Here is a 115,343-nt window from a genome sequence, read left to right as displayed (position 1 = left end):
ATCAGTGGTACCTGAAATGGTAGGTGTGGTGTCGTTATCAGTCGCTATGGAGTCGATAGTGATCGACGGTGCAGTGGTATCAATTACGCCCGTAGTGTCTGTGGTTGCTGTATTGCCCGCTTCGTCGGTCACGCTGGCGTTAACGGTAAATTCACCTTCCGCTAATTCTGCAGGTACATCAACGCTATAGGTGCCGTCCGCTTGCACAATAGTGGTCACGGTTTGCGTGTTGCCCGCGCTATCGGTGATAATTAATGTAACTGTGCTACCCGGTGTAGCATCAGTGGTACCTGACAGGGTAGGTGTGGTGTCGTTATCAGTCGCTATGGAGTCGATAGTGATTGACGGTGCAGTGGTATCAATTAAGCCCGTGGTGTCTGTGGTTGCTGTATTGCCAGCCTCATCCGTCACGCTGGCGTTAACCGTAAATTCACCCTCGGCCAATTCAGCAGGTACAGCAACGCTATACGTGCCGTCTGCTTGCACAGTGGCAGTTACAGTTTGCGTGTTGCCCGCGCTATCGGTGATAGTTAATGTAACTGTGCTACCCGGTATAGCATCAGTGGTACCTGACAAGGTTGGCGTAGTGTCGCTACCTGTCGCTATGGTGTCGATAGTGATCGACGGTGCCGTAGTATCAATCACGCCCGTGGTGTCAGCGGTTGCTGTATTGCCTGCTTCGTCGGTAACGCTGGCGTTAACGGTAAATTCGCCTTCGGCTAATTCAGCAGGTACGTCAACGCTATAGGTGCCGTCTGCTTGCACAGTAGCCGTCACGGTTTGCGTATTGCCCGCGCTATCCGTAATGGTTAGCGTAACTGTGCTACCCGGTGTGGCATCAGTAGTACCTGACAGGGTAGGTGTGGTGTCGTTATCAGAACCTGGCGCATTAATAGTAATGGTTGGAGCGGAAGCGTCAATTTCACCGGTAGTAGAACCATCTGCAGTGTTACCAGTAGGTTCTAACACGCTAGCATCTACCGTGAACTCACCGTCAGCCAGTGCATTTGGTACGTCTACACTGAACGTACCGTCGTCTTGTACTATGACGGTTAGAACTTGAGTGTTTCCAGCGCTGTCGGTAACGGTTAGTGTGACTGTACTGCCTGGAATTGCTGAAGTAATCCCTGAAAGTGTTGGTGTAGTGTCACTCGTTAAGCCTATCGCATCTAGGGTAAGTGAAATGTCTTGTGCTTGCTCGCCTGTTCCAGAAAACTCAATTGGCGTAACATCGTCGTTGCTATTAGCATTTTGATCAAACTGAAACCCCACTGGGTCGACTTCTTCATTTATGCGATCAATGCGAACAAAGTTACTACCGCCATCGGAACCTGCGCCTCCGTCAAGACCTGCGGCCGTCGCTTCCAACGATTCTAAAATATCGCCTTCACCAGCAAGCACATCAAGGAAATCGGCATCTCCCTCTTGAGCGTTTCCTTCAATATTTTCTACGCCATCAAGTAATGCTGCAAGTTCATCAACACTTTCGTCAAACACAGCGAATTCGTCATCAGAACTACTGTCAGTAAAATCTAGCTGAAGTGGAAAAGTAACGCTTTGTCCAGCAGGTAGCGTGCGAAGTTCTCCGTCCACGCTAACGGTAACCACACCGTTGGGTGAAATAGTTAACACATCACCTTCAGCGACAGTCATTCCAACTGTTACATTGACTTGTTCACCTGTGTCACCACGAGCCAAGGAAGCCTCACCGTTTACTTCTGCAATGATTACTTCAGCCATCATTCCCTCTCAATCGATAAATATTCACGCTATACAAAAAGCGTAGCAGGGCTTTTTTATCTGGTTACCGGACCGTGGTACGGGGGACACATATCCTTTGGTATAGGTTGTAGGGAGTTACCCCTAATTAATTAATTTTTAGTCTAATATTTGGCTGTGAGGTTTGCAGAAATACACACAGCGTCTACTTTAAAAAAGTAAGAAACGACACAAATGTCGCCTAGGGTTTACATAGTGAGATGCATATATGAAGTTGATGAATTCAGTGCTTTCCAAAGTTGTTATTGGAGCAACTGGCGCTGTGCTTGCTCATGCAGCTATTGCTCAAAGTAATGGTGTTAGTGGTTCGTCAGTCAGATTGGAAGACTATGTTCGCAAGGTAGTGAACGAAAACCCAGAAGTGCAAGCCAGCTGGCGTCAACTTCAGGTTGCAATGTCAGACGTAGACATTGCGCGTGGCGGCTTTCGTCCGCAAGTCGATGTATTGGCATCGAGTGCTTATACTGATAGAAACTATGGGCTAGATCGTGAGTATATGGGTCATACCGCGCAAATCGCTTTAACTCAGATGCTCTACGATGGTTTCTTAACAAGCAGTGAAGTTAAACGATTTAAGCAAGCACAGGTTGTACGCTTTTTTGAGCTAATGGGAGAAATAGAGCAGAAGTCACTTGATACAGCCCTTGCCTACATGGATGTAAAAATGTTTCGCGAGCTGTTGAAGCTTGCTGAAGAGAACCTGATTACACATGTAGATGTGTTTAAGCAAATTGAAGAAAGCGTAGAAGCGGGTGTAGGTCGACGTGCCGATTTGGAGCAAATTAGCGGCCGTTTGTCTCTGGCTGAGTCTAATGTACTTACTGAGCTGTCTAACCTGCACGATGTTACAGCGCGCTTCTTGCGTTTAGTAGGCGAGAAACCTGCGAACAATTTGCAACCGGTCACCTTAAATTCCGCCTATGTTGATGCCAGTGTTACAGACATTCAAACCTTACTCACTAGCGCCTATGGCACTAATCCACAATTCAATGCCGCCATTTACAACATTGATGCCCAGCGCTACGCCGTGGACAGTGCGAAAAGTCTCTATCATCCACAAGTCAATTTAACCGCAAGCTATGGCGCGCAAACGCGAGACCAGGCAGCCCTAAATAACACCATTACCGAGGCTAGCGTTGGCGTTAACTTTTCTTACAACTTATATAATGGTGGTTCGGACCGCGCAGCGATTCGACAAGCTTTATCGCAGGTAGACCTAGCAAAAGATCTGCGAGACAAAGCCTGTATAGACATGAGACAAACGGTACAGATAGCTTATAACGACATTATCAATATTACTGAGCAGCTGCCTTCACTGAATGCCCATCGCCTGTCTTCTGACAGAGTGAAGTCTGCATACATGGATCAGTTTACCATTGGCGAACGTTCTCTATTGGATTTACTCGACTCCGAAAACGAGTATTACGAGTCTAGTCGCGCGTATTTGGAAGCGCAATATACATTAGAAAAAGCGCGCGTAAGACTACTTGCAGCCTCGGGTAGCTTGGCACAAACATTAGGCATTACGAAAGATGGTGTTCCTGATGTACTAGACAAAGCTGAAGAGAGAATCAGCTACGACCCTAACTACGTTTGCCCAGCCGTTCGCACGAACTTTGTAGATGAACTTAATATCCTCAAGCGAGACAGTGATGGCGACGGCATTGTGGATTTATGGGACGATTGCGTCGATTCTACGCCTGGGTCTATGGTAGATGACTTTGGTTGTGAAGCCAAAGAGCCCGAGATGGTGCCAGAACCAAGTGCCGCAGATTTTACGTTAGATAATGCAAAGATAATTAATTCATTTAACGTCAATATCGAATTTGCGTCCAACTCTACCGAGGTGTTGCCTGAATATGAGAATTCACTTCAAGACGTTATCGACGCGTTAAACAACGACCCAAATTCAGGCGTGATTATCCATGGTCATGCTTCTTTAGATGGCGATGCAGCTTACAACCAGCGCTTGTCTGAACGAAGAGCAAAGGCCGTAGCGTCACTGCTAATGACGAAGGCAGACATTGAAGCTAGAAGAATTACTGCGGTTGGATACGGAGAAAGTCGTCCGCTTGTTGATGAGGAGTCAGAAGCAGCTAATGCCCGTAACCGCAGGATTGAGGCTGCTATCATTCAGCTTCCTTCAAACGAATAGCGATGTGGTAGGCCTATATGAAGGAAAAAAAGGTCGTAGACGACATATCTTATTTGGAGAGACAAGGGGGAGTGTTGATGGATTGTTTAATAACAATCTGTCACGCCCACCATTTAGATGTATCTCGAGTTAGCTTGCTTAGCGGGCTGCCTTTAGATCACGGTGAACTATCACCTACTGGATTTGAGCGCGCAGCAAAACGCGCGGGACTCGCCAGCAGAACGGTAAAGCGCGAACTAGACCATATCAACACTGCAATTTTACCCGCTGTTTTAGTGCTTAATGAGAAGCAGGCCTGTGTACTGCATGGGCTCGATAAAACACATGCCAGAGTTTCTTATCCAGAACTCGACGATGCTGTGGTGGAAGTACCTAGAGATGAACTAAGCGCCTGCTATACGGGGTACGTCATTTTTGCTCGGCCTGAAATGAACGCGCAAGATACCAATGCTCAAATTGATAAGTCATCAGTGGGGCACTGGTTGTGGTCATCTATAAGAACGGCAAAAGGCTTATATCGTGACGTACTCTTAGCATCTGTATTTATCAGTTTGCTCTCTATCGCATTACCCCTATTTGTGATGAATGTTTACGACAGGGTAGTTCCAAACGCAGCGTTGGAGACATTGTGGGCGCTAGCTGTTGGCGTTTTACTTGTGCTAGCGGCAGATTTTTTACTACGCATGCTTCGGCAGTACTTCGTTGAACTGGCGGCGAGCCGGTTGGATGTCACGCTGTCGGCAAAAATAATGGAAAAAGTGCTGTCTATAAATTTGGCAAGCAAACCTGCTAAAAGCGGTTCATTTATAAACAGTCTACAGTCTTTTGAGAGTATCCGTCAGTTCTTTGGTTCTGTCACTTTAGTGGCTCTAGTAGATTTACCTTTTGGGCTACTGTTTGTGGTTATTATCGCTATGATCGATTTTTATCTGATCATTCCAATCCTTATTGGCGCCACTGCGCTTTTTCTTTATGCCCTGAAAGCGCAGCGGGTAATGCGCTCTTTGTCAGAAGAATCGATGGAAATCAGTTCTCGTAAAAGTTCGCTTGTGACTGAAAGCGTAACGTCTTTAGAGGACGTTAAAGCCTTCGGTTACCAAAGTAGAAACCAAAGTGCGTGGGAAAAGCAGACGATATTTCTAGCTAAAGTGAACGCTAAACTCCGTTTAGTATCAATGTCGGTAAATAACGCAGCGCTTTGGATCCAGCAATCGGTGGGTGTGGTTATCATCCTCACTGGCGTTTACCTCATTATTGAGGGGGTAATTACCCAAGGTGGGTTGATTGCTGCTTATTTACTATCAAGCCGAGCTATGGGACCGGTTTCTCAGGCTGCTGCTTTGCTTGCACAATTTCATCACGCTGAAACCGCAAAGAATGCCCTTGATGACATTATGTCGCTGCCAAGTGAAACAGGCAGGAATAAACAAATAAAAAACAACGTTGTGCTTAAAGGAAATATTGACGCTAGCCAGCTCTGCTTTAAGTATCCCGACGAAACCGTTCTTGCGCTAAAAGACATGAGCTTCTCTATCAAGCAAGGAGAGCACGTTGCCATCTTGGGTAAAAACGGATGTGGAAAATCAACCTTAAATAAGCTCCTCATGGCTTTTTACCGTCCTGAATCCGGGCAACTTTTGTTGGACGGAATAGACCTACAGCAATATGACCCTACGCTACTACGTAAACAAATAGGCTATGTACCGCAAGACGTGAGCCTTTTTCATGGCTCACTAAAAGACAATATCTTGCCAGATGACACGCATATCGACGACGCTGAGTTTTGGGAGGTCATAACTCAATGTGGTTTGGCAAAGCTTGTTAATGGAAGCGCGAGTGGCATAGAGCAGAATGTAGGAGAGCGCGGCTGCTTGTTATCTGGCGGGCAACGTCAAGCTGTGGCTATGGCAAGAGCCATAGTGCGAGACCCTGCCATCTACATTATGGATGAACCTACTTCAGCCATGGACTCGACCAATGAAGCGCAAATGAAGGAAACGATCAAGGCGGCGACAGCGGGTAAGACTCTTATTATTAATACGCACAGAACCACACTGCTTGATTTGGTAGAGCGGGTAATTGTAGTAGAAAACGGAAAAGTGATTGCCGACGGTAAGAAGGAAGAAGTGCTAGTGCAGTTTAAGCAGCCCAGTCAAGTATTGAAGAGGGCACCATGATTTTGAAAAGTGATGGTGAGAAAAAAGACTGGTTACAGCGGCTTATGCGAGGCTGGCTTGCGCCGCCCCCAGGTCAAGATTGGGTGTTAGAAGCTGAATGGTCACGCATTATGCAAACGCCAGTGAAAGCCCGTGGTTTACTCTATGCAGTAGTTATAGCGCTGTTTCTGTTGGTGGTGTGGTCTTACTTCGCAGAAATTGACGAAGTTGCCAAAGGTGATGGCAAAGTTATTCCATCTCAACAGCTTCAAGTGCTGCAGTCTTACGATGGCGGGATAGTACAGGAGATTTTAGTACGCGAAGGACAAACGGTTAAAGCAGGGCAGGTGTTGTTGAAAGTAGACCCGACACGTTTTTTGTCCAGTTTGGAAGAGAATACCACGCAATTTGCAGCACTTGCTGCGAAGGTTCAGCGCTTGTCAGCACTGACTCAGGGAGAAGTGTTGCGTTTTAATCGAAATCTTCGCGAACAGGCACCTACCATTGTTGATAACGAACGAAAACTCTACAACTCAAATTTAGCTGAACTTGATGAAGTGGCTGCGGGGTCAGATTCTCGAATTATGCAGCGTCGACAGGATGTAGAAGAAGAACGGGCAAACCTTTCTCAATATCAGAATGTGCTTTCTCTTTCTCAAAAAGAGCTTGCGGTAACCAAACCATTGTTAGCATCAGGTGCGGTTTCAGAAATAGAAATCCTTCGTTTAGAGCGTCAAATAGTAGAGCTAGAAGGAAATATTACTAAATCTAAAGTTGCGATTGAGCGTGGTTTAAACGCCATTGAAGAAGAAATAATTAAGAAGGAAGAAGCACGTCTTAAACTCGTTAATCGATGGAATCAAGAATTGACCGAAGCCACCGCTGAAATGGCGACGCTTCAGCAATCTCAAACCAGTTTGGAAGATGTGGTATCGCAAGCGGATTTACGTTCGCCGATTAATGGAACGGTTCAACGGCTACTTATTAATACGGTTGGCGGCGTTATTACGCCTGGTAGTGCCGTTGTTGAGCTTGTTCCTCAAGATGATCAACTCATTGTCGAAGCAAAAGTTTCACCAAAGGATATCGCATTTATAAGAGAGGGGCAGCCTGCCATTCTTAAGTTTAGTGCTTACGACTTTACCATTTATGGCGGAATGTCGGCCGAAGTTCAGCATATTAGTGCCGACGCTATCACCAATGACAAAGATGAAACTTATTACCTTGTAAGACTTGAAACAAAGCGCAGTATCGCCGATGAGTCTCTTGATATTCTGCCAGGTATGATTGTGCAAGTAGACATTTTGACGGGAAAGAAAACGGTACTTAACTATATTTTGTCGCCTTTGTTTAATGTGACAGCCTCTGCGCTGCGGGAGCGTTAATGAGACATTTCATTGCTGAAAAAGACTTGCAAGGTGCACCCACCCAATACTCATGGTCTAGTTACAGTAGTATCACTGAATTAAAGTGTGATAATAGCGATTGCGTTTGGGTTTTGACAGCCGGTGATAGCTGGCGCCAACAGCTGATAGAAGCCAAACAAAAAGTAAATAACCTTGTACTGCTAACTTACAAATATGACCGGACAGAGATGCAAACGGCGTTAATGTTAGGCGCTAGAGCGTACTGCCATGCATTGGGTACACAATCTCTACTCTCTTCGGTAGCACGTGTTATTGAGGCGGGAGGCATGTGGTTGCCCAATGAATTATTAACACAGACCACATCAAATATAGCCGCTAATATGCAAACGAAGCGGGTTCTACCCTCATTGCAAGAACTTACAAACCGAGAAAAAGATGTATTGAATGGTATCTTGGAAGGGTTAAGTAACAAAGAGATAGCAAGAGAGCATGGTATTACTGAGCGTACCGTTAAAGAATATGTTGGTACGCTCCTTCACAAGTTTGAAGCGAAAGACCGGATAAGCTTATTGCTTCGTATAGGTGAGTTTAGTCATCTAAAAGATGCTCTATAACTTCAATATGCGAGACCACACCGTCTATCCCTAATTCAATGAATAGTTCTTGGTAATCTGAACGCTTTACGCCGTCTGCATAGACCTTTATGCCAAAAGTATGTGCAAGAGAGCAGAAGCCACGTATAAAGGCGTGGTTAGCTGGGTTGTAGTCGATGTCTGACATGAACGCTGAATCGATTTTCACATAATCCAACCCCATCTCTTGAACGTTCAACAATTGAGAGAAGGATTCTCCAACTCGCTTTAAACCCACTTCGCATTCTTTGGCTTTGAGCGTTGTACAAAAATCTCTAAACTCATCAGGGAAGCGCGTAGCGGTAGATTCGCGTACCTCGAAACATAATTGTTTTGCAGCTTTTTCGTTGCTACCAATCTGATAATAAAGTTGAGCAAGAACTTCAGGATTAAGCATTAATTGCTCAGAGCACAAAAAGGCAAACTTCGAATCTGTATTGGTGCGGTTTATGTAGTTAATTAGGCTAGTAATCGTAGTTAGCTCGAGCTGAGGTAAAAGCCCCAAATAGCGAGCCCAGTGGGTATAATAACCACTTTTTCTTAGTTCGCCATCTATAGTTACTCCCGCCCAACTTTGGTAGTGAACCAAATTGCGATCAATATCCAAAACGGGGAAGTTAAAGGTTTCTACGCCACACTCTTCAATAGTATTTTGAAGTTCTTTTTCCCAGCGTTTTTGCTCTACTAAGCTAATAAATTCTTTGAGTGTTGACTCTATGAAGGGTTCGTCCATATCCAATAATTCTGCTTCGTCAATCATCGCATCTGCCCGCATTAACAAGGCAGAAAAACTGTCGTCAGGACGAAGTTTAACAACAGATTGGAATACCTTCGGATCGCCTGCTTCACTGAATGCACTCAAGCAAGCGCCGTGGACCGCTTCTGAAATACCCATAGCGTCATGGGTTTCTGTAAGCAGAATAGCAAACTCGTTTTTCTGCATTCTTGCAATCCGGCTGTCGGTAAACTGATGATGATGTAGTGATAAGCAGTCGTTAATTTCCCCAACGAAATCACGAATACGCTTTTTTCTGGTTGCTGCAGGTGTGCGTAAAAAGCCTTCGCCTTCGGTGAATCTAACAAAGAAAAGGCAGTTCACACCTTCCGTGTCTCTAAAAGCCAGCTGTCCTTTTAGAATTGAAATGAAATAATCCCTATTTGCTACACCAGACTCGTCATCGAATTGCGTTTTGTAGCGCATAATATCAAGACGCGTGTTCTCTTCCTCCATGATCTTTCTAGAATTAGTGGCGAGAAAGTTCATCGCGCGTACAACACGCTTGAGCTCTAATGTGCGAGGCTCTTTGAGCTGGATAAATTGCATTTTCTGGAATGATTCAGCCTGGCGCACAACACCATCTAGAGGGCGAATAATGAAGCGTAATGCCCAGCCTCCCAATAGGCCCGCACATATACCTACAAGTGATAAACCGAAAATAAGTCGCTGTGTAGCTCGCCACATAGATGCAACCGCAAAGCTAGTGTCGGTCTCTACATAAACCGTGCCGTACTGACCCCATCCTTCGCTTACTTGAGCAACGCCTGGTTTAACGATGGGGGAAAAGTTATCTGAGAACCACTGCGGTGTATCCTTATCTAATTGCACTTCATGTGTATGCGCAGTAACAATTTCGCCATCAGATTTTTGAAGTACGATAGAGGCATAATGACCAATATCAAATTGTGACATGATAAAGAGGTCTAAAGAAACAGGGTCTTTTTCAAGGCCACTTAACGTTAGAGCAAGCATACTCGCATTGTCTAAGTTTTTTGAATAAAGTTGTTCTTCTACGTATTGTTTCGTAGTAAACCCATGAATTGTGACACTACCCGCAATTGCAACAAGGACGACAGCTGCTATGGCAAGCCATAATTCTCTTGTTATTGACATAAACTCCTAAGACCTTCTGCTAATCCCCTCTTGCTTCATGCGTTCAATAACGTCACGCCACCTTGATAGTCTGCTTGTAGAAGTCGAGACTTGCGCCGTTTTCCCAGGCTGCCAAATTCCTGAATCATTAAAACTGAAAACAGGAATTAAGTCTGTCCGTTGAGAGCCTGGCAACACATTAGACACTAAGCTGTCGAGCACTAGAGGATCCGATGAAGGGGTGTCATAGTATCCTAAAACCATGTGTGCTTGGGTTACCCGGCTTCTACCAATCTTTGCTTTAACATAAATTAAGCGAAGTTTAGAGCTATCGATACCTAAGTGTAGCAGAGCTACGTATTTTGCAATGGCATAATCCTCACAATCTCCGCGAGAATGGCCAAAAAGTTCAGAAGGTGTTGCCCAATAGTCCTTTTCTTTAAAAACGACATCGTCAGTGGCGTATTGGATATGCTCGTCAAAGAAAGCGTTTACACCGATAAGCTGCTCTTTAACGGCCTTATTTTCAAGGTCGTGAAGTCTTATTTCTAGCGCGCTGACATGTAATACTTTGTCAGCTCCAAAATTATTTTTAACTTCCTGTTCGAGTTTTGGGAACTCGATTACGTAGTGATCCCTCAGTTGTTGTCCAGCCAGTAACAAGCCTACTAATGCTAAGCAATGCGACGCAAACAGAGAAAGGGTCATATTTGATTTGTATAGGTCATACTAAAGTATAAGGTAGAGTACTTGCCTCTACCTAAATTTTAAGTATCGAATATGATACGTTGTTATAGATATAACACGACCTTGTTGATATTCCAACCATAGCGATAAGTAATTGATAAAGAGAAAGCTGAGTTATTTCTTAACTACAAAATCGTTTTCCTGAATATTCGCCGTAATGCCCGTCGTAGCGTTGACCACCACAGACGAATTGCCAAATGCACTATCAACAATAAATGTACCAGGGTAGAGCGTATATTGAAGATATTTTCTACCGCGATTGTCGACCACTTCTTTGGCTTGATAAAGGTATAGTTCATCTTTTTCAGAAATGCCATTATCTCGTCCGAGAGATATCGAAATTTTATTGTTCGCAATACTGATGACTCGCCCAGTAACTGGTTGGCAGGCTGTCGCTTCTTTAATATCTTCTATTAATTGATTGATCGCCCCGTCTATTGCTTGGCCGTAGCGCGACTGCCAAAAGGTTGACGAAAATTCATCGACGTCTTCAAACCTATCAAATGCCCACTCTTCGTTAGTATCGTAAGAGGAACTGAACAACAGACCGCCGTTTATTCCGTCATAAACTTGTACAGACATCGCAAACGCACGATGTGAAGTGTTGCTTCGCCACGGTGTAAATACGGATGCCTCTTTTTGCGTAACGCTTAAATCATCAATAACCCCGATAATAACGAATTGCGTGTTACTTTGATCTGACAGCGTACGAACGTTTTGGTCGGTATAGCGGCTATCAAACTTTGCAGTATGGGGCGCAACGTAAGTAAGGCTCAGATTATCTGTCTGTTCTTGCAAGGCCTTTGCTAAACGTTGTGTAAACGCTTTATCAAAGTTCGGAATATTTCCTAGGGTTAATTGCGCTCTGTTTCTTATCCTAAAATGTGTTGTCGCAAAGTGCTTTTCGTCCTGCTGCGCTGAGCATATTTTTCCTCTGGGAAATATGTCTGCACGCACACTAACCGTGACTACATCACCGTTATAAATTTCGCTCACAAGTTCTAATTGTTCGACTTCGCCCGTTGAGCGAATAGTCATCTCTTCGTTTTTCAGAAGTCCGTTGGCTAAATTGGCTACGCTTTGCACGGATGCCCCAGCAAACAACATAGCTTGTTTAAGCGCATCTTGTGTTGCAGCGCGTTTTGCTGCTTCTTTATTACCATTCACTACCACGGCTTGCCCGGTAGCTTCATACCAAACGGCATGGACTTGCCCCGCCACAAGGCCTAGTAGGCAAACTGCCGCCATGATTCTACTTAAACATGCCATAAGCGCTGTTCTGCTCGGTTTTCGCACGTTGCACCTCTGTGGTTGCTTAGTTATTGCGCTGAAATAATGTCGTAACCTTGGTGGGAACTATGCGAAAAAAGTGCCAATTAAAGAGAGAAGTTGTCTTTGAAAAAAACGGGCGCATTTATTGCTTATTTCCCTATTACTAAGGTATGTGACTGCAAAGCGACTTTATGGAGTTTGACGTTATTCATTACGCTTTGATGAAATGCTATTAGCTTATAAAGATTAATAAGATCAACATTTACATGTCACTAACTCGTTACTGATGCATACAGAGGTTTTACGTTATGTGGTTGAACAGACTAAAGCATTCAAGGTTACTTTTGCGGTCTTCCATATTTGGCCTAGCAATCTCATTGAGCGGTTGCGGCGTTATCGATAAACACGTTGAATGGGAAACTGTTGAGCCTGAAACTTATCCTGTTTTAAAGGCTGTGGGCTATGCGCCTATTTCATCGCAAAATGGCGAGTCCGACAGTATGAAATTGATCATGGCAATGAAAGCGTCAAAATTAGATGCATACCGTGAGTTAACCGAGCAGGTATATGGTCAAAAAATTGAAGGTAGTCAGTCTGTATCTGGTCTTGTTGTTGACAGCGAAACATTACGCGCGTCGGTCGAAGGAGTGATAAGAGGTGCCGAGGTGATAAAGACTTATCCTGTGGGAGATGATACCTACGTTACCGAGCTTTCTCTAGACATGCAGCAGGTATACGATATTTACTTGTCAACTGCAAAGCCACGTCGAGTGAAGGATGTAAAGTATTACTAGAGGTAATCCAAAGGAGAATTGCACCAGCAACCTCGTCATTCAGCACATAAAGGTGCGTAATAAGGGCGTGAAATTACCTGCTGGTGCGGCATAGACACCGCGGCGTAAACGCCTAAGCACTCACTCCGGAGCCCAAAGTTCCGCCTTTCGGTTTCCCTTTTTTGTCATAAGTAAGCGACTCTTTTGCTCGAACTTCCATCATCAAATTTCGCAAATGTGTGAGGCGTAGCTGTCCTTGCTCTACGGCTTTTTGATTGACCTGTGTTCGATACTTACAATCTTCGAGAAGCTTCTTAGCGTCAGCCATTAACGCTTCATCTTCTTCCGACATTGTAACTTCGCTGCCGATAGCACTTTCAATACTGGCATCCAGCGCTTGGATAGACGTCAGAAGGGTTGTTTTTTCATCCAATAAATTCATTAAAGATTCAGCATCACGTGAGCTAATAAGCTGCAATTCTTTCTCAAGCAAAGCGGCAAGTGAAGACATCTGCTCTACTTGACGTGATAATGCTTGTTTTAGTTCGCTTGCTTGTTCTGTCACTGTACTTATCTCATGATACGGATATTAATTGCTGCGATCGATTACGTAACACCGATTAAATTAACGAAGAATTATTTAGCGCCAAAAATCTCGGATTCAAGTTTCGCTATTTTATTCGCCAACGCCTCTGGATTTACTTTGTAATCACCGCTTTGGATCGCTTTCTTAAGGCGGTCCACTTTCTCTTGGTTCACAGGTGCTTCAGACCCTTTCTTTTGCACTTGATTCAACTGCTGAGCAGATTGCGTCAATGAAACCGAGTCTTGTCTTGGCGCTGGAGCTGTTTGTGCCGACTGCGCTGAAGCTTGTTGTTGAGATTGTTGCGTCTGATTTTGCTGCGCAACTTTCCCGTTATCAACGGGTGTTTTAGGTAACCCATTGTTTATATTGTTAATTGCCATATCTGGTCCTCACTACTCTTTTGCCTCTGTGATATATATCGGCCTTTAGGCTAATATCTTTAGCTAAATTGGAAACAAATTAGTAGATATTTCACGCTCACTTTTACAAGTGTATCACGACTTCTTCAGGGCTTGCGACTCTGGCAATTACGGCCTTCTGGCTACTGGCATTAATCACCTTTATGTTATCGCCAACTACGCCATCTTGCTGCGCTATTCCTGCCGTCTTAACTTCCATTCCCGCAACCTCTGCGGTAATTGTAATTCTGTCGCCTTTACATACAAAGCATAGCATATTTGACTGTATAGCTTGACCATCGGTGATACGACGCTTCATTCTGGCGCCAATCAACGAATCTAAATCGGTAAATGCGGTATAACGTAACCGTCGTACGTCAACTTTTGCCAGGGCTAAATTAGATGACGTTAAAACAGTTCCCGGGCTTATTGCTCCTTGAGTGACTACAATTTCCTTGGTGCGCGTTACCTGTCCGCTAGTAAACAAATACCATTCATTGTTCTTACAGCTTACTCTCACTGATATGTAAGATTGGCTAAGTGCTTCCTGCGATGCATTGTATTGAAAGCCCGTTGGGCAGTCAGGAATATTTATCCTATCGTCTATCTTCACAATGTCGACATCAATGTTAGTATCCTGCGTAGTATCAATGAGTTGATTTATCAAATACTGCTTAGCACCTTCTTCAACTCGCTCATGGTTAGTCGTTGCCCCATAGCATTGTGCGCTAAGTAAACCGAGCACTAAGCTGGTGAACGAGCGATAAAATGTAATCCGCATTTTGTTGTTTATATTTTTCATCATGACTTTTCGTGTTCAGTTTGCGAGTTATTGACTATGCTTAATAAAATATATGTTTGTGAATATCAGGTTTGGCGACAAAATAAACTTCAAAGGTTTGCTTAGAATGCTTCGACAACGACTCATCTAGCGGGTAACGTTGAAATTCATGTGAAGCTTAAATTAACCATAGGCGTCATTTTTCTGTCGTTTGACCTGCAAAAATTTAGTGATATTGTCTATCTTTATCATAAGAGGCAATGATCATGCCCAGTATTACTTAGAGGTGACCTATGTCGGGGATTTTAGATTCGGTAAACCAGCGAACACAGCTTGTTGGGCAGAATCGCTTAGAGTTGTTGCTGTTTAGACTGAACGGTCGTCAACGGTTTGGTATTAACGTGTTTAAAGTGCGCGAGGTACTTCAGTGTCCGCCGCTTACTGCAATGCCGAAATTAAACCCATTGGTTCGAGGTGTAGCGCATATTCGCGGCCAAACTATTTCGGTCATCGATTTAAGTATGGCAACGCGCGGTCGAAAGATTGAAGACCTTTCCAATGCCTTTATTGTAATTGCCGAGTACAACCGTTCTGTTCAAGGTTTTTTGGTGGGCGCTGTTGAACGTATTATTAATACCAACTGGGATGCCATTATGCCACCGCCACAAGGGACAGGGCGAGCAAGCTATTTGACGGCAGTGACCGAAGTTGAAAACGAACTCATTGAAATTCTAGACGTGGAAAAAATTCTAAACGAGATTTCTCCTCTAAATGCTGAAGTGAGTGCGGACGTTGCTGAAGGACTGACTACCGAAGGGCAAGAGAATAAAATTATCTTCATCGCAGATGACTCGGCGGTAGCGAGAAATCAGGTGAAAAAGGCACTTTCATCGCTAGGGCTTGAAATTGAACTCGCGAAAAATGGTCTTGAGGCACTCAATCGACTTAAAGAAATTGCCGAAGAGTACGGCGATGTGACAAATCGTGTAGGTGTATTAGTCTCAGATATTGAAATGCCGGAAATGGATGGCTATACCCTTACTGCAGAAATTAAAAATATACCCGAACTTCAGAAACTTCATGTGGTACTGCACACGTCGTTAAGCGGTGTTTTCAACCAAGCTATGGTACAGAAAGTCGGTGCGGATGACTTTATCGCGAAATTCCATCCAGACGAATTAGCGACAGCAGTTCAGAAATGGCTAATGACTGAGTGCGAGTAACGGAGCAAAAACGGATTGGCTAATAAAGACGTTTCGCCTGCAAGTTATCTAAAGTTTAGAGAGTTTCTTGAAAAGCAATGCGGCATAGTGTTGGGGGAGAATAAACAATATCTCGTTCGGAGTCGTTTGGCTTCGTTGCTTTTTAAGCATAAATATGAGTCAGCAGACGAACTTATTGATGTTGTTGTACGTGGTTTTGACAGGACCTTGTTGCAAAGCGTTATCGACGCGATGACTACTAACGAAACATTATGGTTTCGCGATAATTATCCGTTTGACCTTCTTATAAAGGAGCTGCTGCCGACCTTATCTGCAAAGAACCAAAAACTCCGTATTTGGAGTGCTGCTTGTTCATCTGGTCAGGAACCTTATTCCATTGCTATGTCGGTGCTTGAATTTCAACGTCAACGCCCAGGAGCCTTGAGAGCTGGTGTCGAAATAGTGGCGACTGATTTATCATCTGAAATGTTGCAGAAGTGCGAATCTGGTATTTATGATGAATTGTCGTTGGCGAGAGGTTTATCTCCCCAACGAAGACAAGCATTTTTTCAACAAAATGAAGAAGGCCTAATGCAGGTAAAACCTGAAGTTCGCCGTATGGTGAGCTTTAGAAGTTTAAACCTGCTCACGAGTTATGCAGCACTTGGCCGTTTTGATATTGTATTTTGCCGCAACGTGTTGATTTATTTCTCTGCAGAAGTAAAACAGCGGATCCTGCAACAAATTGCCGGACAATTGCAGCCTAAGGGCGTGTTATTCCTTGGCGCATCTGAATCTATCAGTGCCGCAAGCGATATATACAGCATGGTAAAGTGCCACCCAGGCCTTTACTACCAAAAAAAATAACTTAATTTACGGACCTGATTAATAAAGGCTTTTATAGATCAGGTCAGAATTATAACGACTCTATTTCCCTTCTAAATCTCATTCTGGCATCTGCCTTGCTAACTATTTCTTCAAACGACAATAAAACGGCAAAAGTCTGACTTTAAATACGCGCGTTTAATCTGTCATCAGGAAATATTCTTAAGTTTGTCAGAGGTCATGTTATGGCTATAAACCTAGATAAGTTGGTGGGTTTTCACGAATCAGCGCTCACTATACGTACCGAGCGTATGGAAGTGATCGCCGGTAATTTGGCCAACGCTAATACGCCTGGTTATAAAGCACGAGACATCGATTTCAATAAAGCCATGCAGTCTGCTATGCAAGAGGCATCAGGCAGTTCAACAGGGCACTCTTCGAAAATGGTGCGGACTAATGAGCGCCACCTAAGCGGCAATTCCACGTCAGTGGCGGCAAATTTTGACATGCAGTACCGCATTCCGACTCAGCCAGACACTGGTGACGGGAATACGGTTGAAGTTCAAGCGGAAAGAAACCGATTTTTAGATAATGGTTTGCGTTACCAAGCTAGCCTCGAATTTTTAAACGGAAAAATTAAAGGCATGAAAAAAGCGCTTAGCTCAGGAGGTCAATAGTCATGAGTTTATTTAATGTTATGCAAATCTCGAGCACGGGTATGGAGGCGGAAAATGTTCGCCTTAACACCACGGCCAGTAATATCGCCAACGCAAACTCGGTAAGCAGCAGCTATGACGAAACCTACCGAGCTCGCCATCCAGTTTTCGCAACAGCATTACAAGATGCCATGCGTGATCAGTCTAAGGGGGCAGGTGTTCAGGTTAAAGGCATTGTAGAAAGTGACGCACCGCTTAATGTGGAGTATTCGCCTAATAATCCAATGGCCGATGAAAACGGATATATCTATAAGCCTAACGTCAACATTGTGGAAGAGATGGCGAATATGATGTCGGCGTCTAAGGCGTATGAAACGAATGTACAGGTAGCGGATACCACTAAGCGAATCTTCCGCCGTGTATTGCAATTAGGTCAAGGGCAGTAGTTTGCCGCTTGAATAATGTGAGGATTTATCAGTGAACACCATAAATAACACCGGCTTAAATACTGATCTGTATTGGCAGGAAGAAACCGTCAAAATTGCTGATGGTACAGAGCAGCAGTTAACCCAGGAAGATTTCTTTTCGATGTTAACTGAACAGCTAGCTAATCAGGATCCCACTGCACCGGTTGATAATGATCAGATGGTGGCGCAGATGACATCATTTACGATGGCGGACGGCATTTCTCAGCTTAACGAGAAGTTCGAATCTTTTGCCGCTTCAATGACATCAAATCAGGCACTGCAGGCGTCGAGTCTCATAGGGCAAAACGTGCTAGTTCAAGGCAACGTTGGTTACATGGCAAACGAAGGTGATGGAATCTCAGGCGTCATCGTAAATGAGAAAACGGTTCAAAACATGACAATTAGCATTGAGAACCAGTTTGGTGAAGTGATTAAAACCATTGATGCAGGTACACAGAGTGCAGGCAACATAGAGTTTGAATGGGACGGCAAAGATAAACATGGCAACCAGATGGCGCCGGGTGAATATGTTATCAGTGCCACTGGCGAACTAAACGGTGAAGGTGTGCAGCTTAATACTGCCGTTAATCGTCATGTTGGAAGTGTAAGCTTGGCCGGCAGCGGTCAGGGCGTAATTTTGAATTTGGATGGTGATGTCAGTATCAATCTTGATGACGTCATTCAAATCGGCAGTTAGTAGGAGAATCAATAATGTCTTTTAATATTGCACTGAGTGGCGTATCGGCCGCACAAAAAGATTTGGATGTAACCGCCAACAACATCGCAAACGTAAATACAGTTGGCTTTAAAGAATCCCGTGCTGAATTTGGTGATGTTTATGCGGCATCATTGTTAGCTGGTGGTAAAACGAAAGTGGGTGACGGTGTACTCACCCAAGAAGTCGCACAGCAATTTTCTCAAGGTAGCCTTCAGTTTACCAATACCTCGTTAGACCTCGCGATTACGGGTAACGGTTTCTTTGCGACAGTACCTGAAATTACTTCACGTGACTTCTCGTTTACTCGTGCAGGTCAATTCAAGCTCGATAGTGACAACTTCGTGGTAAACAGTAATGGTGACAACCTTCTAGGCTTCCCGGTAAATGCTGATGGAACCAGTGCTTCTGTTGCGCTAAGTACTACTGAGCCTGTTCGTATTCCTGACTCTTCGGGTTCACCGCAACAAACCTCAGAGGTTGATATTCGTATGAACCTTCCTGCTGGCGACGTTGGTTTAGATCCGCAAGACTTCAACCCTGAAGATCCGTTGACTTATAACGCGGCCACGTCAGTTACTGTGTATGATTCACTGGGTGATAGCCACGTTATGACCTATTACTTCATAAAAGACGGTTCACCTGGTGTTGATAACGAATGGTACGTGGCTACAGCAGTTGACGATACCCTCGTTGATATGACAGATTCAACGGGTGCTGACACTGACCCAGCTACAGCGGTTAACTCAGTTGGCGGAAATACAGGTAATGCCGTAACCGCGTCTAAGCTTATTTTCTCTCAAGGTGGTGATTTCTCGGCTATGGAAACACCCGATGGCTTACCTACGCTAGATTTTAAAATGCAAACTGAAGCACTAGGCGCAGGCATTCTTGCAAATGGTTCAGATCCGACGCAACAGATAAGTATAGATTTTAACCTTGATGTGAATAACGCTACGCCTAATGAGCCGACTCAGTTCGCTTCAGCGTTTGAAGTCACGTCATTAGAGCAAGATGGTCTGCCAGTAGGCCGATTAACAGGTATCGATATCGGCCCTGATGGCCTAGTTCGCGCTACTTTCTCCAACGGAACCTCTGAGCCTATTGTTCGTGTTGCACTGGTGCGTTTTTCTAACGAACAAGGCCTAACACAAGAGAGCAGCACACAGTGGAAAGAAAGTATTCTTTCAGGTGAGGCTCTAGCGGGTGAAGCAACAACCGGTACCTTCGGTGAGATTAATTCATCAGCCCTTGAACAAGCCAACGTTAACCTGACCACCGAGCTAATCGACATGATCATTGCTCAGCGTAACTTCCAGGCTAACTCGCGAGCGCTTGAAGTAAATAATTCACTGAACCAGACTATTCTGAACATTCGATAGTTAGCGTTTAGACTTGTTAAATAACACAAAAAAGCGGCAATACCTTGACGTCCAAGCCCTCCATTATTGCCTATATTTACATGAGCCGCAGAATAGCGGCTCTGTTATTTTCCTCTAAATATCAACTTAATACGCTTTATATTTTCTACCTGAGTTAAAAAGTCACAGATTGGCATTGCCTTTGCAAAATCTTGTTTAAGGTTTAATCAGAGTCAAAAGTCAGTCATGGACAAACTTCTCTATATTTCAGCGAGTGGCGCCTCCCAAGACCTATTAGGAACGGGAATTAGAGCCAATAATTTAGCTAACGCACAAACGACGGGTTTTAGAGCTCAGCTAGAGCAAGCTAGATCAATGCCGGCCTACGGCGAAGGCTTGCCAACCCGCGTGTTTTCTATGACTGAAAGCCCGTCTAACAATTATGAGTCGGGGCCTATGATAAAAACGGACCGCGATTTAGATGTGGCCATTCAAGGGGATGGTTGGTTCGCAGTACAAGACCAAAATGGTCAAGAAGCTTATTCCCGTGATGGTAACTTCAAATTAGGCGACGACGGAATTTTGACAGACATTCACGACCGTGTCGTGCTAGGGGACAACGGGCCGATTTTTTTACCTGTGCCTCTTGATAACCTAAATATTGCCTCTGATGGCACCTTGTCAATGAGGCAGTTAGGCGCCCCGGCCAATGTGATCGAAGAAGTGGGTCGCCTTAAGTTAGTTTCGCCAAATTACGCCGACATGGAAAGAGGCACTGATGGCTTGTTTAGAATGGAAGATGGCTCAATTGCGCCAGCCAATGCCAACGTCAAAGTAATGTCTGGCATGCTTGAAGGCTCAAACGTTAATGCCGTTGAAGAGATGGTGGACATGATAAGCCTTCAACGTCATTACGAGTTACAAGTCAAAATGATGAAGCAAGCAGAAGAGCTTGATACTCGCGGTAACCAGCTACTGCGCATCCTGTAAAAGAATTTTTATCACCGTTGCCCTATGAGCAACGTCGGAGGTTAACATGCATCCAGCATTGTGGATTAGTAAAACCGGACTAGACGCCGCACAGACTGATGTGGCAGTTGTGTCTAACAACCTTGCGAACGCTTCAACAGTGGGCTTTAAAAAAGACCGCGCGGTGTTTGAAGATTTGCTATATCAGAATATCAATCAGCCAGGTGGGCGTTCCTCTGCTGATACAGAGTTGCCTTCTGGACTAATGCTTGGTTCAGGTTCAAAAGTGGTCGCTACGCAAAAAGCACATACGCAAGGCAACTTGCTCACCACTGAAAACGCGTTGGATATGTCAATTCAAGGCCGAGGCTACTTTGAAATTTTGCAGCCTGACGGCACTATCGCCTATTCACGAAATGGTCAATTTTCATTAAATGACCAAGGGCAAATCGTTACCTCTGGTGCTGGTTTCTTGCTTCAGCCTGAAATTGCAGTTCCTGAAGATGCACAGCAGATTACTATTTCTCAAGATGGTGAAATCAGCGTGAGCATACGGGGCCAAGCTGAACCACAGGTGCTCGGTCAGCTTAATATATCCGACTTTGTTAACCCAACCGGCTTACAACCAACTGGGCAGAACCTTTATGTCGAGACGGCGTCAAGCGGTGCACCTATTCAGGGGATCCCTGGCTTACAAGGTTTGGGTTATATCTCTCAAGGCACGCTAGAGACATCTAACGTGAACGTGACCGAAGAACTAGTAAACCTTATCGAAAGCCAGCGTTTGTATGAAATGAACTCAAAAGTCATCTCGTCGGTCGACCAAATGCTTGGTCAGGTTATTCAGCAACTATAATGGGTAGCATCATGCGTATTTTAGGTTTATCTGTTGCACTGCTTTTACTTGGCGGTTGCGCCAGTACAAATGAGCCTCCCGTTCAGGCAAACGACCCCTCGTTTGCGCCGGTAGTGCCAGATTACCCGCGTGAGACGGTGGTCGAAGACGGTTCGTTATTCCGATCGCACATGGCTAACAGTTTGTATTCAGATGTTACCGCGAGAAGAGTAGGCGACATTATTACTGTGACGCTCAGTGAAAATACGCAAGCGAGTAAATCAGCAGATACAAGCACTGCTAAAGATACGAATGTAAACCTCAATCCCATAACTGGATTAGCTGGCCAAGCGATCAATATTGGCGGTCAATCAGTGCAGCTTGGCATAAGCTCTTCGCGAGACTTCACGGGCGATGCTGCTGCTAATCAGAGTAATAGTTTGATTGGTGCTATTTCAGTTACGGTAGTGGATGTGCTGCCAAACAGTAACTTAGTTATTCGTGGCGAGAAGTGGTTAACCCTCAATCAGGGGGACGAATATATCCGCTTAACAGGCATAATTCGCCCTGCCGACATCAGCCCCGAGAATGAGATAGTCTCTACGAAAGTGGCTAATGCTCGCATTCAGTATTCAGGCACGGGGACATTTGCCCGAGCGCAGGAAAAAGGCTGGTTGACCAAATTCTTTGATTCAACTTGGTGGCCTCTTTAGGGTAGGAGAGTGAACATGCGTTTATTTTCAGTTGTATTAGCCGTATTAACGCTGCTTTTATCTTCACAAGCAGTAGCGCAGCGCATCAAAGATTTAGCAAGTATACAGGGCGTGCGAAGTAACCAATTGGTTGGTTATGGATTAGTAGTCGGCTTACCTGGAACCGGTGAGCAGAGTCCTTTTACTGAACAAAGCTTTAGGACCATGCTAAGCAATTTTGGTATCAGCCTTGATGCTAATACCAAACCAAAAATCAAAAATGTGGCGGCGGTTGCTGTTCACGCAGAGCTTCCCGCTTTTGCCAAGCCGGGTCAAACGATTGACATCACAGTATCGTCGGTTGGCGAGGCGTCGAGTCTTCAAGGTGGAACCTTGCTTCAAACGTTTCTTCGCGGTGTTGACGGTAAGGTCTACGCGGTAGCGCAAGGCAGCTTGGTTGTTAGTGGTTTTGGTGCACAGGGCGGCGATGGGTCGCGTATTGTTGTTAATACGCCTACCGTAGGCAGGATTCCAAATGGCGCAATGGTAGAGCAGTCTGTACCAAGTGGCTTCGCTAATGGCGACACGCTAACACTTAACCTGCATTATCCAGACTTTTCAACAGCTAAAGCACTAGCAGATACCATCAACGAGCGTTTAGGCGCACAACCTGAAAACGGTTACGTCATTGCTAAACCTATTGATGCTGCCTCTGTACGTGTGACTGCTCCTCGCGATGTGGGTCAGCGTGTGGGCTTTTTAGCTACGCTTGAAAACTTTGAATTCACGCCTGCTGATGCGCCGGCGCGGGTAGTCATTAACAGCCGAACGGGCACCATTGTTATTGGCAGCGACGTACGTTTACTTCCTGCGGCAATTACTCACGGTGGCTTAACCGTGACTATTTCTGAAAACCAGCAGGTTTCTCAACCTAATGCATTTGGCGAGGGTGAAACCGTAGTCACCACACAATCAATAGTTGATGTGGACTTGGCTGATAGCAGAATGTTCAAGTTCGAGCCAGGCGTCACTCTTGACCAGCTAGTACGTGCCGTTAATGAAGTGGGCGCGGCACCGGGCGACTTAATGGCAATATTAGAGGCACTTCGTCAGGCAGGCGCGTTACGCGGTGAACTCGTGATTATCTAAACGAACTAATCACACCAATAATAGCTCGCGAGAAAAATAGGTATCAGCGGAACAAATACGATGGAAGCATTAAGCACAAAAAATCAGCTTGATATGGCGCGCAACGTCCATGATCTGGGCAGCATCAACAAAATGCGTGAAGCCATTGCGTCAGGCGATGAAACGGTATTGCAAGAAGCTGCCCAGCAGTTCGAGGCAATATTTGTGCAAATGATGTTGAAATCAATGCGTAAAGCGCAAGACGCCCTTGCTGATGAAAACAGCCCATTTAATTCACAACAAGTGAAGTTTTATCGTGACATGCACGACCAGCAGCTTGCTACAGATTTAACATCAGGCGGTGGCTTGGGGTTGGCTGATGTGATTGTGAAGCAGCTGGGCCAAACCGAAAACAGTTATACGCCGGCAAGCGTCATTAGAAGTGACGGTGATATTTCATCATTAAATAGAAACCGTGAATACAAGGTCGCTCAAGCACAAGACATGGCGCTTTCTTCAAACTCAATCAAAACGCAGTCGGCACAAAAAGACGCCATGTTCGAAAGTCCAGAACAGTTTGTTGAGAGCCTTATGCCTATTGCCGAAAAAATAGCGGCAAAGTATGGCATGGATCCCAAAGCGATAATTTCCCAAGCAGCCGTGGAGACGGGGTGGGGAAAATTTGTCATTCACAAATCCGACGGCACTAGTTCTCACAATCTATTTGGCATAAAGGCTAATAAAGGCTGGCAAGGAGAACAGGCGGTGGTGGATACATTGGAATTCAATAATGGACTGCCTCAGAAACAAAAAGCTGCCTTTAGGTCTTACGGATCGGTTGAAGAAGCAATGGATGACTATGGCCGTTTTATCACTTCACAGCAGCGATACAGTCATGCTGTGGAAAATGCTTCAGATGCTGCGCGTTATACAAGTGCGCTCCAAGAGGCGGGCTACGCTACTGACCCTGAATACGCGAGCAAGATAATGGCTGTGTATAACAGCGAACGTCTTAGCGCGTTAATGCCGTAGTCGAGGGGCCATAGGTGAGGAGAATACAGTGAGTTCTGTTGATTTATATTCATTAGCCACAAGCGGCGTAAACGCTAGCAGCAAGTTACTTCAAACAACGAGTAACAATATCGCCAACGTCAACACGCCAGGCTATGTTCGCGAGCGCACTGAGCTTCAAAACAGCCAAGTTTTTGGTGTGGAGATCGGCAATACTGAGCGTATTATCAACGTTTTTGCACAAAATCAGCTGCGTCGCGACATAACAGCGGTAGGAGAACTGGAAGCCTTTTCTAGCAAAACAACGGCTATTGATAACCTGTTGGCAAGTGAAGCGAACTCAATTTCAAAAGGACTAAGTGAGTATTTCTCTGCTTTACAAACGGCAGCAGATGACCCAACCAATTTGGCGTCACGTGAACAAGTATTGAGTAAATCCGAGTCTTTGTATAACCGAATGAGAACGTTATCTGACTATATGCTAGAAAAAGAGGAAGAGCTCAACCTAGAGTTCACGTCGATGGTGAACCGAGCAAACACCTTGATTGGCAATATTGGCGACTTGAACCGCAATATTGTTATTGCCAATGGTAACAATACGAGCGATCAACCAAGCGCTCTGCTCAACGAAAGAGACCAGGCTATCGACGAGCTTGCTTCTATCATGGGTATTACGGTTAAAGAGAGCACTACACAAAATGGTGCTGTGACCATTAATCTTACGTCAGGTGAGTCACTCGTTCTTGAAAACGGTGCATTCAACCTTTTTGAGTTAAGCTCTAGTGCGGATTTAACGACGAAAGAAATTAAGTTAGAAACTGACTTTGGCTCACAAACCAAAAACAACGCATCATTACGAATTTTGGAAAGTGATCTTGGCGGCGCATTGGGTGGGTTGTTTGAGTATCGCAATGAAGTGTTAGGGCCAACAATGCGTGATGTAGGTCAGCTCTCCGTCGCTTTCGCCGATGCGATGAATACTCAAAATAAATTGGGTATGGATTTAGACGGTCAAATCGGCACTAACATTTTCGATATTCCTTCGTTCAGAGGCTTAGCCTACGAAGATACCAATGGCGACTATGTTGTTAATGCGCAGATTACCGAGGGTAAAGGCGCTGAATTAACTGACGCCGATTATAAAATTGAAGTGACGGCAGTTTCTGCAGGTGTGCCCAGCGAAATAGAAATTACGTTTTTGAATCCAGATGGCACACCGAAAAAAGATGGTTCAGGTAATGACATTATTTTTTCAAACTTTGCTATATCGCCTGGTTTTAATGAATTGCCTGGTGGTATTGAAATAGACTTTGCGGGGAGCGACCCCTATACCATTGGCAACGAGTTTCTGATTCAGCCAACCAAAGACGTGGCTTCAAAGATAAGTTTAGCCTCCGACCGCCCCGAAGATTTGGCTTTTGCAAACCCAGTAAGAGCCGGGGCCGATAGCACAAATTTAGGCAGTGCCAATATTGTAGATGTAACAGTGTCAAATACGGAAGTGGGCACTTCTGCTTTTGACGGAGCGGGTGGCCTTTTAAATACAGCGCCAGCTCAAATTAGCTTTACCGCTGCAGATACCTACGAGGTATTAGATGGAAGCGGTACAGTGTTAGCAACTGTCACAGGAACAACAAATTTAAATAATCTTATTACTCAGGCAGGAATAAGCCCAGACCCTGGTTTTGATCTCAGTTTAGACGGTGTACCAAAAGCAGGGGATAGCTTTTCAATTAGCTATAATACAGATGGCTTTAACGACAACAGCAATGCGCTTAATTTAGCTGCTCTTCAAAATGAAAACAAAGTACAGGTGAGTAGCGAAGCGACGAATAGGCCTAGAACCTTTCAAGATGCCTATGCGTCTATGGTAGGACGCATTGGTGAAGATGCATCAATGGCCAGTGTCTCATTGGCTTCCGCTGAAGCGATGAAAGTACAGTCGCAAAACTGGTTTGAGTCTGTTTCAGGCGTAAGCTTAGACGAAGAAGCGGCAAACTTGATTAAGTACCAACAAAGCTATGCTGCCGCAGCACGAATTTTGTCTACGGCTCAAGAATTATTTAATACCATTTTGCAGTCAGCAAGGTAGGTGAGTTATGCGTATATCAACGAATCAAATTTATGATCAAAACATGCGCTCGATTATGCAAAATCAGGGCGACTTGGCGAAAACCCAAGAACAGCTAGCTTCCGGTAAACGCATTATTACGCCCAGTGACGACCCTGTTGGCGCAGCGAAGGTACTTCGTTTAACCGAAGAAATTGATGAGCTTAATCAGTTCCAGCGGAATAACGATTTGGTAACAGGCTCACTTGAGCAGCAAGAGGCTGTGCTAACGAACATTACCGACTCTATTAACCGTGCCCGCACTCTTATCGTTCAATCTGGCAATGGCATATTGTCTGACCCAGATAAGCGCGCAATTGGCGCTGAATTAGAGCAAATCAAACTCGAAGTGTTTGATCTGATGAACACCCAAGATGCAGACGGCAATTATTTATATGCAGGTTTTCAATCTGGCAATCAGGCATTTGAATATAATCCCGCAGCGAGTGGGAATGCCATTACCTTTGCAGGCGACCCCGGTGTGAGCTTTGTTCAGCTATCTAATAGCTCGAAGATTCAATCAACCAGTAACGGATATGAAGTTTTCGAAAACGTGCTATCGCGATTTAAATTTTCAGTTGATGGCACTACTGGCGCTACGATAAATACAGCCGCGGTTAAGCAGCAGGGCACATTTGATACCTTTTTTGACAAAAGTTATGACCCGGTCAATGCGGCGAATAACGATTATCGAATAAACTTTCTTGCTACCGGTCAAGCGGAGCTTGTCAATCAAGGGACTGGCGCAGTTGTCGATTCTGTTTCTTATACTTCAGGGCAGCCTTTTACTATTAAGGGTATGGAGTTCGATGCTACAGCAGCGCCTGGTGATAGCATCGATTTATCATTTGATGCCCCTGAGAAAAAAAGCATGGCTCAGTCAATCCACGAAATCCAAACTATTTTAATGGATTCCACTATTGATAATTCAGCGCTTCAGGAATCGATAGCCGATGCATTAGTGGGTTTAGATAACGGGCTTGAAAAGCTTTCTCTAGAGCGTGCGTCTATAGGTAGTCGGTTGAACATCGCGGAGAGTACTTATGAAAGTAACCTTGATATGGAAATTGCGGCAAAGGCACAGCGCTCATCAATTCAGGATGTGGATTATGCAGAAGCATCTACTGAATTTGCGAAGCAGGAGACTGCATTGAGTGCAGCGTTAGCAACGTTTCCTAAAGTCGCTAACTTGTCGCTATTTGATTTTGTTTAGCGGTCTTAATTTATCAAGTCATTAATGCCGCTCAAGTGCGCTATGTAAACTCTGGCTTGATTGTCGACATGGCAAGAGTAGTAAGAGATATAAAGGTTGTCGTCTTCAATCACCAGGCCAGGATAACTTGTATCTCCTCCGCTTGGCAGCGTTTTTAGTTCAGTTAATATTTTAGTTACGCTATCAAATAGCCATACCCTGGTTGTAAATTGATGTGACCCCCAATCTATATGTCGTCCTGCAACGATATATAGGTTTTCACTTAACGCCACGGCTGCGGGACCACCAATGTAGATACCCAAATCATGCCAGTTCCATTTGGTATAAGGCGGTTTTGACGTACCAAATTGCGCACTGAAAGTATCGGCATCTCGTCTTAAAAATACCGAGGCATTTCCGTCATCATCAAACAAGATTGTGCTTTCATTGGGGTAACCTTTACCTTGTTTGTCCAAACAAAAAGCCTCCTCCTTGTGAACGTGCATTGAACGTGTTGGGTCACCCTTATAGAGCGAAACTGAGTTCGCTCGTCGATTGTACGCAAAGCCATAAGCTTCTGAGTTATAAAAAGTATTGTTCCACAACCACCAACCGCTTCTACCGTGACTATTCCCTGTAGACCATGAATAGCCGGTGGTTGAGAAATAAGTCACCATTTTTGTGACCACTTTTCTTTTATCAAGAAAGGATTTTGCATAGGTAGTAAGCATGAGACGAGAGCCATCGTATGAGAACTTCGGATCTCGTAGGTCTGCATTATTCTCTCTAATAACTACTCTGTTGCGAACTTGAAACGAAGTTTTATCAAGAGTTAATACAATAACCACTCCGTCAGTACTGACATGGTCACTAGCTTGTCGGTAACAGCACATCAAGGTTTTACGACTTATGTCGAACGGATTTTCTATTAAATCAGTGAAAGCGCAATGGGTTGCAGGCTTGGATATGCGCTTTATGTTGAACAGCATCAAACTATTTTTCACGCCAAATCTCCCTTTAAAATCCACCAGTTATGTCGTGTCTTACCGTCAATCTACGGCAATATCTTACCGCCTATCGGCAAAAATCGTAATTTTTTCTAAAGGGATTCTAAATGATGTCGATACAGTTTCTGAGAGAGCCAGTTCATCAATTACCCCTCAGGTCTTGATGACTACTAAAACAAAACGTCGGTAATGCCGACAGCCAGCGCACGCTGGACTGAGAGTGTAGGAGAGACTTTATGTCTATGTTCGTTAATACCAATGTATCCTCATTGAATGCCCAGCGTCAGCTTTTTGATGTTAGTAATTCTTTGAGTACGTCTTTTGAGCGCCTTTCTTCAGGCTTCCGTATCAACAGCGCTGCTGATGATGCTGCAGGTCTGCAGATTACCGATCGAATGACATCACAAATTCAAGGCCTTAACCAAGCTGTACGTAATGCAAACGATGCGATTTCACTGTCGCAAACTGCAGAAGGTGCGCTTTCTGAAACCACGACGGCACTACAGCGTATTCGTACGCTAGCCATTCAGTCGCAAAATGGTATCAACAGCTCTGCTGACCGTGTAGCACTTCAAAAAGAAGTATCTGCTTTGCGTACTGAGATTTCGCGTATCTCGACGACCACTCAGTTCGCGGGCGTAAATATTCTATCAGGTGATTTCTCTGCGAAATTCCTTGTAGGTGCAAACGCAGGTCAGACAATTTCTGTAAACCTTTCAAGTCCAACATTGACTCGTGCAGGTGTTAGTGGATTTAGCGCAACTGGATTGAATATTACAGGTACTGATGTTGATGTGCTTACGAGCGAAAACGCTTCTGGCCTGCTTAGTAAAGTAGACAGCGCGATTTCTGCAATCGGTGGCCTACGTGCTGACTTGGGTGCGCTTCAAAACCGTTTCCAGTCTACAATTCGTAACCTAAGCAATATTTCAGAAAACGTATCAGCTGCACGTTCTCAGATCAAAGATACTGACTTTGCCACTGAGACAGCTAATCTAACACGTAACCAGATTATCCAGCAGGCAAGCACCACGGTATTGTCTCAGGCAAATCAGCGCCCTCAGGCAGCGTTGTCGCTACTGGGTTAATTACTCAGCGTGAGTGGAGTCAGGAGGTAGTGCTCTAGTCCACGAGTGAATGATGAAAGCCGATACTCTTTGTGGAGTATCGGTTTTTTTTATTTCTCTGTCGTGTAAAACCATCGCTCACGCTAATCATGGTACAGCGCCTTCTGAGTGAGCAATTAACTATACAGATTGGTATTAATCACTTTATTTTCCCCCAACCTAATTTACTGCTCCATCGCTTACTTAAGTTCACGAGAGTGCCAAAGCCTGGATTTATAATTACTTTTCATTTACCGCTAAAAAAATTGTAAAAAAGATTAAAGTAATTTTTCCAATGTGACGATAACTATTACAAAGGGAGGTAAAACTTGTTTTATTTCTCCTAAGTTAAGAAAAGGATGGTTTATATCAAGGTTTGTTTAATCCTGATATGTAGTTTGTTTTATTTTCTTTTTCTTAAAGTTCAGCTAAATCATTGCTTTATGTAGTCCGAAATAAATTTTTAAAAAGTTCTAAAGGAAATTTGTTTGAGTGACGATAAATAGGAAGGTTTGCTAAGAGTGGAGCTGCTGACTGGCAAGAATGAAGCCAGGAGGTAGTGAGAGGTTTGAGGTCTGGAGCATCAAACCCACCAGTCAGCAAAGAGAAGTAACTTCTCTATGTAGCAATTTTACCGGTTAGTGTGCCGATAAAATGTCAGATTAAACTGACACCTTAATGAAGCACAGGCTATGCCAAAATTTTTAAACTACTGCGCACATAATAAAACCAATAGCGCAACACTCGAAACTGTTAGGAGAGACCCATGAGTCTATTTGTAAATACCAATGTGTCATCGCTAAATGCACAACGCCAACTATTCACAACAGGCAATAACTTAAGCACTGCTTTTGAACGTCTATCATCTGGTTTTCGAATCAATAGCGCTGCCGACGACGCTGCTGGCCTTCAAATTACCGACCGTATGACGTCTCAGATTCAAGGTCTGAACCAAGCGGTACGAAACGCAAACGATGGTATATCGCTTGCACAAACCGCAGAAGGCGCAATGGCTGAAACGACAACCGCTCTCCAGCGTATTCGTACACTAGCCATTCAGTCGCAAAATGGCATTAACAGCTCAGCTGACCGTGTTGCACTACAAAAAGAAGTGTCTGCGCTTCGTACGGAAATATCACGTATTTCGACGACCACGCAATTCGCAGGTGTAGACATTTTAACGGGTGACTTTTCTGCTAAGTTCCTTGTTGGTGCAAACGCAGGTCAGACAATCTCTGTAAACTTATCATCTCAAGCACTAAACCGCGCTGGAGTTAATGGCTTTAGTGCAACGGGTCTTGGAATTATTTCTGATAATGTTCTAACTGAAGCGGGCGCATCGCGTTTGTTAACCGCGGTAGACAAAGCAGTATCGGCAATTGGTGGTCTACGTGCTGATTTGGGTGCACTACAAAATCGATTCCAGTCGACTATCCGTAACTTGAGTAACATTTCTGAAAACGTGTCTGCGGCAAGATCGCGTATCAAAGATGCTGACTTTGCCACCGAAACGGCAGAATTAAGCCGTAACCAGATATTACAGCAGGCAAGTACCACTATTTTAGCACAGGCAAATCAGCGCCCTCAGGCTGCATTGTCACTGCTAGGCTAATAGTCCTAGTTAGATATTAAGCGCTATTTGGGAAGGAGTTGAGAGGCCATCCCCTGAAGAAAGGAATGCGGCCATTAAGGCCGCCCCTTTGAGAAAGCGCCGACTAACAGGACTGAGAGTGTAGAAGTGTTGGTTGAGAGGCCAGTTTATCCTACTAAACCCTGCCAGCCGACAGAAACTGAATTTGCTCTATCTCCTAACGTGAGCAAATTGGCCGAGATATCGTTGTCTCGGCCTTTTTTTATTTTTACCGAAACATCTCACCAATTTCAAACTACGGTAGAGCAACGCCGTAGCCTACGTATTATAATGCATATTAAGTGCCAACTTCTGTAACTCTATCACCTGAATATACCTCAAAAGTACTGTTTTCCGATAAGGCTGGGTTATTGTATGCAGTCGATAGAGCACCAAGGCAACGATTATTTCTAGAATAAGTGTGTCTTGTACCAATCCGCATAGCCCATTATCCACTTAGTTTCCGAAAAATTACTGTAAATATTGAAAAAATAAACTGGTTAATATTCTTAATAATCAATTATTTACTTATCTTTTGGTAAATTTTTTAAGAAAAATACCAAAAAAAGCTAAAGAACCTAAAGCATTGGCCGATACCTATTGTTGAGGGGTAATTTAATTTACTTTTATATTGAGGTGTTGGCGGGAGTAGTGACCCAGCCAATATGAACTGGAAGGATTTGATGATAGCAGGTTTGCCGTCGAATCCCTAGGAGGTAATCTAATGTCTTTATTTGTAAATACCAATGTTTCATCGATCAATGCTCAACGTCAGCTTTTTGACGTAAATGATCGCTTGAATACGTCGTTTGAAAGACTTTCATCGGGATTCCGCATTAATAGTGCATCGGATGACGCTGCAGGTCTTCAAATTTCTGACCGTCTTACTTCACAAGTACAAGGCCTTAACCAAGCAGTGCGAAATGCTAACGACGCTATCTCTCTGTCGCAAACAGCAGAAGGCGCGCTTAGCGAAGTTACTACAAGCTTGCAGCGTATCCGTACTCTTGCTGTACAGTCACAAAACGGTATTAACAGCTCTGCTGACCGTCTAGCACTGCAAAAAGAAGTGTCTGCCTTGCGCACTGAAATTTCGCGTATAGCTACCGACACTCAGTTTGGTAATGTTAATATTTTGGACGGGAATTTTTCTGCAAAATTTCTTGTAGGTGCTAATGCTGGCCAAACAATTTCAGTAAATCTGTCGTCTACAAACCTTGGCTCAATTAGTGGATTCAGTGCAACTGGTCTTGGTATTACTACTAACAGTGTATCTACTGCATCAGGCGCTTCTGCACTTTTAAGTGATGTTGATGCTGCTATCTCTGGTATTGGGGCGGTTCGTGCAGACTTAGGTGCGCTTCAAAACCGTTTTCAGTCAACTATTCGTAATCTAAGTAACATCAGCGAAAACTTATCATCGGCGCGTTCTCAGATTCGTGACACTGATTTTGCGGCTGAAACTGCTGAGCTAACGAGAAACCAGATTATCCAGCAGGCATCTGTTTCTGTACTAAGTCAGGCAAATCAGCGTCCTCAAACAGCGCTGTCATTGCTTGGATAAGCTATACTTAAAATAGTTACCTTAGTTGAGATGTAACGGGTGCTTGCTTTTTAAGCAAGGGCCCGTTTTGTGGTTTCAGTAGGGAGGTATTAGGTGGAAATTCAAAATACCCAAATTGGCCAGTCGTTTGCATCACCAGGGCCTAAGAATGCTGGTGTAATTGAAAGTGACGTTAATCGTGGAATAGAGGGCTCTGAGACTAAAGAGCGATCTTCTCTTAATAACGGGCGAAATGCCAACGTCAATGCAGCGCAGGATGTGTCAGACAAAACAGGAAGTCAGCAAATTCTTTCTCAAGCTTCTCCGTCGCAGGCCGATATAAAGGAAGCAAAGAGTAACGGTGTTGAGTTAGACGACGCTATTGCCAAAGTTGAGTCATTTTTAAAGGTTCAGAATCGAGACTTAGCTTTCACTATCGATGAAAATACGAATCGCTCGGTAGTGACGGTTAAAGATTCAACGTCTGGTGATGTGATAAGGCAAATACCTTCAGAAGAAGTTTTGAAGCTTGCTGATCGTATCCAAGAGTTACAGCAAGATGTTGGTGACAGCGTAGGAGTGTTTATCAACAACCAAGTTTAGCATGAGGTAAATTATGACAATTCAGTCTCTAGGTGTGGGATCGGGCTTAGCCCTAGATGATCTTGTACAACAACTTCTGACCGCAGAGCGCCAACCTAAAGAAGAGCGTTTGAATGCGAAAGAAGAGCGTATTGAGGCTGAAATTTCTGGCCTTGGTCAAATAAAGTCAAAGCTCTCTGACTTCAAGGATGCTGTTGACGAGTTGCGAAGCGACAATGGTATCAATGGTCGAGAGCCTACCATCACAAACCCTTCAGAAGACAATGATGTACTGTCTGCAGAGGCATCAAATTCAGCATTGCGAGGCAGTTACGAAGTTATTGTCGAACAGCTTGCTGCTGGAAGCCGTATAACTACAGACGCCGGCGCTTTTACATCAAGCAGCGACCCTGTGCTTTCAACAGGTACAGGTTCATTAACATTTGACGTGGGCGGAAGCGAGAGCTTTACCGTAGATGTTACTGCTGGCATGTCACTAACCGCATTACGCGAAAAGATTAACAGCGCTGATGATAACTTCGGCGTAACCGCAAATATAATTGATACGGGAACCGGTGCAGGACCTCGTTTAGTTTTCTCGTCCAGTGAAACAGGCGATGGCAACGATTTGGTAATCACTAATGACACAGGGGTTGCCGAGTTAGATCGTTTATCGACAACTGGCGGTACCAACAACATTAGTGCCGCGAACATAGAAAGTGCGCGCAACGCAATCGCCTACATTGATGGTATCGAAGTTCGAAGTAGTTCAAATGAGTTTGAAAATACTATTCAAAACGTATCGTTTGAAGTAAACGAAGTTTCTCCCAAAGATGCTGCAGGTGACTTTTTAGCAACCAAACTAAGTATCGGTTATGACAAAGAAGGTTTAGATAAAAAAATCAGAGACTTTGTCGATAACTACAATGCACTGGTTGATGAAATCAAAACGCTCACTCGCTATGGAGAGTCTGAGCTAGAAGAAGACGGCGCATTAGCAGGTGACTCTTTGTTGCGCGGTATCCAAAGTGGGTTAGCGTCTATTGTTGGCGATAGTGTAAGCTCCTCTGCTTTAGGTGGGTTGTTTCAGATTGGTATTGAGTTTGATGACGACGGTAAGCTGGAAATTGGCACGACAGATTTTGGACTTGGTTCTGGTGAAGATAGATTAGAAGATGCACTGGAAGATAGCTTCGATGAAATCGCTAAGTTGTTCACTGATCCAGACGAGGGGATTGCTACACGGCTCTATGAATTTTCAAAAGAATACACTTCTTTCAGTGGATTAATTAGCTTAAGAGAGCGTGCAGCGAAAGATGACCGAGAAGATTTGTTTGACGAGCGGGAGACCTTAGAGCTACGAATGCTTAATTACGAAGAGATTCTTCGAGACAAATATTTGAACCTCGACCAAACCGTTGCACAGTTGAACCAGACTGGATCAGCGCTGCTAGCGTCGTTGTAATTAATTTAGAGTTGGAGTTTTTATGTCACTCAAAGGTATAAATGCCTACCGTAAAGGTAATCTGAAACAAGATGTGGCAAATGCAGATCCACATAAGCTTACGCTGATGCTGTTGCAAGGGGCACTTGATCGGATCGCATACGCAAAAGGCGCGATGGAGCGTAAAGAATTGGTAATCAAAGCTGATTATATCTCAAAGGCGAATGCGATAATCATGCATCTACGGGACACCCTTGACCTAGAGGTGGGTGGTGAAGTCGCCGAAAATATGTTTGCGCTGTATAATTACATGATTGAACGCTTAAATGAGGCACATTTTAACAACGACTTGAATATGTTAGATGAAGTGTCTAGCCTATTAACACCAATTCGAGATGCATGGGTGCAGATTCCTGAAGAGGCTAAACAGGAAGCCTATGAAGCCCAGCGTCAGAACCGACAAGCTATTTGAAAAACTCGATATTAAATCACAGCGATACTCCATTATTTCTTCAAGCAGTTAACGCAGAGTTAGCTGCTTGCTTATCATTGTCCAGTGACACGTTTTCTACCGAACGATTTCGGTACCTCTCCCAAATACGCCATAAAGTTGTTGTTCGAGCGTTATCACGTCTTGAACATGATGAAAAAAGGTCGTTTGCACAAAAAGAAATTGAAATAAATCAGAGGCTTGAAGAGCTGGCGCAAGGTTTGCTTGATAACGCAAAAAAGGAAGCGGTTAAATTTTCTAGAGGCCGCGCAGCTGTTAAGAAATATAAATAATTATGCTAAATCAAATTCAGCTACATCTTTATGAAGATGAAGAAAAGCAACTTGAGGTAGAGGAAAAGTTTTCTAAAGGTATACACACAAGGCAAAGAAATGCTATCGAAGCTTTTAGGCGTTATATTCCTAGCCTGTTATCGACGCTGACATCACATAACGGAAAAACTTCGACGGTATTTTGTAATAAACACGGTGACGTTAATATTATTGATTACCTTTCAGGTCAGGTTGTTTATGGAGAATTCCCATCCTTAGAAGTAGCGGAACATTTACAGCGAAGCGCACCCGATAAAAGCGTTATATCTTTTTCAGAAGACCATCTTCACAATGCCATCATTGTTCTAGGGCTGGGTCTAGGTCATCATATTGAATCATTAGTTTATTCAAAAAAATATAAATATATTGTTGTATATGAGCCTTCTTCCGACCACCTTGCATGTTCAGCCTCTGCTATTGACTGGCGGGGCGTCCTAAATTTTGCTCAGCAAAATGGTATCAGTCTGTTTCTACAAATTGGTCAAACCGGAAGAACGCTTTATAGAGATATTCAAGAGTTAAGAGAAAACCTGCCTTTAGACAGTATTTGCCTTTATAAGCATTTTAATTCTCCTGTGTTCGATCATATTGAGGAAATTTGGCGAGTAGGAGATTGGCAACAGTTTGCGAAGCAAAACATAGCTAATAGCTTGACGTACGACGTTGTAAACTACGTTCCTCCTTGGACGCTGCTGAATAGCGAAAGTGAATGGCTTTTTTCTCAGCTGTGCATTGAAACCAAAGAGCGAAATTTAGAGGCGTTAGAAAAATTTTTCCCATCGCTTTTTAAAGAGTATAAAGATTATGTGCCGCTAGGTTGGTCGCCTGTTGCGAATTCAGACGGCCAGGTAAATATTTGTAAAATGGTCACAGACGCGCTGTTTTATAGTCAAAACCCAAAAGAGGAGTGTGAAAAGAGTTTTGAGCTATTTCGACATCATCCTCACAAGGATGGGTTACTCCTTGGATATAAAGGGACAAAGTTACGTAATTATTTGCACTACAGAATGGTTGCAGATTGCCAATCAATCCTAGAAAGTGTTGAGGATGTAAAGGGGGAGCTCCCTGAACAACTCCGTGCACTAATTGTTATGGGACTGGGTAATGGATATGCGCTTAATAGCCTAACTGAGCGTCATAAGGTAGATAAGCTTTTTATTTGCGAACCAAACCGCGATTTTTTCTATGCTTCTTTATTTTGCGTAAATTGGGCGGCGATTTTTGAAGAGTTTGATAAAAGCGAACGTCGAATCTATCTCAACATTGGCGATGATGGTTCTAATTTAACCGACGATCTCCTTGTACAGTTTCAGTCCATAGGCCCTTATGTACTAGCCAATACCTATTTTTATCAAGGCTATTATAATGAAGGTCTAGTAAAAGCAATATCTCAGCTTAGAGAGCAGCTTCAAGTTATTATCGCAATGGGAGACTATTTTGATAACGCCAAGTATGGTCTGTCTCACACTGTTGATAGCATCACATCAGGTGTTTCATTTTTACGAAAATCTTTCCCCTCTTTGGTAACCGATAAAACCCGCGATGTTCCGGTATTTGTTGTAGGTAACGGGCCTTCTCTTGATAGTCTACTTCCTTACCTAAAAGAGGAAAAAGAAAAGGCTATCATCATTTCTTGCGGCACTGCCTTACAGTCTCTATATAAAAATAATATAGTCCCTGATTTTCACGCTGAAATCGAAATGAACAGGGCGACCCATGATTGGGCTGTGAGGATAGGGGATGAAGCGTATTTAAAAGAAATTATTTTACTAAGTTGTAATGGTATCCACCCAGACACAAGAAACCTTTACAAAAGCACGTTGTTAGCATTTAAACAAGGTGAAGCGTCGACTGTTGCCTTGATGGAGGCCTATGGAAAGCATGATTTTAAGTTGCTGGAACATGCTTACCCAACGGTTTCTAACTTTGTGATTGATCTGGTCGCTTCGCTAGGCTTGCATCAGGTGTACCTGCTTGGAATAGACCTCGGGTTTATCAGCGACAAATATCATCACTCGAAAAGCTCAGGATACTACTTAGATAATGGTCAAGAGCTATACGATTATAGTGACACAAACAACACATCGGTAGTTGTTCCAGGAAATTTGAGGCCTTGGGTAAGTACTAAATTTGAATTTAAGGTTTCAAAGTCCGTTATTGAGCAAAGGATCGCAAAATCAAAAGCGGACTTTTACAATTTAAACGATGGCGCTCGAATACAAGGCGCTTCGCCACTTAAACCAGAGGATCTTCTTGTATTGTCCACGCCATCACAAAAGGATGCCCTTGTCGCGAAAGTGTGTGAGCAAGCGTTTGAACCACTAGACAAAGCAAGGCTAACGGACGGGTTATCACAACGATTTAGTAAACCTGCATTGCTTGAGGAATTCGATTCCCTCGTTGCACTTTGCGATGAAAACGAGGTAGATAGCCACTCATCTTTAGCAGCTTTCGTTGAATTACAAAGAGAGTTTATTGTTTCGTCCTTATTCAGGAAGAAGTCTCAACTATTTTTCTTGCTCAATGGTACGCTTAACTACATCAACAGTGTTATGAGCAAGTTGCTCGATATTCAAGACGAAACTTTACTACGTGATACAGCGAACCAGCTAAAATTGCTCTGGAAGGGCTATGTTCAAGACATGCAGCGAATTATGGACTTAGATGATTTAGGTTCGGATGGCTCAGGCAGCTTCTATGCGCTGAGGCGGAAGGTTTATATTCAAAAATATGCAGAGAAGCCAGGCTTTAACATTCACGTAGTACCAAAAACGAATGAGTCTTGGCTTAAAGAGTGGCAAGCGCTGACCAACGTAAGTGACGTCAACAGGCAACAAAGTGCTCCAATTGTTGTCAATTTTGATGATGAAGAGCAAGTGCTTGACCACACAAAATGCAAGGTTTCATCAAATATCGAAAGAGTTTTTGAGTTAGAAAAACATAGTGATACGGTAGTGTTCTCACTCGATACTTTTTGCGTGGATACGGACGTATGTCTGCTACCACCTAAGTTTGATCAAATAAACCACGCACTTAACGTTGCGCTATCTTCTGTTGGTAGAGCAGTAATCATTCCTAAGCTACTTGTCTTGAAAGGGTATGCTTTAGAAGGGCTTGAAGCGGTAGTCGATGCTTTTCAGGGGCGCTTTGTTTATGAAACTCAGGACTTTATCGTTCTTACAGAAACCTTGCTGGAAAGTGATCAGCGAGTATTAACGTTTGGCGACCGACTTAGCTTCCGCCCAAGATTAATGACATCGTTACTTACCGTTTTAATTAAAACCGAAAAGGCATTTAAAGACGTTGTCGCGTTGAAAAAGAGATAGAAATGAAAGCGAAAAAAATGAACGTTTTGATCACGGGAGCCGATGGTTTCATTGGGTCGCACCTTACTGAGCACCTGCTAAAGAAAGGCTGTTCCGTGAGAGCGTTGTGCCAATACAATTCATTCGGTTCACAAGGTTGGCTTGAAGAGTTCTCGCACCCTGAAACCCTAGAGGTAGTGTATGGCGATGTGCGAGACCCGCAATTTTGCGACACATTGTGTGAAGGTATCGATATTGTTTTCCATTTAGCTGCGCTAATCGCTATACCTTATTCCTACGTAGCACCAAGTAGCTATGTCGACACCAATATTACAGGTACATTGAATATGTGCCAGGCAGCGTTGAAACACAAAGTAAGCCGTTTTGTTCAAACATCTACCAGTGAAGTGTACGGAACCGCGCAATATGTACCAATTGATGAAGCACACCCTTTGCAAGCACAGTCTCCCTACAGTGCATCAAAAATTGGTGCTGATGCAATAGCCATGAGTTTTTATAACTCATTCTCGCTTCCCGTTGTTATTGCTCGTCCGTTTAATACCTATGGGCCGAGACAGTCCGCCCGCGCGGTCATACCCACCATTATTAGTCAAATTGCCACAGGTGCAGATAAAATCAAATTAGGTGATGTTTCGCCTACCAGAGATTTTAACTATGTGCTAGACACGTGCGAGGGTTTTTGGCAATTAAGCCAAGCGCAATGCGCTGTAGGTGAAACCGTTAACATAGCGTCTAATTATGAAATTTCGGTTGGCGATACGTTGAACCTTATACGCTCATTAATGCAAAGCGACGTGGTTTTTGAAGTAGATGAAGAAAGGCTTCGCCCACAAAGTTCTGAAGTATTTCGCCTTTGGGGAGATAACAAGAAGCTTAAAACATTAACAGAATATACGCCGAGTACTAGTCTAGAAAAAGGGCTTCAAGAGACAATTAACTGGTTTACCAGGCCTGAAAACTTGTCGCGCTACAAGGCTGGAATTTACAACAAATAGTGAATACTCATGCATAATTCGTTAACTACTTTCATCCGAGAGCTATACGGCACGCAGGATTTCATTCCGCTTCACCAGCCAACGTTTTCGGGGAATGAAAAAAGTTATGTAAACAACACAATTGATTCAACATTTGTTTCGAGCGTTGGCGCCTATGTAGATGAGTTCGAAAATGCGTTGTCATCTTATTGTGATGCAGCGGCAGCGGTAGCTGTAGTAAATGGAACCAACGGACTACAAGCTGCGTTGCATATGGCAGGTGTCACTCGCGATGAACTAGTCATAACACAATCAATGACCTTCGTAGCAACATGTAATGCCATACATTGGTTAGGTGCTGAGCCTGTCTTCGTTGATATCTCAGATAAAACATTAGGTATGTGCCCGTTTTCTCTTGCCAGTTTTCTTGATGAGTATTGCGAGCTATCCAATAACATATGCTTTCATAAGCCGTCAGGAAAGCGGGTTCGCGCTGTCGTCCCTATGCATACATTTGGTCACCCCGTAGAGTTATCTCGTCTTGTTGAAGTTTGCCGGAACTGGCACCTAACCCTTGTTGAGGATGCCGCCGAAAGTTTAGGTTCAACATACAAAGGCCAGCATACAGGTACGTTTGGTCGTTTTGGGGCACTTAGCTTTAACGGTAATAAAATTATCACTACCGGCGGTGGCGGCGCTGTACTTTGCAAGACAAAGGAAGACGGAGCAAAGCTTAAACATTTTACAACGACCGCTAAACTTCCCCATGCGTTTGAGTTTATCCATGATGAATATGCATGTAACGCTAGAATGCCTAATTTAAATGCAGCATTAGGCTTAGCGCAGTTAGAACAGCTAACCAATTTCGTTGATAAGAAGCGCCAATTAGCGGCTTGCTATGCCGACTTCTTTAAAGGTACGGCATTTAAGTTTGTTCAAGAACCTCAAAATACCCGTGCTAACTATTGGTTGAACGCAATAGTATGTGAGAATAAGCGGAGCAGGGACGACCTACTCAAATACGCAAACGAAAGCGGTGTGATGATGAGGCCTGTCTGGAAACCTATGCATCAGCTTTCACTTTATCGCCATTGTATCGTACATGATATGCGAAACACGGAGTGGTTTGCAGAGCGGCTTGTTAATCTTCCAAGCTCAGTGCCATCATTGAAATAATGGTTTACATAATTATAGAGGACGCCTATGAAGAAGCCTCAAAAAATAGCAATGCATCAAGCTCAATATCTTCCTTGGCCCCCTTTCTTCAGAAAAATGGCATTGGCAGACACTTTTGTGTTGATGGATTGTGTTCAGTTTCAAAAAAATGGATTACAAAATCGCAATCAGATTAACAGTAATAATGGGCCGCTTTGGCTCACCCTTCCAGTAAACGCTAAACTGGACGAGCAGATAAAAGACAAAGTAATTGCCGACAAAAGGTGGAAAAAGAAGCACTTACAAAGCATTCAGAGTAGTTACGGGAAAAGCACTTTCTTTCATGAATATTTTGATGAAATTCAGAATATTATAGAGTCTGCTAATGACACCCTGTTTGATATCAACTTGCGGTTTATACAATTTTTCAGAAAGGTGTTGTCCATCGACAACGAACTCATGCTTCTTTCTGACCTGTCGATAACAAGTAGTAAGAGCCAATTAGTGCTGGATACCTGTATTGCGCTTAATGCTTCTGAGTACCTGTCGGGTGAAGGAGCGAAAAGCTATCTGGATTTGGAGGCCTTTGAGGCAAATCAAATTGCAATACAATATGTAGGAAATAATACGCCTGCATACAAGCAAATGCATCCGGCGATGAAGCACCTTTCGTTATTGGATTGGTTATTTCAAGAAGAGTTAGACGTTATAAAAGACTATATTCATGACCCCAAATACAATTGATAGCAAAGACAGTGTAAATTCCGAAGTTTGGGATAACTTGTATCAGCAAAGAAAGTCTCTTCTTTCTTATCCAGATAGCTCATTTGTGACACTTCTTCACAGACACTTAACGACGGCAAAGCACGGCCATATTTTGGATTATGGTTTTGGCGGTGGCGCTAACATGCGCGTAATGTTAAAGCGCGGGCACAAGGTCGATGGTATCGAAATATCGGACACTGTTATTGAAATCAACAATCAAATTTTAGAAGAGCAAAACCTAGTGGCAACGCTCCACAATGTGCAATCACATGAAGCGCTGCCGTTCACCGATGAAAAATTTGATGCAGTGGTCGCTTGGCATGTATTGGGCTACAACTCATTATTGTCTCTGCAGTCACGAATTGGTGAATTTATCAGAGTACTCAAAAAGGGCGGGTGTTTTATTGGCACTATTCCCGCTTATGGCGATGTATCTCATGACAGCGGTGAAGCAAAAAATGCCTTTGAATTTGTTTCAAAAGTGCCGACCCAAAACGGCGCGCAAATTGTTTGTTTTGAATCAGAACAGGCTGTATGTGAGGCCTTCAACTTAGATATGTCGGTTGCACTTCTGCAAAGCCCGTTGATGGATGGTTCGTTTTCACGACACTGGGTATTTTTATATGAAAAGTGAAGGTCAAACGCTTCTTGATGAATGTCAGGGTAAGATCTCTGTCATGGCCGTCACGGGGATCCGCTCTGAATATGATTTAATGTATCCGTTATTGCTTGCCATGTCACAGAGTGAAAAGTTTGAAGTGATGGTAGTGGCGACTGGTGCCCATTTGACCGACATTCACGAATATTCGGTAAAAGAAATCGAAAATGATGGCTTCAATATAGTATCACGCATTCCTACGTCTATTTCTCACGATGATAATCAACACAGAGTGAAGTCTTGCTCTGAATTAATGGCTGGACTTGGTGATGCTATTTCTGAGAATAATCCCGATCTACTGCTGGTTTTAGGCGACAGAGAAGAGCCGCTTATTACGGCTGTCGTAGCAAACTATGCAACGGTTCCGATTGTTCATCTTGCTGGTGGTGATAGCACCAACCCAGAGGGCGGAAATGTAGATGAACAGTCGCGGCATGCGACGACAAAATTGAGCCATCTTCACCTTACTATGACGGGCAATCATACAACGCGTATTCTTCAGCTAGGTGAAGAGCCTTGGAGGGTCTTTACCGTTGGCAGTGGCGGGGTAGACAGGCTGCGAATGACTCCTCATATGTCTCCTTCCGAACTAGCGAGAGAATCGGGGGTACGCTGTGAGGGACGTTACGGTGTGTTAATTCACCACCCTTTAAATGGGGATTTTGAAAGTGCTAAAGTTGAGATCCTCAATACGGTAAAAGCAGCTAAATCTCTTGGTTTACATGTTATTGTCGGTTCGCCTAATTCTGATCCTGGCTCGTCAGAAATTGTGAAGTTCATTGATAATCTTGAAGGTGTGGATGTATATCGTAATCTGCCGAGAATAGCCTTTATCAATTTGCTGCGACACGCTGTTGTACTTTTAGGCAACTCGTCGCTCGCATTTCATGAAGCTGATTATATGGGCTTGCCTTGCATCAATGTAGGGGAGCGACAGCGCGGCAGAGAACATTCTGGTAACGTTATTTTCTCTAAAAGTAGCCAAAATGACATAGCAACATCATTGTCTTGCGCGTTAACAGATAAAAGCTTCCGTAGCGGTTTGCAACCGAATCAAAGCCTTTATGGCGACGGGTTTATGGCAGAGCGTACACTTGAGATTTTAGAAACGTTGCCGATAAAAAGAAAATTGCTAGCGAAAAAGCTTATGTATTAGTCGAGGTTATCTATGACAACTATTGCAGTAGTAGGTGGTGGAATTGGGGGTATTGTTGCCAGTTATACACTCAAAAAAGATTTGCCTGACTGTAACGTTGTCATGATTGAAGGAGGAAGCCGCCTAGGTGGATTGTTGGGCATGTCGACGAAATTTAAACAACAGCATTTCGATATTGGCACCCACATTCCAGCACAAACCAAAATCGATGAACTCGATGGTTTCCTATTTAGCAGTGTATGCAGCAACGACGATTGGAATGAGATAAGTCGAATTAAGGGCGGGCACTACTTTAATGGAAAGTTAGACGCTACACATCACAATGTAGCCAGCTCTGTGGGGGTTGATGCTTTACGCGATGGCGTTGTATCGAATAACTGTGGTGACATCATTTCAAATTATCGACGCCGTTTCGGCAACGTCTTAACTGATAATGTCTTTCTGCCTAGCATAAAAAAATTTCTTCCTTGTGCGCCTGATTTATTAGAGGCTGAGGTTCAGCGCTATTTCGCGCTTGATAGGCTTTCTGAGCACGCTGGACGAAGTACTGAGCACAGTGCAGATACCCCTTTGTCGTTAACGCGAATTGATTTAACCGGTAAGACAATTCCTTTGGCATTTTACCCCAAAAATGGTTTCGGTGTTGCTAAATGGATTGAAGAGCTTGTTACTAAAACTCGCCAATTAGGTGTTGATATTAAGCTTAATAGTAAAATTATCGATGTCATTAAAAGCGGTGATGAAATTGAAAGCTTGGTGTTTGAAGGTGGCGAAAAGTTTGATTGCGATCACGTCGTTTGGACAGCTCCTATTGAAACATTAGGAGTTATAGCTAACCCTGAAGACATGGCTAAATTGTCAGAGCTATATGCACGAACTCGCATTCAACTTTTCCATTTTGTATTTGATAGACCTTATGAGACTGACTGTCATTATATAAATTGCTTCGACCCCAAATTTACGCCATATCGAATAACGCTTTACGAGAATTTTGCTTCTAACGATTACTCGGAAAACGGATATCGTTGCACAGTTGAAGTAATTGGTCATGGAAACCTCGAGAAGCCTATTGATAATGAAGAGATAGTTAGTGAGCTGAAGCAAATGGGGGTTGTTTCCCAAGAGGCGACAGCACTGTATAGCGAACAGACGGGCGTATTAAATGGCTTTCCCCTTCGTAAGCTCGGAGCTTATAAACAAGGAAGGGAAATAGTTGAAAAACTTGGAAAATCTATAAATAATCTCACGCTAACAGGGTCGAGTGAACCTGGTGTATTCTTTTCTAATGACGTTATGATAAAAACGTTTTCATGCGTGAAGGCATTATGCAAACAGGAATTAACAAACTTTGATACCGCATAACCAAATTGTCTTTGCTAATGCTGACAAGCAATTGCTACACGATGTAGTGCAAAGTGGCTTTTTCACGCAAGGTAAATATGTAGCAGACTTTGAAGCCAAAGCTGCGAATTTCTATCAACGCAAATGCGCAACAGCGGTTTCCTCAGGTTCGATGGCAATTCGACTTGCGCTTATTCTTGCAGGTGTTAAGGCGGGAAGTAACGTTATTGTACCCGCCTATTCATGTAGCGCCGTGTGTAATTCGGTGTTGTCATTAGGTGCGAATGTCATTCCTTGCGATATTGCAGAAGGCGAAGCAAATATCGATGTTTACCAAGCCATCCAGCTTGCCGAACAACACCGTGCAAATGTTGTAATAGTAGTGAACACGTTTGGTATCCCCGCTGACATTACTACACTTAAACATGCAGGCCTAACAGTTGTTGAAGATTGTTCTCATGGCTTCGCGATTACTGCGGATAGTCTTCCTCAAACTTACGGTGACTTTGTCATACAGTCTCTTTATGCAACCAAATTGTTGGGCGCGGCCGAGTTGGGGGTAGTGCTGTTTGACGATGAGGCGTTATTAGGTAGTGCTAAACGCCTACGTGAAGGGTATTCGCAAATTCCCTCTGGTGAGTGTATAAATATGAAAGCAAACGAGTTTAGTGGAGCGCTGGGCGTTGCAAAACTCGTTGAGGCAACGTCTATAATTGCTCAAAGGCAAGCTCGAGCAAATATCTATTTGGGAAACAAATTTCTGTCTCGACACGTTGTAGGCAACGTAAACCACCGCGTTTGGTATCGCTTTGTGATATCAGTAGAACAAGCCGATAAACTTATTGACTCTGTAGCCAGCAGGGTTCAGATATTGCGACCAATAAGTCCTTGGCTGAATGACTTGAATAAGTTTCCCCATGCGTCAACGGCCTACCGACGTTACCTATCTTTGCCTATATATCCCTCACTAGAAGAGGAAGATCAAACGGAAGTGATGTCCGTTCTAGATAAGTATTTACAGGACACTGCATTATGAATAAGTCGGTTATGGTTATTGCTCCGCATCCAGATGATGAGTCGTTAGGATGCGGAGGAACACTTTTTAAACATAGGTCCGAGGGCGATGACATACATTGGTGCGTAGTGACAGATATGCAGCAAAGCAGTAATTATACCTCTGAACAAAAAGCACAAAGAGCGGAACTGGTAGAGAAAGTAAGCAACCACTTCGATTTTTCTAGCGAACGAAATTTGGGGTTTACTCCCGCTGGATTAGACTCGACAACGACAGGTGCACTTATCGAAAAGCTTAAAGAGTACATGGATTTTGTAAAACCGCACACGGTGTATATTCCTTATGCGTTTGACGTACATTCTGACCATAGGTATGTTTTTGACGCTGTCGTCTCTGTCAGTAAATCCTTTAGAGCGCCGTATATTAAAAAAGTGGCGTGTTATGAAACTTTATCGGAAACTGATTTTGGTCTATCGCCTATAAATACACAGTTTCAACCAAACCTCTTCGTGGATATTAGTCATTTTAGCGAGCAAAAAAAGGCGGTGTTGTCTTTGTATCAAAGTGAGTTTGATGCACACCCTTTTCCTCGTAGCTTTGATGCGGTAGAAGCACTTGAGATCATTCGTGGTACTCAAGCGCATGTAGAGCGAGCTGAAGCATTTGTTGTTTTAAAAGAAATCGCGTAGGAAAGTGAAGTGAGCGACTCCTTTGACATCGAAGTTGTTATCCATGTGGGCTACCCTAAGACGGCTACGTCGTGGATGCAATCTCACGTTTACACTAAAGCTGAAGGCTTTTGCCATCTTGGAAACGGATTGAAAATGTCTGAGTGGGGAGTTCACCTCGTTGCAGCGCACGACTTGGCATTTTCTCCGGCATTGGTAAGGGAAGGCGTTGCTGAGTTTTGCCGTTCGCGTGGATGCAACAAAGCGATAATGTCATGGGAGCATTTGCTTGGCGATTCCGCTTATCATGCTGATGGTTTAACGCGGATAGCTAACCGCTTGAAACAATGTTTCCCAAATGCGCGGATTATTATTTATGTACGTGAACAACTTGCGTTGCTAAAAGCAATATATGCGCAGTACGTGCAAGAAGGGGGAACGTGGACACTCGATGAGTTTACACAGTTAAAATACCCCTACAGAATAGGTTTTTCACCGGTTTATTTGAATTATGCACTTGTTTACCGTTTGTATAGCGAATTGTTCGGCGAGCACAATATCTATTTTCAAGCTTATGAAGTGCTAAAAGCTCAGCCAGAGAAAGAAATATCACGGTTGTTTGCTTGGCTAGGAGTACCAGCCCATAAGATTCGAGACATTCGGTTTTATGAGCAAGTAAACGCAAGTTTATCTCGACAATCATTAAGTGTGTTGAGGGTGCTCAATCACGTAGTTCCAAGTAGATTTAACTCGTTAGGGAGCGTAGCATTTACCAAGCAACCTAAATCTCGCTTCTATTTAAGGAAGTGGCTGCAGCAATATGTAGACCCTAAACTGATCCGAAAGGTCTTTACAGCAACAGAGCTGGAACTATCTCCAGCTGTTCACGCTGAGCTAGAAAGTTACTATAGAAAGTCAAACAGCACGTTGGCCAAAGAGCAAGGGGTAGCCCTTGCAGAATATGGCTATTTACTAGAGGCGTAAATATGAATAACTTTTCTAAAGCCTTCATAATCGCCGAGGCTGGCGTAAATCACAATGGTGATATTGATATTGCAAAATCACTTATCGATACGGCAAAAGACGCTGGCGCTGATGCGGTAAAATTCCAAACCTTCAAAGCTGATGCTTTAGTTACGCAAGATACCCCAAAAGCCCAATATCAAGCGACGAACACAGGGGCAGATGACGGTCAGTATAATATGCTAAAGCGTTTAGAGTTGTCTGACGTGCAGCATTTAGAGCTTGCTGAGTACTGCAAAGAAAAAGCGATAGCGTTTATGTCTACGGCTTTTGATGTGGATAGTTTAAGGTTTCTTGAGCAATTTGATCAGCCTTTTATTAAGATCCCTTCGGGTGAAATAAGAAACGCGCTGTTGCTTTGGCATAGTGTGAAAGCAGGGAAACCGCTAATTATCTCAACGGGAATGGCTACGCTCGGTGACATTGAGTTTGCACTGAACTTTGTTAATTTTGCGCTACATCACGATAGTCCTCCTTCAACTATGGAATGCATAATGCGCTATCGCGCCGAATGTTTATCAGGACTGCATGCAAATGGTAACGACAAGTCGCTCAGCAACCTTGTAACGTTACTTCATTGTACAAGTGAATATCCTACGCCCATCGAACAGGTTAATTTGCGTGCCATGCAGCAGTTGTCTTCTACTTTTGGTGTTAACGTGGGTTACAGCGATCATACGTTATCATTATCTGTGCCATGTGCAGCGGTGAGCCTTGGTGCTAGCTGCATTGAAAAACATTTCACATTGTCACGAGAAATGGACGGGCCAGACCATCGTTCTTCGCTAGAGCCGGAAGAACTAAAGTTAATGGTCTCCATGATTCGGGAGTGTGAACGTTCACTTGGTCATGCCATTAAATTTCCACAGCCTAACGAGTTTGACACCCAAAAAATAGCGCGCCAAAAGTTAGTCGCTAAAAAGCAGATAAAGGCGGGCGAGCGCCTCACGGAAGATAATGTTATAACCGCCAGAAGCCCTAGTGGTATGTGCGCAAGCCTTTATTGGGAAGTTCTTGGGCAGAAGTCGTCTTGTGATGTAGAAATAATGTCGCCTATATGCATAAGCCAATAGCAATAATTGGTGCCGGAGGGCACGCAGCGGTTATCGCAGACTTACTGAGAAAAACCAATCGTCAATGCATAGCTATTGTAGATAGACAAGATACGTCAGAAGTTAGCGATATTCATAATGCACCCGTTTTGAGTGAGGAGCACTTCTTGGCTCGGTATTCGCCAAATGACGTGGAGCTTGCTCTAGGTATTGGTTCACTGCCTTATCAGAATCTTCGCCAAAAAGTATTTGAACGCTTTGTTCTCAAAGGATTTATTTTCCCTGCGCTTGTACATCCTCAGGCAATAGTGGCCGATAATATTTGTTTTGGGAATGGTGTGCAGGTCATGGCTGGAGCAATCATTCAAGCAAATTCACAATGTGCCGATAATGTTATTATTAACACTAAGGCGAGTGTTGATCATCATTGTCATATTCATGCGCATAGTCATATAGCACCAGGAAGTGTGCTGTGCGGAAACGTTAGCGTAGGGAACGGTGCTTTCATTGGTGCCGGCGCAGTAATAACTCAAGGCGTTTCATTGGGCAATGGTTCAGTCGTTGGCGCGGGTTCAGTTGTGGTATCTGACGTCAAAAGTAATACAACTGTTAAAGGTGTTCCTGCACGGAGCTAAATTCGTGCATTGGAGGCTCTATGAGAAAGCAAAATAATTGGCGAAAGCTGTTAGTCGAACCAGGTCTACCTCTTGTTGACGCTGTAAAAAGGCTAGATGAAGGGGCAAAGCGTATTCTTATCGTTGTTGATAAAGACGATAAGCTAATAGGTACAGTTACTGACGGTGATATTCGGCGAGCGCTTATCCGTCAAACAGAATTGACGACACCCGTATCTGAGATCATGAACACAAACCCCAAGAGTGCTACACACGCTTGGAGTCGCCTTCGCTTGCTATCATTCATGGAGAGAACAGATTTATTACAGCTTCCAATTGTCGATGAAAAAAACAAGGTAATTGGTGTAACCTTTCTCTATGAACTTCTCAAAAAGCCAAGAATAGACAATCCAGTATGCTTGATGGCCGGAGGGTTCGGTACAAGGCTCAAACCGCTAACTGATAGTTGTCCTAAACCTATGCTAACCGTTGGAGATAAGCCTATTTTAGAAATTATTCTTGAGCGGTTTATCGAAGCGGGTTTTTGGCGCTTTTACATTTCTACGCACTATATGGCTAATACTATTAAAGGGTATTTTGGAAATGGTAGTGATAGAGACGTGGAAATTAACTATCTCGACGAGAGGGAGCCTTTGGGTACTGGTGGCGCATTATCTTTGCTGCCCAAAGGAGAAATCACTGCGCCTTTAATCTTGATGAATGGCGATCTTTTGACAAATTTAGACTTCTTGTCGCTTTTGTCACATCACGAATTGAGTCAGTCTAAACTTACAATGTGTTTAAGAGAATACGAACAGCAGGTCCCCTTTGGTGTAGTTAATACTCAAAAGGGCGAAGTAAAAAGCATTGTAGAAAAACCTGTAAACCGCTACCACGTTAATGCGGGCATTTACGTTATGGAGCCTAGCGTCATAGCAGGGTTAGAAAAGAATAAATATGTTGATATGCCTGACGTTGTGGATAGTTTGTTAAAACAACAAGCACCTGTCGGTTATTATGAAGTTAGTGAAGAATGGTTAGATATTGGTAGACTTGACGACTTTAAGAAAGCGCAACAGTTCGTGTTGGAAAGCTTTAGTGAGTTATAAATACTTAGCCATAATACCTGCTAGGGCAGGGAGCAAAAGATTACCAAATAAGAATGTGCTTTCGTTGTCTGGTAAGCCCTTGGTTGAGTGGTCAATTGCCGCTGCTGTCGCTGCTCAACAGCATTTCTCTATCGATGTAGTTGTTACCTCAGACGATGAAAGGGTGCTAGATATAGCGGACCGTTACCCTACGGTTTCTAAAATTGTAAGAAATCCTGCTCTGTGTACCGATGAAGCAAGCTCAATGGATGTGGTGTTTGACGCGCTTAACCAGCTTGAGCAGGCTGGTAATGCCTATGATGCGCTTATACTATTGCAGCCGACATCACCTTTAAGAGCAAGCAAAGATATCACGGAATCCATAACACTTTTTGAAAGTAAAGATGCGCAAGCCGTTATCTCAGTTTGCGAATGTGAACATTCTCCGCTTTGGACAAATCCACTCCCCGAAGATGGAGCTATGTCCAACTTTATGCCAAAGCAGGTAATGGGGAAGCGCAGCCAAGATCTTCCTACTTACTACCGGCTAAACGGTGCTATTTATATCGCAAATTGTCAGACATTGCGTGAAAACAACACATTCTTCAATTTACCCCATAGTTTTGCTTATAAAATGCCAAGCGAAGATTCAATTGATATAGACAGTGCTATTGATTTAGCGCTAGCAGAGGTACTAATGAACCAGCGAGGAGTGTAAGTGTGAGAGCATTATTTCTAATTGACACCCCAAGCCAAGTCTATAACGTTTCTGATGCACTAAGCAGTTATGGCATTGCGCGCTACGATGTCATGATCAACGATTGTAATCGAGCTGACACCTTCGAGCAGTTAAAGAACAGAATGGTAACGCTTTCTCCCGAAAATATTATTGAGATACCTCGAGAAACTGGGGACATTGAAAAGCGAATTGAAGTTTACGCAAAGTACCTCACCACGCTAAAACAAGCTGACTATAGTCATGTGTTTTTCAGTGCAATAAGGCAGCAATGGCAACGTGATATTGTGTGTAGCCTTGAATGCTCAAATACCATTTTAATGGATGACGGTAATGCGACGGTTATTTTTTACGAGTATTTGTTTAAAAACCGTAAGTTCTTTGATTTCCCTGTAGATGAAAATGAAGAAAGACGAACGAGGGCAGCACAATGTCGTCAGGAATATGGCATCTCAACTCATCAGCCCACATCACTCTCCCTGTTCACTATTTTTGATTTAGCGCCTTTGCCATGGTTGTCGGTACAGCATAACCCCCTGGATCATTTAACTGAAGTGGATAAGGACGTTGATGAATCTAGTGTTTATATTTTGGGGGTTGGCGCGCAAACGGTCGGGTATATCGACTTAGAAGATTATGTCCAACTAATTGCTGCGACCGCAAAATTATTTGATGATAAATCAATTGTGTACGTTCCTCATCGTATTGAAAGTGATGAATTACAGGCGGCGATTTTGGAGAAGGGAATAAAGGTTTCTCGCTTCGACAAACCTATTGAAAATCAGTTGGCGAGTATGAAATGTATTCCTGGTACGATTGTGAGTTATCACACCACAGCGCTTTTTACGTGTGCAAAAATGTTTCCGAATGCGAATGTTTATTGCGCACGCCCTCCGATGTCTGTGTGGAATAAAGCGAAACACTCACATGTATGGAATTTTACTGCATGTAATAACTATGAAGGTTTATCTGTGGTTTACAAATACCTTGAGAAAGAGCCCACTATTACCACCATAGATCTAGCGTTGAATTAAGGCAGATTAAAAGCAGACTTAATCTCGTACTAAGCGACAGATTTGTTCAGAGGCAAGTTGGTTCTTCATGCCGAACTTCATTTTAAGGGCTGAGGAGTGCGGTTTTGTATTGCCAAGTGCTGTAAGCATTTCTTCGGTACTTTCCACTACTTCGCCTGCTATAAAGTCACTATCACTTACAAGTGTTTCCCCGCGCAACTTTAAGTACTCCTCTTTATCGTATTGAAAGTAGACGATAGGCTTGTCTGAAAGTAAAAAGTCATAGGCAATTGATGAATAGTCGGTGACCAAGGCATAGGATTGCGCAAGCCAGGGATATATGTTTTTTCCACTTGGATATAGATAAATGTTCGGGTAGCTAGGAAGTTGTTGTAGCGCGTTATTTTCCGTAAGCCCCATTGCCTCACCAAACAAGCGTGAGATAAAAGGGTGAAATTTAAGTACGAAAGCTCGGTTGTGCTTGCGACACCAAGTATCGATAGCAGCCAAGTCTAGTGGGTATTCATTATTTCCCCAATCCCGATAGGTAGGCGCGTATACAATGATATCACCCGCGTTTTTCTGTATTTGCTGCAACGTGTTGTATGGTTCAGCGTTAATCCAATCACGCAGCATAGGAGATTGTGAAAACGCGTCATTTCTTGGATAGCCCAAGGAAAGGTATGCTTTGGCTCGGAAGATTTTTGGAAAAATCTCTTTATTAAACCAGTCAGAGCTTGAGACAAACACTTCATCGCATATATCTGGATAATGCCTATTGCCGCTTAGCGCTTTGTAGGGCAAACCATGCCACAACTGAACAACTGGAATGCGTTTCCGCAATAATCTAAAAGTATCGCCAGTGTATTCATGATCGACAATAATTCGCCTAGCGCAACATATGCGCCACAATACTTTCAAAGACAACTTTTCAAACTTTTCCTTGTCTTCATCTAGCTCTGAAATTTTTTGTTTTAGGTTAATACCTAATAAAAATGGTTCATTAGCGAACTGTCGCTTGTGTTCGCGATAAGCCAGTAGAACATTCGTATCGAAAAAGCCCTCTGCGTAATAAAGGTAGCGGCGCTTTGGGGTAGTCAAACGTGCCATCCAAAATAGCCGCGAGCAGATAGCGAACAATAATTTATTTAAGCGATAGCTCAGTGGCAAAGCATAGCGGGCAAAGGAAATATTACAGGCAGCGGTGTGTTCAGGTTGGGTAGATGATGCTGTCGATAAGGGGGAGCCGTCATCATCGTGGCATAACCACAATCGCTTCTGCTTAAACTGGCGTTGTAACAAACCTGCGGCAACATTGTCCGTATAGGTTGCTTTGTGCAACACAACTTTTGCGGTGGCTGGGAAATGAGCAACATCATTGACGATATCATCACCCTGTTTGAGGTTATCTACAAAGCCATTTACACAATAGCCTGCGCTTCTAAGGCGTTTCGCCAGCTTTCTGCCAGCGGGGTTTGCAGGTGCAATATAAAGCGGGGTGTTTTTGTTAATACCTGTGTGCATGTTATTCCCGTCAGGCTTCGTGCTCAAATCAATGGAAGCATTATGCGGTTGAGCCAGCATCAACCGTCATAATTGTGCCGGTCATAGATTTTGCTTGTTCGCTCATTAAATACAGCACGGCAGAGGCCGCGTCGGCAGGCGAAGCTAACCTGCCTAAAGGGCTGCGACGTTTCACGCTTTCCAATTTGTCACCTTGAAGTGAGGACGTCATTTCAGTTTGCATATAGCCAGGTGCAACACAGTTTACCGTTATGCCCGCTTTACCCACTTCACGAGAAAGCGAGCGGGTAAACCCTTCTAATGCGGCTTTGCTCGCTGCATACACGCTTAAGCCGTTAAATCCTGTACTGGCTATAATCGAAGATATGTTAATAATGCGACCAGTACGATTCAGCATCATGCTGCGTGACAGGTATTTACTTAACAGAATAGGAGCTTGTACATTGATATCGAGTAATGTGCTGATCTCACTGTTGTGCATGGTGGCTAACACACCGTCCAACCCGATTGCTGCGTTATTCACCAAACCGTATGGGCGCCCGTGGGCTTCTGTGATTGATTTACACAGTGCGTGGATGCCATTAAGATCTGCCAGGTCATAGGAGATGTGAGCAATTGACTGTTTATGCTCCTCACACAGACGCGATAAATCTTCACTCAGGCTGCGTGAAATAGCCACGACAAAGTAGTTTTCTTGAAGTAACTGCGTGCATATGGCAAGCCCGAGCCCACGACTCGCTCCAGTAACAACAACAGATTTCTTTTGGCTTTTCAACGACGAGTTCAACGGAGTTATTCCTTGCAGTACTGATTAGTTCATTGTCTCGCTAGCTTACCAGTATCGGATAGCGCTAGTTCATCGACGACATTGATTTTCGTGGGCATATCTTTTCTGCCCAAGTGCGCTTTACAATGGAGCAATAAAGCGAGCTGTATGTCTTTGTGCTTAAGGCTTTCAGGTTTCGCTTTCAACACTATATCGGCAACGACAATACTACCTAAAATCTTATTTTCTTTCCCGTACACCCTAGCTTGTGCAACGAGAGGAGAGGTCAATAGCACGTTTTCCACCGTCTCAGGAAAAACTTTGTGACCACCTACGTTAATAGCGCCATTTATGCGACCTTTGAAGTAAACTCTTTCGCCTTCAATAGACACCACATCTTGCGTATTTATATAACCCAAATCGTCTGCTTCTATGGTTTTCATAGGGGAATTAAGCTGAACGTTGTCAGAATTGGGCTTTATCCATAACAGGTTGTCTTTTATTTTAAGCTGAGTCTTGTTCACCCCATCCTTTATCCACGCGAGAGGAAACCCTGCTTTTTTGTCACTTACCGCAAAACCTACGCCGGCTTCTGTTGACGCGTATATATGAAAAATTTTGGCTGAGGTAAACTGAGATGAAAGGACATCAAGCAACTGCTGATCTGCTATTTCTCCACCAAGCGTAATGCGAGAAAGAGGAAGCGTATCTGAATTTTGCGCCATGATAAGTTGTCGCCACCAAGATGGCGTGGCTGATATCGCTCCTACCTTGCTGGTAATCATTAAGGCTACTTTTTCATCTAGTGAGCCTGTCGTGCAGTCTACTAAACAGTCGCCGTTTAGTAGACTTTGAAGGAGAACCTGTAGGCCAGCAAACTTATTAGGCTTATAGGTAAGTCCCCAACAATGATATGTTGCTGTTTCGCTAGGCCTAATTGCGGCGCATAGGCTTTCAGTATTATGTGCTATCTTTTTGGGTATGCCTGTGGTGCCTGACGTGTAAAGAAACCACCTAGATTCGACTAAGCCCTTATTTTCCTTTACTGAGACAGGCGAAAAATAAAACCGATCTGATGAAATAGAGAACTGCTCTGTAAACCCCTCAAGCGCGAATAATATGATGACGAAGTCAGATACTGAGGAATAAGGAAGCTCCCACTCTTGGCGGCCATCATCGACTAAGCGCTGTGGACTAGTCTTGATAGCGGATAAACCCAAGCCCTGAACGTTCAGATTTGCGTCACTAGGGCTCTCTAACTGGCTGAGGGCTTTTATCTCTTCTCTGAGGTTTTCAGCGCTTGATATAAGTGAAGAGAACGATATTTTTTCGCCACTTGATGTGATGATTGCTGTGCCAGTAAATGACTTCAGTTGCTCGATTAAGGGGGTCACGGGAATGTATTTTTCTAGCTCAATGCGTTGCTATAAACATTAACAAATTCGCCCAACGTTCTTGGATAAACGGCTAACTCCATCTCGCTAAAGGGGTCTACGCCTAATTCCTCTTCAAGTTGCGCGACCAGCATAGCAAAGCCCAAAGAATCTAAACCACTTTGCAATAAAACGGTATCGTCTGAAATATTCTCAACCAGGGTGCAATCTGCTATTAATGCCACGTGTTCCATACTCGTTAATATGGTCTGTTTAAGTTCAGACATGTTCGCTTCTTCTCTTAAATTGTCGTCTAAAAGTTATAAATCAAATTGAATAAAGTTTGCTGCAGCACTAATTTGCTTGGGCAAGCGGCTCAACACTTTTGGTTTGTTGCGTTGCCATTGTTCCCGCTTGTATTCAAAGCGTTTCACTACGTGTTTCTCTCCATCTCTTTTAAATTCGCGGCCATCCTCTAAGGGTGTGTATTGAAAAAGAGTGTGAAGTTTAATGACGCTTTTATTGAACGAAAGCACTTCCGCGTAGAGTACCGCAGCACCTTTTAATTCAAGTGCATATTGTAGGGCGGCGATTTCTAATAGAAGTCCAGAACCAGGCCAGACATCATCTTCACCAATATAGCACCCCCATTCAAGCGTGTAAGGTGTAGATTGATGTTCTGAGAAATTTAACACACCAATAGGTCTATCATTTTGATAGAACACAAAAAAGCAGCGGCTTTCGTCGTTTTTTAACGCGTCAAACCACGCTTCATGCTGCACCCAAGTAATCTCATCTTGGCTGTGCATGTTTTGGCGTATATGGGGCTGGTTGCGCCATTGCAATACAAGTTCAAGCTCATTTGACGTGAGTGGTGAAAAACGGCTTATTGGCGAATGCGAAGCCACGGCTAAACTAAGTCCCAAGACATTGGAGTGCCTTTATGTACAGCTTTTGTTACTGGCTTACCTAAAAGCGTAGACAAATGCTTCACTGCTAATCCAAGGCCTGGGCGAATGGCCCGTAAATTCGACTCTGTTAACACGTCTCCCGGAGCTAAATCTTCACATACGTAAAGGGAGCGGCGATGAACACGTGAGTGCAGTTCAGAGGAGGTGCACCCATAGTTTACACCACCAACCGCGATAGCGGCGCGCTTGGTTTCATCGACCAGTGCCGTAAACTCACTAGGCTCAAGAGAAAATGCTGCATCGACACCACCTGCATTTCGGTCAATAACGAAGTGCTTTTCTATGACGGTGGCGCCCAATGCCGTTGCAGCCACAGCAACACCAATTCCGGTCGTATGGTCGGAGAGTCCAACCTGGCAGTTAAACATCTGCTTCATGTGCTCAATGGTCGCAAGGTTGGCATTGATTGGGTCGGCAGGATACTGGCTTGTGCATTTTAGTAATATATATTCTGAGCATCCATTGTTTTCTAGAACTTCTACTGCCTCGGCAATCTCGACAAGGCTCGCCATGCCGGTGGAAACGATGACAGGCTTGCCCGTTTGGGCTACTTTAGCCAGTAGGCTGTGATCAGTGTTTTCGAACGATGCAATTTTATAACATGGGACGTCTAAGGATTCTAAGAAGTCGACTGCGGTTGAGTCGAAAGGCGTACTGAAAGCAGTCATGCCACGAGCTTTTGCGCGTTCAAAGATAGCGTGATGCCATTCCCATGGGGTATATGCTTTTTGATAAAGTTCATATAAAGAGCTGCCGTGCCAAAGGCTGTTTTCATCATCAATGAAAAACTCTCCTTTAGATACATTAATCGTCATTGTATCTGCCGTGTATGTCTGCAGTTTTAAAGCATGAACACCAGCATTTGCGGCAGCATCCACCATCTGAAGTGCAAGATTCAGGTCGTGATTATGGTTGCCAGAAAGCTCAGCAATAATAAAAGGAGGAAGCCCTTTTCCTACATTGAAACGATCAATTTTAATGTTTTTCAATGCTTAAACCTCGTACATTATCTCTGTTGTCTATCAAAGATATTATTTCTTTACTAATTAAAGGCGCTCCGCCACCTAGTGGCACTATTTTGTTTAAATCTGTTTGAGCATTAATGTCTTTAGCATCGGTTGAAAAGTGATTTCGTAGCGAAGTAGCTATATCGTCACTTGAAACAGAGCTTACATGACCTAAATAGTCACAGCCGCCTAGTAAGGCTAAATATTCAGTTGCCTCGCGTTGGTTATCTGCAATGGTAATAACGACGCCTGGCAAGTCACAGGCACAGCGCTCCCAATGCATACTGCCACCTGCGCTAATCATCAAACTAGCTTTACACATTAATTCAGCCATGTTGCCGCTGTTAATGTGAATTGTTACCCCATCAATTAATCGAGCTTGTTTGATCACTGCTTGTTTATAAATATTACCTGCACCTATCACCACATCGGCGGTTAAACTTAATTCTTTAACTTTTGCCAGTGCCTGTAAAGCAGTAAAGGTAGTATTCGTTGGGTCGCTACCCCCGAAACAAACAAGTACATGTTTGGGCTTTCTTGTGAAGTTCTTTTGACGTGCCTGATAAAACTCTTCCCTTAACAGCGCATATTTAGGCCCAATTAGCTGCGAACAACCCTTCGGTACCAGAGAGGTATAACGCTGTTCCGAATGTTCTGACAAGTTTACATCAATAAGTAAGTGGCAGTTGTGTTTCCTGTTAGCAAGGTCGTCAATCACGACAACCATAGCGCCATCATCAATCAATTCACTTTCAAATTTAGCGTCGAGTTTATAGTGATCGACAACCCAAATTTCTGCCTTGATGTGATCTACGTTGCTTTCTATTTGGGGGACGTACGTAATACTGATGTCGGCTGACTTAAAAGCGGCTTCAAGCATGTTTGCGCCTTGTGTACTAACTGCGGTGACTTCCAGCTGAATATTATTGGCCTTGAAAGCTTGCCTAAGCGCTTTTGCTAATGTAATACAACGCATTGCATGGCCGGCGCCTATATTCGGTGATGCGTCTACGCGAATAGCTAAACGCACACTAGTATTCTCCCATTTCTTTAAGTACCTTAAACATTACCTCTGCGCGTTTCCAGTCTTCTTCAGTGTCTATATCTTGAACTAAATGACTGGGCAGCTTTATCATTCGTGAGTGTTCTGAAAATACGCGTGCAGTGGGAGTGAGCCAGGTCTCACTCTGTGCAATGTACAGTTGGCCTGCATCGTGAAATGTGTCGACTAAATCTTGCGAACGTTTACCAATGTTTTCTTTTGAGAAGGCTGTCACCTCACCGTGCGGACCCTCTAGCAGCGCTCGCTGAATAGGAAACGAAAATTGATTAGCGGTGAACACAAAGCCAGCATTTTCTTTTTGAAGCTTTTCAACAGCCTTATCAATTATCTGACTTGTTAGAAAGGGAGCTGTGGCATAAACACAAGCGCAAACGTCAATTGAAAGACCTTGGTCAATTAACTGTTTTAAAGTCTGTCTTATGACCGGTGTGGTGCCTGTTTTGTCATCTGCAAGAGACGCTTCCCTTAAAAACGGTACTTCCGCACCATATTCTCGGGCTATTTCAGCAATTTCTTGATCATCAGTAGATACAAAAACGCGATCAATATGTTGGCTGCCTTTTGCAGCCTCAATGGAGTAGGCAATAATCGGTTTACCGCAAAATAACCTAATGTTTTTTCGCGGGATTCTCTTACTTCCGCCTCTTGCGGGTATTATTGCTATTTTCATAACACTCGTGACAGTCTTGAAAGTGAGCAACGCCATCGCGCTGTTGACCTACAATTGTCTCTTACCTTTTTAAAGAATTGACCAACAGTATTAGGGTATCGGCAATAAAATCAATTTGTGAAGTCGTTAAATTGGGAAAGATGGGGAGTGTTAATGCTTCGCAGTAATAGCGTTCAGCATTAGGTAAATCACCTGCCTTAAACCCCAAGTCGGCATAGTAAGGTTGAATGTGGATAGGAATGTAGTGTAGATGCGCAAATATACCTTTATCTCTAAGCGTTTCAATAAGCTTACTTTGCTGTTGTTGAGTTAGCTCTGGTATGCGAACGATGTACAAGTGAAAACTGCTGTAAGCTGCATCATCGACGACTAACGGGGTGATCCACTCATTCTCTGCAAACCTCTCGCTGTAACGAACTGCTACAGCGTTTCGTTTAGCAATAAAGTCGTCTAACTTAGTTAATTGGCTTGAGCCAAGTGCGGCTTCAATATCATTCATTCTGTAGTTAAAGCCCAATCCAACCTGTTCATAGTACCAAGGGCCGTGAGCCTTACTTCGCATTACGCTGGGGTCATTTGATACGCCATGACTTCTCAAAAGGCGCATCTTATCTGCCAGAGCCTGTTGATTTGTCATTGCCATTCCACCTTCCATAGTGGTTATAATTTTCACAGGGTGAAAACTAAATACACATATATCAGAGTATTGGCAGCTACCGACGGTGCTTCCCAAGTATTTTGCACCTACCGCGTGTGAAGCATCTTCAATGATTTTGAATTGGTACTGCTCAGCAAGTTTAGCAATTTGTACCATATCGCATGGTTGGCCTGCGAAGTGCACCGGAATGATAACCTTGGGGAGGCAATTTTTCTTATCCGCTTCTGCTAATTTAATCGTCAACGCATCAACGCACATATTACCGGTATTAATATCTATATCGACGAAATCTATAGATGCACCACAGTAAAGGGCGCAATTAGCGGAGGCGACAAAAGAATTTGGTGATGTCCACACGATGTCGCCAGCACCCACATCTAAAGCTAAACATGCAATGTGCAGTGCCGATGTCGCGCTGTTCACCGCGATACCGAATTTTGCATCACAATAAGATGCCAACGCACTTTCAAATGCCGGCACGCGAGGTCCTTGGGTAAGCCAATCTGATGTGAGTGTTTTTACGACCGCGTCAATGTCTGCATCGTCGATGTTCTGACGACCATAGGGGATCACTTTTTCGCTTCCTCATTGAATTCAGAAATTTCATCAATAGAAAGGAAATGAGGATTAGTATCTGAAACGTACTCGAACGCTTCATCTACGGGCTTGCCCTTCTCATCTAGTGCATTGCTAGTGAAATTATTACTGCGGTGAAAAAATTTAATAGCAGGAGCAATGACAAAGTGGTCGTCAAACTCAAAAGTGTGAAATGCCATATCCCCAGGGCACATCATTTCATGAAGTTTTTCGCCAGGTCTGATACCAACAATTTTAATCGGTAAATTAGGCGCCATTGCTTTAGCTAAGTCGGTAATTCGTATAGAAGGAATTTTAGGAACAAAAATTTCCCCGCCTAACATGCGTTCGAAATTTTTAAGTACAAAGTCTACGCCTTGCTGTAGCGTTATCCAAAACCTTGTCATGTCCTGGTGAGTCACAGGGATATGGTCCGTGCCTTCTTGTATAAGTTTATTAAAAAACGGAACTACCGAGCCGCGAGAGCCAACCACATTTCCGTATCTAACAACTGAAAAACGCGGCTTTCTAGCCCCAACCATATTGTTAGCGGCTACGAATAATTTATCAGACGCAAGCTTTGTTGCACCATAAAGATTAACCGGGTTAGCGGCTTTGTCAGTACTTAAGGCGATAACCTTACTGACACCGTTATCGATAGCTGCATTAATGACATTTTCCGCGCCATCTATGTTGGTTCTAATACACTCTGTGGGATTGTATTCAGCAGCGGGAACCTGCTTCATTGCAGCAGCGTGGATAACATAGTCAACCCCTTGCATTGCACGAGTTAACCGGTCTTGGTCTCTCACATCACCAATAAAATAACGCATACACGGCGCATTAAACTTTTGCTGCATTTCGAACTGTTTAAGTTCGTCGCGAGAATAGATAATTAAGCGCTTTGGTTTGTAGCGTGATAAAAGTGTTTCAGTATATTTGTGACCAAATGAACCTGTCCCACCCGTTATCAATATTGACTTGCCGTCGAACATATTTCGCCCGCTATTTTTATGATTTAAATTTAAATATACCATGTGTCGGCAGTATTGCCATAAACCATTAGACCATAACGATTATTTCGCTAAAAACTGACAGAAAAGAGCGTGTTGCCAGTCGATGCGATTACAGGCGTTGCATCAACGCATTTAAATGCTCAGTTAAACTCCGCACTTCTCGAATTTTTTCGTTTTGAATTTCGCTGATAACGGTTTTAAGTTCAGTAGTAGAGACATCTTGCGTTCGTGGAAGGTACACTACTTTAACGATATCTTGCAGGTCATCGAACTTTCCAATCCAGTCATCACCCATCGCGAATATGTCTGCGCCTTCTCGCTCAAGGTCGTCTCGTTTCTGTTCCCAACAGTTTTCTTGAAATACATCGTCGACATAACGGCAAGAGAGCAAAATTTCCTTTCTGTCCTCATAAGGTATAACAACGTTTTTACCTTTCACTGTATTAAATTCATCAGAGGACAAGCCAACCACTAGCCTATCGCCTAAGCTGTGTAATCGCTTTAAAAGCCTCACATGCCCTATATGGAAAAGGTCAAAGGTGCCGTACGTCACCACAGTAGTCATAGCATTAATCTCTGAAAATAAACAAATTGTACACTCATAACTTATCGGCAAGTCAAACTATTCCATGAGCGTATAGATTTGTTCGTAAAGGTATCGACTATCATACAAATGGTTGACTACATTTTGCTCAGTTTTCTGCTAAACTTTATGTGTTACAAATTTTAGGAAAGCATCATGCAAGTTAATAGTTCAACGTCCTCACTTCTCAGCCAAGTGCAAGAGAAGCAAGAATCCTTGATGGAGAAGCTTGCCAGCGGTAAGAAAATTAACAATGCATCTGACGGCGCAGCAGCCCAACAAATTATCGACAGGTTAACTTCCGAAGTTGAGGGAAATCGTCAATCGCTTAACAACGTCTATGATGGAATCTCACTCGCACAAGTAGCTGAGGGTGGTTTAGGTAGCATCAACGACGATGTAAACCGTATTCGCGAACTTACCTTACAATCTGGCAATGGTGTTTTAAGTAGTGGTGATCGCCGTGCTATCCAATCTGAAATAACCCAGCTACAAGAAAATATCTCGTTTACCATAGAGCAGACGAATTTTGCTGGAAAGCCATTATTGTCTGAAAATGGTTCACTTGAATTCCAATCAGGTTCAAGTGCGGGCCAGTCCATCAGCGTCAACACACAAGATGTTGCTGCTCAATTAAACGATGTGCTGTCTATCGATATTACGTCAGGCACCAGTATTGATGAAGCATTGGGCGCAGCAGATGCGGCTATAGAAACCCTCGGCAGTGCACGGGGCGATTTGGGCGCTACACAAAATCGTTTCGAAAGTGCTGCGCGCTCACTAACTCAAGCTAATGTAAATACTGCGGAAGCACGCAGTCGTATTCAAGATTTAGATTTTGCGCAAGCTGCTTCGCAACAAGCTTCAAACGACGTATTAGGCCAAGCGGCCCTTACCGTTCAAGCGCAAGCGAATCAGCAGCAAAGCCAAGTATTATCGTTATTAAGCTAGGCTACATGGTGTAGGGTAGGCTAAATTTAATCGAAAAAAAGCAGGGTAACCTGCTTTTTTTATTGATATATTTCCCAAAACAGCGGTTGCGCTCCGATCTTTTGTCGTTACAATTTAGAAATGCGCTAAACTGTAAATAATAACAAAGCGTTCTCGGGGAATTGATGAAGAACATTTTGCTGATTAGTGATAATCAGGAACTTATTCAAAACTTGGAAACTATCGTTACCTTCATGGGAGAGTCGTGCCAGTCACGAGGTTTCAGTGAATGCGAGCGATACCTCCATGAAAGTGGTGCAGACGCCGTGCTTATTGAGTACCGCTCGCCTGCTGCTGTAAGTAATCTGGTAGAAAAATTTCCACACATCCCGTTCGTTGCGCTTGTCGAAAGCAATACGCAAGCGACAGCGAGTTGCAACCTAGTTAGTGTTATTGCTACGCCATTAACTTACCCTGTTTTAACGCAGGCTATACATCGTTGCCAAGAATACTCAAGACGTAAACCCGGTTTATCTCGTGCTTCGGGTACCAAAACGCGTTTATTTAGAAGCCTTATTGGTAAAAGCGAACAAATACAAATAGTTCGTCGATTAGTTGAACAGGTTGCTCCAACTGATGCCACTGTCTTGATTCTAGGTGAGTCTGGAACGGGTAAAGAAGTAGTTGCCCGTAACGTTCACTTTTTATCTGAACGTAAAGACGGTCCGTTCATTCCGGTAAATTGCGGTGCTATCCCCGGCGAACTGCTAGAGAGCGAGCTATTTGGTCATGAAAAAGGGGCGTTTACTGGCGCAATCAGCGCGCGTAAAGGTCGTTTTGAATTAGCTGAAGGCGGTACACTGTTCCTGGATGAAATCGGCGATATGCCGCTTCAGATGCAGGTTAAATTATTGCGCGTGTTACAAGAGCGTACCTTCGAACGCGTAGGTGGCAACAAGCCTCTTCAATGCAACGTACGCATTATTGCTGCTACGCACCGCAATTTGGAAACCATGATCAGTGAAGACAAGTTCCGTGAGGACTTGTATTACCGACTCAACGTGTTCCCAATTGATAGCCCTGCACTTAGACAAAGAAAAGACGATATTCCTTTACTACTTCAAGAGTTAAATAGCCGTATCCAAGGTGATGGGGTGGAAGGTGTGCGCTTTACCGAGCAAGCCATTGCTTCATTGATGGAGCATGAATGGGCTGGAAACGTCCGTGAGCTTTCTAATTTAGTAGAGCGATTAACGATCCTTTACCCTGGTGAAATTGTCGATATCGCTGATTTGCCTGAAAAATACCAATACGGCGACGTACAGGCTTACGAGCCTGACTATCCCGAGGAAATGCTAGAACGCGAAGCGTTTAACGCGTTATTTGCTGAAGCGGCAGCGCAGGAGCCAGATGAAGATGTTAATGAGCAAAGCCATGAAGGTTTGAACGGTATGGTGTCTTCATCTTTACCCGAGGAAGGGGTTAATCTTAAAGAATACCTCTCTGAGCTGGAAGTAAATTTAATAAAACAAGCCTTAGAGAACCAAGATTGGGTAGTGGCACGTGCCGCCGATAAACTTGGAATGCGAAGAACCACGCTTGTTGAGAAAATGAGAAAATACGATATTCAGCGTACTGAAGAAGCGTAATGTCAGGTAATTGACGTTACGTTTCCTCTGTAATTCCACTCATAAATATCTGATATTTAAGTCAATTATAAGTTGGCATATCTTCTGCTTTATCTAAGCCATAGTTTAACAGCGTCTGCAATTTGACGAGGATAATATGGCTTTTGACAGCACACCACAATCTACAGAGTATTTCGCGTCTGCTTATGCACTTAATAGTGGCGGTTCAGCGTTAACTCGTGATGATTATCAAACCTCGCGCGGTGAAGATATTGAATCGCTGCGATTGCAGGCGAGTAGATTGGAACATTTACTTCAAGTAATGCCCGCTGGCGTTATTGTTATTGACGGAAAAGGCATCGTTCGCCAAGCCAACGAGCAAGCGAAAGCGCTATTAGGCGAACCGCTTGAAGAAGAAGTATGGCGATGTATTATTACGCGCTCTTTCAAACCTCGCGCTGATGACGGCCATGAAGTCTCGCTTGTTGATGGTAGACGTGTAAAACTCTCTATTACACCGCTGGAAAACGAGCCAGGTCAGCTAATCGTTATTACTGACTTAACTGAAACTCGTCAGCTGCAGGCGCGAGTAAGCCACATGCAGCGCTTGTCTTCCCTCGGAAAAATGGTGGCATCACTTGCTCACCAAATTCGTACCCCACTTTCTGCAGCCATGCTTTATGCGTCGAACTTAACGCGCAAAGGTTTAGGCGAAGAAGCGCAAACCCAGTTTGCCAACAAATTGACCGACAGACTTAAAGAATTAGAAAGTCAGGTTAATGACATGCTGCTTTTCGCTAAATCAGGAGAAGAACAGGTGGTCAGCCAAATCGGCTTGGATGAGCTGTTCAACTCGATAGAGGGGAGTGCCCATAGCATGGCAGCCCAAGCACAGCAGACGTTAACGTTTTCAGGGTTTGAGCAAGATGTTTCTATTACAGGTAATCTTACAGCGCTTCAAGGTGCGGTGTTAAACCTTATTCACAATGCCAGCCAAGTTACATCCAAAGGCGAGTGTGTGCACGTTCAGGCGACAGTAAGTGATCAGCGTTTACATGTATCTGTGGTCGATAAAGGACCAGGGGTTCCAGATAGTCTTAAAAATAAAATATTTGAACCGTTTTTTACAACCAAAACTCACGGTACAGGTTTAGGCCTTGCCGTAGTGAAGTCAGTGGTAAATGCGCACAGCGGTTCACTTAACATCACTGACGTCCCCGAGGGCGGTGCCTGCTTTAGCGTGTCGCTACCTTGCTCGGCAAATGCTGAATCCTCACAAACATTGACTCACGTTGCTTAAGTCATAGGAGAGAATAATGTCTAAAACTACCATTTTAATTGTTGAAGATGATGCGGGTTTACGCGAAGCACTCCTAGACACGCTTTTGTTAGGTAATTACAACGTAGTTGCTGCCGATTGCGCGGAACAAGCATTGATGATGCTATCGTCACAGAATGTGGATCTGGTGGTTAGTGATATTCAAATGGGAGAAATGAGTGGCTTAACTTTGCTTAAAAGTATTAAGTCTAAATATCCCAATATGCCAGTGTTATTGATGACAGCTTACGCCACCATTGATGATGCCGTTCAAGCAATGCGCGATGGCGCAACCGACTATCTATCAAAGCCTTTCGCTCCCGAAGTATTGTTGAATCTAGTGGGCCGCTATGCGCCAGCGCAAAAGATTGAGTCACGCACACCAATAGTAGCCGATCCTTCAAGCTTAAAATTACTTGAGCTTTCACGCAAAGTCGCGAAGTCTGAAGCTACCGTTATGGTCATGGGTCCAAGCGGATCGGGTAAAGAGGTACTGTCTCGATATATTCATGATCAGTCACCGCGAAGCGACGCGCCTTTTGTCGCCATTAACTGTGCTGCTATTCCAGAAAATATGTTGGAAGCGACTTTGTTTGGTTACGAAAAAGGGGCTTTTACTGGCGCTATCCAGGCCTGTCCGGGCAAGTTCGAACAAGCCCAAGACGGCACTCTTTTACTTGATGAAATAACCGAGATGGATTTGGCGTTGCAGGCTAAATTACTGCGCGTGCTGCAAGAGCGTGAAGTAGAACGCCTTGGCGGACGCAAAACCGTCAAACTCAACGTCCGTGTTATTGCTACTAGTAACCGAGATTTAAGAAAAGCAGTAGATGCAGGCGAATTCAGAGAAGATTTATACTACCGTTTAAATGTTTTCCCTATCGAATGGCGTCCTTTGGCTCAACGTCCAGGAGATATTATTCCGCTTGCCGAGCATCTTGTGCAGCGTCACGCCAGTTCACAAGGCCTGGGTACTATCAGATTAAGTGCTGCAGCGCGCAATAAATTGTCGCAATACAGCTGGCCAGGAAATGTTCGAGAGTTAGAGAACGTCGTTCAGCGAGCGCTTATTCTTTGTGAAAACAATGAAATAGATGCCGGCGATTTAATGATTGACGAAGACATGTTAGCCCCGCTTGAAGGTGTACAAGAGCAGGTTGAAGATAACAAACTCGGTTCAGAGCTTCGTTATCAGGAGCACCAAATTATTCTTGATACTTTGGTGTCGTGTAATGGTAAGCGTAAGGATGTAGCAGAAAAGCTAGGTATAAGCCCTCGAACCCTTCGTTATAAACTGGCGCGCATGCGTGAAGACGGCATTGAAGTGCCCGCATAAGGTCGCTTTCTACACTTTCGGTTTCCTCGTCCTTATCCGTCGCCTCTGTTGTTAAGAAGGCGGCGGTTTTTTGTTGCTCACTCTAAGTTAAACGCCATAAATTTGGCTAACCCTCTCGATTTCGATTTATCCTCTTGATATATATTGGTTTTTAAAGTTGGCAAGCACTTTGCTAAATCCCCTTTATACATAAGTTATACGCCGATGTTCAGGCGGTCTCGAAAATGCACTAGGAGTGGTTATGGACGTTAAAGCCAATAGTTTGTATCAAGAAATGCAGAACATGATTGGGCAAACTCGTCTTCAAGTTAATGAGCCTCAACAGCAGCCGCTTAGCGAAGTTAATAGCTCGGCAAGTGATTTCTCGACCATGCTTAAGAACGCGGTTGACGGTGTAAACAGTATGCAGCTTGAATCTAAAGATGCGCAGCAGCGTTTTGAAATGGGCGACCCTAACTTAAGCCTAGCGCAAGTTATGCTGACGAAAGAAAAGGCGGGCATTGCTTTTGAAGCCACTGTTCAAGTACGAAACAAAGTACTTGAAGCCTATAAAACAATAATGAACATGCCGGTGTAGGTGGAGTAGGTTATGGCTGAAGCTACAGGTACAAACCTTACGGTTCCTGATCAAAATCAAGCAGTGGACAATGAGCCAGAAAACAAATCTGGTTTTATGGACACTTTAGGTAGCGCAGATATGATGCGCCAAATGGCCCTTGTGGTTGTTCTGGTAATCTGCGTAGCCATCGCAATCTTTATTCTTATTTGGTCGCAAGAACCTGATTACCGTCCGCTTGCAAAAATGGAAACTCAAGAGCTTATTGAAACCCTCGATTATATGGATGCAAACCAAATCGACTATAAGCTTGAGGGCAATATTGTTTACGTAAGAAGTGACGAATTCCAAAATATCCGCTTAGGTATGACACGCCAAGGGTTAACTAAAACCTCGGATGCAGGTACCGATATCATCATGCAGGACATGGGGTTTGGTGTGAGCCAGCGTGTTGAGATGGAACGTCTTAAACATGCACGTGAACAGCAGATTGCCTCGACCATCGAAGATATCGCAAGTATTCAAAAAGCCCGAGTATTGCTGGCGATGCCAAAAGAAAATGTATTTGCGCGAAGAGAGAAGAAAGCGTCGGCAACCGTTGTGCTAACGGCTAAGCGCGGTGCCGTTATTGCCGGTGAAGAGGTTGATGCTGTTGTCGATATCGTGGCGTCTGCAGTGCAAAACATGGAGCCCTCTAAAGTAACGGTAACTGACAGCAATGGCCGCCTGCTTAATTCGGGTTCACAAGATTCAATGAGTGCCCGTGCCAGAAAAGAATATGAAATCGAACGCCAGCGCGAGCAAGAGTATCTCGAAAAAATTGACGCTATATTGATTCCAGTATTGGGTATAGGTAACTACACGGCGCAAGCTGACGTTACTATGGACTTTACTGCAATGGAACAAACACAGCGAAGCTACAACCCAGATTTACCTGCAGTTCGCAGCGAAATGATCATGGAAGAAAATAGCGTAGGTGGCGGTGTTGGCGGTATTCCGGGGGCATTATCAAATCAGCCTCCGCTTGATTCTAATATTCCTGAAAATGCCGTGGGCGGTAGTCAGCAAACCATGCCAGGGCGCACAGCGAAAGAATCGACCCGCAACTATGAACTTGATACCACTATCAGTCATACCAAGAAACAGACAGGGGTTATCCGCAGATTGAGCGTGTCTGTCGCGGTTGACTACACCCAAGTAGCGGGTGAGGACGGTGCGTTGACACCAACACCGCGTAAACAAGAAGAGATTCTGAACATTCGTCGCCTTTTACAGGGAGGCATTGGCTTTGACGTTACCCGCGGTGATTCGTTAGAAGTAGTAAGCGTGCCCTTTACTCGGATGGACGCAGGCGAAATTGAAGATGCGCCTCTCTGGGAACAGCCTGGGTTCCTACCAATTCTTAAACTAGTTGTTGGCGGTTTGGTTATAATAGTACTTATCATCTTTGTAATTCGACCTATGCTGCGTCGTCTTATCAACCCAGATGAGTCGAACGACGCCGATGAATTTGATGCAGATGAAGGCTTAGACTTAGGCGATGACACTATTAGCATGTTAACGTCTGACTTTGACGAAGGGCAGGTGGGCTTTGCGCCTGATGGCTCACTTATGTTGCCTGACTTGCACAAAGATGAAGATGTACTTAAAGCTGTACGCGCTCTAGTAGCCAATGAACCTGAATTATCAGCCCAAGTTGTGAAGGGCTGGTTAATGCAAGACGAGTAGTGAGATAAGATTATGGCTGAAGAACTTGCCAATGTTGAAGAACCGTCATATGACGTCAGTAAATTAGAAGGCGTAGAAAAAGCGGCCATCTTATTGTTGAGCTTGTCAGAAGAAGATGCGGCGCAGATATTAAAACACTTAGAGCCTAAACAGGTACAAAAACTGGGTACTGAAATGGCCAAAGTGGACGATATGACCCAGTCCAAAATTACGTCGGTTCATAAGCATTTCATCGAAGAGATTCAAAACTACAGCACCATTGGTTTCCAAAGCCAAGACTTCGTAAAACGTGCATTAACGGCTGCACTAGGTGAAGATAAGGCGGCAAACCTTATCGACCAGATCCTTATGGGTAGCGGCGCTAAAGGCCTTGACTCTCTCAAGTGGATGGACTCTAAGCAGGTAGCCAGCATTATTCGTAACGAGCACCCACAGATTCAAACTATCGTCTTGTCTTATTTAGAGCCTGAACAAAGTGCAGAGATTTTGGCGCAGTTCCCGGAAAAGGTTCGACTCGACTTGCTAATGCGTATCGCAAACCTAGAAGAAGTTCAGCCAGCTGCACTACAAGAACTAAACGAAATCATGGAGAAACAGTTTGCAGGTCAAGCGGGTACACAAGCAGCCAAAATGGGCGGCTTGAAGTCTGCAGCGAACATCATGAACTATCTAGATACTGCGATAGAAGGCCAGTTGATGGATGCTATTCGCGAGCAAGACGAAGAAATGAGTCAGCAAATCCAAGACCTGATGTTTGTATTCGACAACTTAGTCGATGTAGACGACAAGGGTATTCAGGCCATACTGCGCGAAGTACAGCAAGACGCGCTGCTTAAGGCTATTAAAGGTGCTGACGAAGAGCTTAAAGACAAAATTATGCGCAACATGTCTAAGCGTGCTGCTGAAATGCTTAATGATGACTTGGAAGCGCTTGGTCCTGTGCGAATTAGTGAAGTAGAAACAGCGCAGAAAGAGATCCTTTCTGTTGCCCGTCGACTCTCTGACTCTGGTGAAATCATGCTTGGTGGTGGCGGTGGCGAAGAGTTCTTATAAGAACGCTAATCCCGTCACTTATTTAGCCTAGGTAAACATATGACTGCCAAAAAAAGTTTCAGCGAAAACGAAGTAAATGAAGCTAAAAAATGGGACCTACCTTTCGTTGACGACCCTACTGCCCCACGAGAGAACGAGCCGACCAACGCGCTTAACAAACGTTCTGACTGGAAGTACGAGCCGCCTGAAGTTGAGGAAGAGATTAAGCCCCCCACTGCTGAAGAAATAGAAGCCATACGTCAGGCTGCCTATGATGAAGGCTATCAGGAAGGCAAACAGCTAGGTTTTGAGGAAGGCAAAGCAGAAGGTCTTGAAGCTGGTTTACTTGAAGGTAAAGAGCAGGGGCATAGCGAAGGCCTTGAGCAAGGAGTAGAAGAAGGCCGTCAGCAAATGACAGCACAAGCTGAAGTGTGGCGAATGCTTGCTGAAAAATTTCACGACCCACTTTCGCAAGCCAATGATGAAACCCGAGATCAATTGGTAAAACTTGCCGTAACCCTTGCAAAAGCAGTTATCAAAACAGAGGTAAGCACTAACCAACAGGTTATAGTGCAGGCGTTAAGTGAAGGTATTAAGGCGCTACCAATTAATCAAGCTGACTATCAAATTCATATGAATCCTGAAGATATTGAATTGGTAAAAGCGCATTTTGGCGAAGAGGAAATTACCAAAAAAGGCTGGAATTTGGTTGAAGCACCAGCGATGGAACGTGGCGGTTGCGATATTACTACTGTGCAAAATGCCGTCGACGTGTCTATTGAACGCCGTTGCCGCGACGTAATTGATAAATTCTTATTAAACCAAGGTTTGTCAGATGACTAGCCCTTGGCATACTCACTTTGAATCCCTCACAAAACAGGTCTCTTCTCCTCCAGTTGTTGCCGCTGGCAAGTTAGTCCGAGGTATCGGTTTAACTCTTGAAGCTGTGGGGTGTCAGTTACCCGTCGGCAGTCAGTGTTTAGTACAAACCATTGAAGGCGAAATAGAAGCTGAAGTGGTTGGTTTTGGTGACGATATTACCTACTTAATGCCCACAGAAGCGGTTCGCGGTATTGTGCCAGGGAGTCGCGTTATGCCGTTAAACAGGCAAAGCGGTTTGCCTGTGGGTATGGGACTGTTGGGACGTGTAGTTGATGGCAACGGTCAGCCACTCGACGGACTGGGCGAAATCAATGCCGAAGCCCGCGCGCCAACCACTAGACCGCCAATGAACCCGCTTATCCGCCGGCCAATAAACGCACCTATGGATGTTGGCGTGCGCGCTATTAACGCACTTAACACGGTTGGTGTAGGGCAGCGTATGGGGCTTTTTGCAGGAAGTGGGGTAGGTAAAAGTGTGCTACTTGGCATGATGACCCGAGGCTGTGAAGCCGACGTGGTCGTGGTTGGGCTAGTTGGTGAGCGTGGACGAGAAGTAAAAGAGTTTATCCACGAAATACTGACAGAAGAAGAACGCCAACGAGCTGTGGTAGTGGCAGCACCAGCTGATACTTCGCCGCTTATGCGTTTAAAGGGCTGCGAGACGGCGGTAACCATTGCTGAATATTTTCGCGATAAAGGCATGAAGGTGCTGCTGCTCATTGATTCGTTAACTCGTTATGCCATGGCGCAGCGCGAGATAGCTCTGGCTGTGGGTGAACCTCCTGCAACAAAAGGCTATCCGCCATCGGTCTTTGCTCGGTTACCTGCATTAGTTGAACGAGCTGGTAATGGCAGCGAGCGGCAAGGCTCTATCACGGCCTTTTATACGGTACTCACTGAAGGCGACGATTTACAAGATCCCATAGCAGACGCTGCTCGTGCCATTCTAGATGGTCACGTGGTTTTATCGCGAACCCTAGCCGATAGTGGTCACTACCCTGCAATTGATATTGAAGCGTCGATAAGTCGAGTAATGCCAATGGTGGTGAGTGAAGAACATCAATTAATGGCTCGTCGCATTCGCCAGGTTTACTCAAACTACAAACAAAACCAAGATCTTATTTCTATTGGCGCTTACGCAAAAGGGTCAGACCCACGTATTGATTTAGCCATTCGTGCAGAGCCCGCAATCAATGCTTTGTTGCAGCAAGGAATGAAGCAAGTCATTCCTTATGACGAAAGCCTAGAAGGTATGGCAGCGCTTGCCAAAGGGTTAGGGCAGGGATGATGGCTTTGTTAGTCAACAGTAATAAAACACTCGTGAAGAAGAAATCAGAACGCTTGAATAAGGGCACTAAAAATGTCTAAACAACTAGAGCGTCTAGCCGAGTTTGAGCGAGAAAAAGAGCAGCGAGAAGCCCGGTATTATCAGCAGGCTCAGCAAAACGTAAATCAGCAAAAGCAAAAGCTTACTAGCCTCGAGCAGTACCGTATTGACTATATCAAAGGTATTCAGCAAACCGGTCAAGCCGGCGTTACGGCGACTTATTATCAACAACACTTATCTTTCGTCGGAAAATTAGATAAAGCGTGTGAGCAGCAGATGCAAGTGATTGCTCGTGCGCAGATGGCAGCAGACCAGCGCAAGCAAATGTGGCTAAAACAGCAGCAGAAAGTTAAAGCTGTTACCTTGCTACTAGATAAGAAGAAGTTGGCAGAGCAGAAAAAAGAAGCTAAAGCCGAACAGGCCATGATGGATGAATTTGCCACACAACGATTTTTTAGAGCTAAGCGCTCTCCTTTCTAATAAATAGTATGTTTTCAAGCCACTTTGGCTCAACCCTTGCTAAGTCAATATGAAATGTAACAGCGCGCCATAATTTCAGTGCCCTGGTTATTACGCTCTAACAGCTTACGTTTGAAGTTCTACGCAAGCTATATAGTACGAAATTCAACTAAAGCGAGCATAAAACCTAGTACCGAACGATAGCCACAAAGGGTATCGGAGCAGTGCTAAGTGATTGAAATTAGGATAAGCGTTGGTGGGGTTGCGATCTACTTCTCTTGGTCTGTTTAAATACAACGCCCAGTGATTAATTCGCATCACATTACGTCTTCTTGGTGAAAGACGATATAAATGTAGGACGGTAGGACAATATGCAACAAGTTGCCGCACATAAAACAGACATTGCCGCATTACCTTTTTCTGCTTCTAGCACAGCTAAAGCGGTTGAAACTGGTATTGGTACGCAACAACAAGCGAACAGTGAAAACAACCAAGCATTCAATCGACTTTATCAAGAAGCGAAATCGAGCAAACCTGATTTTGTCTTAAATAGCAAAGAAACATTAAGTTCTCAGTCCCGAGAGACAACCCGTTCGACAGGCTCATCTGCTAACACTTCAGTTTCTAATGAAACGGTGAAGACGGGTAAAGACAGGGACGCCGGGCATACCAATCTTCCTGTTGAAAAGAAAGTAACAGACGACCCTGCAGAGTCAGCGTCAGCTACAAATGAAGAAAAAGCTGCTGTTGGTTCAAATGAGATAGCCGAAGCGACAGAAGCACAGCGCAAATCGGGCGATAAAGAAAAAACAAGTTTGACACTAGATGACACTGAAGGTGGCATTGTACAAAACGCCGTCACCGAAGCAGAGTTTGTTATTGGAGAAGGCGGCCAAAAAGATGCAGAGGCTGGCGTCATTACCACGCCGGGTACGCCAGATGGAAAGGCGGACAAATCTGATGAAGAGCCAGACTGGGTTGCCTATGTTGAAACCCTAGCAGATCGCTTTGGTAAGGCTGACAGCAAAGAGCAAACTCAAGGGCAATCTGGTAAAAGAGCAACCAATGGTATTTCTGAAGTTCCAGATGAATCCGTTAATGTTCTTTCTGTAAAAGAAAATGGAAAGCTTTGGAAGATTCCAGACGGAGTAGATGCCAGCGACGCGCCTTCGGTAATGGCGCATTTACTTTCTCAGCTTAATAGTGGCAGCAAAGAGGGTGATATCTCTATTGAATCCCTTTCGGCTGACGCACAACAAACACTGAGTACTTTAACCGAACTACTGCTTGGCGCTGAAAGTGAACAAAATAGTGCCGGTAGCGAACAAAATGGTGCCGGCAGCGAACAAAATGGACCTAACAGCGAAGCTAATGCTGAACTTTCTAAATTCCTTCCTGAGGGTAAATCAGACCCCAATGCCAATGAACTTTCGACGCTAATAGCGCAACTCTTGCAGCAAAAAGAGAGCGATAACGATGTAGCGCAAAGCGTGAGCGAGGGGGCAGAGGGAACGCTGGAAAATAGTAAAAACGCAGCAGATGAATCTCTTGTGTTAAGCCTGTTATCTGATGAACTTAAAGCGATGCAGAAACTATCGTCAGATGAAGCCAGCTCTCAATTAGAAGCATTGTATTCTGACGCAACCTCTGACATAGCCACAGTAGTAATTGACGGGGCTGTTCTGGAAAATGGTGGTGGAAATACTAACGGGGCAGACAAAACCAAAGTAACGGCTACTAGCGCAGCGTCAGTGATGAATACCCAAAATGCTGCACCTCAAAGTGCTACACCTCCAAATAATAGCTTTGAAATGACCGGTGATCCACAAAGTGACTTATTAACTGCATTAAGTGAACTTTCCCCACAAACTGCACAAAAAGCTACCGAGGCGTTTGCTGAGCGCGTCGTTGCAGTAATGCCAAGTGGAGCACAACAACAAGCTGTGAAGACAAACATCATTGCCGGTATCAATGAGTTTCAGCAACAAGTTCAACAAGGTAGAGAGCCTGGCATCGATTTATCAGCTATCGTGGCAGACGCCGCAAAAGAGGCGGCAGTGAATACCGATGTTATTGCTTCAATGACGGCAAGGGTCGATAGCCAAGCAAGTCAGTTCCTAAATTTAATGACGCAAACGCAAGCCAGTGCTCAACAGGCTTTTGCAAGTATGGTAGGACAAACCGATACGGTAATACAAGAAAACTCACAGCTTCGCGCTGAAGCGTCAAAATCTCAACAGCAGTTTGAGGGCTTTGATAAAGCGGTCAATATTCATAAGCCAGAAGGACAGCAACAGCTAAACGAAAAAATTCGCTGGATGGTGAATGCGCGTAACACTATGGCTGAAATCCGTCTTGATCCACCTGAGTTGGGAAGCATGCAGGTGCGGGTAAACGTCGCAGGTGACGCGGCAAGCGTGAGTTTCGTTGTGCAGTCTCAACAAGCTAAGGAGGCGCTAGCTGATGCCATGCCAAAACTACGAGATATGCTTTCAGAACAAGGCATTGAATTGGGTGATGCGCAAGTAAGAAAAGATAATTCTTCAAGTAACGAAAATGGCCAGCAACTTGCAGAAAACAGTGGCAGTAGAAATGGCGCCGGAAACCGCGGAGAAAATGACGGTTTAGACGATGTAGACGAAACGCGGATTGTCGAGCAATCAGTGACGCGGGCAGCCAAGGGCGGAATTGATTTCTACGCTTAAGACAGGGCAAAACTATTATCAATAGGTAGCATGGTGAGATTATTTTAAGACTGCTATGTTTGGAGTATTCGTTTAATTCCGAACGAATAGTTCGATGAAACGCTGCATATTGCGAGTTAATTGTTGCTGCTACAGTGTTGACCATCTGTAGATACGAATTATGGCATTGCCATTTGCGGTGGAACATTGATAATACGTTTTTTCTTAATATTACTGATGAGTTACACATGGCTGATGAAGAGTTACAGGTAGAAGAAGGCGGTAAGAAGAAAGGCAAAATGATGTTGATCATCATTATCGCTGTGGTTCTTGTAGGCGGCGGGGCTGCCGCTTATTTCTTGCTTTTCGCGGGTGGCGATGAGCCTGCTGCTGAGGAATTGGCTGAAGCTGATGCTGCAGCAGCTGCTGCAAGTGCGCCGGCAGCGAGTACAGGTAACGCTGAAATTGGTACGGCACTTTATGTTGCTATGCCGAGACCTTTCGTTTTTAACGTGCCGGGTTCGGGAAGAGACCGATTGGTTCAAATTAAAGTGCAGCTATTAGTACGTGGTTCTGATAACGAAGAGTTAGCAAAGACGCATATTCCGCTAATTGAAGGGACATTACTACAGGCTTTTAGTACTTCAAATGCAGACGATCTGGTTACTGAAGCCGGTAAAATAGAGCTTCGCGAGCAGGCGGTAACCGAAGTGCAGAAAGCATTAAAGGACATTACGGGCAGCGATGTAGTTGAGCGCGTATTGTTCACTGGGTTTGTCATGCAGTAATGCATTGACTAAGTAAGGTAGAAGACGGTGAGTGATTTATTATCTCAAGATGAAATCGATGCCCTATTACACGGGGTAGATGATGTAGAAGAAGAGGAGGTCGGCGGCAGCGACTCTGATGCTTCTACGCTCGAGTACGACTTCTCCTCGCAAGACAGAATTGTGCGTGGGCGTATGCCTACGCTTGAAATCGTTAATGAACGTTTCGCACGTCACATGCGTGTGAGTTTGTTCAACATGATGCGACGTTCAGCTGAAGTATCGATTAACGGTATTCAGATGATTAAGTTTGGCGAATACATTCACACATTATTCGTTCCAACGAGTTTGAACATGGTGCGTTTCCGTCCACTTAAAGGCACGGGGCTTATTACCATGGAAGCCCGTTTGGTATTTATTTTGGTAGACAACTTCTTTGGTGGCGATGGTCGCTATCATGCGAAAATTGAAGGCCGTGAGTTTACGCCAACGGAACGCCGTATTATCCAGATGCTGCTTAAAATAATCTTTGAAGATTATAAAGAAGCCTGGGCACCGGTCATGGATGTGTCGTTTGAATATTTGGACTCAGAAGTAAACCCTGCGATGGCGAACATTGTGAGCCCGACCGAGGTGGTGGTCATCAGCTCGTTCCATATCGAACTAGATGGCGGCGGTGGCGACTTCCACGTGTCGCTGCCATACTCAATGTTAGAGCCCATTCGCGAATTGCTAGATGCGGGTGTTCAAAGCGATAAAGAAGATACAGACTTACGTTGGAGTAAGGCGCTTCGCGATGAAATCATGGACGTTAAAGTAGCGTTAACTACGCATATGCTAGACGTTGATGTACCGCTTCGCGATGTGATGGAGTTTAAACCTGGCGATATCATCCCTGTGGAGATGCCAGAAACCATCACAGTATTAATTGAAGATTTACCCACGTTCAGGGCTAAATTAGGTCGCAGTCGCGACAATTTGGCACTGAAAATTGTAGAGAAGATTGCAAGACCGACTTCAGTGAAGTCTGAGCTACAGTTATTAACCCGCGGTGGGCGCATTATTGATAATGACGCAGAACTGCAAGTACTCGAAGAAGACCTGTAAGGTAGAGGGGAGTTCCCATGAGTGAAGACGGTATGGACGATTGGGCAGCGGCAATGGCCGAACAAGCCGAATCTGAAGCGGAACAAGAGGCTGGCGATAACGAAGACGTACAAGTTGCTGAACTTGACGAATTAACTGACGACGCGCCGATTACGCAAGAAGAAAAGAAAAAGCTAGATACCATTCTAGATATACCTGTGACTATTTCGATGGAAGTCGGTCGTAGTCAAATAAGTATCCGAAATCTGCTACAGTTGAACCAGGGTTCTGTGGTGGAGCTGGATCGTGTTGCCGGTGAGCCACTAGATGTATTAGTTAATGGCACGTTGATTGCTCATGGAGAAGTAGTAGTGGTCAACGACAAATTCGGTATTCGATTAACGGATGTTATTAGTCAAATTGAGAGAATCAAGAAGCTCAGATAAAACTTCTTATAAAGTAAGGGGTTGCGCAATGCTGCCCCTTTTATTTAGCCAGATAGCCGTCGCGCAGTCGACCCAGTCAATCACCAATCCCACGTCGGTACTGTCAATTTTCCTTTCTTTACTTGTCGTTGTTGGCGTGATTTTCGCCCTTGCTTATGTGATGCGTCGATTTAATGTCACTGCAATGGGTGGAAATCAAATGAAAGTCGCGGCCAGCATGGTTGTTGGCACTAAAGAAAAAATTATGGTGATTCAGGTAGGTGAAGAGCAGCACCTCATTGGTGTAACCAGTCACAACATCTCTCATTTAAGCAAATTAGATAAAAATCTCGATATACCTGTGAAAGGTGTAAATAAAACCACAGGCGAGCAACAAAATGGTGCCGATGCCTTTAAGCAAAAGCTTGTTGCTGCCATGGCGGGAAAGCTCAACCCCAATATAGAAAAGAATAAAACAAAGGAAGAGTCGAGAGATGCGTAAGTTTGCCTGGCTACTTTTAATACTACCTTTATTATGTCTCGTTGAGCCTGCTTATGCTCAGCAGGGAATTTCAGCCGTCACGGTTACAACCAATCAAGATGGTTCTCAAGACTACTCCATGACGCTTCAAGCGCTGTTTATTATGACAGCGCTAAGCCTTATTCCTGCGTTTATCATGATGATGACCTCGTTCACGCGTATTATCGTGGTGTTGTCGATTCTGCGTCAGGCGATAGGCTTACAGCAATCACCGTCAAACCAGATACTCATTGGCGTTAGTTTGTTTCTATCCATGTTTATTATGGCGCCGGTATTTGAAGAGGTGAACGAGCGAGCTTTACAGCCCTACCTTAACGAGCAGCTCACCAGTTTAGATGCTCTTGAGCAAGCCAAAGGCCCCATGCGCGCATTTATGCTTTCACAAACACGGGTAAAAGACCTAGAAACGTTTGTACGGATAGCCGGTGATGAAGGAAAATACGCCGATACCAATGAGGTACCGCTAACCATACTTATTCCCGCATTTGTAACCAGTGAACTTAAAACCGCGTTTCAAATTGGTTTTATGCTATTTATTCCCTTTCTTATTATTGACTTGGTGGTAGCGTCTATATTGATGGCTATGGGTATGATGATGCTTTCACCTATGATTGTATCCTTGCCGTTTAAGCTCATGTTGTTTGTGTTGGTTGATGGTTGGAACCTGATTTTCGGTACGTTGGCGACCAGTTTCGGTATGGGCGTCTAGGAGGGCTTATGTCACCAGAAGTCTTTGTAGAAATACTACGGGAAGCCATGTTCATGGTTATTGTGTTGGTATCTGCGGTGATTGTTCCAAGCTTGATCGTAGGTCTAGTCGTCGCTGTTTTTCAGGCGGCGACCAGTATTAACGAACAGACCATGAGTTTCTTGCCCCGCTTGCTTGTTACGCTTCTCGCGCTGAGCTGGGGAGGCAACTGGCTAGTGCAACAGCTTATGGACTTTACTTTCAGAATGGTTGATATGATCCCGCAGGTTGTGGGATAGAAGGCTAAAGCTGTGGAAGTCGAACTCGCGACCATCAATCAATTTCTTGCGGACATGCTGCTGCCGTTTATGCGCATTAGCGGCTTATTCGTGGCCATGATTGGCTTGAGTGCTAAATCCATTCCCCCGCAGGTAAGAGCCTTGTTGGGTATAATGCTCACGCTCATCATCATGCCGGTGGTTCCCCCGTCACCCATAGAAAATTTGGTGGATGTGGGCACATTTTTAATCGTCATTCAGCAGTTGCTAATAGGCATTGCTATTGGTTTTATATCAATGATGGTGCTCAATACCTTCGTGCTTGCAGGTCAAATTATAGCGATGCAAACCGGTTTGGGCTTTGCGTCGATTGTTGACCCGGTAAACGGTATTAACGTGCCCGCAGTGGGCCAGTTTTATCTGATACTAGCGACCTTATTGTTTTGGACCTTGGACGGGCATTTATCCATGATCCAAATGATAGTCATGAGCTTTGAGGCGTTTCCTATAGGCGAAGCATGGTGGACCGGTGAACAGTTCCGCGATATCGCCCACTGGGCCGGCTGGATGTTTATTTCTGCTGTGACCCTCTCCCTTGCGCCAATCGTCTCGTTGCTTATCGTGAACTTGGCGTTTGGCGTGATGACCAAAGCTGCACCACAGCTAAACATTTTTAGTATTGGTTTTTCCATTGCTCAGGTAATGGGATTACTGATTATTTGGATAACACTCGATAACTTTACTGCACACTTCGAAACCCAATGGTTTAGAGCCGAACAGTTTATGTGTGAGCTATTGAATATTTGTTCGTAGGAAAACATGGCAGATTCAAGCGAAAAAACAGAAGACCCCACGGGGAAAAAACTCGAAGATGCCCGAAAAAAAGGGCAGCTAGCCCGTTCCCGTGAACTCTCTACGACCCTAGTACTTATCATAAGTGCTTTTATGTTTTTGTTTGTGGGCGGGTGGATTGCTGAATCTGTTTTTAAACTTACTCAGAGAATGTTTATTCTCTCTCGTGACGAAACCTATGATATCACCCACATGTTTGGCGCATGGGGGGAAGCTTTTTCGGCGGTAGGCCCTGCCGTGCTGCTATACATGGTTGTGGCAATGATAGCGGGCATCTATGGCTCTATCGCGCTTGGTGGTTTTAACTTTACCTGGGAAGGGGCAAAGCCTAAGGGTTCAAAAATGAGCCCTATTCAAGGCTTCAAGCGCATGTTCGGCATGAACGGCTTGGTAGAGTTATTAAAGTCTATCGCAAAAGTGGTGGTCATAATCGGCATGGCTATTGGGGCGTTACTGTTCTTTGAAGACGAAGCGCTTCACCTTGATATGGAGCTTTATCCGGGAAACATCTTTCACGCACTCGACATGCTCAAGTGGGCGTTTCTTATTCTGGTGTGCGGCATGATCCCCATCGCGCTCATTGATGTGCCTTACCAAATGTATAAGCACAACAAAGAAATGAAGATGACCAAGCAAGAGGTGAAAGACGAACGGAAAAATGCGGAAGGCGACCCTATGGTTAAAGGTCGAATTCGCCGTTTGCAATATCAAGCAGCAACCAAGCGCATGATGCAGGAAGTACCGCAAGCAGACGTTGTAGTGACCAACCCTACTCACTTTTCTGTTGCTATTAAATATGACGAAAAAGGGGTTAGGGCGCCGGTTGTGGTCGCTAAAGGTGCTGACGAACTAGCCATGCACATCAGAAAAATTGCTACCGCCAACGATGTGCCGCTAATTCCTTCACCCATGCTTGCACGCGCCATTTTCTACTCCACTGAAGTGGACGATGAAATTCCGAACGCCTTATTTATGGCGGTAGCGCAGGTGCTGGCGCACGTTTATCAGTTAAGAGCGCACAAAGCAGGTAAGGGCAAACGACCTAAGCCACTTAAACGGGATTTGCCGATACCACCAGAGTATCGACGCTAGGTGCCCCTACAACTTTCAATGTGTACTTACCACCTTAACATGTTGCGCGAATTTTCTAACAATTAGCTGTGTCAAAAGTCCTCTTTCAATAAAGCTGGCACGTTAGTTGAAAACTCTCCTTCAGTTTCACGTAAAGCGTCAATTTTCTGATAGAGAGACACCAAGCCATGCAGTTATCCGGTTATCTTCAGCGATTCGATAAAAATCAGCTGCAAAATTTTACCAGTGGTTTAGGCGCACCCATCGTCCTTTTGGCAATTATGGGCATGGTTATATTGCCCATGCCGCCGTTCTTATTGGATGTGCTGTTTAGCTTCAACATTGCTTTGTCACTAGTGATTATCTTGGTGGCTGTACTTACCCAGCGTCCAGTAGATTTCGGCATTTTCCCCTTGGTGTTACTTATCGCTACGGTATTAAGGCTTGCGCTGAACGTTGCTTCTACGCGGGTTGTTTTGCTTTATGGGCACGAGGGCGGCGATGCTGCGGGTAAGGTTATCGAAGCCTTTGGTGCGGTCGTTATCGGTGGTAACTATGCCGTAGGTATTGTTGTTTTCGCCATTCTTCTTATTATCAACTTTAAAGTAGTAACCGCAGGTGCAGGGCGTATCTCAGAAGTAAGTGCTCGCTTTACGTTGGATGCTATGCCTGGTAAGCAGATGGCAATCGATGCCGACTTGAATGCTGGTTATATTGACCAAGACCAAGCGCGTCAGCGCCGCGAAGAAATAACCGCAGAGGCTGACTTTTACGGGTCGATGGACGGTGCCTCAAAATTTGTAAAAGGTGACGCGGTAGCGGGCCTTTTCATCATGCTAATTAACATTGTCGGCGGTCTTTTCATTGGCATGATTCAGCACGGGCTTTCATTCGGTAATGCTATTGAAATCTACACCATATTGACTATTGGTGATGGTTTGGTGGCGCAAATTCCTTCATTATTACTTTCGGTAGCAACAGCCATTATCGTGACTCGTGAGAATGAAACTCAAGAAATGGGTAAAGAGATCCGTGGTCAGCTAGGTAATAATCAAGCGCTTTATATTGCCTCGGGCGTGCTTTTTGTCATGGGTATTATCCCTGGTATGCCTCATATCGCATTTTTGGGTTTTTCCTTCCTGATTGCCGGCTTTGCTTATTGGCAGTCGGTTCAAGCGAAGAAAAAAGCTGCAGAGCCTAAAGTGCCAGACAACGTGGTAAAAGACGAGTCGGTCGCGCCTGAAGTTAAAGAGTTAGGTTGGGATGATGTTCAGCAAGTAGATACTATCGGATTGGAAGTGGGCTATCGCTTAATTCCCTTGGTCGATAAATCCCAAGGTGGCGAGTTGTTGACGCGTATTAAAGGTGTGCGGAAGAAACTATCGCAGGAGCTGGGGTTCCTTATTCCGCCTGTCCACATCCGTGATAACTTAGACCTTGAACCTAATACTTATACGATTGCTATGCTTGGCGTAACCATTGGCGATTCTGTTATTAGTCATGATGAAGAGCTTGCTATCAACCCTGGGCAGGTGTTCGGTAAATTAGAAGGGCGAGCCACTAAAGACCCAGCCTTTGGTTTAGATGCAGTTTGGATTAAGCCGAATAAGCGCGAGCATGCGCAAACCTTGGGATACACTGTGGTAGATGCTGCTACGGTTGTGGCAACGCATCTAAGTCAATTACTTTCTAATAATGCTTATCAATTGCTAGGCCATGAAGAGGCACAGCAACTTCTTGATATGCTAGCCAAGCAGCATCCGAAACTTGTGGAAGGATTAGTACCAGACATCCTTCCGTTAAGTACGGTAGTGAAAGTGCTGCAAACCTTATTGTTTGAGGGCGTGCCTATTCGCGATATGCGTACTATTGTACAAACGCTTAGTGAGTACGGTACACGTAGCCAAGACCCAGATGTACTGGTGTCTGCAGTGCGTATTGCCCTTAAGCGTCTAATTGTCCAAGAGATTACACAAGGGGCAAAAGAGATACCTGTCATAACCTTGGCGCCAGAGTTGGAACAGATGTTGCACCAGTCACTTCAAGCAGGTGGCGAAGATGGCGCTGGCATAGAACCAGGTCTGGCAGACAAGCTGCAGAAATCATTGCAGCAAGCCAGTCAGCAGCAAGAGTTAGAGGGAGAGCCTGCGGTACTCCTTACATCTGGCATGTTGCGACCCGTTCTGTCTCGCTTCTTAAAGTATTCTGTTGTTGGGCTTCATGTTCTTTCATACCAGGAAGTGCCTGACGACAAACAAATAAAAATAGTCAGTTCGGTCGGTCAATAATCTGACACTGGGTGATTGGAGAGGTTGCAATGAAAATTAGACGTTTCTTCGGCAAAGATATGCGTGAGGCGTTAAGCCAAGTTAAAGCTGAATTGGGCAGTGACGCTGTGATCATGTCAAATCGGAAGGTCGCTGACGGCATCGAACTTGTAGCAGCCTACGACAAAGAGCCGGAAGCCAAGCTTTTTACGCCTAAGGCGGCTGCGCAAACCGCTGCTAAAACACCTGGTCAAAAGGCAGTGCCTAGCCTAAGCGAAATTATTGGTGACGACGGCCCTGACAGCTTAAAAGCATTGCTTGAAAAGCAACACAGTGGAACTAATAGTGTGGCGAGTCCCGCGAAATCTAATCAACCAATGACAACAAACGCTAAGCACGCCAATGAAATTGCTTCGCACTTAGACTTTTCAGAGGCGTTTATTGACGATATAGAAAATCAATCATTTGGTGAAGATACTGTTAGTCAACACGCTTTCCCAGAACATCAAGCTTCAAGCATAGGCGAAACGCCGGTATCTCAGTCGGCAGAACTTGCACAAATCAAAGAAGAGTTAGCTTCACTTCGCGACGTATTACAGTATCAAGTTGCCGACTTAATGGAAGCGAAGAACAAGCGTCAAAAACCTGTTCATCAATACCTAGTCACGCGATTAACTGATATGGGGTTAAGTAGCGCGCTAGCAACACAGCTTTTAAGTTATACACCGGCCCACTACAACGAACGTGACGCATGGGTTTATCTTCTTAACCTATTGGCTAATCGCATAAATGTTACTGGTAACGATATACTTAGCGCACAAGGTGCTGTTGCACTCGTAGGGCCAACGGGTACGGGTAAAACAACCACTGTTGCAAAGTTAGCCGCTCGCTATGCGCAGAAATACGGTGCAGAGTCGGTGGCTATGATAACCATTGATACGTATAGAATTGCAGCCTATGAGCAGCTAGCGACATACGGAAAAATTATTGGCTGTACTGTGCGAAAAGCGCAAACTAGTGAAGAACTTGCAGATTTATTGTTCCAACTTCGCCATAAGCGACTAGTATTGATTGATACAGCAGGTTTTAGTCAACGTGATAGTCGATTAATTAAGCAAATTAAGCAGTTCGACAACGGCCAAATGCCAAAAGTAAAAAAATATTTGGTAGCGCAAGCTAATACGCAATACCCTGCTTTGCAGAGAATTATTCAAGCGTATGATGATATTGAACTAAGTGGCTGTATTTTCACAAAGTTAGATGAGTGCTACTCTTTGGGAGAGGTGCTTAGCGCAGCAGTTGAATACCAACTTCCGGTTAGTTATGTCACCGATGGTCAAAAAGTGCCTGAAGACATTAAGATTGCAGAAGCGAAATCTTTGGTTTCCGCTGCTGCAAAGCTTTATAAAAAGTACGGTTTGAATCATACTAGTGGTAACAACGCAATTAAAACAGCATAAGCAGTATGATTGACGATCAAGCGAGTAGCTTAAGAAAAATGAAGCAATCACGGTTAATCAAAGTAATCGCCGTCACTGGTGGTAAAGGTGGCGTAGGTAAAACGAACATTACACTTAACACCGCTATCGCGATGGCGAAGCAGGGTAAGCGAGTAATGGTTCTTGACGCCGACCTTGGCCTTGCCAACGTAGATGTGATGTTAGGGCTAAGGGTTGAGAAAAATCTATCTCATGTACTCTCTGGAGAATGCACGTTGGACGAAGTGCTAGTGACCGGTCCTCACGGCATTAAGATTGCGCCTGCCACATCAGGCACGCAGTCAATGGCAGAGCTTTCACCAACGCAACACGCTGGTTTAATCAGAGCGTTTAGCGAATTACGGTCTCAGATAGATGTGCTTATTGTCGACACCGCGGCAGGCATATCAGATATGGTATTGAGCTTCTCAAAGGCCTCACAAGATATTATGGTCGTCGTATGCGATGAGCCAACATCTTTAACAGATGCCTACGCACTAATAAAAATTCTTAACCGCGAGCACGGTGTTTTTCGTTTTAAAGTCGTAGCCAATATGGTGCGCGATGTGCGTGAAGGTCAGGAATTATTTAGCAAATTAAGCAAAGTGACAGGGCGTTTTCTCGATGTTGCACTAGAATTAGTGGCGACAGTGCCCTTCGACGAGAATATTCGCAAGGCGGTGCGCAAGCAAACGGCTATTGTTGACGCCTTTCCAGGTTCTCCGGCAGCAGTAGCGATAACTAAGTTGGCAAGTAAAGCACTTACGTGGCCAATTCCAGCGCAGCCCGGTGGCCACTTAGAATTTTTCATTGAACAATTAGTTGCAGAAAAAGCCGTAGGAAGTCAGCGTTGAACAGCAAGGCAGCCGCTTATCAACAACAAACAGATAAATCGCAGTTAGTCGAAAGACATGCGCCTCTGGTAAAGCGAATTGCGCATCATTTGATTGCGCGACTGCCTGCCAGCGTACTTGTTGATGACCTTATTCAATCAGGCATGATTGGGTTGCTAGAGGCCGCTCGAAACTTTGACGGCTCTAAAGGCGCAAGTTTCGAAACCTTCGCAGGAATTCGAATTCGTGGTGCCATGCTCGACGAGATACGAAAAGGTGATTGGACCCCGCGTTCTGTTCACCGTAACGGCCGCGCCATAACGGAAGCGATATCTCAAGTAGAGAGCGAGACAGGGCGCGATGCACGAGATTCAGATATTGCTGACAAGCTTAACGTAAGCTTGCAGGATTATCACCAGATGCTTAATGAAGTAAATGCCGGAAAGCTAGTGGGTATTGAAGATTTAGGTGTGTCGGAAGATGTTATTACTACTGAACAAAGTAGAGGCAGTGACGCACCGTTAGAAGATTTAATGCAGGGTGCTTTTCAAAAAGCGCTTGCCCATGCAATTACGACATTACCTGAGCGAGAAGCGATTGTACTTTCACTTTATTACGATGAAGAACTAAACTTAAGAGAAATAGGCGAAGTTCTTGATGTAAGTGAGTCGAGAGTCAGTCAAATTCATAGTCAAGCCATGTTAAAACTCAAATCACGAATGAAGTCGTGGCAAGCTGACGAAGAATAGAGATTAATAACAATTAACCCCTCACTGGAGGCTATTTTGGACAAAAGCATGAAAATTCTCGTGGTCGATGACTTTTCTACCATGAGACGAATCATCAAAAACCTGCTAAAAGATTTGGGTTTTGCCAACATCCAGGAAGCGGATGACGGAAGCACTGCATTACCTATGTTACAACAGGGCGATTTCGACTTTGTTGTGACCGATTGGAATATGCCTGGTATGCAGGGCATCGATTTGCTTCGCGCTATAAGAGCAGACGATAAGCTTAAGCATTTGCCTGTGCTTATGGTTACTGCGGAAGCGAAAAAAGAGCAAATCGTTGCAGCGGCGCAAGCAGGTGTAAATGGTTACGTTGTAAAGCCGTTCACAGCAGCAACACTAAAAGAAAAATTAGATAAAATATTCGAACGTTTAGGTTGATCCAGACGCTCACCAGATAAATGAGGTTTACTGGATGACAACGAATGTAAACGTTCCAATATCGTTAGAGGAAGCAAAACAACTTGTCGCCTTTCTTGAAGAAGGCGATAAGACTTCAGCTAGCGCACTACTTGAAGCCGTCTCAATGAAAGAAAACGTTGAGTTGTTTGCTGAAGTAGGTAAATTGACGCGTCAACTCCACGACGCGTTGAATAACTTTCAAATAGACGACCGCATCAAAAATTTAGCTACAGATGACATTCCTGATGCGCAGTCCCGCCTTACCTACGTAATTGAAGAAACTGAAAAAGCTGCTAATACTACTATGGATGCCGTTGAGGCGAGCATGCCGATAGCAGAAATGCTGTCGGAGCGGATCGAAAAGGTCATGCCAGAGTGGAAGAAGCTTATGAATCGCCAAATCGAACTTGGTGAATTTAAGGCTTTATGCGCAGACTTAGACGAATTATTGGAAGAAGGTTCGGCTCAGTCAGCTAAACTTACACAATTGCTTACCGAAGTTTTGATGGCACAGGGCTATCAAGACTTAACAGGGCAGGTTATTCGTCGCGTTATCGACCTTGTAAAAGAGGTAGAAGATAGTCTTGTAAACATGCTTACCATGTTTGGGGAACGCGACGGTACAGAACACACTAAACCATCTAGCGTTAAGGCCGATAAGGTTGATGGTGTAGAGGCGGAAGGCCCAATCATTGATGCTGATCAACGGGACGATGTCGTTTCAGGTCAAGATGATGTAGATGATCTTCTGTCTAGCTTAGGTTTTTAGGGGAGCGGGCGCATGTCGTTTGATGTTGACGAGGATATATTACAGGACTTTTTGGTTGAGGCCGGAGAGATACTTGAACAATTACAAGAACAGCTCGTTGATCTTGAGAACAATCCTGAAGACGCGGATTTATTAAATGCAATTTTCCGTGGCTATCACACAGTAAAAGGCGGAGCGGGCTTCCTTTCTCTTACTGAGTTAGTTGAAATTTGTCACGGTGCCGAAAACGTTTTTGACGTAATGCGCAATGGCCAAAGAACGCTAACACCTGAATTAATGGATATTATTTTGCAGGCCACGGATGTGGTCGTTGAAATGTTCGAGCGCGTAAAAGCGCGCGATCCATTGGAGCCTGCAGATGCGCATCTAGTGGACGTTTTACACAAATTAAGCCGCCCAGAATCTCCAGATGAAAACATATTCGAGAACGCCAGTACGCCCGCTGCCGAGCCAGAGGTGGTTGCTGAAGAGCCCGAGTTAGTTATAGAAGAGCCTGCGCCTTCAACGACGGACGTGGGTGACAGTAGCGGTGGTATTGACGAAATAACTGAAGATGAGTTTGAGGCACTTCTCGATGAACTTCATGGCTCTGGTGCGCCAGGGCAGTCAGCACCAGCAAAAAGCGAACCTGCTAAGTCACCAGTGCCGGCGGCGAGTTCTGATAGCGATGATATTACCGACGAAGAGTTCGAAGCACTGTTAGACGACCTTCACGGAAAAGGTAAATTTGGCGGTGAAGAAAAAGCGGCGGCTGCGCCAGCTCCAGCATCTGCAACGCCATCTTCATCAGCAACCAGCGCAGGTGACGAAGAAATTACCGACGATGAATTCGAAGCGCTACTTGATCAGTTACATGGTTCTGGCCAGGGGCCGACTAAGCAGGGCGCGGCGACAACGTCGCCAGAGCCTCTTGTAGATAAAGCAGCAACAGAAGCTGTTCAGAAAGCAAAACAAGCTGCGCCAGCCGCGCCTAAAGCGACACCAGCGCCAGCCAAAACAAGCGCTACTGCTGCGCCCAAAGCAGCACCTAAAAAAGATGATAAGAAAGCGAGCCCAGCAGCACCTCCTGCAGAGACCACTGTACGTGTAGATACTAAGCGCCTAGACCAAATAATGAATATGGTCGGTGAGCTAGTTTTGGTTAGAAATAGACTCATTAGCTTAGGTATCAATAGCAACGACGAGAGCATGTCAAAAGCTATCGCCAACTTAGATGTGGTAACGGGTGACTTGCAAGGTGCGGTAATGAAAACCCGCATGCAGCCTATCAAGAAGGTGTTTGGTCGCTTCCCTCGTGTTGTTCGAGACCTCGCAAGAAGCTTAAAGAAAGAAATTACCTTAGAGCTGGTCGGTGAAGAAACCGATTTAGATAAAAACTTGGTTGAAGCTCTGGCCGATCCCCTAGTGCATTTGGTGAGAAACTCCGTCGACCATGGTATTGAGATGCCGGATGACCGCGCTGCAGCGGGTAAACCGCGCATGGGTACGGTTCAGCTATCGGCATCTCAAGAAGGCGACCACATTCTTCTTACTATCGAAGATGATGGTAAGGGAATGGATGCCGAGAAGCTAAAAGAGATCGCTATTAGTCGTGGTGTACTAGACGCGGATGCTGCAGCACGAATGTCAGATGTTGAAGCGTTCAATCTTATATTTGCACCAGGCTTTTCCACTAAAACTGAAATTAGTGATATTTCTGGTCGTGGTGTGGGTATGGACGTGGTTAAGACCAAAATTAACCAGCTTAACGGTACGGTTAATATCGATTCGCAGCTAGGAAAAGGCACGCGACTGGATATTAAAGTTCCGCTAACGCTAGCCATTCTACCCACATTAATGATTGTTGTAGGAAAACAGACCTTTGCGTTACCATTAGGTGCGGTGAACGAAATAATAAATATGGACATCAAGAAGACCAATACGGTCGATGGCCAATTAACAATGATAGTTCGTTCAAAAGCAATTCCTTTGTTTTTCCTTGGCGAATGGCTAATCCGAGGCCCCAAAAATATCGATAAAGAAAAGGGGCATGTTGTTGTAGTACAAATTGGTACACAGCAAGTCGGGTTTGTCGTAGACGCGCTGATAGGCCAGGAAGAAGTGGTTATCAAACCGTTGGATGCATTGTTGCAAGGAACGCCTGGTATGGCGGGAGCTACAATTACGTCAGACGGTGGAATTGCACTAATTTTAGATATTCCGAGCCTGCTAAAACGGTACGCGCGTAAACCCATCAAGTAAGGCGATGAATTAACAGGAATGATAATCCATGGTCTTTAAAGTCCTAGTCGTGGACGACTCGACCTTTTATCGCCGTCGAGTAAGAGAAATACTCGATGGTGATAGAGAACTTGAAGTTGTCGGGGAAGCGAGAAACGGGCGTGATGCACTCGACAAAGCCGAGGCGCTTAAACCCGATGTAATAACCATGGACGTTGAAATGCCAGTTATGGATGGTATTTCGGCTGTGAAGGTTATTATGGATAAACGTCCTACGCCTATTTTAATGTTCTCTTCATTAACGCATCACGGCGCCCAAGCGACGCTTGACGCGTTAGAAGCGGGCGCGCTAGATTTTTTACCCAAAAAATTCGAAGACATCGCTCAAGACAGAAAAGATGCTTCGCGGCTACTTTGTACTAAAGTCAGGTTGATAGCGCGAAGAGGACTGGGTTTGAAGCGCCCATCCTTTCGCAATATTGAGTCCAGAAAACTTCCTGATAACGCGCCTAAACAAGCGTTTTTCAAAACGTCGGGTTTACTTTCTGGTCATAAAGACGCGGCCAAGCAGCCTACCGTTTCGTCTGTAAGACCAACAGGGAAGCAGTATAAATGTTTGGCAATAGGGGCATCAACAGGTGGGCCTGTAGCACTTCAAAAAGTGCTTTCTCCGCTACCCGGAGACTTCCCGTACCCCATTTTACTTGTACAACACATGCCGGGAACCTTCACTACCGCATTTGCACAGCGCTTAGACAGTAATTGCAAGATTGCTGTAAAGGAAGCTGAGCAAGGCGATATTTTGAAGCCTGGACATGCTTACCTCGCACCCGGGGGCAAGCAAATGCTTATTGAGTCTATCGGAAGCAACAAGCGGATATCGATTGTAGATGCAAGCCAGGCAGATAAAGTGAACTACAAGCCAAGTGTAGACCTTACGTTTAGCTCGTTAGCTAGAGCCTATGGTGGAGATGTATTAGGAGTCATACTAACGGGTATGGGTGCTGACGGTAGGGAAGGCTGTCGACTACTTAAAGATAAAGGTGCGACTATTTGGGCGCAAGACCAAGACTCCTGTGTAGTTTACGGTATGCCTCAAGCTGTCGCCGCGGCCAACATATCGAGTAAGAATATTAGTATCGATGATATGAGCAGTTGCGTTCAAACCGAAATGCGATAGCAGTTTGAATAGTAATGGAACAGCAATTATGAAAGTGTGGACGGTAGCAAATCAAAAAGGCGGGGTAGGTAAGACCACTACAACCGTCAGCCTTGGCGGCTTGCTGGCTCAAAAGGGCAAGCGAGTGCTTATGATTGATACTGATCCACACGCATCGCTGAGCTATTACTTTGGTATTGATGCTGAGGCGACAAGTCATTCAGTTTACGACATTTTTATTAAGTCTAATGAGATTTCTGCCGATAACGTAATGGATTGTCTTTGCCCTACAAAGCTTGATAATTTGTATGTGCTACCAGCGACTATGGCTCTAGCGACGCTAGACAGAACCATGGGAAGCGAACAGGGTATGGGCTTAGTGTTGAAAAAAGCACTCGCTACAATATCCGGTGAATTCGACGTTGCTATTATCGACTGTCCTCCGGTTTTAGGGGTGCTGATGGTAAATGCACTAGCGGCATGCGATAAAGTGATTGTGCCGACTCAGACAGAGTATTTAGCACTTAAAGGTTTGGATAGGATGATCCGTACTATGGAAATCATGGGGCGTTCGTTAAATAAGTCCTTTGACACCCTGATTATTCCAACTATGTTTGATAAGCGTACAAACGCCGCGTTGGCGTCAAGAAAACGATTAATGAGCGATTACGGGGAGCGCGTCTGGGAAGGTGTGATTCCGGTTGATACGCACTTTAGAGATGCAAGTTTGGTACAGCTTCCGATCTCTGCTGCGTATCCAAAGACGAGAGGTGTAAATGCCTACAAGAAACTGTTAGCCGTATTGGAGAAATAACAAAAGCATGAGCAAGCAATCGCCATTTGCCCGTGAAGAAGTAATGGAGGCATACTTAGATAGCCTTCTTAAAGAGCCAGAAACACCTGAAGATGTGACTGCGCGCACGGCAAAATTGCTTGAGCAGGCTTCTCAGCAGATGGCTGAATCAGCGCTTGTTTCAACCGTTGAAAAAAGTGAGCCTCCAACGAGTGAGCAGGAGGCGATAGCGGAAAAGGTTACATCGTTAATTGAAACGCAAAAAGTCGAGACGGTTGATGGTAAACAGCAACAGTTTTACGCTGAAACTTCAGCAGCGCAAGAACAAGACGAGGTATTAGGTCGAAGTCCAATATCAAAAGTTCCACTAAAGGATACTCTCGGCTTTCGCTTTCAGGCGCTATTCTTTGAGGTGGCGGGATTAACACTAGCGGTGCCATTAACATCGCTAGGTGGTATACACCAAATTGAAAAAATAGGCCCTTTATTTGGAAAACCTGACTGGTTTATGGGTGTAATGTTGCACAGAGAGTCTAAACTAAGTGTTGTTGACTCTGCAAAATGGGTAATGCCGGAAAAATATGACGAAAACCTCGCACAATCACTTAACTACCGATATCTTATAATGTTAGGAGAGAGTGCGTGGGGATTAGCAAGCGAAAAGCTTGTAAATACAGTCAATTTGACTACCGATGATGTTAAATGGCGCGAGTCCACAGGTAAGCGTCCCTGGTTAGCAGGGATGGTTAAAGAAAAAATGTGCGCGTTAATTGACGTTGAAGAATTAATATCTATGCTTAACAAAGGCTTAGGCAGTAACGACCAGACGCCATAGTATTGGGAGCCAGGTTCATGAGCGACGAAAGAATGAATAATAATGCTACCGACAGCAACGACGAAGTCCTTCAATGGGTGACGTATCGCTTAGGTGAAGAAACTTACGGTATTAACGTAATGCAAGTACAAGAAGTCTTGCGTTATACCGAAATAGCCCCTGTACCCGGTGCACCAGACTATGTGCTTGGTATTATAAATTTGCGTGGCAACGTGGTGACTGTCATCGATACCCGTGCTCGTTTTGGACTACCTCCGACGGAAATCACGGACAATACACGTATAGTGATCATTGAGTCCGACGAACAGGTTGTCGGTATTTTGGTGGATAGTGTAGCCGAAGTGGTGTATCTGAAATCTTCAGAAATTGATAGTGCGCCTAACGTTGGTACTGAAGAAAGTGCCAAGTTTATTCAAGGCGTTAGCAACCGCGATGGCGAACTGCTTATCCTAGTCGACCTCAATAAATTGCTAAGCGACGAAGAGTGGGATGAGCTTAGTAATATATAGATAATGAATAGGCGGTATCGGTTGTCTATACCGCCAACACTTTCCCAAGGGTTACGTCCATGGATTGGCAGCTTGCTGCACCTACCTTACTAGAACTCATACTGTGTATTCTCGTAGTTATACTCGTCGCCACGATGGGTGTGCTGTATTCGCACATAAACAAGTTGCGTTCTGCATTAAGCGAAAGCGAACATGCTAACGCAGAGGCTATTGCCCGTGCTGAAGCGCTCGCTAAAAATGCGAACAACCAACAGAACGAGGCACAAGCACGCGCATTGGTCATCACCCGCCATCTTCAAGAGCTAGACGAAAAGCAAACTGATATAGAAAATCAGCTTCGTGAGCTCAAGCTACAAGACCCTTCATTGCGTTTATATCAGCGTGCTGCAGACTTAGTTAAGCAAGGCGCCAGTATTGACGAAATTATTGAAGCCTGTGACATTCCTCGTGCTGAAGCTGAAATGTTAGTGATGGTGCATAAGCAAAATAGCTAACATTTTTCCCACCAGATGAAAAAACGTTTAGACGTCTAGACGTAAAGATGTTGACATATCGCCAGTTATAGACACAATACAGATATTGGAATTTATCACTGGAGTCCTCTATGCCAATTCGTATTCCTGAGCAGTTACCCGCGCAGAATGTACTACTAGGTGAAAACATTTTTACCATGGACATGGACAGGGCTGCCAATCAGGATATTCGTCCTCTTGAAGTCGGCATTCTTAATTTAATGCCGAACAAGATAGAAACAGAAGTACAGTTACTTCGCCTGTTATCGAATACGCCGCTACAAATAAACGTAGACTTGATTAGAATTGATAATCAAGCACCCAAAAATACTCCACAGTCACACATGGATGCCTTCTATCACGACTTTTCAGCGGTCGCGAACAAAAAATACGATGGGCTTATAGTAACCGGTGCGCCTCTTGCGCTTATCGATTATGAAGAGGTGAAGTACTGGGACACTATGACCACCATACTGGAATGGGCGCAGCGACACGTTAACTCTACTCTGTATTTATGTTGGGCTGCCCATGCGGCTATGTATCACTTCTATGGTATAACCCGAGAGATCAGAAACGAAAAATTTTCCGGTGTTTTTAAGCATAAAGTGAACGATCCTCACAATGAACTATTGAGAGGTTTTGACCCCACGTTTTACGCTCCGCACTCTCGATATGGGCACATCAATACCTCGCTATATAACAGTGTTGATGGGCTCAGTGTTGTGGCAGAATCTGACGATGTGGGTGCGTATATTGTGGCGTCAGAAGACAAGCGAATGGTGTTTGTAACAGGCCATCCAGAATACGATCCAGATACGCTCAAAGACGAATATTTACGCGATATTGCGGCGGGACAAACGCCGGCAATGCCGAAAAACTATTTTGAAGGGGATGATCCAGCCAAGTCTCCTATAGTACAGTGGCGCTCGCACGGCAGCCTATTGTTTACGAACTGGCTGAATTATTATGTCTATCAGACCACGCCTTACGATTTAAGTCAGCTTGCTGAAAAGTCACAGCCAAAGAGGTAGCACGTGAGCCAAAGACCAATTTCTAGCGCGCAGGCATCGCTTACAGAAGCCGCTCAAAAACGCATTCTTATTTTAGACGGTGCCATGGGCACCATGATCCAGCGCCACAAGTTAGAAGAAGAAGATTATCGCGGAACGCAGTTTGCCGACTGGCACTGCGATGTTAAGGGTAACAATGATTTGTTGGTCCTAACCCAGCCCGATATTATTTATCAAATCCATTGCGATTATTTTGAAGCTGGTGCGGACATTATTGAAACGAATACGTTTAATGCTACGACTATCGCTATGGCCGATTACGATATGCAGGCTCAATCCCGTGATATTAATTTAGCTGCAGCTAAATTGGCGCGTAAAGCAGCAGACGAATTCACAGCGAAAACACCTGATAAACCCCGTTTTGTTGCCGGCGTATTAGGGCCAACAAACCGCACGGCGTCTATTTCACCTGATGTTAATGACCCAGGTAAGCGCAATGTCACGTTTGACGAATTAGTAGAGGCCTATAGTGAGTCTACCGAAGCCCTCATTGAAGGCGGCGTTGACCTAATCATGCTTGAAACTATTTTCGATACGTTAAATGCCAAGGCAGCAGCGTTTGCTGTAGAGTCGGTATTCGAAAAACTCGGTAAGTCTTTGCCCGTGATGGTATCAGGCACTATCACCGACGCTTCAGGGCGTACGCTTTCGGGGCAAACCGCGGAAGCATTTTACTACTCAATGCGACATATTAATCCGTTTTCCTTCGGCTTAAACTGCGCACTTGGGCCGGATCTTTTGCGCCAATACGTCGATGAAGTAGCCAATGTGAGTGAGTGCTTTATATCCGCACACCCTAACGCTGGCTTACCCAACGAATTTGGTGAATACGATATGGAAGGGCCGGAAATGGCCGAGCACATCAAAGAATGGGCGCAGTCAGGGCTAGTGAACATTGTAGGGGGCTGTTGTGGCAGTACCCCAGAGCACATTCGCGATATTGCTAACGCGGTTAAAGGTATTGCGCCACGCCAGCTTCCCGAATTTGAACCTAAAATGCGTTTGTCAGGCCTAGAGCCGTTTGTACACTAGGAGGGCATAATGAGCGCAGAATTTTCTACATTTATTAATATCGGTGAGCGCACCAACGTTACAGGCTCTGCTCGCTTTAAACGTCTTATTCTTGAAGGTGATTATGAAACCGCACTTGATGTCGCAAGACAGCAGGTAGAAAACGGTGCTCAAATCATTGATATCAATATGGACGAGGCCATGCTTGATTCAAAGCAGGCCATGATCACCTTTTTAAACCTGATTGCCTCTGAGCCAGATATTAGCCGAGTTCCCATTATGATCGACTCGTCTAAATGGGAGATCATCGAAGCTGGGCTTAAGTGTGTGCAGGGCAAAGCGATTGTTAACTCTATCAGCTTAAAAGAAGGGGAAGAGATCTTCTTAAACCAAGCTAAGTTAATAAAGCGCTATGGTGCTGCAACCGTAGTTATGGCGTTTGACGAGACCGGCCAGGCCGATACAGAAGAGCGCAAAGTTGAGATTTGTCAGCGTAGCTACAAGCTGCTGACAGAAGAAATCGGCTTTCCACCTGAAGATATTATTTTTGACCCCAATATTTTTGCAGTAGCGACGGGTATTGAGGAGCACGATAACTACGCGGTTGATTTTATTGAAGCTACCCGCGAGATACGTAAAACCTGTCCGTACTCACATATTTCCGGCGGCCTTTCTAATATTTCGTTCTCGTTCAGAGGGAACAACCCGGTTCGCGAAGCTATGCACTCGGTATTCCTATATCACGCTATTCGAGCCGGTATGGATATGGCTATTGTGAATGCAGGCCAGCTAGAAGTATACGACGAAATACCCGCTGAATTGCGCGATGCGGTTGAAGATGTGATTTTAAACCGCAGAAGTGATGCTACTGAACGCTTACTCGATATTGCACCGAACTATCAAGGCGACGGTAAAGCGGCCGCGAAGGAAGATTTATCCTGGCGCGAGCAAGAAGTGAATAAGCGCTTAGAGCATGCGCTTGTTAAAGGCATTACCGATTACATCATTGAAGATACCGAAGAAGCGCGTCAGCAAGCTGAGCGTCCGTTACACGTTATCGAAGGGCCATTAATGGATGGCATGAACGTAGTAGGGGATTTATTCGGTGAAGGTAAGATGTTCCTTCCGCAGGTGGTAAAGTCGGCCCGCGTAATGAAAAAAGCGGTTGCCCATTTACAGCCTTTTATTGAACAAGAAAAGTCAGACGATGCGAAAAGCAACGGTAAAATTCTTCTCGCTACGGTAAAAGGTGACGTTCACGATATCGGTAAAAATATCGTAGGCGTGGTACTTCAGTGCAATAACTTTGAAGTGATTGATCTTGGCGTAATGGTGCCAGCGGCGACAATCTTACAAACCGCTAAAGATGAAAACGTTGATATGATAGGCCTGTCGGGCCTTATTACACCTTCACTAGATGAAATGGTTCACGTTGCCAAAGAAATGGAGCGTCAGGGCTTTGATATCCCGCTGCTTATTGGCGGGGCGACTACGTCTAAAGCGCACACTGCGGTAAAAATTGAACAAAACTACCATGCGCCTGTAGCCTATGTTCCAAATGCTAGTAGAGCAGTAGGCGTATGTCAGCGCCTTCTAAACAAAACGTCCCGCGAGATTTACGCGCAGGAATTGGCAAAAGAATACGATACGGTACGTGAACAGCACGCCCGTAAAAAGCCGCGCAGCAAGCCGGTGACGTTAGAACAGGCCAGAGAAAACGCTTTTAAGCCAGATTTTACGACTTTACCAGTAAAGCCTGCGAACCTAGGTGTAACACCGGTAACCGCAGATTTAGCTACCCTGCGTAACTACATCGACTGGACACCTTTCTTCTTAACCTGGTCGTTAGCGGGCAAGTACCCCCGTATACTTGAAGATGAGGTGGTGGGGGAGCAGGCACAGTCACTGTTTAACGACGCCAACGCCATGTTAGATAAAATTATCGAAGAGAACAGCCTTCAGGCGAAAGGCGTTATCGGTTTGTTTCCTGCCAACCGCGTTAATGACGATGTTGAAATTTATACTGATGAGTCGAGAAACCAAGTTCAAGGTGTTGCCCATCACTTGCGTCAGCAAACGCTAAAAGACAAATTTGCTAATTATTGTTTAGCAGACTTTGTTGCTGATAAATCTAGTGGCATAAATGATTATGTGGGCGCTTTTGCCGTTACCGGTGGTATAGGGGAAGACGAGCTTGCTGATAGCTATATTCAAGCAGGCGATGACTACAACGGTATTATGGTAAAAGCAGTGGCAGACAGACTTGCCGAAGCGTTTGCGGAATATCTTCACGAGCAGGTGCGTAAGCACTATTGGGGCTACGCCGCTAACGAATCACTAAGTAACGAAGAACTTATCCGCGAAAAATATCAGGGCATTAGACCGGCACCAGGCTACGCTGCGTGTCCAGAACACACCGAAAAGCAGCTTATTTGGGATTTATTGTCAGCAGAGCAGCACACAGGTATGAAGCTCACGGAAAGTTACGCCATGTGGCCGGGCGCGTCGGTATCGGGTTGGTATTTTGCACACCCTGATGCCAAATACTTTGCGGTTGCCAAAATTCAAGCCGACCAAGTAGAAGATTACGCCACACGAAAAGGCTGGACCTTAGAAGAAGCTGAAAAGTGGTTGGGTCCTAACCTAAGTGATTAATGCTGGTAAGGCAGGGAAGGTATATGCAAATCGAAAAGCCTTTTAGTCAGGCCTGTGAGAACAACAAGCGCGCTATTTTGAGTGTGCTTGAACGTACATTTGCTAACTGCCGACAAGTATTGGAAATAGGAAGCGGAACAGGTCAGCACGCCGTATTTTTGGCTGAACACTTACCCCATCTTATTTGGCACACAAGCGACCAACCACACTATCACGAAGGCATTGCCGCGTGGTTGAGTGATTCAAATGCGGAGAATATAAAACCTCCCATAGCATTTACCGTTGGGCAAGATGACTTTCCCAGTCTTGACGTAGACAGCATTTTTACGGCAAACACCGCACATATCATGCAGAAAGAAGAGGCGAAGCTACTAATGGAATTGGTAGCGTTGCACTTACCCCAAGGGGGCATATTCTGTCAGTATGGCCCTTTTACACACAGCGGTAAGTTTACTTCTGAAAGTAATCAAGCCTTCCATACATCGCTTTTAGCGCGCGGCTATGGTGGCTACCGAGATATCAATGAGCTTACTGCTTGGGCAGGCGAGTTAAGCTTGCAAGACATAATCGACATGCCCGCCAATAACCATATGCTTATTTGGCAAAAACGCTAGAAAAGCATCTCTTGCATCAATGAAAGGAGTAGCTATGAGCTTTAAAGTAAACCATTATTTCGACAATAAAGTGAGCTCGATTGGGTTTGAATCTGCAAACGGCCCCTGCACCTCGGGTGTGATGTCTCCGGGTGAATACACATTTTCTACCTCTCAAAAAGAGCTAATGAAAGTAGTAGAAGGTGAGCTAGTTGTGAAGCTTCCGGGAAGTGACGAATGGCAATCTTTTGCTACAGGCACCAGCTTTAATGTACCCGCCGATGCTTCTTTTGACGTAAAAGTGTCTACGCCTACCGCTTATCTTTGCTTTTACAGCTAATTCTTAAAAGCGTTCAATTCACTCTGTATTTAAACTTTCGTAGAATTGACTTTCAGAGGTTGTAAAATTTCTCTTTATATCTCAAAGTATTAGAAGTGCAAGCGAGCTCGGCTCACTTGCGCTTTTATACTAATAAAACTAAACCTGAAATGTGTGCGAATTATCAGGGCCTGTTGACCTTTGATGTACGAATTTTGTACTAAATGGAAGCCTTTTAATCGCGAAACAGTCCTGCAAGCCTATTGGGCTAAGTTAAAGGGCTGTGACAAAGAGTAAAAGGCTTCCATAACGACCCCTTCGGGCAGCGCCTTTGTGCCATCTATACTGCGTTAAATGTTTTCGACTTAGAACCACTAAACCGTCAAACATCCGCCTTGTCTAGATGGCACAAAGACCGCTGCAAAAATGTACAACAAAGGTCAACAGGCCCTAGTGCTGGAATACACTTTTCACACGTTGTGGCGTTTAGTAAACAATGAGAAGTACAAATGAAATCCATATCACTCCAAAAAAAGTTCATGCTTATCGTTGGCGGTAGCATAGCTTTGATGTTACTCATTACGGCGTTTTTCTTAGTCAATACCGTTGCTGATAACACCCGCAGTCGCGTAGAAAAAGAGCTTAAATCCTTAGTTGCACGTGAGGCTAATGACGTTGAAGGCTTCTTTGCAACCTATGGCGGCGTCGCTAGAGCGTTCCTAAGTAGTCCTTTTCTACAAGATTTTTTTACGCGCCATAACACGCGAGGGGCGCCCGAAAGCCAACTGGCTCAATCCAAAGATATTTATGCCACTTTTGAGGGCATCAGCAGCCAAGATCCCATCATTAAATCTGCGTTCTTTGGTTCAGCTAAGACGGGTGAATACTTCTATGAAGAGGGCCGAGTCGGCGTCGACACTTCGGGTCCTGATGCTGGCAATCCTAACGCCGGTTACTTTGCAACTAAGCGTCCGTGGTTTACTACTGCCGTTGAAAAAGGAAAGCTATATGTAACGCCTCCTGCTGTCGATTCCCAAGATGGAAGCGTATCTGCAGTAGTACAAACCCCGATATACAAAAATGGAGCGTTACTGGGCGTTGGCGGGGTCGATATTCTTATTAGCACAGTGGGTAAGGTCATAGATGCCATTCGTTATGAAGAACAAGGCACGGCGTTTTTACTCGATGAAAACCAAAACATTGTTTACTTTCCAAAACAAAGCAAAGCGTTGCCACTAAGCTCCTCTATTCGCAACTTTGACAGCGTGTTTGATAGCACCGAAGGATTTGGTAAGTTGGCAAGTAATATAGCGGCTAATGAATCTGGTATTGTGCACGTAACCTGGAAGGGGGAAGACTATGTTGCGGTTTTTGAGCACGCTCAGTTAACTAACCCACAAATGAACTGGTCGCTGGGTATTCTTATCCCTGCAAGCATCATTGATAGCCCTATAAATAATGCAATTACTACGGCAATTATCGTCGCCTTTGTGATTATTGGATTAATAGCGCTTATTACTTATTTTGCGAGTGCTAAAGTCACTCAGCCTTTGGTCGAAATGCGCAACGCTATGGCGGAAATAGCGCATGGCGACGGCGACTTAACCAAGCGTCTGGAAGTTAAGAGTAACGACGAAATCGGTGCGCTTGCTATAGAGTTTAATACTTTTACCGATAAACTAAGATCGCTACTTAAAGATACTGCCGCTAACACCAAGGCTGTTTCTGATGCAGCGGATCACCTTCGAGATGTGAGTCACGCCACTAGCAAGGAAATTAACCAAGAGCGTAGTCAGGTGGACAATGTGTCTACGGCAGTGACGCAGATGGCTGCTACCGTCGTTGAAATTTCAAAAAATGCGGCACAGTCCAGTGACGCTGCGACTAAAGCAGATGAATTGGTACAAGCCGGCAGTGAGCAAGTGCAAGATGCCATGAGGGAAATTCGCGCGCTGGCTGACGCCATCAGTCAGGGGGTTGAAGTTGTAGGCGGATTGAGCAAAGAGTCAGATAGCATCGGTGCTGTAGTCGATGTCATTAACAGCATAGCTGAACAAACTAATTTGCTGGCATTAAACGCAGCCATTGAAGCGGCGAGAGCCGGTGAACAGGGGCGCGGCTTTGCCGTTGTTGCAGATGAAGTTCGCTCATTAGCAAGTCGTACACAAGAATCGACGACTGATATACGAAAAATGGTAGAGCGATTGCAGGCGATGTCTGAGCAGACCAACAGTGTTATGCAGGAAGGACAAACCCGTTCTCAATCTGGTGTCGATAAGACAGAGAAAGTGGTCGAAACGCTTAAAGACATTACCCAGTCTATAGGTTTGGTTCACGAGCAAAGTACTCACATAGCACTGGCGACCGAGCAGCAAACGGAGGTGGCGCAAGATATTAATAAGTCGCTCGTAGCTATCACTGGTTTAAGTGATAAAACTAGTCAGCATGCAGAAGAGTTAGCTGTGGAAGCTACGCAGCTAAGTGCCGTCTCTGGTGACTTAAAAGAATTGGTGGGGCAGTTTAAAATTTAGCGCCATTCATACCGTTAACCGCGCATAATGCGCGACAGTCTTTAATTAGAGCGTTGTCGCTTGCCAACATTGTTGGCAAGCGAATTATTTTATTCCCTAGTTTGACATAAGTTTCCGAAATACAGTTTGGAAAACCTATGGCTTGTGCGTTTGCGAAAGGGCAATGAAATCATCTACAAACCCCAATACGTCCTGCGCTTTTCTATGACCCAAGTACAGCGTTTTTGATACGCCTTGTTCACCTAGCGACCGACAAGTCAGGAGATCGCTTTCTTTTGATTCATCAATTAACCATTTAGGTAGCGCAGTAACACCACGTCCCGCTGCTACCATTTGTAAGATGATCTCTGTGGTTTCAATCGTTTTATGTTGCCTCACTGTGCAATTGGCAGGAGTAAGAAAATGCGTGAATACGTCCAGTCGACTGAGTTCTACGGGATAGGTGATAAGGGTCTCATTGCTTAAGTCTTTCGGTGTAACAAATGGTTTCTCTGCTAGAGGGTGGTGCTTATCCATTACCAACACTTGTTCATATTCGAACACTGGCGTGTAGGTAATGGTTTCAAGTGAAAGAGGGTCTGGCGTGAGCAATATATCAATATCGTACCCGTGAAGTGCTTGTAAACCGCCAAAAGAGAACGCGCGGCGTACATCTACATCAACATCTGGAAAGGCTTTCAAAAAAGGCGCCACTACCTTGAGCAACCATTCAAAACACGGGTAGCACTCCATCCCAATACGTAATATGCCCTGTTTACCATCGGCGAATCTGCGTAATTGGGCTTCAGTATGCTCAAACTGGGGTAAAACTCGGTGAGCTAAGCCCAATACACTCTGACCCGCCTGAGTCAGCGTGAGTCTTCTGCCGTCTTTTTTCCAAAGCGGTACGTCAAAATGGGCTTCCAACTTTTTCATTGCGTGGCTTAACGCTGACTGGGTTAGAAAAAGGGATTTTGCCGCTTCTGTCATCGTGCCTTCAGCATCTATCGCTCTTACTATTCGTAAATGTTGTCTATCAATCATAATAAATTACAACCAGTTTAACGTTTTTGAAGAGGGCTTGGGGCAGCACTGACTATAGTCACGGCGTCCGACAGGCGAGTTTCAATTATCTCTTTTATGATAATTGATATTTCTCTAAAGGTCTTTCGTCCAGGCGCAGTGTTTCTCCACGCTAATGAGTGCTGACGCTCAATAGGCATATCGGCAATCTCACACACGTGTAACGCTTCAGGCTTGTGCAACTCAGAATGAATATAAAGCCCGGGTAGGAAGGCTACACCCATGCCCATTACCACCATTTGACGCAAAGTATCTAGGCTGGTGCCCTCATAATCACGCTGTAAATCTGCCCCAATCTCATCGCAAATGCGCTGCACTTGATGATGAAAGTGATGTCGGTCTTCGAGTGTTAACACTTTCTCGCCGCTTATTTCTTCTGGCTTAACATAGGCTTTTCCTGACAATTTGTGATCAGAAGGCGTGACGAATTTTAAAGGCTCTTTGAAGAGTGGTTGCGTGATCAATTGAGAGTTTTCGCCCGAAAGTGGGGAAAGAATTAGGTCATATTCACCACGCAGTAGACCGTGTTGCAATGCGTTAGGGGCGCCTTCTCGAACATAGAAGCGCAAGCCAGGCTTCCGTTTGTGCAGATCTGGTAGCACAAAGGGAAGTAAATAAGGCCCTAGTGTTGGCGGTATCCCTAACCGGTAGGTTACAACTTCACCCTCGGACAAGTCTCGTGCAATTTCGCTGAACCGTTGAGAGGCCTGCAGCACCTCTTCCGCTGCATCAAGCAAGGCTTTACCTTGGGGAGATAACAGCGTTCCTGTGCGTGAACGTTCAAAAAGCGTTAGCCCTAAGAGGTTTTCTAGCGCACTGATCTGACTGGTCAGAGTAGGCTGACTAATTCCCAGTATTCCCGCTGCTTGCCTGAAGCTTAGGTATTTAGCCACTGCAACAAAATAGCGGATTTGGTTAATTGACGGGGTCTTTCCGTTGAATTGCATGGTGAAAATGGCTCTCTCTTACTATGCTTATGGGTAGTGATACGTAAGCGGTGATAGTATTTAGCTATCGCGAGTTAGTATATTAAACTATTAATCTATCAGGTGAAACTGGCGTAATTACATAATCATTACAATTATTAAAAAATTGGGAGTTATATATGGATCACGTTATCTCAGGTGTTGCCAAATTCCAGAAAGAAGTTTACCCAAACAAAAAAGCTACGTTTCAAAAACTAGCTACTGGGCAGAACCCTGAAGTGCTTTTCATTACGTGCTCTGATTCACGTATCGACCCGAACTTAGTAACACAAACTGATCCGGGTGAGCTATTTATCTGCCGTAATGCGGGCAACATCGTACCTCCTCACAGCAACCAAACTGGTGGCATGACAGCGTCTATTGAGTTTGCAGTTGCTGCACTGGGCGTTTCTCACATTGTTATTTGTGGCCATACTGACTGTGGTGCAATGAAAGGCGCCATCAACCCTGAAGGCTTAAGTGCGCTTCCGCATGTAAAAGAGTGGCTAGGTCATTGCCGTGTTGCAACTGAAGTTGTTAAAGAGCGCTGTGGCCATTCAGACCTTTCTATTGACGACCTAGAAGCGGTAACGAAAGAGAACGTTGTTCAGCAAATTCAGCACCTTCGCACTCACCCTGCTGTTGCTGCAAAAATTGCAACAGGTCAGGTTAAACTTCACGGATGGGTTTATAACATTGGTTCAGGTGAAGTGCTTTACTACAATACTGAGTCTGGTGAATTTGATGTAATGGACGAGTCTACTGCCGAAGCACAACTTGCTCGCGGTGAATAAGGTCTATAACTATGGTAAAAATTAACCTTTCAAACCTACGAGGCGATTTTACCGGCGGTTTAACAGCCGGTATCGTTGCTTTACCACTGGCGCTTGCACTTGGTGTAGCGTCAGGCTTAGGCCCAATGGCGGGTCTGTACGGTGCTATTGCGGTTGGCTTCTTTGCCGCGCTTTTCGGTGGTACACCAGCACAGATTTCTGGTCCAACGGGGCCTATGGTTGTTGTTCTTGCAGGCTTGTTCGCAAGTCTGTCAGGCGACGCCAGCCTTATATTCACCGCCGTGATATTGGCCGGTATATTCCAGATTGTTTTTGGTGTCCTTGGTGTTGGCCAATACATTCGCCTGGTGCCTTACCCGGTAATATCGGGCTTTATGTCGGGCATCGGTGCAATCATCATCATTCTCCAAATCGGCCGCTTGCTGGGCCATGAGCCTCCAGGCGGAACAATCGGCGCATTGACATACTTGCCAACCGCGCTTGCCGATATTGATTTTGCAACCTTGGCGTTAGGCCTTGGTACCTTGGTTATTGCCTACAAATGGCCACCGCAACTAGGCAAGTATGTGCCTGGTGCACTGGCTGCACTTATCATTGGCACGCTTGTAAGTTTAGCGTTGTCTGTGCCAATTCTTGGTGATATCCCGACGGGTTTACCTAGCCTTCACCTTCCAGTATTTGACCAAAGCAAAGCACTGCTTATTCTTGAAGCCGCGTTTATTCTAGCTGTGTTGGGAGCCATCGATAGTCTACTTACATCTCTTGTTGCTGATAACATGACGCGTACTCGTCACGATAGTAACAAAGAGCTAATCGGCCAAGGTATTGGTAATACATTTGCTGGTCTTATCGGCGGTATCGCAGGTGCAGGCGCAACGATGCGTACTGTTGTGAATATCCGTAGCGGTGGTAAGTACAATATTTCAGGTATGGTACACGCACTAGTTCTTCTAGCAATTGTGTTAGGTCTTAGCCCGCTAGCAGCGCAAATTCCTCACGCAGTTCTTGCTGGTATCTTGGTTAAAGTTGGCTTAGATATTATCGACTGGAGTTACTTGAAGCGCGCTCACAAAGGCCCACGTTGGGACTTCGGCCTAATGATTATGGTGCTTGCGCTAACGGTATTTGTAGATCTGATCACAGCAGTTGGTGTTGGCGTGGTATTCGCAGCATTAGCTTACGTTAAGCAAATCGCACAGCTGCAAATTGAAGAGCTTAAGAAAATCCCTGAGTCGTTAAACGACCCTAAAGAAAATGAGCTTCTGGAATCTCTTAAAGACAAAGTATCAATCTTTAGTTTTGGCGGGCCACTAAGCTTTGGTGCGGCAGCTGATTTGGGCCACCACGTGCGTGAGCGCGTGAAGCCGGGTTCTAAAGTCACCATTTTAGACTTCTCTCGTGTTCCACTTATGGATGTCTCTGCTGCGATGGCAGTTGATACAGTAACCTCAGACGCACTTGCTGCTGGTCGTCAGCTAGTCATTTGCGGTGCAAACGCTGAGGTCAATAAGGTGCTTGAGGGCGTAAACGAAGCGCACCCAGGTATCCCGAACTTTGACACCTTGCACGACGCCTTGCTTTACGCAGAAAAGCAAGTAGCCGGGACTGAAAGCAAAAACACCCGTTTTCAAGCCGCAACGCAGTCGTAAAGTAATATCAAGGTAAGATAAACCTTTCCCTTTCGGCCCTCCTTAGTGAGGGCTTTTTTGTGTCTGTTAGGCAAAGATTTCTTTGCTAAATTTCTGGGGCCGTTTATAGCTGATGCGTGTTTACTTGGATGTCATTGAATAAACAAACATGGAAAATGTTTTATTAATTGATTGTTCAATTAAACTTAACGCTACTGTAACAATTCCTCCCTAGAGTAGTGAGTAAACATTACACAACTACTTTAGGAAACACATGAAAACACACAATAAACTCTCGTTAGCTGTACTTGCAGCACTTTCGTCTATGACTACACCTACAGTGGCGTGGGCAGAGGAAGCAGAGCGTGCTGACGAAGAGCGCATAGAAGAAATTACCGTTGTTGGGCGAAGCGTTTCTTACGCGAATAACGCAACGAGCGACGATATGTTTAAACAACAGGCTAATCTTAGCAGTGTGCTAGCCGCGGTTGACAACCTGCCGGGTGTGCTTATTAACGAAGGTGATACCTTTGGGGCTGATGACTGGTCAACGTCTATTGTTATTCGTGGCTTTCAAGTAAACCTAAACGAGCAGCAAATTGGCATGACGGTAGATGGCATCGCCAACGGTAACTCGAATTACGGTGGTGGCGCGAAAGCGAATCGCTATATCGATACCGAAAACGTAAAAGGCGTTGAAGTTTCTCAGGGTACGGCGGATATCGCTTCCCGTTCACACGAAGCCTTGGGCGGCACACTGAATTTCACCACTATTGACCCGTCTGCGGAGCAGGGCTTAATAACCAGTGTGACTGCGGGTTCATTTGATGCGTCAAAATATTATGTACGCTACGAAACAGGCGAAATCTTTAAAGATACTTACGCGTGGATAAGCCTTTCAAGCCAAGAAAGCTCTGACTTTATGCAGCAAACAGCAGAGAATACGCGTGATCATTTAGCCATGAAGTTTATCTCTACTGTTAACGACGTGTCTCTTACAGGTTACCTGTCTTACGACGATACCCACGAAGATAACTACCAGCGTATTTATGGACTGGCACAATATGAACAAAACCCAGACTGGGACCAGTTAACAGACGAATGGACAGGCGTGCCTTATCAAGATCAGGCATATCGCCGAGGTTGGTCTACTTTGCGAGAGAATCTTTTTGCCTATCTACAGGCAGAATTCACGATTGGCCAAGTCGATTTTATGACCAACGTGTATTATCACGACAACGAAGGCCGCGGGGAGTGGGTCCCACCATACATTGTTGATATCACTGATGACGGCGCAGAAGGTCATTCAGAGCTTGTAGTCGGTAATACCGTATACGGTGGCCAACAGCTTGGACAAATTTACTTTGTAGACAGGCAAGGTAATCAACTAAGTCCAATTGAAGGTTGCCAAAGCTCACTGACTTTCCCTTATGGTGGTGCTGGCCCAGAATATGACCCAGGTTGCCACGAACAAGGGGCAATTCCCGTGGGCTCATATCGTCACACCCATTATGATAAAGAGCGTTTTGGCATTAATGCTGATGCTGTGTGGTATACAAAAATTGGTGATTTCGATAATACAGTACGATTCGGTATTTGGTGGGAAGACTACGAGCGTGGTGAGTCTCGCGATTGGCACAAAGTGACTAACTCGGCTATCAGCGTAGATTATGACAACGTGCCTTACTGGGTGCAGTACGACAGAACCTTCCCAGTCGATACCTTAATGTACTATGTGGAAGATGAGCTTGATTTAGGCTTTGCCCGCATTCGCGCTGGTGCCAAGAAGTTTAACGTAGATATCGAGAAAACGGACAACTTTGATTCAGCCAACAACTTAGCGGTGAATACTGACTCAGATACCTTATTCTCAGCCGGTATCGTTGCACCTTTACCCATTGAGGGAGTGGAAGTTTTCGCAGGTTACGGTGAGAACTTTGCGGCAATCAAAGATGCACAACTAGAGCGCAACGATACTGACCTTCGCTTTATAAAGCCAGAAACCGCTGACAACATTGACGTAGGTTTCCGCTACTCTTCACCTGGTTTCAATGCCAGCGTGACCTACTACAATATTGAGTTTAACGACCGTATTCAATTTACCAGTAACGAAACCTCAGAGGGCATAGACTTTCTTGAAGCCGCCGCGGGTGGGTACAAAAACGTGGGCGGTATTGAGTCTAGTGGTTTTGAAATTTCAGCAGACGTTATGTTAACCGAAGAGTTCTCGTTGTTTACTTCTATTACCTTGAGCGAGTCAGAATATGTTGCGACGGTAGGTAGTTCAGGTACGCAATACGATACACTTGACGATGCGCTGGCAGCCATCGCTGACCCTGAAAACCCAGAAGTGTCACTGGTAGCTATTGAAGGTAATACGGTTATCGGTACGCCTGACACTATGGCGGTAATTAGCCTTGATTGGGCACGCGACAACTACTTTGCAGGCCTGTCTACCAAGTACGTTGATAGCCGCTACCTGGATATTGATAATGCAGCACAAGTTGATGACTATATCGTTAGCGACTTCTATATTGGCGGCTTTATCGAAAACATTGGTTCAGGTGCTGAAGAGCTAGAAGTGCGTTTAACAGTAAACAACCTGTTTGATGAAGACTATGCGTCTACCATTGCCCCAGGTGCATTTTGGATTGGCGCGCCTCGCGCTGTTGCAGTCAACGCACGCTTAACCTTTTAATCGTGATATCATGCCTGCGGCAGCATAGCGCTGTCGCGGGTTATTTTTTACTAGATTTAAGGTTTGGAGTTGTAGCATGCCCAAGGTGGGAATGGAGCCAGTTCGTAAGAAACAATTAATTGAAGCAACGTTAGAAGTGATGGCAGAAGTGGGCTATCACGGTACAACGATTAGCTTAATTAGCAAAAGAGCTGGGCTTTCTTCAGGGATAATCAGTCACTATTTTGGTGACAAGCAAGGTTTAATTGAAGCAACGATGCGCCACCTTCTCGATGCGCTAAAAATCACGCAGCGTATTGACGATCCCCTAGAGCGGATTGATTTCATTATTGAAAATAACTTTTCACAAACGCAAGGGGCAAGTTCCGCCACCAATACCTGGTTTAACTTCTGGGCGTTGTCACTTCACAACGAAGGCTTGCATCGTTTGCAGTGTATTAACCACAAACGCTTAGAGCGTAATTTAGCGTTTAGTTACCGCAAGCTACTTAAACCTGAGCATGTCAAAAACGCCGCTGCGTCTACCGCTGCATTAATTGATGGGTATTGGCTTCGTTATTCCATGGGCAGTGTGGGTAACGGTGATTTTTCAGAAGCTTTAGCTCGTTGTAAGCAATACGTTCGCGATTTAGTTGCCCAATACGGAAGATAAATAAGCAAACGGAAGTTAAACAAGTACTCGGGGCTGGCGTATAAGTACCACCGAGCGAATACTGATTAGAAAAATAAAAAGGGCGGTTCGAGATAAGTCGAACCGCCCTTTTTAATTATCTACACTTTCTAAATGAGCTACATGATCTATGCGGACTGGTATTAACTGGCGCCAGATACAAATTGCTATCCGGCGCGAGAACTTAGCATGTGCTCACTAAGTGATTAACTCAACAAGTTACCAAATTCTTACGCGCTCTTCTGGCGCAAGATAAAGTGCATCACCTGGTTTCACATCAAACGCTTCATACCATGCATCATGGTTTCTTGGTGCTTGTGCACGATAACGACCTGGCGCGTGTGTACCTGCGCGAAGTTGATTCAGCATGCTTTCTTCAGTGCGTTTTTCTTTCCACACTTGTGCCCATGCAAGGAAGAAACGCTGATCGCCTGTTAGGCCGTCAATTACCGGCGCTTCTTTGCCGTTAAGGCTAAGTTTGTAGGCGTGGTAAGCCATGGCTAGACCACCCACGTCACCAATGTTTTCACCCAAGCTGTTGCGACCATTTACGAAGTTACCTTCGATAGGCTCGTACTGGCTGTATTGCTCGGCTAGCATATCCGCTTTTTCTTCAAACGCTGCGCGGTCAGCATCGGTCCACCAGTTGCGCTGTATACCGTTTGCATCTGACTTCGAGCCTTGGTCGTCAAAACCGTGTCCCATCTCGTGCCCAATTACCGCACCGATTGCACCGTAGTTAACTGCTGCGTCGGCGTTTGGATCAAAGAATGGCGGTTGTAAAATAGCCGCTGGGAATACAATTTCATTAAACGAGCTATTGTAGTAGGCGTTAACGCGCTGCGGTGTCATACCCCAGCGGTTGCGATCCGTTTTCTCTAGCTCGCGCTCTACCGACTGGTCTTGGAAGAATGTACGTAGGTTACGAACATTGCCCACTAAGTCCTTGTCGCTAATGGTTACGCCATCAAAAGATTGCCATTCGTCTGGGTAGCCAATTTTAGGGTTAAATGCCATAAGCTTTTCTTTGGCATTTACCTTGGTTTCTTCGCTCATCCAGTCTAGGTTTTCAATACGCTCACCTAGTGCTGTACGCAAGTTCTCAACCAGCTCTGCCATCTGCTCTTTTGAGCTTTCTGGGAAGTATTCGTTTACGTAAATCTTACCGATAGCAAAGCCCAGTGATTCAGTACCAGACATTTGGCTCACTGCGCGCTTCCAACGAGGACGAGGCTCTTGCTGACCGCTTAGTGTGCGACCAAAGAAGTCAAAGTTGGCTAGGTAGATATCTTCAGAAAGGAAGTCCGCATTGTTTGAAATAGTGTGATACTTCAAGTACGACTTCCAATCGGCTAAGTCAGCTTCGTTAATAATCTTAATAACGTCTTTTACTGGCTCAGGCTGTGTAATATTCAGCTCAGGCACTTTATAACCGGTTTGAGCAAAATACGTGTCCCAATCAAAGCCAGGGTATTCGTCAGACAGTTTGCTACGCTCAATTTGATTAAGTGTAAGGTCGCGGTCACGGCGCTTTTCGCGAGGCCACTGAATTTCTGCAATTTGTGTTTCAAGAGCAAGAATGTTTGCTGCTTTTTCGGCTGCGTCTTCTTCGCCTGCAAAATTGAGCATTTGCTCGATGTGTGCTACGTAAGCTTCACGAATCTTAACAAAACGTTCGCTATCACTTAGGTAGTAATCGCGATCAGGAAGACCTAAGCCACCTACGCCAACACTTAACTGGTATTCGTTCGGGTCAAGACGGTTGTACCACATGCCACCGTAAATTGGTGTGCTTGAACCTACCAACCAGCTATTACCAAACGCCTTGGTTAGGTCAGTTCTATTCTCAATACTATCTATAGAGGTTAGTACGTCTTTAATCGGCTCAATACCTTTTTCGTTGATGGTATCGGTATCCATGTAAGCAACGAAAAAGTCGTGAACAAGCTTCTCTTCTGCATTCAGCGAAGACTTTTCCATTAGACCGTCAATGATGTTCTTAACTTGCTCTTCACTGCGCTCGGCAAGACCAGTAAATGCGCCGTAGCGAGTTTTATCAGCGGGTAACTCGTAGTTGTCGTACCAAGTACCGCTTGCGTACATAAAGAAGTCGTCACCAGGTTTTACCGCTTCGTTGCGAGCGGTTAAATCTACGCCGAATGAACCTAGCTCAGCTTCGCCCTTCATCTCTGGCGCTTCAACACTGCTCGTTTGGTCTTTTGCTTGTTCAGGTTGGCCACAACCTGCAAGGCCTAAAGATGCCGCAATCGCTACGGCAAGAAGTTTATATTTCATCATTTTTCTCGTTGTGATTATAAGTGTCGTCGTTAGGTGCAGTGACACTCGTTGTTTTTAAAGTAGGCACAAATTCCTTGTTAAACGGTAAAGCATTCCGTGCCTGATTAAAATAGCTTGTGATATGCGGCGTTTCTCGCTGTAAAAAGTCTGCTACCGCTGTGTGAAACGACCCGTGTTGTAATTTGTGATGTGAACGGCAATAAATGGGCTCGAAGCCGCGAAGTATTTTATGCTCACCCTGGGTGCCGGGGTTAAATAGCGGCAGCTTTTTCGCAATGGCAAATTCAATGCCTTCAAAATAACAGCAGGCAAAATGTAGCCCGTCTATTTCTTTCAGCGCTCCCCAGTATCTGCCATACAGCCCTGTATCATCGTAGAAAAAGAGGGCGCTGGCTACCGCTACCTCATTCTCTATTGCCGTCACTATAAGCATGTTGTCGCTCATGCTCTCGACAAGCTGCTCAAAGAAGGCATCATTTAAATATCCCACGTGACCGCTTCGTTTTAAATAGGTAGCTTTGTAACACTTTGTAAAAAACTGAAGTGTTTCTGGACTAATATCATTGCCGGTATGATGGGTAAAGCGAACGCCTTGCTCGTTTAGTTTGCGTCGACTTTTCTTGATATCTTTCCTTTTGCGGGAGGTAAGCGCATTTAGAAAATCATTGAAATCATTATAGCCGTAGTTATGCCACTGAAACTGAACCACGTATCGGGTTAGGTATCGGTTTAGCGTGTCGGATTGATCTCGTAGTCGTGCAATGGATAAGTCATCGGATAAATCATTTGCCTTGTGGATACCGCTACTGGTGATTTGAGCCGATGTGCTTTCATTTGGGAATAACCAGTGAAAAGAAGATAAGGTTTCACCAAATACGGATTCTACGTACGTTGCCACCGTATCTTCCAGTTCGTGTAAAAGCGCCGGAGTAAGCATAATGTGCCCATCACAAAGTAGCCTTGGACCAGTTACAGGCGTGAAGGGAATGGCCGATATCCATTTGGGATAATAGTCGAGACCGTGCTGTGCATAAGCATTAGCCCAAGCGTGGTCAAAAACATATTCACCGTAGCTGTGAGTTTTCAGGTAGCCAGGAATAACAAGATTTGCAGCCTCATGCTGACCTTTTGCTATAGCGATATGGCAAGGTTGCCATCCAGATTCATTGCAACACGAACCGCTGCGTTCTAGCGCATGCAAAAATTCATAAGAAAGGAAAGGACCCGCATCCTTCGCGAGGTTTTGCCAGCGCTCTTTAGAGAACTGTTCAATCGAATCTATTATTGTTATGCGATAGTCAGATGCTGTCATGCAATTTACATCATGTAGAGGTTAAGTGCGTAAAACGTTAGATAGTCGCAATGTACGAGTATTTAACGCTAAAATAACGCGGTTTCTACGTTTAATACAGAAGAGTAAGCTTACAAAAATGTCAGAGTTCGACCGAAAAATCATTACCGACGCGATTACTCGCATGCTGGCACGACGAGAGCATAGCTTTAACGAGATTATGCGAAAGTTGCAGCAGAAGGGAATAACGGGTGATGCTTTCATGCCTATTCTGGAGGAATTCAAAGATGCTGATATCCAAAGCGATGCGCGATTTGCCGAAAGCCGAGCTCGCGCACTGTACTTAAAAGGGAAGGGGCCTCGCGCGATAAAACTAGACTTACAGCAATACGGTGTTGATGAGAGTACCGCAGAGTACGCAATGAGAGAGATTGACGCTGACTGGTTTGAAAGCGCTAAGAAAGTGAAAGAGAAAAAGTTTGGTGAGTTCTATGAAACCGAATTCGCGTTAAGGCAAAAGCAGAAACAGTTTCTTCAGTATCGCGGTTTTTATCAGGAACACATTGAATATGCGGTAAGCGCAAACGAATCTAGCTAAAACGGCTTTGGCACGAACAGCTGGGTTCTCACCTATGTTGCCTTGTAAATATGGGCTCTCGGCGATTCGTTTTGTGAATACTGGCTATTTTCGTCGATTTAAAGTGAAATTTGAGCTTATCTTACCCCCGTTACACTTAACAAAATTGCGCTATCCATGGTATTGTTGCGCAAATTTGTGTGCATTTTAATTATCCAGAGAAATATAGCGGAGATTGGCGTGTTGTGTATTAGCAAAACGCCCCGATTATAAGGCTCATTAGAACAGGCAAATCGCACGTTTCAAAAATAGAATAAAGGAAGTTAGGTTTTCAATGACATTATCAACTGCTGACTTACGTAACAAGTTTATCGATTATTTTAAAAGCCATGGCCACCAAGCGGTGGCGAGCTCGTCACTGGTA

Annotated in this window: 106 protein-coding genes (2 of these 106 cut by a window edge); 83 read left to right on the top strand and 23 right to left on the bottom strand. The window is 44.6% G+C overall.

The features are described from left to right. A protein-coding gene (locus tag RJ41_RS16795; RefSeq protein WP_039223208.1) for a BapA/Bap/LapF family large adhesin crosses the window boundary here: on the bottom strand, positions 1–1,740 show its 5' end (the start). 16,881 nt of this gene lie to the left of the window's left edge; only the first 1,740 of its 18,621 coding nucleotides appear in the window; the start codon lies at positions 1,738–1,740; its stop codon lies off the left edge, out of view. Positions 1,741–1,987: 247 nt separating this feature from the next. Here RJ41_RS16795 and RJ41_RS16790 point away from each other — a divergent pair, with 247 nt between their 5' ends. From RJ41_RS16790 to RJ41_RS16775, 4 genes are all read left to right on the top strand, one after another. Further along, the gene (locus RJ41_RS16790) at positions 1,988–3,934 is read left to right on the top strand and encodes a TolC family outer membrane protein (RefSeq protein ID WP_039223205.1); all 1,947 of its coding nucleotides are present in this window, start codon (positions 1,988–1,990) and stop codon (positions 3,932–3,934) included. Between the two features lie 77 nt (positions 3,935–4,011). Then, the gene (locus RJ41_RS16785) at positions 4,012–6,111 is read left to right on the top strand and encodes a type I secretion system permease/ATPase (RefSeq protein ID WP_039223203.1); all 2,100 of its coding nucleotides are present in this window, start codon (positions 4,012–4,014) and stop codon (positions 6,109–6,111) included. Further along, positions 6,108–7,475, top strand: a complete 1,368-nt coding sequence (locus tag RJ41_RS16780) for an HlyD family type I secretion periplasmic adaptor subunit (protein ID WP_039223201.1) — start codon at positions 6,108–6,110, stop codon at positions 7,473–7,475. The genes RJ41_RS16785 and RJ41_RS16780 overlap by 4 nt, the downstream gene beginning before the upstream one ends. Beyond that, a complete protein-coding gene (locus tag RJ41_RS16775) occupies positions 7,475–8,071 on the top strand; it encodes a response regulator transcription factor (protein WP_039223198.1) in 597 nt (198 codons plus the stop codon). The genes RJ41_RS16780 and RJ41_RS16775 overlap by 1 nt, the downstream gene beginning before the upstream one ends. On the opposite strand, the gene RJ41_RS16770 is transcribed toward RJ41_RS16775, so the two are convergent. From RJ41_RS16770 to RJ41_RS16760, 3 genes are all read right to left on the bottom strand, one after another. After that, positions 8,046–9,980, bottom strand: a complete 1,935-nt coding sequence (locus tag RJ41_RS16770) for a bifunctional diguanylate cyclase/phosphodiesterase (RefSeq protein ID WP_039223196.1) — start codon at positions 9,978–9,980, stop codon at positions 8,046–8,048. The genes RJ41_RS16775 and RJ41_RS16770 overlap by 26 nt on opposite strands. A gap of 6 nt (positions 9,981–9,986) precedes the next feature. Next, positions 9,987–10,667, bottom strand: coding sequence for a transglutaminase-like cysteine peptidase (locus RJ41_RS16765; RefSeq protein ID WP_039223194.1), 681 nt, complete (start codon positions 10,665–10,667; stop codon positions 9,987–9,989). Positions 10,668–10,820: 153 nt separating this feature from the next. Next, positions 10,821–11,954, bottom strand: a complete 1,134-nt coding sequence (locus RJ41_RS16760; RefSeq protein ID WP_240485819.1) for a flagellar assembly protein T N-terminal domain-containing protein — start codon at positions 11,952–11,954, stop codon at positions 10,821–10,823. Between the two features lie 332 nt (positions 11,955–12,286). Between RJ41_RS16760 and RJ41_RS16755 the strand changes: the two genes are divergently transcribed. After that, positions 12,287–12,772, top strand: a complete 486-nt coding sequence (locus RJ41_RS16755; protein ID WP_039223188.1) for an LPP20 family lipoprotein — start codon at positions 12,287–12,289, stop codon at positions 12,770–12,772. Between the two features lie 112 nt (positions 12,773–12,884). Here RJ41_RS16755 and flgN read toward each other — a convergent pair whose 3' ends face one another. The 3 genes from flgN to flgA all read right to left on the bottom strand — a co-directional run bounded on the left by flgN (position 12,885) and on the right by flgA (position 14,540). After that, entirely contained in the window at positions 12,885–13,316 is a 432-nt protein-coding gene (gene flgN / locus RJ41_RS16750; RefSeq protein WP_039223186.1) for a flagellar export chaperone FlgN, read from the bottom strand. 71 nt (positions 13,317–13,387) lie between these two features. After that, positions 13,388–13,717: a flagellar biosynthesis anti-sigma factor FlgM gene (flgM, locus tag RJ41_RS16745; protein WP_039223183.1), complete on the bottom strand. Its 330-nt coding sequence runs from the start codon at positions 13,715–13,717 to the stop codon at positions 13,388–13,390. A 103-nt stretch (positions 13,718–13,820) separates the two neighbouring features. Continuing rightward, the gene (gene flgA, locus RJ41_RS16740; RefSeq protein WP_240485818.1) at positions 13,821–14,540 is read right to left on the bottom strand and encodes a flagellar basal body P-ring formation chaperone FlgA; all 720 of its coding nucleotides are present in this window, start codon (positions 14,538–14,540) and stop codon (positions 13,821–13,823) included. A gap of 269 nt (positions 14,541–14,809) precedes the next feature. On the opposite strand from flgA, the gene RJ41_RS16735 reads away from it, so the two are divergent. The 13 genes from RJ41_RS16735 (at position 14,810) to flgL (ending at position 27,700) form a co-directional block, all read left to right on the top strand. After that, positions 14,810–15,739: a chemotaxis protein CheV gene (locus RJ41_RS16735; RefSeq protein WP_039223181.1), complete on the top strand. Its 930-nt coding sequence runs from the start codon at positions 14,810–14,812 to the stop codon at positions 15,737–15,739. A gap of 15 nt (positions 15,740–15,754) precedes the next feature. Beyond that, on the top strand, positions 15,755–16,585 hold the full coding sequence (locus RJ41_RS16730) for a CheR family methyltransferase (protein WP_039223179.1): 831 nt from the start codon (positions 15,755–15,757) through the stop codon (positions 16,583–16,585). A gap of 203 nt (positions 16,586–16,788) precedes the next feature. After that, complete coding sequence (flgB, locus tag RJ41_RS16725) at positions 16,789–17,220, top strand: flagellar basal body rod protein FlgB (RefSeq protein ID WP_039223176.1); 432 nt, start codon at positions 16,789–16,791, stop codon at positions 17,218–17,220. 2 nt (positions 17,221–17,222) lie between these two features. After that, positions 17,223–17,645: a flagellar basal body rod protein FlgC gene (gene flgC / locus RJ41_RS16720; RefSeq protein ID WP_025254327.1), complete on the top strand. Its 423-nt coding sequence runs from the start codon at positions 17,223–17,225 to the stop codon at positions 17,643–17,645. Between the two features lie 31 nt (positions 17,646–17,676). Then, entirely contained in the window at positions 17,677–18,363 is a 687-nt protein-coding gene (flgD, locus tag RJ41_RS16715; protein ID WP_039223172.1) for a flagellar hook assembly protein FlgD, read from the top strand. 14 nt (positions 18,364–18,377) lie between these two features. Further along, positions 18,378–19,763, top strand: coding sequence for a flagellar hook protein FlgE (gene flgE / locus RJ41_RS16710; protein WP_039223169.1), 1,386 nt, complete (start codon positions 18,378–18,380; stop codon positions 19,761–19,763). Positions 19,764–19,988: 225 nt separating this feature from the next. Continuing rightward, complete coding sequence (locus RJ41_RS16705; RefSeq protein ID WP_039223167.1) at positions 19,989–20,732, top strand: flagellar basal body rod protein FlgF; 744 nt, start codon at positions 19,989–19,991, stop codon at positions 20,730–20,732. A 46-nt stretch (positions 20,733–20,778) separates the two neighbouring features. Further along, positions 20,779–21,567 (top strand): flagellar basal-body rod protein FlgG, encoded by a 789-nt coding sequence (gene flgG, locus RJ41_RS16700; protein WP_039223165.1) that lies wholly within the window; start codon positions 20,779–20,781, stop codon positions 21,565–21,567. Between the two features lie 11 nt (positions 21,568–21,578). Then, positions 21,579–22,259: a flagellar basal body L-ring protein FlgH gene (gene flgH / locus RJ41_RS16695; RefSeq protein WP_084081958.1), complete on the top strand. Its 681-nt coding sequence runs from the start codon at positions 21,579–21,581 to the stop codon at positions 22,257–22,259. A 15-nt stretch (positions 22,260–22,274) separates the two neighbouring features. Beyond that, a complete protein-coding gene (locus tag RJ41_RS16690; protein WP_039223159.1) occupies positions 22,275–23,387 on the top strand; it encodes a flagellar basal body P-ring protein FlgI in 1,113 nt (370 codons plus the stop codon). A 60-nt stretch (positions 23,388–23,447) separates the two neighbouring features. After that, entirely contained in the window at positions 23,448–24,398 is a 951-nt protein-coding gene (gene flgJ, locus RJ41_RS16685) for a flagellar assembly peptidoglycan hydrolase FlgJ (RefSeq protein WP_039223156.1), read from the top strand. A gap of 28 nt (positions 24,399–24,426) precedes the next feature. Next, positions 24,427–26,469, top strand: coding sequence for a flagellar hook-associated protein FlgK (flgK, locus tag RJ41_RS16680; protein WP_039223154.1), 2,043 nt, complete (start codon positions 24,427–24,429; stop codon positions 26,467–26,469). A 7-nt stretch (positions 26,470–26,476) separates the two neighbouring features. Then, positions 26,477–27,700, top strand: coding sequence for a flagellar hook-associated protein FlgL (flgL, locus tag RJ41_RS16675; protein ID WP_039223152.1), 1,224 nt, complete (start codon positions 26,477–26,479; stop codon positions 27,698–27,700). A 5-nt stretch (positions 27,701–27,705) separates the two neighbouring features. Here flgL and RJ41_RS16670 read toward each other — a convergent pair whose 3' ends face one another. After that, positions 27,706–28,683, bottom strand: coding sequence for a Kelch repeat-containing protein (locus RJ41_RS16670; protein ID WP_052235498.1), 978 nt, complete (start codon positions 28,681–28,683; stop codon positions 27,706–27,708). A gap of 239 nt (positions 28,684–28,922) precedes the next feature. Between RJ41_RS16670 and RJ41_RS16665 the strand changes: the two genes are divergently transcribed. The 22 genes from RJ41_RS16665 (at position 28,923) to RJ41_RS16560 (ending at position 52,418) form a co-directional block, all read left to right on the top strand. Further along, a complete protein-coding gene (locus RJ41_RS16665) occupies positions 28,923–29,774 on the top strand; it encodes a flagellin N-terminal helical domain-containing protein (protein WP_039223151.1) in 852 nt (283 codons plus the stop codon). Between the two features lie 784 nt (positions 29,775–30,558). Beyond that, positions 30,559–31,404: a flagellin N-terminal helical domain-containing protein gene (locus tag RJ41_RS16660; RefSeq protein WP_039223148.1), complete on the top strand. Its 846-nt coding sequence runs from the start codon at positions 30,559–30,561 to the stop codon at positions 31,402–31,404. A gap of 742 nt (positions 31,405–32,146) precedes the next feature. Further along, complete coding sequence (locus tag RJ41_RS16655; RefSeq protein WP_039223145.1) at positions 32,147–32,986, top strand: flagellin N-terminal helical domain-containing protein; 840 nt, start codon at positions 32,147–32,149, stop codon at positions 32,984–32,986. 93 nt (positions 32,987–33,079) lie between these two features. Continuing rightward, positions 33,080–33,568, top strand: coding sequence for a flagellar protein FlaG (locus RJ41_RS16650; protein ID WP_039223143.1), 489 nt, complete (start codon positions 33,080–33,082; stop codon positions 33,566–33,568). Between the two features lie 13 nt (positions 33,569–33,581). Further along, entirely contained in the window at positions 33,582–35,012 is a 1,431-nt protein-coding gene (gene fliD, locus RJ41_RS16645; RefSeq protein ID WP_039223140.1) for a flagellar filament capping protein FliD, read from the top strand. 22 nt (positions 35,013–35,034) lie between these two features. Then, positions 35,035–35,463 carry a flagellar export chaperone FliS gene (gene fliS, locus RJ41_RS16640; RefSeq protein ID WP_039223137.1) on the top strand — a complete coding sequence of 143 codons (429 nt, stop codon included), beginning with the start codon at positions 35,035–35,037 and terminating at the stop codon, positions 35,461–35,463. Next, positions 35,460–35,774: a hypothetical protein gene (locus RJ41_RS16635; protein WP_039223135.1), complete on the top strand. Its 315-nt coding sequence runs from the start codon at positions 35,460–35,462 to the stop codon at positions 35,772–35,774. Before fliS ends, RJ41_RS16635 begins: the two co-directional genes overlap by 4 nt. A 2-nt stretch (positions 35,775–35,776) precedes the next feature. Beyond that, positions 35,777–39,139 carry a motility associated factor glycosyltransferase family protein gene (locus tag RJ41_RS16630; RefSeq protein ID WP_052235497.1) on the top strand — a complete coding sequence of 1,121 codons (3,363 nt, stop codon included), beginning with the start codon at positions 35,777–35,779 and terminating at the stop codon, positions 39,137–39,139. Between the two features lie 2 nt (positions 39,140–39,141). After that, positions 39,142–40,134 carry an NAD-dependent 4,6-dehydratase LegB gene (locus RJ41_RS16625; protein WP_276203243.1) on the top strand — a complete coding sequence of 331 codons (993 nt, stop codon included), beginning with the start codon at positions 39,142–39,144 and terminating at the stop codon, positions 40,132–40,134. 9 nt (positions 40,135–40,143) lie between these two features. Continuing rightward, complete coding sequence (locus RJ41_RS16620) at positions 40,144–41,289, top strand: LegC family aminotransferase (RefSeq protein WP_039223133.1); 1,146 nt, start codon at positions 40,144–40,146, stop codon at positions 41,287–41,289. Between the two features lie 27 nt (positions 41,290–41,316). After that, complete coding sequence (locus tag RJ41_RS16615) at positions 41,317–42,012, top strand: WbqC family protein (protein ID WP_039223131.1); 696 nt, start codon at positions 41,317–41,319, stop codon at positions 42,010–42,012. Further along, positions 41,993–42,667: a class I SAM-dependent methyltransferase gene (locus tag RJ41_RS16610; RefSeq protein ID WP_039223127.1), complete on the top strand. Its 675-nt coding sequence runs from the start codon at positions 41,993–41,995 to the stop codon at positions 42,665–42,667. The genes RJ41_RS16615 and RJ41_RS16610 overlap by 20 nt, the downstream gene beginning before the upstream one ends. After that, the gene (gene neuC / locus RJ41_RS16605; protein WP_039223125.1) at positions 42,657–43,847 is read left to right on the top strand and encodes a UDP-N-acetylglucosamine 2-epimerase; all 1,191 of its coding nucleotides are present in this window, start codon (positions 42,657–42,659) and stop codon (positions 43,845–43,847) included. The genes RJ41_RS16610 and neuC overlap by 11 nt, the downstream gene beginning before the upstream one ends. A 12-nt stretch (positions 43,848–43,859) precedes the next feature. Continuing rightward, positions 43,860–45,209: an NAD(P)-binding protein gene (locus tag RJ41_RS16600; RefSeq protein ID WP_039223123.1), complete on the top strand. Its 1,350-nt coding sequence runs from the start codon at positions 43,860–43,862 to the stop codon at positions 45,207–45,209. Continuing rightward, positions 45,196–46,224 carry a DegT/DnrJ/EryC1/StrS family aminotransferase gene (locus RJ41_RS16595; protein ID WP_039223120.1) on the top strand — a complete coding sequence of 343 codons (1,029 nt, stop codon included), beginning with the start codon at positions 45,196–45,198 and terminating at the stop codon, positions 46,222–46,224. Before RJ41_RS16600 ends, RJ41_RS16595 begins: the two co-directional genes overlap by 14 nt. Next, positions 46,221–46,892: a PIG-L deacetylase family protein gene (locus tag RJ41_RS16590; RefSeq protein WP_039223118.1), complete on the top strand. Its 672-nt coding sequence runs from the start codon at positions 46,221–46,223 to the stop codon at positions 46,890–46,892. Before RJ41_RS16595 ends, RJ41_RS16590 begins: the two co-directional genes overlap by 4 nt. A gap of 9 nt (positions 46,893–46,901) precedes the next feature. Next, positions 46,902–47,855: a sulfotransferase gene (locus RJ41_RS16585; RefSeq protein WP_039223116.1), complete on the top strand. Its 954-nt coding sequence runs from the start codon at positions 46,902–46,904 to the stop codon at positions 47,853–47,855. Positions 47,856–47,857: 2 nt separating this feature from the next. Then, on the top strand, positions 47,858–48,967 hold the full coding sequence (neuB, locus tag RJ41_RS16580; RefSeq protein ID WP_039223114.1) for an N-acetylneuraminate synthase: 1,110 nt from the start codon (positions 47,858–47,860) through the stop codon (positions 48,965–48,967). After that, positions 48,952–49,581, top strand: a complete 630-nt coding sequence (locus RJ41_RS16575; protein WP_039223112.1) for a NeuD/PglB/VioB family sugar acetyltransferase — start codon at positions 48,952–48,954, stop codon at positions 49,579–49,581. Before neuB ends, RJ41_RS16575 begins: the two co-directional genes overlap by 16 nt. A gap of 20 nt (positions 49,582–49,601) precedes the next feature. Then, a complete protein-coding gene (locus RJ41_RS16570; RefSeq protein WP_039223109.1) occupies positions 49,602–50,669 on the top strand; it encodes a nucleotidyltransferase family protein in 1,068 nt (355 codons plus the stop codon). Continuing rightward, positions 50,659–51,366 carry an acylneuraminate cytidylyltransferase family protein gene (locus RJ41_RS16565; RefSeq protein WP_039223107.1) on the top strand — a complete coding sequence of 236 codons (708 nt, stop codon included), beginning with the start codon at positions 50,659–50,661 and terminating at the stop codon, positions 51,364–51,366. The genes RJ41_RS16570 and RJ41_RS16565 overlap by 11 nt, the downstream gene beginning before the upstream one ends. Before the next feature lie 2 nt (positions 51,367–51,368). Next, positions 51,369–52,418, top strand: coding sequence for a polysialyltransferase family glycosyltransferase (locus RJ41_RS16560; RefSeq protein ID WP_039223106.1), 1,050 nt, complete (start codon positions 51,369–51,371; stop codon positions 52,416–52,418). Between the two features lie 18 nt (positions 52,419–52,436). Here RJ41_RS16560 and RJ41_RS16555 read toward each other — a convergent pair whose 3' ends face one another. From RJ41_RS16555 to RJ41_RS16505, 11 genes are all read right to left on the bottom strand, one after another. Continuing rightward, a complete protein-coding gene (locus tag RJ41_RS16555) occupies positions 52,437–53,921 on the bottom strand; it encodes a CDP-glycerol glycerophosphotransferase family protein (protein ID WP_167334075.1) in 1,485 nt (494 codons plus the stop codon). A 40-nt stretch (positions 53,922–53,961) separates the two neighbouring features. After that, positions 53,962–54,708: an SDR family NAD(P)-dependent oxidoreductase gene (locus RJ41_RS16550; protein WP_240485817.1), complete on the bottom strand. Its 747-nt coding sequence runs from the start codon at positions 54,706–54,708 to the stop codon at positions 53,962–53,964. A gap of 29 nt (positions 54,709–54,737) precedes the next feature. After that, entirely contained in the window at positions 54,738–56,081 is a 1,344-nt protein-coding gene (locus RJ41_RS16545) for an AMP-binding protein (RefSeq protein ID WP_039223102.1), read from the bottom strand. Positions 56,082–56,095: 14 nt separating this feature from the next. Further along, on the bottom strand, positions 56,096–56,347 hold the full coding sequence (locus RJ41_RS16540; protein ID WP_039223100.1) for an acyl carrier protein: 252 nt from the start codon (positions 56,345–56,347) through the stop codon (positions 56,096–56,098). Between the two features lie 33 nt (positions 56,348–56,380). Then, positions 56,381–56,968: a UDP-4-amino-4,6-dideoxy-N-acetyl-beta-L-altrosamine N-acetyltransferase gene (gene pseH, locus RJ41_RS16535; RefSeq protein WP_156964789.1), complete on the bottom strand. Its 588-nt coding sequence runs from the start codon at positions 56,966–56,968 to the stop codon at positions 56,381–56,383. Between the two features lie 2 nt (positions 56,969–56,970). Continuing rightward, a complete protein-coding gene (gene pseI, locus RJ41_RS16530) occupies positions 56,971–58,020 on the bottom strand; it encodes a pseudaminic acid synthase (protein ID WP_039223097.1) in 1,050 nt (349 codons plus the stop codon). Continuing rightward, positions 58,007–59,068 (bottom strand): UDP-2,4-diacetamido-2,4,6-trideoxy-beta-L-altropyranose hydrolase, encoded by a 1,062-nt coding sequence (gene pseG / locus RJ41_RS16525; protein WP_052235495.1) that lies wholly within the window; start codon positions 59,066–59,068, stop codon positions 58,007–58,009. The genes pseI and pseG overlap by 14 nt, the downstream gene beginning before the upstream one ends. Before the next feature lies 1 nt (position 59,069). Further along, on the bottom strand, positions 59,070–59,771 hold the full coding sequence (gene pseF, locus RJ41_RS16520) for a pseudaminic acid cytidylyltransferase (RefSeq protein ID WP_039223095.1): 702 nt from the start codon (positions 59,769–59,771) through the stop codon (positions 59,070–59,072). A gap of 61 nt (positions 59,772–59,832) precedes the next feature. After that, positions 59,833–61,002, bottom strand: coding sequence for a UDP-4-amino-4,6-dideoxy-N-acetyl-beta-L-altrosamine transaminase (gene pseC, locus RJ41_RS16515; RefSeq protein WP_039223092.1), 1,170 nt, complete (start codon positions 61,000–61,002; stop codon positions 59,833–59,835). Then, entirely contained in the window at positions 60,999–62,000 is a 1,002-nt protein-coding gene (gene pseB, locus RJ41_RS16510) for a UDP-N-acetylglucosamine 4,6-dehydratase (inverting) (protein WP_039223090.1), read from the bottom strand. The genes pseC and pseB overlap by 4 nt, the downstream gene beginning before the upstream one ends. A gap of 130 nt (positions 62,001–62,130) precedes the next feature. Then, positions 62,131–62,586 carry an FAD synthase family protein gene (locus tag RJ41_RS16505; RefSeq protein ID WP_039223087.1) on the bottom strand — a complete coding sequence of 152 codons (456 nt, stop codon included), beginning with the start codon at positions 62,584–62,586 and terminating at the stop codon, positions 62,131–62,133. Positions 62,587–62,760: 174 nt separating this feature from the next. Here RJ41_RS16505 and RJ41_RS16500 point away from each other — a divergent pair, with 174 nt between their 5' ends. From RJ41_RS16500 to RJ41_RS16320, 37 genes are all read left to right on the top strand, one after another. After that, complete coding sequence (locus RJ41_RS16500) at positions 62,761–63,555, top strand: flagellin (RefSeq protein ID WP_084081937.1); 795 nt, start codon at positions 62,761–62,763, stop codon at positions 63,553–63,555. Between the two features lie 164 nt (positions 63,556–63,719). Continuing rightward, entirely contained in the window at positions 63,720–65,183 is a 1,464-nt protein-coding gene (locus RJ41_RS16495) for a sigma-54 dependent transcriptional regulator (RefSeq protein WP_039223084.1), read from the top strand. Between the two features lie 136 nt (positions 65,184–65,319). After that, entirely contained in the window at positions 65,320–66,462 is a 1,143-nt protein-coding gene (locus RJ41_RS16490) for a sensor histidine kinase (RefSeq protein ID WP_039223082.1), read from the top strand. Positions 66,463–66,478: 16 nt separating this feature from the next. Next, positions 66,479–67,816 (top strand): sigma-54-dependent transcriptional regulator, encoded by a 1,338-nt coding sequence (locus tag RJ41_RS16485; protein ID WP_039223080.1) that lies wholly within the window; start codon positions 66,479–66,481, stop codon positions 67,814–67,816. Between the two features lie 241 nt (positions 67,817–68,057). Then, the gene (fliE, locus tag RJ41_RS16480; protein WP_039223078.1) at positions 68,058–68,393 is read left to right on the top strand and encodes a flagellar hook-basal body complex protein FliE; all 336 of its coding nucleotides are present in this window, start codon (positions 68,058–68,060) and stop codon (positions 68,391–68,393) included. Between the two features lie 12 nt (positions 68,394–68,405). Continuing rightward, positions 68,406–70,100, top strand: coding sequence for a flagellar basal-body MS-ring/collar protein FliF (gene fliF, locus RJ41_RS16475; protein WP_039223076.1), 1,695 nt, complete (start codon positions 68,406–68,408; stop codon positions 70,098–70,100). Between the two features lie 12 nt (positions 70,101–70,112). Next, entirely contained in the window at positions 70,113–71,153 is a 1,041-nt protein-coding gene (fliG, locus tag RJ41_RS16470; protein WP_039223074.1) for a flagellar motor switch protein FliG, read from the top strand. Positions 71,154–71,192: 39 nt separating this feature from the next. After that, the gene (gene fliH / locus RJ41_RS16465; RefSeq protein WP_039223072.1) at positions 71,193–71,975 is read left to right on the top strand and encodes a flagellar assembly protein FliH; all 783 of its coding nucleotides are present in this window, start codon (positions 71,193–71,195) and stop codon (positions 71,973–71,975) included. Beyond that, positions 71,968–73,302, top strand: coding sequence for a flagellar protein export ATPase FliI (gene fliI, locus RJ41_RS16460; protein ID WP_039223070.1), 1,335 nt, complete (start codon positions 71,968–71,970; stop codon positions 73,300–73,302). Before fliH ends, fliI begins: the two co-directional genes overlap by 8 nt. Positions 73,303–73,374: 72 nt before the next feature. After that, complete coding sequence (gene fliJ, locus RJ41_RS16455) at positions 73,375–73,821, top strand: flagellar export protein FliJ (RefSeq protein WP_039223068.1); 447 nt, start codon at positions 73,375–73,377, stop codon at positions 73,819–73,821. A gap of 350 nt (positions 73,822–74,171) precedes the next feature. Continuing rightward, positions 74,172–76,505: a flagellar hook-length control protein FliK gene (locus RJ41_RS16450; protein ID WP_039223066.1), complete on the top strand. Its 2,334-nt coding sequence runs from the start codon at positions 74,172–74,174 to the stop codon at positions 76,503–76,505. A gap of 227 nt (positions 76,506–76,732) precedes the next feature. Beyond that, positions 76,733–77,272: a flagellar basal body-associated protein FliL gene (gene fliL, locus RJ41_RS16445; RefSeq protein WP_039223619.1), complete on the top strand. Its 540-nt coding sequence runs from the start codon at positions 76,733–76,735 to the stop codon at positions 77,270–77,272. 27 nt (positions 77,273–77,299) lie between these two features. Next, positions 77,300–78,358 carry a flagellar motor switch protein FliM gene (fliM, locus tag RJ41_RS16440; protein ID WP_014948638.1) on the top strand — a complete coding sequence of 353 codons (1,059 nt, stop codon included), beginning with the start codon at positions 77,300–77,302 and terminating at the stop codon, positions 78,356–78,358. Positions 78,359–78,375: 17 nt separating this feature from the next. Next, positions 78,376–78,783 (top strand): flagellar motor switch protein FliN, encoded by a 408-nt coding sequence (gene fliN, locus RJ41_RS16435; RefSeq protein ID WP_014948639.1) that lies wholly within the window; start codon positions 78,376–78,378, stop codon positions 78,781–78,783. Positions 78,784–78,811: 28 nt separating this feature from the next. Next, a complete protein-coding gene (gene fliO, locus RJ41_RS16430; protein WP_039223062.1) occupies positions 78,812–79,264 on the top strand; it encodes a flagellar biosynthetic protein FliO in 453 nt (150 codons plus the stop codon). After that, positions 79,257–80,012, top strand: coding sequence for a flagellar type III secretion system pore protein FliP (gene fliP / locus RJ41_RS16425; RefSeq protein ID WP_039223060.1), 756 nt, complete (start codon positions 79,257–79,259; stop codon positions 80,010–80,012). Before fliO ends, fliP begins: the two co-directional genes overlap by 8 nt. A gap of 8 nt (positions 80,013–80,020) precedes the next feature. Continuing rightward, a complete protein-coding gene (gene fliQ / locus RJ41_RS16420) occupies positions 80,021–80,290 on the top strand; it encodes a flagellar biosynthesis protein FliQ (RefSeq protein WP_012517675.1) in 270 nt (89 codons plus the stop codon). 12 nt (positions 80,291–80,302) lie between these two features. Then, entirely contained in the window at positions 80,303–81,082 is a 780-nt protein-coding gene (gene fliR, locus RJ41_RS16415) for a flagellar biosynthetic protein FliR (RefSeq protein WP_014978604.1), read from the top strand. A 6-nt stretch (positions 81,083–81,088) separates the two neighbouring features. After that, positions 81,089–82,213 carry a flagellar biosynthesis protein FlhB gene (gene flhB / locus RJ41_RS16410; protein ID WP_039223057.1) on the top strand — a complete coding sequence of 375 codons (1,125 nt, stop codon included), beginning with the start codon at positions 81,089–81,091 and terminating at the stop codon, positions 82,211–82,213. A gap of 167 nt (positions 82,214–82,380) precedes the next feature. Next, positions 82,381–84,480 (top strand): flagellar biosynthesis protein FlhA, encoded by a 2,100-nt coding sequence (flhA, locus tag RJ41_RS16405; RefSeq protein WP_039223055.1) that lies wholly within the window; start codon positions 82,381–82,383, stop codon positions 84,478–84,480. Between the two features lie 29 nt (positions 84,481–84,509). Continuing rightward, entirely contained in the window at positions 84,510–85,919 is a 1,410-nt protein-coding gene (gene flhF / locus RJ41_RS16400) for a flagellar biosynthesis GTPase FlhF (RefSeq protein WP_039223053.1), read from the top strand. A 5-nt stretch (positions 85,920–85,924) separates the two neighbouring features. Then, positions 85,925–86,791: a MinD/ParA family protein gene (locus RJ41_RS16395; protein WP_039223052.1), complete on the top strand. Its 867-nt coding sequence runs from the start codon at positions 85,925–85,927 to the stop codon at positions 86,789–86,791. After that, positions 86,788–87,519, top strand: a complete 732-nt coding sequence (locus RJ41_RS16390) for an RNA polymerase sigma factor FliA (RefSeq protein WP_039223050.1) — start codon at positions 86,788–86,790, stop codon at positions 87,517–87,519. Before RJ41_RS16395 ends, RJ41_RS16390 begins: the two co-directional genes overlap by 4 nt. A gap of 36 nt (positions 87,520–87,555) precedes the next feature. Then, entirely contained in the window at positions 87,556–87,939 is a 384-nt protein-coding gene (gene cheY / locus RJ41_RS16385) for a chemotaxis response regulator CheY (RefSeq protein ID WP_025254383.1), read from the top strand. Positions 87,940–87,973: 34 nt separating this feature from the next. After that, positions 87,974–88,729 (top strand): protein phosphatase CheZ, encoded by a 756-nt coding sequence (locus RJ41_RS16380; protein WP_039223046.1) that lies wholly within the window; start codon positions 87,974–87,976, stop codon positions 88,727–88,729. A 12-nt stretch (positions 88,730–88,741) separates the two neighbouring features. Further along, entirely contained in the window at positions 88,742–90,970 is a 2,229-nt protein-coding gene (locus tag RJ41_RS16375) for a chemotaxis protein CheA (RefSeq protein ID WP_039223044.1), read from the top strand. 28 nt (positions 90,971–90,998) lie between these two features. Continuing rightward, entirely contained in the window at positions 90,999–92,129 is a 1,131-nt protein-coding gene (locus tag RJ41_RS16370; protein WP_039223042.1) for a protein-glutamate methylesterase/protein-glutamine glutaminase, read from the top strand. A gap of 28 nt (positions 92,130–92,157) precedes the next feature. Continuing rightward, a complete protein-coding gene (locus RJ41_RS16365) occupies positions 92,158–92,922 on the top strand; it encodes a ParA family protein (protein WP_039223040.1) in 765 nt (254 codons plus the stop codon). 7 nt (positions 92,923–92,929) lie between these two features. After that, positions 92,930–93,736, top strand: coding sequence for a chemotaxis protein CheW (locus RJ41_RS16360; RefSeq protein WP_039223038.1), 807 nt, complete (start codon positions 92,930–92,932; stop codon positions 93,734–93,736). Positions 93,737–93,753: 17 nt separating this feature from the next. Continuing rightward, entirely contained in the window at positions 93,754–94,245 is a 492-nt protein-coding gene (locus RJ41_RS16355) for a chemotaxis protein CheW (RefSeq protein ID WP_039223036.1), read from the top strand. Positions 94,246–94,304: 59 nt separating this feature from the next. After that, the gene (locus tag RJ41_RS16350) at positions 94,305–94,739 is read left to right on the top strand and encodes a DUF2802 domain-containing protein (RefSeq protein ID WP_039223035.1); all 435 of its coding nucleotides are present in this window, start codon (positions 94,305–94,307) and stop codon (positions 94,737–94,739) included. Between the two features lie 110 nt (positions 94,740–94,849). Further along, positions 94,850–95,788 carry a homoserine O-acetyltransferase MetA gene (metA, locus tag RJ41_RS16345; protein ID WP_039223033.1) on the top strand — a complete coding sequence of 313 codons (939 nt, stop codon included), beginning with the start codon at positions 94,850–94,852 and terminating at the stop codon, positions 95,786–95,788. 3 nt (positions 95,789–95,791) lie between these two features. Beyond that, entirely contained in the window at positions 95,792–96,859 is a 1,068-nt protein-coding gene (locus tag RJ41_RS16340) for a homocysteine S-methyltransferase family protein (protein ID WP_039223031.1), read from the top strand. Between the two features lie 9 nt (positions 96,860–96,868). Then, positions 96,869–99,493, top strand: a complete 2,625-nt coding sequence (metH, locus tag RJ41_RS16335; RefSeq protein WP_039223030.1) for a methionine synthase — start codon at positions 96,869–96,871, stop codon at positions 99,491–99,493. A 23-nt stretch (positions 99,494–99,516) separates the two neighbouring features. Beyond that, on the top strand, positions 99,517–100,107 hold the full coding sequence (locus RJ41_RS16330; protein WP_039223029.1) for a DUF938 domain-containing protein: 591 nt from the start codon (positions 99,517–99,519) through the stop codon (positions 100,105–100,107). A gap of 34 nt (positions 100,108–100,141) precedes the next feature. Further along, positions 100,142–100,426, top strand: a complete 285-nt coding sequence (gene ppnP / locus RJ41_RS16325; protein ID WP_014948660.1) for a pyrimidine/purine nucleoside phosphorylase — start codon at positions 100,142–100,144, stop codon at positions 100,424–100,426. Between the two features lie 488 nt (positions 100,427–100,914). After that, complete coding sequence (locus tag RJ41_RS16320) at positions 100,915–102,936, top strand: methyl-accepting chemotaxis protein (RefSeq protein ID WP_039223026.1); 2,022 nt, start codon at positions 100,915–100,917, stop codon at positions 102,934–102,936. A gap of 135 nt (positions 102,937–103,071) precedes the next feature. Here the strand turns inward: RJ41_RS16320 and RJ41_RS16315 are convergent, their stop codons facing one another. Continuing rightward, the gene (locus RJ41_RS16315) at positions 103,072–103,959 is read right to left on the bottom strand and encodes a LysR family transcriptional regulator (protein WP_039223024.1); all 888 of its coding nucleotides are present in this window, start codon (positions 103,957–103,959) and stop codon (positions 103,072–103,074) included. Positions 103,960–103,976: 17 nt separating this feature from the next. After that, positions 103,977–104,945: a hydrogen peroxide-inducible genes activator gene (locus RJ41_RS16310; RefSeq protein WP_014948663.1), complete on the bottom strand. Its 969-nt coding sequence runs from the start codon at positions 104,943–104,945 to the stop codon at positions 103,977–103,979. Between the two features lie 158 nt (positions 104,946–105,103). On the opposite strand from RJ41_RS16310, the gene RJ41_RS16305 reads away from it, so the two are divergent. From RJ41_RS16305 to betI, 4 genes are all read left to right on the top strand, one after another. After that, positions 105,104–105,757, top strand: coding sequence for a carbonic anhydrase (locus tag RJ41_RS16305; RefSeq protein WP_014948664.1), 654 nt, complete (start codon positions 105,104–105,106; stop codon positions 105,755–105,757). Positions 105,758–105,768: 11 nt separating this feature from the next. Further along, positions 105,769–107,406, top strand: a complete 1,638-nt coding sequence (locus RJ41_RS16300; RefSeq protein WP_014948665.1) for a SulP family inorganic anion transporter — start codon at positions 105,769–105,771, stop codon at positions 107,404–107,406. A 253-nt stretch (positions 107,407–107,659) separates the two neighbouring features. Beyond that, entirely contained in the window at positions 107,660–110,083 is a 2,424-nt protein-coding gene (locus RJ41_RS16295; protein ID WP_039223020.1) for a TonB-dependent receptor domain-containing protein, read from the top strand. A 76-nt stretch (positions 110,084–110,159) separates the two neighbouring features. After that, complete coding sequence (betI, locus tag RJ41_RS16290) at positions 110,160–110,735, top strand: transcriptional regulator BetI (protein WP_039223018.1); 576 nt, start codon at positions 110,160–110,162, stop codon at positions 110,733–110,735. Positions 110,736–110,972: 237 nt separating this feature from the next. Here betI and RJ41_RS16285 read toward each other — a convergent pair whose 3' ends face one another. Continuing rightward, complete coding sequence (locus RJ41_RS16285; RefSeq protein ID WP_039223016.1) at positions 110,973–113,048, bottom strand: M13 family metallopeptidase; 2,076 nt, start codon at positions 113,046–113,048, stop codon at positions 110,973–110,975. Then, positions 113,038–114,363: a GNAT family N-acetyltransferase gene (locus tag RJ41_RS16280; protein WP_039223013.1), complete on the bottom strand. Its 1,326-nt coding sequence runs from the start codon at positions 114,361–114,363 to the stop codon at positions 113,038–113,040. The genes RJ41_RS16285 and RJ41_RS16280 overlap by 11 nt, the downstream gene beginning before the upstream one ends. 118 nt (positions 114,364–114,481) lie before the next feature. Here RJ41_RS16280 and RJ41_RS16275 point away from each other — a divergent pair, with 118 nt between their 5' ends. Then, entirely contained in the window at positions 114,482–114,940 is a 459-nt protein-coding gene (locus RJ41_RS16275; protein WP_039223011.1) for a regulatory protein RecX, read from the top strand. A gap of 313 nt (positions 114,941–115,253) precedes the next feature. Then, positions 115,254–115,343, top strand: partial view of an alanine--tRNA ligase gene (gene alaS / locus RJ41_RS16270; protein ID WP_039223010.1) — the 5' end (the start) only. It continues 2,508 nt past the right edge of the window; 90 of the gene's 2,598 nt are visible here — the first part of the coding sequence; the start codon lies at positions 115,254–115,256; the stop codon falls past the right edge of the window.

Source organism: Alteromonas marina (assembly GCF_000808575.1).
Lineage (GTDB): Bacteria > Pseudomonadota > Gammaproteobacteria > Enterobacterales > Alteromonadaceae > Alteromonas > Alteromonas marina_A.
Note: the sequence above shows the minus strand (reverse complement) of the source record. Positions and strands in the feature narration are given on the sequence as shown.

What these genes read in the sequence shown, in the direction of transcription:
- RJ41_RS16790 (WP_039223205.1), top strand. Translation starts at nt 1,988, where the DNA reads ATGAAGTTGATGAATTCAGTGCTTTCCAAAGTTGTTATTGGAGCAACT.
- RJ41_RS16785 (WP_039223203.1), top strand. Translation starts at nt 4,012, where the DNA reads ATGGATTGTTTAATAACAATCTGTCACGCCCACCATTTAGATGTATCT.
- RJ41_RS16780 (WP_039223201.1), top strand. Translation starts at nt 6,108, where the DNA reads ATGATTTTGAAAAGTGATGGTGAGAAAAAAGACTGGTTACAGCGGCTT.
- RJ41_RS16775 (WP_039223198.1), top strand. Translation starts at nt 7,475, where the DNA reads ATGAGACATTTCATTGCTGAAAAAGACTTGCAAGGTGCACCCACCCAA.
- RJ41_RS16770 (WP_039223196.1), bottom strand. Translation starts at nt 9,980, where the DNA reads ATGTCAATAACAAGAGAATTATGGCTTGCCATAGCAGCTGTCGTCCTT.
- RJ41_RS16765 (WP_039223194.1), bottom strand. Translation starts at nt 10,667, where the DNA reads ATGACCCTTTCTCTGTTTGCGTCGCATTGCTTAGCATTAGTAGGCTTG.
- RJ41_RS16760 (WP_240485819.1), bottom strand. Translation starts at nt 11,954, where the DNA reads ATGGCGGCAGTTTGCCTACTAGGCCTTGTGGCGGGGCAAGTCCATGCC.
- RJ41_RS16755 (WP_039223188.1), top strand. Translation starts at nt 12,287, where the DNA reads ATGTGGTTGAACAGACTAAAGCATTCAAGGTTACTTTTGCGGTCTTCC.
- flgM (WP_039223183.1), bottom strand. Translation starts at nt 13,717, where the DNA reads ATGGCAATTAACAATATAAACAATGGGTTACCTAAAACACCCGTTGAT.
- flgA (WP_240485818.1), bottom strand. Translation starts at nt 14,540, where the DNA reads ATGATGAAAAATATAAACAACAAAATGCGGATTACATTTTATCGCTCG.
- RJ41_RS16735 (WP_039223181.1), top strand. Translation starts at nt 14,810, where the DNA reads ATGTCGGGGATTTTAGATTCGGTAAACCAGCGAACACAGCTTGTTGGG.
- flgB (WP_039223176.1), top strand. Translation starts at nt 16,789, where the DNA reads ATGGCTATAAACCTAGATAAGTTGGTGGGTTTTCACGAATCAGCGCTC.
- flgC (WP_025254327.1), top strand. Translation starts at nt 17,223, where the DNA reads ATGAGTTTATTTAATGTTATGCAAATCTCGAGCACGGGTATGGAGGCG.
- flgE (WP_039223169.1), top strand. Translation starts at nt 18,378, where the DNA reads ATGTCTTTTAATATTGCACTGAGTGGCGTATCGGCCGCACAAAAAGAT.
- RJ41_RS16705 (WP_039223167.1), top strand. Translation starts at nt 19,989, where the DNA reads ATGGACAAACTTCTCTATATTTCAGCGAGTGGCGCCTCCCAAGACCTA.
- flgG (WP_039223165.1), top strand. Translation starts at nt 20,779, where the DNA reads ATGCATCCAGCATTGTGGATTAGTAAAACCGGACTAGACGCCGCACAG.
- flgH (WP_084081958.1), top strand. Translation starts at nt 21,579, where the DNA reads ATGCGTATTTTAGGTTTATCTGTTGCACTGCTTTTACTTGGCGGTTGC.
- RJ41_RS16690 (WP_039223159.1), top strand. Translation starts at nt 22,275, where the DNA reads ATGCGTTTATTTTCAGTTGTATTAGCCGTATTAACGCTGCTTTTATCT.
- flgJ (WP_039223156.1), top strand. Translation starts at nt 23,448, where the DNA reads ATGGAAGCATTAAGCACAAAAAATCAGCTTGATATGGCGCGCAACGTC.
- flgL (WP_039223152.1), top strand. Translation starts at nt 26,477, where the DNA reads ATGCGTATATCAACGAATCAAATTTATGATCAAAACATGCGCTCGATT.
- RJ41_RS16665 (WP_039223151.1), top strand. Translation starts at nt 28,923, where the DNA reads ATGTCTATGTTCGTTAATACCAATGTATCCTCATTGAATGCCCAGCGT.
- RJ41_RS16660 (WP_039223148.1), top strand. Translation starts at nt 30,559, where the DNA reads ATGAGTCTATTTGTAAATACCAATGTGTCATCGCTAAATGCACAACGC.
- RJ41_RS16655 (WP_039223145.1), top strand. Translation starts at nt 32,147, where the DNA reads ATGTCTTTATTTGTAAATACCAATGTTTCATCGATCAATGCTCAACGT.
- fliD (WP_039223140.1), top strand. Translation starts at nt 33,582, where the DNA reads ATGACAATTCAGTCTCTAGGTGTGGGATCGGGCTTAGCCCTAGATGAT.
- fliS (WP_039223137.1), top strand. Translation starts at nt 35,035, where the DNA reads ATGTCACTCAAAGGTATAAATGCCTACCGTAAAGGTAATCTGAAACAA.
- RJ41_RS16630 (WP_052235497.1), top strand. Translation starts at nt 35,777, where the DNA reads ATGCTAAATCAAATTCAGCTACATCTTTATGAAGATGAAGAAAAGCAA.
- RJ41_RS16625 (WP_276203243.1), top strand. Translation starts at nt 39,142, where the DNA reads ATGAAAGCGAAAAAAATGAACGTTTTGATCACGGGAGCCGATGGTTTC.
- RJ41_RS16620 (WP_039223133.1), top strand. Translation starts at nt 40,144, where the DNA reads ATGCATAATTCGTTAACTACTTTCATCCGAGAGCTATACGGCACGCAG.
- RJ41_RS16615 (WP_039223131.1), top strand. Translation starts at nt 41,317, where the DNA reads ATGAAGAAGCCTCAAAAAATAGCAATGCATCAAGCTCAATATCTTCCT.
- RJ41_RS16610 (WP_039223127.1), top strand. Translation starts at nt 41,993, where the DNA reads ATGACCCCAAATACAATTGATAGCAAAGACAGTGTAAATTCCGAAGTT.
- neuC (WP_039223125.1), top strand. Translation starts at nt 42,657, where the DNA reads ATGAAAAGTGAAGGTCAAACGCTTCTTGATGAATGTCAGGGTAAGATC.
- RJ41_RS16600 (WP_039223123.1), top strand. Translation starts at nt 43,860, where the DNA reads ATGACAACTATTGCAGTAGTAGGTGGTGGAATTGGGGGTATTGTTGCC.
- RJ41_RS16590 (WP_039223118.1), top strand. Translation starts at nt 46,221, where the DNA reads ATGAATAAGTCGGTTATGGTTATTGCTCCGCATCCAGATGATGAGTCG.
- neuB (WP_039223114.1), top strand. Translation starts at nt 47,858, where the DNA reads ATGAATAACTTTTCTAAAGCCTTCATAATCGCCGAGGCTGGCGTAAAT.
- RJ41_RS16575 (WP_039223112.1), top strand. Translation starts at nt 48,952, where the DNA reads ATGCATAAGCCAATAGCAATAATTGGTGCCGGAGGGCACGCAGCGGTT.
- RJ41_RS16570 (WP_039223109.1), top strand. Translation starts at nt 49,602, where the DNA reads ATGAGAAAGCAAAATAATTGGCGAAAGCTGTTAGTCGAACCAGGTCTA.
- RJ41_RS16555 (WP_167334075.1), bottom strand. Translation starts at nt 53,921, where the DNA reads ATGCACACAGGTATTAACAAAAACACCCCGCTTTATATTGCACCTGCA.
- RJ41_RS16540 (WP_039223100.1), bottom strand. Translation starts at nt 56,347, where the DNA reads ATGTCTGAACTTAAACAGACCATATTAACGAGTATGGAACACGTGGCA.
- pseF (WP_039223095.1), bottom strand. Translation starts at nt 59,771, where the DNA reads ATGAAAATAGCAATAATACCCGCAAGAGGCGGAAGTAAGAGAATCCCG.
- pseB (WP_039223090.1), bottom strand. Translation starts at nt 62,000, where the DNA reads ATGTTCGACGGCAAGTCAATATTGATAACGGGTGGGACAGGTTCATTT.
- RJ41_RS16505 (WP_039223087.1), bottom strand. Translation starts at nt 62,586, where the DNA reads ATGACTACTGTGGTGACGTACGGCACCTTTGACCTTTTCCATATAGGG.
- RJ41_RS16500 (WP_084081937.1), top strand. Translation starts at nt 62,761, where the DNA reads ATGCAAGTTAATAGTTCAACGTCCTCACTTCTCAGCCAAGTGCAAGAG.
- RJ41_RS16495 (WP_039223084.1), top strand. Translation starts at nt 63,720, where the DNA reads ATGAAGAACATTTTGCTGATTAGTGATAATCAGGAACTTATTCAAAAC.
- RJ41_RS16490 (WP_039223082.1), top strand. Translation starts at nt 65,320, where the DNA reads ATGGCTTTTGACAGCACACCACAATCTACAGAGTATTTCGCGTCTGCT.
- RJ41_RS16485 (WP_039223080.1), top strand. Translation starts at nt 66,479, where the DNA reads ATGTCTAAAACTACCATTTTAATTGTTGAAGATGATGCGGGTTTACGC.
- fliE (WP_039223078.1), top strand. Translation starts at nt 68,058, where the DNA reads ATGGACGTTAAAGCCAATAGTTTGTATCAAGAAATGCAGAACATGATT.
- fliF (WP_039223076.1), top strand. Translation starts at nt 68,406, where the DNA reads ATGGCTGAAGCTACAGGTACAAACCTTACGGTTCCTGATCAAAATCAA.
- fliG (WP_039223074.1), top strand. Translation starts at nt 70,113, where the DNA reads ATGGCTGAAGAACTTGCCAATGTTGAAGAACCGTCATATGACGTCAGT.
- fliH (WP_039223072.1), top strand. Translation starts at nt 71,193, where the DNA reads ATGACTGCCAAAAAAAGTTTCAGCGAAAACGAAGTAAATGAAGCTAAA.
- fliI (WP_039223070.1), top strand. Translation starts at nt 71,968, where the DNA reads ATGACTAGCCCTTGGCATACTCACTTTGAATCCCTCACAAAACAGGTC.
- fliJ (WP_039223068.1), top strand. Translation starts at nt 73,375, where the DNA reads ATGTCTAAACAACTAGAGCGTCTAGCCGAGTTTGAGCGAGAAAAAGAG.
- RJ41_RS16450 (WP_039223066.1), top strand. Translation starts at nt 74,172, where the DNA reads ATGCAACAAGTTGCCGCACATAAAACAGACATTGCCGCATTACCTTTT.
- fliL (WP_039223619.1), top strand. Translation starts at nt 76,733, where the DNA reads ATGGCTGATGAAGAGTTACAGGTAGAAGAAGGCGGTAAGAAGAAAGGC.
- fliN (WP_014948639.1), top strand. Translation starts at nt 78,376, where the DNA reads ATGAGTGAAGACGGTATGGACGATTGGGCAGCGGCAATGGCCGAACAA.
- fliO (WP_039223062.1), top strand. Translation starts at nt 78,812, where the DNA reads ATGCTGCCCCTTTTATTTAGCCAGATAGCCGTCGCGCAGTCGACCCAG.
- fliP (WP_039223060.1), top strand. Translation starts at nt 79,257, where the DNA reads ATGCGTAAGTTTGCCTGGCTACTTTTAATACTACCTTTATTATGTCTC.
- fliQ (WP_012517675.1), top strand. Translation starts at nt 80,021, where the DNA reads ATGTCACCAGAAGTCTTTGTAGAAATACTACGGGAAGCCATGTTCATG.
- flhB (WP_039223057.1), top strand. Translation starts at nt 81,089, where the DNA reads ATGGCAGATTCAAGCGAAAAAACAGAAGACCCCACGGGGAAAAAACTC.
- flhA (WP_039223055.1), top strand. Translation starts at nt 82,381, where the DNA reads ATGCAGTTATCCGGTTATCTTCAGCGATTCGATAAAAATCAGCTGCAA.
- flhF (WP_039223053.1), top strand. Translation starts at nt 84,510, where the DNA reads ATGAAAATTAGACGTTTCTTCGGCAAAGATATGCGTGAGGCGTTAAGC.
- RJ41_RS16395 (WP_039223052.1), top strand. Translation starts at nt 85,925, where the DNA reads ATGATTGACGATCAAGCGAGTAGCTTAAGAAAAATGAAGCAATCACGG.
- RJ41_RS16380 (WP_039223046.1), top strand. Translation starts at nt 87,974, where the DNA reads ATGACAACGAATGTAAACGTTCCAATATCGTTAGAGGAAGCAAAACAA.
- RJ41_RS16375 (WP_039223044.1), top strand. Translation starts at nt 88,742, where the DNA reads ATGTCGTTTGATGTTGACGAGGATATATTACAGGACTTTTTGGTTGAG.
- RJ41_RS16370 (WP_039223042.1), top strand. Translation starts at nt 90,999, where the DNA reads ATGGTCTTTAAAGTCCTAGTCGTGGACGACTCGACCTTTTATCGCCGT.
- RJ41_RS16365 (WP_039223040.1), top strand. Translation starts at nt 92,158, where the DNA reads ATGAAAGTGTGGACGGTAGCAAATCAAAAAGGCGGGGTAGGTAAGACC.
- RJ41_RS16360 (WP_039223038.1), top strand. Translation starts at nt 92,930, where the DNA reads ATGAGCAAGCAATCGCCATTTGCCCGTGAAGAAGTAATGGAGGCATAC.
- RJ41_RS16355 (WP_039223036.1), top strand. Translation starts at nt 93,754, where the DNA reads ATGAGCGACGAAAGAATGAATAATAATGCTACCGACAGCAACGACGAA.
- RJ41_RS16350 (WP_039223035.1), top strand. Translation starts at nt 94,305, where the DNA reads ATGGATTGGCAGCTTGCTGCACCTACCTTACTAGAACTCATACTGTGT.
- metA (WP_039223033.1), top strand. Translation starts at nt 94,850, where the DNA reads ATGCCAATTCGTATTCCTGAGCAGTTACCCGCGCAGAATGTACTACTA.
- metH (WP_039223030.1), top strand. Translation starts at nt 96,869, where the DNA reads ATGAGCGCAGAATTTTCTACATTTATTAATATCGGTGAGCGCACCAAC.
- RJ41_RS16330 (WP_039223029.1), top strand. Translation starts at nt 99,517, where the DNA reads ATGCAAATCGAAAAGCCTTTTAGTCAGGCCTGTGAGAACAACAAGCGC.
- ppnP (WP_014948660.1), top strand. Translation starts at nt 100,142, where the DNA reads ATGAGCTTTAAAGTAAACCATTATTTCGACAATAAAGTGAGCTCGATT.
- RJ41_RS16320 (WP_039223026.1), top strand. Translation starts at nt 100,915, where the DNA reads ATGAAATCCATATCACTCCAAAAAAAGTTCATGCTTATCGTTGGCGGT.
- RJ41_RS16315 (WP_039223024.1), bottom strand. Translation starts at nt 103,959, where the DNA reads ATGATTGATAGACAACATTTACGAATAGTAAGAGCGATAGATGCTGAA.
- RJ41_RS16310 (WP_014948663.1), bottom strand. Translation starts at nt 104,945, where the DNA reads ATGCAATTCAACGGAAAGACCCCGTCAATTAACCAAATCCGCTATTTT.
- RJ41_RS16305 (WP_014948664.1), top strand. Translation starts at nt 105,104, where the DNA reads ATGGATCACGTTATCTCAGGTGTTGCCAAATTCCAGAAAGAAGTTTAC.
- RJ41_RS16300 (WP_014948665.1), top strand. Translation starts at nt 105,769, where the DNA reads ATGGTAAAAATTAACCTTTCAAACCTACGAGGCGATTTTACCGGCGGT.
- RJ41_RS16295 (WP_039223020.1), top strand. Translation starts at nt 107,660, where the DNA reads ATGAAAACACACAATAAACTCTCGTTAGCTGTACTTGCAGCACTTTCG.
- betI (WP_039223018.1), top strand. Translation starts at nt 110,160, where the DNA reads ATGCCCAAGGTGGGAATGGAGCCAGTTCGTAAGAAACAATTAATTGAA.
- RJ41_RS16285 (WP_039223016.1), bottom strand. Translation starts at nt 113,048, where the DNA reads ATGAAATATAAACTTCTTGCCGTAGCGATTGCGGCATCTTTAGGCCTT.
- RJ41_RS16280 (WP_039223013.1), bottom strand. Translation starts at nt 114,363, where the DNA reads ATGACAGCATCTGACTATCGCATAACAATAATAGATTCGATTGAACAG.
- RJ41_RS16275 (WP_039223011.1), top strand. Translation starts at nt 114,482, where the DNA reads ATGTCAGAGTTCGACCGAAAAATCATTACCGACGCGATTACTCGCATG.